The organism is Campylobacter lari subsp. lari, from assembly GCF_013372185.1.
Lineage (GTDB): Bacteria > Campylobacterota > Campylobacteria > Campylobacterales > Campylobacteraceae > Campylobacter_D > Campylobacter_D lari.
Window position 1 is genome coordinate 920,836 of the sequence record NZ_CP053830.1, and the last position, 115,343, is coordinate 1,036,178.

At 29.4% G+C, this 115,343-nt stretch carries 117 protein-coding genes, 2 pseudogenes and 1 riboswitch (2 of these 120 only partly in view); of the genes and pseudogenes, 49 read left to right on the forward strand and 70 right to left on the reverse strand.

What is annotated here, in order from left to right:
* The 3 genes in view from CLLT_RS04880 to CLLT_RS04890 are tightly spaced (at most 16 nt apart) and all read right to left on the reverse strand, a layout consistent with a single transcriptional unit that may run on beyond the window.
* Positions 1 to 10, reverse strand: partial view of a Na+/H+ antiporter NhaC family protein gene (locus CLLT_RS04880; protein ID WP_074691830.1) — the 5' portion only. The gene continues 1,703 nt to the left of window position 1, outside the view; the window shows 10 of its 1,713 coding nt (coding positions 1-10); its start codon is at positions 8 to 10; its stop codon lies off the left edge, out of view.
* Between the two features lie 16 nt (positions 11 to 26).
* The gene (locus CLLT_RS04885; protein WP_012661677.1) at positions 27 to 773 is read right to left on the reverse strand and encodes an SDR family NAD(P)-dependent oxidoreductase; all 747 of its coding nucleotides are present in this window, start codon (positions 771 to 773) and stop codon (positions 27 to 29) included.
* Complete coding sequence (locus CLLT_RS04890; RefSeq protein WP_012661678.1) at positions 770 to 2,017, reverse strand: ankyrin repeat domain-containing protein; 1,248 nt, start codon at positions 2,015 to 2,017, stop codon at positions 770 to 772. The genes CLLT_RS04885 and CLLT_RS04890 overlap by 4 nt, the downstream gene beginning before the upstream one ends.
* 109 nt (positions 2,018 to 2,126) lie before the next feature.
* Between CLLT_RS04890 and CLLT_RS04895 the strand changes: the two genes are divergently transcribed.
* Together CLLT_RS04895 and CLLT_RS04900 are read left to right on the forward strand one after the other, a co-directional pair.
* Entirely contained in the window at positions 2,127 to 2,579 is a 453-nt protein-coding gene (locus CLLT_RS04895) for a methylated-DNA--[protein]-cysteine S-methyltransferase (protein WP_012661679.1), read from the forward strand.
* Between the two features lies 1 nt (position 2,580).
* Positions 2,581 to 3,459, forward strand: a complete 879-nt coding sequence (locus CLLT_RS04900) for an EamA family transporter (RefSeq protein ID WP_012661680.1) — start codon at positions 2,581 to 2,583, stop codon at positions 3,457 to 3,459.
* Here the strand turns inward: CLLT_RS04900 and truA are convergent.
* From truA to glmU, 7 genes are read right to left on the reverse strand one after another with little or no spacing between them, the layout of a single operon-like run.
* Positions 3,413 to 4,147 (reverse strand): tRNA pseudouridine(38-40) synthase TruA, encoded by a 735-nt coding sequence (gene truA, locus CLLT_RS04905; RefSeq protein WP_012661681.1) that lies wholly within the window; start codon positions 4,145 to 4,147, stop codon positions 3,413 to 3,415. The two genes, CLLT_RS04900 and truA, sit on opposite strands and share 47 nt — an antisense overlap.
* The gene (locus CLLT_RS04910) at positions 4,148 to 5,173 is read right to left on the reverse strand and encodes an LptF/LptG family permease (RefSeq protein WP_012661682.1); all 1,026 of its coding nucleotides are present in this window, start codon (positions 5,171 to 5,173) and stop codon (positions 4,148 to 4,150) included. It lies immediately after the preceding gene.
* Positions 5,170 to 5,916 (reverse strand): prepilin peptidase, encoded by a 747-nt coding sequence (locus CLLT_RS04915; RefSeq protein ID WP_074691827.1) that lies wholly within the window; start codon positions 5,914 to 5,916, stop codon positions 5,170 to 5,172. The genes CLLT_RS04910 and CLLT_RS04915 overlap by 4 nt, the downstream gene beginning before the upstream one ends.
* A complete protein-coding gene (gene uppS / locus CLLT_RS04920) occupies positions 5,913 to 6,581 on the reverse strand; it encodes a polyprenyl diphosphate synthase (RefSeq protein ID WP_074691824.1) in 669 nt (222 codons plus the stop codon). Before uppS ends, CLLT_RS04915 begins: the two co-directional genes overlap by 4 nt.
* Before the next feature lies 1 nt (position 6,582).
* Positions 6,583 to 7,203 carry a hypothetical protein gene (locus CLLT_RS04925; RefSeq protein WP_074691821.1) on the reverse strand — a complete coding sequence of 207 codons (621 nt, stop codon included), beginning with the start codon at positions 7,201 to 7,203 and terminating at the stop codon, positions 6,583 to 6,585.
* The gene (coaBC, locus tag CLLT_RS04930) at positions 7,200 to 8,363 is read right to left on the reverse strand and encodes a bifunctional phosphopantothenoylcysteine decarboxylase/phosphopantothenate--cysteine ligase CoaBC (RefSeq protein ID WP_074691818.1); all 1,164 of its coding nucleotides are present in this window, start codon (positions 8,361 to 8,363) and stop codon (positions 7,200 to 7,202) included. The genes CLLT_RS04925 and coaBC overlap by 4 nt, the downstream gene beginning before the upstream one ends.
* Entirely contained in the window at positions 8,360 to 9,652 is a 1,293-nt protein-coding gene (gene glmU / locus CLLT_RS04935; protein WP_074691815.1) for a bifunctional UDP-N-acetylglucosamine diphosphorylase/glucosamine-1-phosphate N-acetyltransferase GlmU, read from the reverse strand. Before glmU ends, coaBC begins: the two co-directional genes overlap by 4 nt.
* A 138-nt stretch (positions 9,653 to 9,790) precedes the next feature.
* Here glmU and fliP point away from each other — a divergent pair, with 138 nt between their 5' ends.
* From fliP to CLLT_RS04975, 8 genes are all read left to right on the forward strand, one after another.
* Positions 9,791 to 10,525: a flagellar type III secretion system pore protein FliP gene (fliP, locus tag CLLT_RS04940; protein ID WP_370510392.1), complete on the forward strand. Its 735-nt coding sequence runs from the start codon at positions 9,791 to 9,793 to the stop codon at positions 10,523 to 10,525.
* Between the two features lie 9 nt (positions 10,526 to 10,534).
* Positions 10,535 to 11,446, forward strand: a complete 912-nt coding sequence (locus CLLT_RS04945; protein WP_074691809.1) for an AEC family transporter — start codon at positions 10,535 to 10,537, stop codon at positions 11,444 to 11,446.
* Positions 11,447 to 11,454: 8 nt separating this feature from the next.
* A complete protein-coding gene (locus tag CLLT_RS04950; RefSeq protein ID WP_074691806.1) occupies positions 11,455 to 13,203 on the forward strand; it encodes a chorismate-binding protein in 1,749 nt (582 codons plus the stop codon).
* Positions 13,200 to 13,763 (forward strand): anthranilate synthase component II, encoded by a 564-nt coding sequence (locus tag CLLT_RS04955; RefSeq protein ID WP_070256739.1) that lies wholly within the window; start codon positions 13,200 to 13,202, stop codon positions 13,761 to 13,763. Before CLLT_RS04950 ends, CLLT_RS04955 begins: the two co-directional genes overlap by 4 nt.
* Before the next feature lie 44 nt (positions 13,764 to 13,807).
* Positions 13,808 to 15,064 carry a TolC family protein gene (locus CLLT_RS04960; protein ID WP_074691803.1) on the forward strand — a complete coding sequence of 419 codons (1,257 nt, stop codon included), beginning with the start codon at positions 13,808 to 13,810 and terminating at the stop codon, positions 15,062 to 15,064.
* Positions 15,061 to 15,801, forward strand: a complete 741-nt coding sequence (locus CLLT_RS04965) for an efflux RND transporter periplasmic adaptor subunit (protein WP_012661693.1) — start codon at positions 15,061 to 15,063, stop codon at positions 15,799 to 15,801. The genes CLLT_RS04960 and CLLT_RS04965 overlap by 4 nt, the downstream gene beginning before the upstream one ends.
* Before the next feature lie 2 nt (positions 15,802 to 15,803).
* Positions 15,804 to 18,818 (forward strand): efflux RND transporter permease subunit, encoded by a 3,015-nt coding sequence (locus CLLT_RS04970; protein ID WP_074691800.1) that lies wholly within the window; start codon positions 15,804 to 15,806, stop codon positions 18,816 to 18,818.
* A 91-nt stretch (positions 18,819 to 18,909) separates the two neighbouring features.
* The gene (locus CLLT_RS04975) at positions 18,910 to 21,147 is read left to right on the forward strand and encodes an autotransporter family protein (RefSeq protein WP_074691797.1); all 2,238 of its coding nucleotides are present in this window, start codon (positions 18,910 to 18,912) and stop codon (positions 21,145 to 21,147) included.
* A 50-nt stretch (positions 21,148 to 21,197) separates the two neighbouring features.
* Here the strand turns inward: CLLT_RS04975 and CLLT_RS04980 are convergent, their stop codons facing one another.
* The 18 genes from CLLT_RS04980 to CLLT_RS05065 all read right to left on the reverse strand — a co-directional run bounded on the left by CLLT_RS04980 (position 21,198) and on the right by CLLT_RS05065 (position 33,985).
* Positions 21,198 to 21,527: an ArsC/Spx/MgsR family protein gene (locus tag CLLT_RS04980; protein ID WP_074691794.1), complete on the reverse strand. Its 330-nt coding sequence runs from the start codon at positions 21,525 to 21,527 to the stop codon at positions 21,198 to 21,200.
* Positions 21,521 to 22,861, reverse strand: a complete 1,341-nt coding sequence (locus tag CLLT_RS04985) for a class II 3-deoxy-7-phosphoheptulonate synthase (RefSeq protein WP_074691791.1) — start codon at positions 22,859 to 22,861, stop codon at positions 21,521 to 21,523. The genes CLLT_RS04980 and CLLT_RS04985 overlap by 7 nt, the downstream gene beginning before the upstream one ends.
* 52 nt (positions 22,862 to 22,913) lie before the next feature.
* Positions 22,914 to 23,267, reverse strand: a complete 354-nt coding sequence (locus CLLT_RS04990) for a cupin domain-containing protein (RefSeq protein ID WP_074691788.1) — start codon at positions 23,265 to 23,267, stop codon at positions 22,914 to 22,916.
* Positions 23,268 to 23,269: 2 nt separating this feature from the next.
* Positions 23,270 to 23,626 (reverse strand): 50S ribosomal protein L19, encoded by a 357-nt coding sequence (rplS, locus tag CLLT_RS04995; protein WP_012661698.1) that lies wholly within the window; start codon positions 23,624 to 23,626, stop codon positions 23,270 to 23,272.
* Between the two features lie 11 nt (positions 23,627 to 23,637).
* Positions 23,638 to 24,342 carry a tRNA (guanosine(37)-N1)-methyltransferase TrmD gene (gene trmD / locus CLLT_RS05000; protein WP_074691784.1) on the reverse strand — a complete coding sequence of 235 codons (705 nt, stop codon included), beginning with the start codon at positions 24,340 to 24,342 and terminating at the stop codon, positions 23,638 to 23,640.
* Entirely contained in the window at positions 24,339 to 24,863 is a 525-nt protein-coding gene (rimM, locus tag CLLT_RS05005) for a ribosome maturation factor RimM (protein ID WP_074691781.1), read from the reverse strand. Before rimM ends, trmD begins: the two co-directional genes overlap by 4 nt.
* On the reverse strand, positions 24,853 to 25,098 hold the full coding sequence (locus CLLT_RS05010) for a KH domain-containing protein (RefSeq protein WP_012661701.1): 246 nt from the start codon (positions 25,096 to 25,098) through the stop codon (positions 24,853 to 24,855). The genes rimM and CLLT_RS05010 overlap by 11 nt, the downstream gene beginning before the upstream one ends.
* A gap of 2 nt (positions 25,099 to 25,100) precedes the next feature.
* Positions 25,101 to 25,328 carry a 30S ribosomal protein S16 gene (gene rpsP, locus CLLT_RS05015; RefSeq protein WP_074691778.1) on the reverse strand — a complete coding sequence of 76 codons (228 nt, stop codon included), beginning with the start codon at positions 25,326 to 25,328 and terminating at the stop codon, positions 25,101 to 25,103.
* A gap of 71 nt (positions 25,329 to 25,399) precedes the next feature.
* On the reverse strand, positions 25,400 to 26,737 hold the full coding sequence (ffh, locus tag CLLT_RS05020; RefSeq protein ID WP_070256722.1) for a signal recognition particle protein: 1,338 nt from the start codon (positions 26,735 to 26,737) through the stop codon (positions 25,400 to 25,402).
* Positions 26,738 to 26,800: 63 nt separating this feature from the next.
* A complete protein-coding gene (locus CLLT_RS05025) occupies positions 26,801 to 27,553 on the reverse strand; it encodes a pseudouridine synthase family protein (protein WP_012661704.1) in 753 nt (250 codons plus the stop codon).
* Positions 27,534 to 28,718, reverse strand: coding sequence for a lipid IV(A) 3-deoxy-D-manno-octulosonic acid transferase (gene waaA / locus CLLT_RS05030; RefSeq protein WP_074691905.1), 1,185 nt, complete (start codon positions 28,716 to 28,718; stop codon positions 27,534 to 27,536). Before waaA ends, CLLT_RS05025 begins: the two co-directional genes overlap by 20 nt.
* Positions 28,715 to 29,434 carry a zinc ribbon domain-containing protein gene (locus CLLT_RS05035; RefSeq protein WP_012661706.1) on the reverse strand — a complete coding sequence of 240 codons (720 nt, stop codon included), beginning with the start codon at positions 29,432 to 29,434 and terminating at the stop codon, positions 28,715 to 28,717. Before CLLT_RS05035 ends, waaA begins: the two co-directional genes overlap by 4 nt.
* Before the next feature lie 11 nt (positions 29,435 to 29,445).
* Positions 29,446 to 30,171 (reverse strand): Nif3-like dinuclear metal center hexameric protein, encoded by a 726-nt coding sequence (locus tag CLLT_RS05040; RefSeq protein WP_074691775.1) that lies wholly within the window; start codon positions 30,169 to 30,171, stop codon positions 29,446 to 29,448.
* Entirely contained in the window at positions 30,161 to 31,021 is an 861-nt protein-coding gene (glyQ, locus tag CLLT_RS05045; RefSeq protein WP_074691772.1) for a glycine--tRNA ligase subunit alpha, read from the reverse strand. The genes CLLT_RS05040 and glyQ overlap by 11 nt, the downstream gene beginning before the upstream one ends.
* The gene (locus CLLT_RS05050; RefSeq protein WP_070256714.1) at positions 31,018 to 31,524 is read right to left on the reverse strand and encodes a DUF3972 domain-containing protein; all 507 of its coding nucleotides are present in this window, start codon (positions 31,522 to 31,524) and stop codon (positions 31,018 to 31,020) included. The genes glyQ and CLLT_RS05050 overlap by 4 nt, the downstream gene beginning before the upstream one ends.
* Before the next feature lie 9 nt (positions 31,525 to 31,533).
* Complete coding sequence (gene purE, locus CLLT_RS05055) at positions 31,534 to 32,028, reverse strand: 5-(carboxyamino)imidazole ribonucleotide mutase (RefSeq protein WP_012661710.1); 495 nt, start codon at positions 32,026 to 32,028, stop codon at positions 31,534 to 31,536.
* Positions 32,025 to 33,281: a peptidase U32 family protein gene (locus CLLT_RS05060; RefSeq protein ID WP_074691769.1), complete on the reverse strand. Its 1,257-nt coding sequence runs from the start codon at positions 33,279 to 33,281 to the stop codon at positions 32,025 to 32,027. Before CLLT_RS05060 ends, purE begins: the two co-directional genes overlap by 4 nt.
* Complete coding sequence (locus CLLT_RS05065; protein WP_012661712.1) at positions 33,278 to 33,985, reverse strand: chemotaxis protein; 708 nt, start codon at positions 33,983 to 33,985, stop codon at positions 33,278 to 33,280. The genes CLLT_RS05060 and CLLT_RS05065 overlap by 4 nt, the downstream gene beginning before the upstream one ends.
* Before the next feature lie 202 nt (positions 33,986 to 34,187).
* Between CLLT_RS05065 and glnA the strand changes: the two genes are divergently transcribed.
* The gene (gene glnA, locus CLLT_RS05070) at positions 34,188 to 35,618 is read left to right on the forward strand and encodes a type I glutamate--ammonia ligase (RefSeq protein WP_012661713.1); all 1,431 of its coding nucleotides are present in this window, start codon (positions 34,188 to 34,190) and stop codon (positions 35,616 to 35,618) included.
* A 28-nt stretch (positions 35,619 to 35,646) separates the two neighbouring features.
* Here glnA and purU read toward each other — a convergent pair whose 3' ends face one another.
* The 14 genes and pseudogenes from purU to CLLT_RS05140 form a co-directional block, all read right to left on the reverse strand.
* The gene (gene purU, locus CLLT_RS05075; protein ID WP_074691902.1) at positions 35,647 to 36,474 is read right to left on the reverse strand and encodes a formyltetrahydrofolate deformylase; all 828 of its coding nucleotides are present in this window, start codon (positions 36,472 to 36,474) and stop codon (positions 35,647 to 35,649) included.
* A pseudogene (locus CLLT_RS08050) lies at positions 36,475 to 37,581 on the reverse strand (tRNA nucleotidyltransferase/poly(A) polymerase family protein); the annotation flags it as partial.
* Entirely contained in the window at positions 37,550 to 37,975 is a 426-nt protein-coding gene (gene ciaD / locus CLLT_RS05085) for an effector protein CiaD (RefSeq protein WP_012661715.1), read from the reverse strand. The pseudogene CLLT_RS08050 and the gene ciaD, both read right to left, overlap by 32 nt.
* Positions 37,972 to 38,220: a hypothetical protein gene (locus CLLT_RS05090; RefSeq protein WP_087699331.1), complete on the reverse strand. Its 249-nt coding sequence runs from the start codon at positions 38,218 to 38,220 to the stop codon at positions 37,972 to 37,974. The genes ciaD and CLLT_RS05090 overlap by 4 nt, the downstream gene beginning before the upstream one ends.
* A 62-nt stretch (positions 38,221 to 38,282) precedes the next feature.
* Positions 38,283 to 39,455: an MFS transporter gene (locus CLLT_RS05095; RefSeq protein WP_074691766.1), complete on the reverse strand. Its 1,173-nt coding sequence runs from the start codon at positions 39,453 to 39,455 to the stop codon at positions 38,283 to 38,285.
* Positions 39,456 to 39,457: 2 nt separating this feature from the next.
* A complete protein-coding gene (locus CLLT_RS05100; protein ID WP_012661718.1) occupies positions 39,458 to 39,625 on the reverse strand; it encodes a hypothetical protein in 168 nt (55 codons plus the stop codon).
* A 2-nt stretch (positions 39,626 to 39,627) separates the two neighbouring features.
* Positions 39,628 to 39,963 (reverse strand): chaperone NapD, encoded by a 336-nt coding sequence (locus CLLT_RS05105; protein ID WP_012661719.1) that lies wholly within the window; start codon positions 39,961 to 39,963, stop codon positions 39,628 to 39,630.
* Positions 39,950 to 40,876 (reverse strand): WD40 repeat domain-containing protein, encoded by a 927-nt coding sequence (locus tag CLLT_RS05110; RefSeq protein ID WP_074691763.1) that lies wholly within the window; start codon positions 40,874 to 40,876, stop codon positions 39,950 to 39,952. The genes CLLT_RS05105 and CLLT_RS05110 overlap by 14 nt, the downstream gene beginning before the upstream one ends.
* A gap of 4 nt (positions 40,877 to 40,880) precedes the next feature.
* On the reverse strand, positions 40,881 to 41,399 hold the full coding sequence (locus CLLT_RS05115) for a nitrate reductase cytochrome c-type subunit (protein WP_012661721.1): 519 nt from the start codon (positions 41,397 to 41,399) through the stop codon (positions 40,881 to 40,883).
* The gene (napH, locus tag CLLT_RS05120; RefSeq protein WP_012661722.1) at positions 41,389 to 42,180 is read right to left on the reverse strand and encodes a quinol dehydrogenase ferredoxin subunit NapH; all 792 of its coding nucleotides are present in this window, start codon (positions 42,178 to 42,180) and stop codon (positions 41,389 to 41,391) included. Before napH ends, CLLT_RS05115 begins: the two co-directional genes overlap by 11 nt.
* Complete coding sequence (gene napG / locus CLLT_RS05125) at positions 42,177 to 42,926, reverse strand: ferredoxin-type protein NapG (protein ID WP_074691760.1); 750 nt, start codon at positions 42,924 to 42,926, stop codon at positions 42,177 to 42,179. The genes napH and napG overlap by 4 nt, the downstream gene beginning before the upstream one ends.
* A 2-nt stretch (positions 42,927 to 42,928) precedes the next feature.
* Complete coding sequence (gene napA, locus CLLT_RS05130) at positions 42,929 to 45,703, reverse strand: periplasmic nitrate reductase subunit alpha (protein ID WP_012661724.1); 2,775 nt, start codon at positions 45,701 to 45,703, stop codon at positions 42,929 to 42,931.
* A 167-nt stretch (positions 45,704 to 45,870) separates the two neighbouring features.
* Positions 45,871 to 46,665: a flagellar basal-body rod protein FlgG gene (gene flgG, locus CLLT_RS05135; protein WP_012661725.1), complete on the reverse strand. Its 795-nt coding sequence runs from the start codon at positions 46,663 to 46,665 to the stop codon at positions 45,871 to 45,873.
* Between the two features lie 17 nt (positions 46,666 to 46,682).
* The gene (locus CLLT_RS05140) at positions 46,683 to 47,492 is read right to left on the reverse strand and encodes a flagellar hook-basal body protein (RefSeq protein WP_074691757.1); all 810 of its coding nucleotides are present in this window, start codon (positions 47,490 to 47,492) and stop codon (positions 46,683 to 46,685) included.
* Between the two features lie 135 nt (positions 47,493 to 47,627).
* On the opposite strand from CLLT_RS05140, the gene rpoD reads away from it, so the two are divergent.
* Positions 47,628 to 49,505 carry an RNA polymerase sigma factor RpoD gene (gene rpoD / locus CLLT_RS05145; RefSeq protein ID WP_074691754.1) on the forward strand — a complete coding sequence of 626 codons (1,878 nt, stop codon included), beginning with the start codon at positions 47,628 to 47,630 and terminating at the stop codon, positions 49,503 to 49,505.
* A 20-nt stretch (positions 49,506 to 49,525) separates the two neighbouring features.
* Here the strand turns inward: rpoD and CLLT_RS05150 are convergent, their stop codons facing one another.
* Complete coding sequence (locus CLLT_RS05150) at positions 49,526 to 51,619, reverse strand: RNA degradosome polyphosphate kinase (protein WP_074691750.1); 2,094 nt, start codon at positions 51,617 to 51,619, stop codon at positions 49,526 to 49,528.
* Positions 51,620 to 51,847: 228 nt separating this feature from the next.
* Here CLLT_RS05150 and nrfH point away from each other — a divergent pair, with 228 nt between their 5' ends.
* Together nrfH and CLLT_RS05160 are read left to right on the forward strand one after the other, a co-directional pair.
* A complete protein-coding gene (gene nrfH / locus CLLT_RS05155) occupies positions 51,848 to 52,342 on the forward strand; it encodes a cytochrome c nitrite reductase small subunit (protein WP_012661729.1) in 495 nt (164 codons plus the stop codon).
* Between the two features lie 16 nt (positions 52,343 to 52,358).
* Positions 52,359 to 54,176: an ammonia-forming cytochrome c nitrite reductase subunit c552 gene (locus CLLT_RS05160; protein ID WP_074691747.1), complete on the forward strand. Its 1,818-nt coding sequence runs from the start codon at positions 52,359 to 52,361 to the stop codon at positions 54,174 to 54,176.
* 27 nt (positions 54,177 to 54,203) lie between these two features.
* Here CLLT_RS05160 and thiC read toward each other — a convergent pair whose 3' ends face one another.
* The 3 genes from thiC to rpe form a co-directional block, all read right to left on the reverse strand.
* Complete coding sequence (gene thiC / locus CLLT_RS05165) at positions 54,204 to 55,505, reverse strand: phosphomethylpyrimidine synthase ThiC (protein ID WP_074691744.1); 1,302 nt, start codon at positions 55,503 to 55,505, stop codon at positions 54,204 to 54,206.
* 50 nt (positions 55,506 to 55,555) lie between these two features.
* A riboswitch (TPP riboswitch) is annotated at positions 55,556 to 55,659 on the reverse strand.
* A 32-nt stretch (positions 55,660 to 55,691) separates the two neighbouring features.
* On the reverse strand, positions 55,692 to 56,456 hold the full coding sequence (locus tag CLLT_RS05170) for a 3'-5' exonuclease (protein ID WP_070256702.1): 765 nt from the start codon (positions 56,454 to 56,456) through the stop codon (positions 55,692 to 55,694).
* Positions 56,453 to 57,100 carry a ribulose-phosphate 3-epimerase gene (gene rpe, locus CLLT_RS05175; protein ID WP_012661733.1) on the reverse strand — a complete coding sequence of 216 codons (648 nt, stop codon included), beginning with the start codon at positions 57,098 to 57,100 and terminating at the stop codon, positions 56,453 to 56,455. The genes CLLT_RS05170 and rpe overlap by 4 nt, the downstream gene beginning before the upstream one ends.
* 143 nt (positions 57,101 to 57,243) lie before the next feature.
* Here rpe and rpmB point away from each other — a divergent pair, with 143 nt between their 5' ends.
* The 5 genes and pseudogenes from rpmB (at position 57,244) to CLLT_RS08060 (ending at position 60,014) form a co-directional block, all read left to right on the forward strand.
* Positions 57,244 to 57,438, forward strand: coding sequence for a 50S ribosomal protein L28 (gene rpmB, locus CLLT_RS05180; RefSeq protein ID WP_039618647.1), 195 nt, complete (start codon positions 57,244 to 57,246; stop codon positions 57,436 to 57,438).
* 25 nt (positions 57,439 to 57,463) lie between these two features.
* Positions 57,464 to 58,591 carry a potassium channel family protein gene (locus tag CLLT_RS05185; RefSeq protein WP_039628518.1) on the forward strand — a complete coding sequence of 376 codons (1,128 nt, stop codon included), beginning with the start codon at positions 57,464 to 57,466 and terminating at the stop codon, positions 58,589 to 58,591.
* 47 nt (positions 58,592 to 58,638) lie between these two features.
* The gene (locus tag CLLT_RS05190) at positions 58,639 to 58,854 is read left to right on the forward strand and encodes an HP1242/YdcH family protein (protein WP_039618650.1); all 216 of its coding nucleotides are present in this window, start codon (positions 58,639 to 58,641) and stop codon (positions 58,852 to 58,854) included.
* A 428-nt stretch (positions 58,855 to 59,282) separates the two neighbouring features.
* Positions 59,283 to 59,573: pseudogene (locus tag CLLT_RS08055) on the forward strand (methyl-accepting chemotaxis protein); the annotation flags it as partial.
* Between the two features lie 75 nt (positions 59,574 to 59,648).
* On the forward strand, positions 59,649 to 60,014 hold the full coding sequence (locus tag CLLT_RS08060) for a CZB domain-containing protein (RefSeq protein WP_374707842.1): 366 nt from the start codon (positions 59,649 to 59,651) through the stop codon (positions 60,012 to 60,014).
* Between the two features lie 10 nt (positions 60,015 to 60,024).
* On the opposite strand, the gene CLLT_RS05200 is transcribed toward CLLT_RS08060, so the two are convergent.
* The 3 genes from CLLT_RS05200 to groES all read right to left on the reverse strand — a co-directional run bounded on the left by CLLT_RS05200 (position 60,025) and on the right by groES (position 62,626).
* Positions 60,025 to 60,594, reverse strand: coding sequence for an NUDIX hydrolase (locus CLLT_RS05200; protein ID WP_012661738.1), 570 nt, complete (start codon positions 60,592 to 60,594; stop codon positions 60,025 to 60,027).
* 120 nt (positions 60,595 to 60,714) lie between these two features.
* Positions 60,715 to 62,352, reverse strand: a complete 1,638-nt coding sequence (groL, locus tag CLLT_RS05205; protein ID WP_070256698.1) for a chaperonin GroEL — start codon at positions 62,350 to 62,352, stop codon at positions 60,715 to 60,717.
* Positions 62,353 to 62,365: 13 nt separating this feature from the next.
* Positions 62,366 to 62,626 carry a co-chaperone GroES gene (groES, locus tag CLLT_RS05210; protein WP_012661740.1) on the reverse strand — a complete coding sequence of 87 codons (261 nt, stop codon included), beginning with the start codon at positions 62,624 to 62,626 and terminating at the stop codon, positions 62,366 to 62,368.
* A gap of 162 nt (positions 62,627 to 62,788) precedes the next feature.
* Between groES and CLLT_RS05215 the strand changes: the two genes are divergently transcribed.
* Positions 62,789 to 65,332, forward strand: coding sequence for a hypothetical protein (locus CLLT_RS05215; RefSeq protein ID WP_074691738.1), 2,544 nt, complete (start codon positions 62,789 to 62,791; stop codon positions 65,330 to 65,332).
* 29 nt (positions 65,333 to 65,361) lie between these two features.
* On the opposite strand, the gene hpf is transcribed toward CLLT_RS05215, so the two are convergent.
* From hpf to yajC, 13 genes are all read right to left on the reverse strand, one after another.
* Entirely contained in the window at positions 65,362 to 65,880 is a 519-nt protein-coding gene (gene hpf / locus CLLT_RS05220) for a ribosome hibernation-promoting factor, HPF/YfiA family (protein ID WP_074691735.1), read from the reverse strand.
* An 80-nt stretch (positions 65,881 to 65,960) separates the two neighbouring features.
* Positions 65,961 to 66,641 carry a 3-methyladenine DNA glycosylase gene (locus tag CLLT_RS05225; protein ID WP_074691732.1) on the reverse strand — a complete coding sequence of 227 codons (681 nt, stop codon included), beginning with the start codon at positions 66,639 to 66,641 and terminating at the stop codon, positions 65,961 to 65,963.
* Positions 66,638 to 69,577, reverse strand: a complete 2,940-nt coding sequence (gene mfd, locus CLLT_RS05230) for a transcription-repair coupling factor (RefSeq protein WP_074691729.1) — start codon at positions 69,575 to 69,577, stop codon at positions 66,638 to 66,640. The genes CLLT_RS05225 and mfd overlap by 4 nt, the downstream gene beginning before the upstream one ends.
* The gene (locus CLLT_RS05235) at positions 69,567 to 69,971 is read right to left on the reverse strand and encodes a bactofilin family protein (protein WP_070256690.1); all 405 of its coding nucleotides are present in this window, start codon (positions 69,969 to 69,971) and stop codon (positions 69,567 to 69,569) included. The genes mfd and CLLT_RS05235 overlap by 11 nt, the downstream gene beginning before the upstream one ends.
* A complete protein-coding gene (locus CLLT_RS05240; RefSeq protein ID WP_234944975.1) occupies positions 69,899 to 70,810 on the reverse strand; it encodes a M23 family metallopeptidase in 912 nt (303 codons plus the stop codon). Before CLLT_RS05240 ends, CLLT_RS05235 begins: the two co-directional genes overlap by 73 nt.
* The gene (locus CLLT_RS05245; protein WP_074691723.1) at positions 70,797 to 71,966 is read right to left on the reverse strand and encodes a Mur ligase family protein; all 1,170 of its coding nucleotides are present in this window, start codon (positions 71,964 to 71,966) and stop codon (positions 70,797 to 70,799) included. Before CLLT_RS05245 ends, CLLT_RS05240 begins: the two co-directional genes overlap by 14 nt.
* A gap of 1 nt (position 71,967) precedes the next feature.
* Complete coding sequence (locus tag CLLT_RS05250) at positions 71,968 to 73,335, reverse strand: hypothetical protein (RefSeq protein ID WP_012661748.1); 1,368 nt, start codon at positions 73,333 to 73,335, stop codon at positions 71,968 to 71,970.
* A 1-nt stretch (position 73,336) separates the two neighbouring features.
* On the reverse strand, positions 73,337 to 73,834 hold the full coding sequence (gene lptE / locus CLLT_RS05255) for an LPS assembly lipoprotein LptE (protein ID WP_012661749.1): 498 nt from the start codon (positions 73,832 to 73,834) through the stop codon (positions 73,337 to 73,339).
* A complete protein-coding gene (gene leuS, locus CLLT_RS05260; RefSeq protein ID WP_074691721.1) occupies positions 73,831 to 76,260 on the reverse strand; it encodes a leucine--tRNA ligase in 2,430 nt (809 codons plus the stop codon). The genes lptE and leuS overlap by 4 nt, the downstream gene beginning before the upstream one ends.
* A gap of 8 nt (positions 76,261 to 76,268) precedes the next feature.
* On the reverse strand, positions 76,269 to 76,610 hold the full coding sequence (locus CLLT_RS05265) for a DUF6394 family protein (RefSeq protein ID WP_012661751.1): 342 nt from the start codon (positions 76,608 to 76,610) through the stop codon (positions 76,269 to 76,271).
* Positions 76,611 to 76,612: 2 nt separating this feature from the next.
* Positions 76,613 to 77,584 carry a protein translocase subunit SecF gene (gene secF, locus CLLT_RS05270; protein WP_074691718.1) on the reverse strand — a complete coding sequence of 324 codons (972 nt, stop codon included), beginning with the start codon at positions 77,582 to 77,584 and terminating at the stop codon, positions 76,613 to 76,615.
* The gene (secD, locus tag CLLT_RS05275) at positions 77,584 to 79,164 is read right to left on the reverse strand and encodes a protein translocase subunit SecD (protein WP_012661753.1); all 1,581 of its coding nucleotides are present in this window, start codon (positions 79,162 to 79,164) and stop codon (positions 77,584 to 77,586) included. The genes secF and secD overlap by 1 nt, the downstream gene beginning before the upstream one ends.
* Positions 79,157 to 79,432: a preprotein translocase subunit YajC gene (gene yajC, locus CLLT_RS05280; RefSeq protein WP_012661754.1), complete on the reverse strand. Its 276-nt coding sequence runs from the start codon at positions 79,430 to 79,432 to the stop codon at positions 79,157 to 79,159. Before yajC ends, secD begins: the two co-directional genes overlap by 8 nt.
* On the opposite strand from yajC, the gene CLLT_RS05285 reads away from it, so the two are divergent.
* Positions 79,402 to 80,724: an apolipoprotein N-acyltransferase gene (locus CLLT_RS05285; protein WP_074691715.1), complete on the forward strand. Its 1,323-nt coding sequence runs from the start codon at positions 79,402 to 79,404 to the stop codon at positions 80,722 to 80,724. The two genes, yajC and CLLT_RS05285, sit on opposite strands and share 31 nt — an antisense overlap.
* 10 nt (positions 80,725 to 80,734) lie before the next feature.
* Here the strand turns inward: CLLT_RS05285 and metK are convergent, their stop codons facing one another.
* Entirely contained in the window at positions 80,735 to 81,928 is a 1,194-nt protein-coding gene (gene metK / locus CLLT_RS05290; protein WP_074691712.1) for a methionine adenosyltransferase, read from the reverse strand.
* Between the two features lie 133 nt (positions 81,929 to 82,061).
* Here metK and sstT point away from each other — a divergent pair, with 133 nt between their 5' ends.
* From sstT to CLLT_RS05375, 17 genes are all read left to right on the forward strand, one after another.
* Entirely contained in the window at positions 82,062 to 83,288 is a 1,227-nt protein-coding gene (sstT, locus tag CLLT_RS05295; RefSeq protein WP_074691709.1) for a serine/threonine transporter SstT, read from the forward strand.
* A 9-nt stretch (positions 83,289 to 83,297) separates the two neighbouring features.
* Entirely contained in the window at positions 83,298 to 84,176 is an 879-nt protein-coding gene (locus CLLT_RS05300) for an aspartate carbamoyltransferase catalytic subunit (protein WP_074691706.1), read from the forward strand.
* A gap of 4 nt (positions 84,177 to 84,180) precedes the next feature.
* Entirely contained in the window at positions 84,181 to 85,902 is a 1,722-nt protein-coding gene (locus CLLT_RS05305) for a M3 family oligoendopeptidase (protein WP_074691703.1), read from the forward strand.
* Positions 85,895 to 86,341 (forward strand): hypothetical protein, encoded by a 447-nt coding sequence (locus tag CLLT_RS05310; RefSeq protein ID WP_074691700.1) that lies wholly within the window; start codon positions 85,895 to 85,897, stop codon positions 86,339 to 86,341. The genes CLLT_RS05305 and CLLT_RS05310 overlap by 8 nt, the downstream gene beginning before the upstream one ends.
* The gene (locus CLLT_RS05315; protein ID WP_074691698.1) at positions 86,338 to 88,401 is read left to right on the forward strand and encodes an ATP-dependent helicase; all 2,064 of its coding nucleotides are present in this window, start codon (positions 86,338 to 86,340) and stop codon (positions 88,399 to 88,401) included. Before CLLT_RS05310 ends, CLLT_RS05315 begins: the two co-directional genes overlap by 4 nt.
* Positions 88,398 to 89,216, forward strand: a complete 819-nt coding sequence (locus tag CLLT_RS05320; RefSeq protein ID WP_074691694.1) for a pseudouridine synthase family protein — start codon at positions 88,398 to 88,400, stop codon at positions 89,214 to 89,216. Before CLLT_RS05315 ends, CLLT_RS05320 begins: the two co-directional genes overlap by 4 nt.
* Positions 89,210 to 89,437: a carbon storage regulator CsrA gene (gene csrA / locus CLLT_RS05325; protein WP_012661763.1), complete on the forward strand. Its 228-nt coding sequence runs from the start codon at positions 89,210 to 89,212 to the stop codon at positions 89,435 to 89,437. The genes CLLT_RS05320 and csrA overlap by 7 nt, the downstream gene beginning before the upstream one ends.
* Positions 89,434 to 90,192: a 4-(cytidine 5'-diphospho)-2-C-methyl-D-erythritol kinase gene (locus CLLT_RS05330; RefSeq protein WP_074691691.1), complete on the forward strand. Its 759-nt coding sequence runs from the start codon at positions 89,434 to 89,436 to the stop codon at positions 90,190 to 90,192. The genes csrA and CLLT_RS05330 overlap by 4 nt, the downstream gene beginning before the upstream one ends.
* Entirely contained in the window at positions 90,189 to 90,644 is a 456-nt protein-coding gene (smpB, locus tag CLLT_RS05335; protein WP_074691688.1) for an SsrA-binding protein SmpB, read from the forward strand. Before CLLT_RS05330 ends, smpB begins: the two co-directional genes overlap by 4 nt.
* A 12-nt stretch (positions 90,645 to 90,656) precedes the next feature.
* Complete coding sequence (locus tag CLLT_RS05340) at positions 90,657 to 91,274, forward strand: TlpA family protein disulfide reductase (RefSeq protein ID WP_074691685.1); 618 nt, start codon at positions 90,657 to 90,659, stop codon at positions 91,272 to 91,274.
* Complete coding sequence (locus tag CLLT_RS05345) at positions 91,258 to 91,551, forward strand: ATP-dependent Clp protease adaptor ClpS (RefSeq protein WP_074691682.1); 294 nt, start codon at positions 91,258 to 91,260, stop codon at positions 91,549 to 91,551. Before CLLT_RS05340 ends, CLLT_RS05345 begins: the two co-directional genes overlap by 17 nt.
* The gene (locus CLLT_RS05350; RefSeq protein ID WP_074691678.1) at positions 91,548 to 93,677 is read left to right on the forward strand and encodes an AAA family ATPase; all 2,130 of its coding nucleotides are present in this window, start codon (positions 91,548 to 91,550) and stop codon (positions 93,675 to 93,677) included. The genes CLLT_RS05345 and CLLT_RS05350 overlap by 4 nt, the downstream gene beginning before the upstream one ends.
* Positions 93,652 to 94,293, forward strand: coding sequence for a leucyl/phenylalanyl-tRNA--protein transferase (aat, locus tag CLLT_RS05355; RefSeq protein ID WP_074691675.1), 642 nt, complete (start codon positions 93,652 to 93,654; stop codon positions 94,291 to 94,293). The genes CLLT_RS05350 and aat overlap by 26 nt, the downstream gene beginning before the upstream one ends.
* A 91-nt stretch (positions 94,294 to 94,384) precedes the next feature.
* Positions 94,385 to 94,816: a flagellar basal body rod protein FlgB gene (gene flgB, locus CLLT_RS05360; RefSeq protein WP_074691672.1), complete on the forward strand. Its 432-nt coding sequence runs from the start codon at positions 94,385 to 94,387 to the stop codon at positions 94,814 to 94,816.
* Positions 94,817 to 94,826: 10 nt separating this feature from the next.
* The gene (gene flgC, locus CLLT_RS05365; RefSeq protein WP_044599013.1) at positions 94,827 to 95,321 is read left to right on the forward strand and encodes a flagellar basal body rod protein FlgC; all 495 of its coding nucleotides are present in this window, start codon (positions 94,827 to 94,829) and stop codon (positions 95,319 to 95,321) included.
* 3 nt (positions 95,322 to 95,324) lie between these two features.
* Positions 95,325 to 95,618 carry a flagellar hook-basal body complex protein FliE gene (gene fliE / locus CLLT_RS05370; protein WP_012661772.1) on the forward strand — a complete coding sequence of 98 codons (294 nt, stop codon included), beginning with the start codon at positions 95,325 to 95,327 and terminating at the stop codon, positions 95,616 to 95,618.
* A gap of 3 nt (positions 95,619 to 95,621) precedes the next feature.
* Complete coding sequence (locus tag CLLT_RS05375; RefSeq protein WP_041570294.1) at positions 95,622 to 97,433, forward strand: peptidoglycan D,D-transpeptidase FtsI family protein; 1,812 nt, start codon at positions 95,622 to 95,624, stop codon at positions 97,431 to 97,433.
* 29 nt (positions 97,434 to 97,462) lie between these two features.
* On the opposite strand, the gene hemH is transcribed toward CLLT_RS05375, so the two are convergent.
* The 3 genes from hemH to CLLT_RS05390 are packed head-to-tail and all read right to left on the reverse strand — an operon-like array spanning position 97,463 to position 100,298.
* Positions 97,463 to 98,365 (reverse strand): ferrochelatase, encoded by a 903-nt coding sequence (gene hemH, locus CLLT_RS05380; protein WP_012661774.1) that lies wholly within the window; start codon positions 98,363 to 98,365, stop codon positions 97,463 to 97,465.
* Positions 98,365 to 99,225, reverse strand: a complete 861-nt coding sequence (locus tag CLLT_RS05385) for a Gfo/Idh/MocA family protein (protein ID WP_012661775.1) — start codon at positions 99,223 to 99,225, stop codon at positions 98,365 to 98,367. The genes hemH and CLLT_RS05385 overlap by 1 nt, the downstream gene beginning before the upstream one ends.
* The gene (locus tag CLLT_RS05390; RefSeq protein WP_081351996.1) at positions 99,222 to 100,298 is read right to left on the reverse strand and encodes a DegT/DnrJ/EryC1/StrS family aminotransferase; all 1,077 of its coding nucleotides are present in this window, start codon (positions 100,296 to 100,298) and stop codon (positions 99,222 to 99,224) included. The genes CLLT_RS05385 and CLLT_RS05390 overlap by 4 nt, the downstream gene beginning before the upstream one ends.
* 108 nt (positions 100,299 to 100,406) lie before the next feature.
* Between CLLT_RS05390 and alaS the strand changes: the two genes are divergently transcribed.
* The 6 genes from alaS to CLLT_RS05420 all read left to right on the forward strand — a co-directional run bounded on the left by alaS (position 100,407) and on the right by CLLT_RS05420 (position 108,940).
* Positions 100,407 to 102,944, forward strand: a complete 2,538-nt coding sequence (alaS, locus tag CLLT_RS05395; protein WP_074691666.1) for an alanine--tRNA ligase — start codon at positions 100,407 to 100,409, stop codon at positions 102,942 to 102,944.
* Complete coding sequence (gene maf, locus CLLT_RS05400) at positions 102,944 to 103,486, forward strand: septum formation inhibitor Maf (protein WP_074691664.1); 543 nt, start codon at positions 102,944 to 102,946, stop codon at positions 103,484 to 103,486. Before alaS ends, maf begins: the two co-directional genes overlap by 1 nt.
* Positions 103,486 to 105,417, forward strand: coding sequence for a PBP1A family penicillin-binding protein (locus CLLT_RS05405; protein ID WP_074691899.1), 1,932 nt, complete (start codon positions 103,486 to 103,488; stop codon positions 105,415 to 105,417). The genes maf and CLLT_RS05405 overlap by 1 nt, the downstream gene beginning before the upstream one ends.
* Positions 105,418 to 105,501: 84 nt before the next feature.
* Positions 105,502 to 106,395, forward strand: coding sequence for a protein-methionine-sulfoxide reductase catalytic subunit MsrP (gene msrP / locus CLLT_RS05410; RefSeq protein ID WP_074691662.1), 894 nt, complete (start codon positions 105,502 to 105,504; stop codon positions 106,393 to 106,395).
* Positions 106,395 to 106,955 carry a ferric reductase gene (locus tag CLLT_RS05415; protein ID WP_074691659.1) on the forward strand — a complete coding sequence of 187 codons (561 nt, stop codon included), beginning with the start codon at positions 106,395 to 106,397 and terminating at the stop codon, positions 106,953 to 106,955. Before msrP ends, CLLT_RS05415 begins: the two co-directional genes overlap by 1 nt.
* 89 nt (positions 106,956 to 107,044) lie before the next feature.
* Positions 107,045 to 108,940, forward strand: a complete 1,896-nt coding sequence (locus tag CLLT_RS05420; RefSeq protein ID WP_074691656.1) for an NAD(P)/FAD-dependent oxidoreductase — start codon at positions 107,045 to 107,047, stop codon at positions 108,938 to 108,940.
* Between the two features lie 62 nt (positions 108,941 to 109,002).
* Here the strand turns inward: CLLT_RS05420 and CLLT_RS05425 are convergent, their stop codons facing one another.
* The 4 genes from CLLT_RS05425 to CLLT_RS05440 are packed head-to-tail and all read right to left on the reverse strand — an operon-like array spanning position 109,003 to position 111,971.
* Positions 109,003 to 111,123 (reverse strand): heavy metal translocating P-type ATPase, encoded by a 2,121-nt coding sequence (locus CLLT_RS05425; RefSeq protein ID WP_074691653.1) that lies wholly within the window; start codon positions 111,121 to 111,123, stop codon positions 109,003 to 109,005.
* Positions 111,113 to 111,304, reverse strand: a complete 192-nt coding sequence (locus CLLT_RS05430) for a heavy-metal-associated domain-containing protein (protein WP_081351993.1) — start codon at positions 111,302 to 111,304, stop codon at positions 111,113 to 111,115. The genes CLLT_RS05425 and CLLT_RS05430 overlap by 11 nt, the downstream gene beginning before the upstream one ends.
* Positions 111,305 to 111,318: 14 nt before the next feature.
* Positions 111,319 to 111,633, reverse strand: coding sequence for a DMT family transporter (locus CLLT_RS05435; protein ID WP_074691650.1), 315 nt, complete (start codon positions 111,631 to 111,633; stop codon positions 111,319 to 111,321).
* Complete coding sequence (locus CLLT_RS05440) at positions 111,630 to 111,971, reverse strand: DMT family transporter (protein ID WP_012661785.1); 342 nt, start codon at positions 111,969 to 111,971, stop codon at positions 111,630 to 111,632. Before CLLT_RS05440 ends, CLLT_RS05435 begins: the two co-directional genes overlap by 4 nt.
* A gap of 151 nt (positions 111,972 to 112,122) precedes the next feature.
* Between CLLT_RS05440 and CLLT_RS05445 the strand changes: the two genes are divergently transcribed.
* From CLLT_RS05445 to CLLT_RS05465, 5 genes are all read left to right on the forward strand, one after another.
* Positions 112,123 to 112,830: a YebC/PmpR family DNA-binding transcriptional regulator gene (locus CLLT_RS05445; protein ID WP_074691647.1), complete on the forward strand. Its 708-nt coding sequence runs from the start codon at positions 112,123 to 112,125 to the stop codon at positions 112,828 to 112,830.
* Positions 112,831 to 112,839: 9 nt separating this feature from the next.
* A complete protein-coding gene (locus tag CLLT_RS05450; RefSeq protein ID WP_012661787.1) occupies positions 112,840 to 113,322 on the forward strand; it encodes a peptidylprolyl isomerase in 483 nt (160 codons plus the stop codon).
* Positions 113,323 to 113,369: 47 nt separating this feature from the next.
* The gene (locus tag CLLT_RS05455) at positions 113,370 to 113,798 is read left to right on the forward strand and encodes a hypothetical protein (protein ID WP_012661788.1); all 429 of its coding nucleotides are present in this window, start codon (positions 113,370 to 113,372) and stop codon (positions 113,796 to 113,798) included.
* Positions 113,799 to 113,847: 49 nt separating this feature from the next.
* Positions 113,848 to 114,453 carry a DedA family protein gene (locus tag CLLT_RS05460; protein WP_012661789.1) on the forward strand — a complete coding sequence of 202 codons (606 nt, stop codon included), beginning with the start codon at positions 113,848 to 113,850 and terminating at the stop codon, positions 114,451 to 114,453.
* A 149-nt stretch (positions 114,454 to 114,602) separates the two neighbouring features.
* Positions 114,603 to 115,343, forward strand: the 5' portion of a protein-coding gene (locus CLLT_RS05465) for a threonine/serine exporter family protein (protein ID WP_012661790.1). 36 nt of this gene lie beyond the right edge of the window; the window shows 741 of its 777 coding nt (coding positions 1-741); it begins with the start codon at positions 114,603 to 114,605; its stop codon lies off the right edge, out of view.

Consider the following 115,343-nt stretch of genomic DNA (forward strand, 5'->3'; position numbering starts at 1 on the left):
AAATTTTCATATTTTCCCTTAAATTTTTATATTTTTTCGCTAAAAGTTCCTGCCCATGTTTGAGTCACAGGCATAAGTTCAATTTCGTTAATATTAATATGCTCAGGCAAGCTAATAACAAACGAAATAATTTTTGCTATATCTTCAGCTTTAATATATTTAGTATTTTCATAAACCTCATCAGCTTTTTTAATATCACCTTTAAATCTCACTTCACTAAATTCAGTCTTACAAAGCCCTGGAGCAATATTTGTTACTTTTATATTACTTCCGCGCAAATCCGTTCTTAAAGCTTTAGAAAATTGTGCCACAAAAGCCTTAGTCCCACAATAAACATTACCTCCATAATAAGGTACATTTGCCGCAATTGAACCAAGATTAATCACATGAGCATTTTTTGCCTTTCTAAGTAAAGGTAAAGTAGCTCTTGCTATATATAAAAAGCCTTTGATATTAGTATCTACCATGGCTTCAATATCTTCAATATCCAAAGAATCAAATTCATTTAAACCCAAAGCAAGGCCTGCATTATTAACAACTAAAGAAATATTTTGTAAATCTTGAGGTAAATTTTCAATTGCTGTAAAAACTGCTTGTTTATCCCTAACATCAAGCACAATAGGGTAAATTTTATCCCCGTAAAGCTCTTTTAAATTTTGTAATCTTTCTTTGCGTCTTGCTATGGCTATAACTTTATAATCAAGCTCAATTAAAGCTTTTAAAGTTTCTAAACCAAAGCCTGAACTCACCCCTGTTATTAAAGCAATTTTCATGGTTGCGCCTCTTCATACAACATCAAATTTTCATTTTCTTTTAAACCAAGTTTTTTTAAAAATTTAATATTTTCTTCTTTTTTCGCAATAATAGCAAAATCAAGAGCATTAAATCCTAAATCATCTATTTCTTTATAATTAGCTTTATAATCTATAAGTAACTTAAGCATTTTCACATCAGCATAATTTGCCCCATGCATAAAGATATTTTTAGAAGTATGCTCAAGCGCACATAAGGTGATAAAATATGGCGTATTGCTTCCCATGCTGGCAATAGAAAGTTTTTCATTATCATTAATGTATTTTTGATTTACATTTGCACCATTTTCAAGTAAAAGCTTGGCAACTTTATAGTTATTATATTCAACAGCATAAAACAAAGGTGTTTTCCCAAAAGAATTTTTATAATCAACCACCGCTTCATTTTCAAGTAAAAGCTTAACATTTTCTACATTATCTAGTGCAAAAAATAAAGCAGACTCATAACCTTCATTTATTTTTACACCTAATTTAATAAATTCTCTTATAATCTCGCTTTCTCTATTATTTAACAAGGCTGATTTAAAGCCATTGTTTAATTCTAAATTACTAATTTTTTTAGTATAAATATACTCTTTAATCTGCTCTAAAGAATTATTTTTATTAGCTACAAATTTTTCAAAATCTGAAATATCTTTAAAGATTTTAGTCTCGCCAACTGCCCAGTTTAAAAATTCATTCAAAGCATTACTAGCAAAATAAATTGCACTTGCTTTATCTAAATTAAATTCCTTTTGAAAATATTTTGTTAAAGGATTAATCGCATTATTATACTCTTTCCAAAATTCCTTAAAAAGTTTAAAATTTCCAATGCTTTGATAAGCCCAAAATCTAAAATATGCTTTTAATTTTGCAAATTTTTCTTCAAGTATTATAGGATCTTGTAAAGTCTTTTGATAGCCTTGTGGATCAAGTGCAATTTCTAATAATTTAAAATCAAATTTTCTCAAATCACTAAAATACTCTCCACCCATACAAGCACTATTACTTCCTCTAATTTCATTAGCAAGTTCATATAATCTTTTTGTGATTTGATGGTTTTTTAAAGAAAAAACGCAATTTAAATCCACTTGAGTAAAATCTTGTGTATTTTTTGGCTCAAATTCTTTGAAAAAATCAACCTTATTTTCCTTAACATACTCACAACTATAATCCAAAGCTAAAGCATTTAAACTTATAATCAAACCAAATAATAAAATCTTCAAATATTTTCCTTGAATATAAATTAAATTACTATTTTAACTAAATTTTTGCTTTAATAACAATTAATTAATTTAAAATTCATACAATGCTTGCTTTTAAATAAGGAAAAATATGTATCAAAATTTTTATAAAGCTAGTTTTGCTTATATTCTTTTACAAAGTGATAAAAATAAGCTTGTTAATGTTGATTTTACTATATATAAGCCTGATTTTACCAAAGATAAACACCCTATTTTAGAACAAGCTTTAGAAGAACTAGATCTTTATTTTAACAAAAAGCTTTTTACTTTTAACACTCCCCTAACTCTTCAGGGAAGCGAATTTGAACAAAAGGTATATAAAGCTTTGGTAAAAATTCCTTATGGACAAACTAAAACTTATCAAGAAATTGCTTCTTTTATCAATCATCCAAAAGCTTTTAGAGCAGTAGGCAATGCAAATTCTAAAAATAAACTTGCAGTTTTTATACCTTGCCATAGAGTGGTAGCTAAAAATCACTTAGGTGGATATAATGGTGGTTTATTTATCAAAGAAGCTTTACTTAAATTAGAAGGCGTGCTCTAAAATGCCTAGCTTATTATTAGCAAGTTTTATTTGGGCTTTTTCTTTTCCATTAATTGGGCATTTTATTACCTTGGAAATGGATAGTTTTTTTGCGGCATTTGCAAAAGTTTTTTTGTCTTTATTGATATTTTTACCTCTTTTAAATTTTAAGCTAAATTTGCATTTAAAACTAAAACTCATAAGCATTGGAGCTTTACAGCTTGGCGTGATGAATTTATTTTACTATCATTCTTTTTTATATTTAAGTGTAAGCGAAGTAGCGCTTTTTACGATTTTTACGCCTTTTTATGTTGTGCTTTTTTATGGACTTTTTTCAAAAAATCTTAGATATTTATATTTCATAAGTATTTTTATATGTATTATGGGTGCTTTTGTAGTTAAATTGGATAATATTAACTCTAATTTTTTATATGGCTTTTTACTTATTCAAGGGGCTAATTTAGTATTTGGAGCTGGACAAAGTTTTTATAAAATTTTATTAGAAAAAAATACAAACTTAAGCCAAAAAGAAGCTTTTGCTTATTTTTATTTAGGTGCAACCAGCATAACTTTACCTGCTTTTTTATTTTTTGGAGATTACAATAATTTACCATCCAATTTAAGCTCTTGGATAGCTTTGATTTATCTTGGGACTATTGCTTCAGGACTTGGATATTTTTTATGGAATAAAGGTTCCACTGAAGTAGATAGCGGAGTTTTAGCCTTGATGAATAATGCCATTATACCTATAAGTATTTTTATCAATATGAGTATTTTTGGAATAGATGTGGAGCTGCTACCTTTTTGCATGGGGACTTTAATCATTCTTTTTTCGTTTTTTATACATAAAAAAATCATGCATTATTATGATAAGAAATCTTGCTCAAATACAAACCACTAGCTGGAGCTAATAACCTTATATGGGCTTTTTTTGCATCAATTTGCTCTTTTAAATTTTCTTGACTTATCTTTTTTTCTAATACTTTTAAAATACTTGCTATCATCATACGAATTTGAGATCTTAAAAAACCATTTGCCTCAAAGTAAAATATAGTGCAGTTTTTATAAGTATAAACTTTACTTTTGTAAATTATTCTTGTTGTGGTTTTATTATCAGAGCCTTCTTTTTGAAAAAGTTTAAAATCATGCTCACCTTCAAACAAACTTGCTATCTTTTTTGCTAGTTGAATATTTATTTTTGGATAAAAATGAACATAAGAAGCTAAAAAAGGATTATATCTTTCATGACTTATGATATATCGATATGCTCTTTTTTTTACATCAAAACGCACTTGAAAATTTTCATGCACTTTTTGTATATGTTTGATATGGATAAAAGGATGTGCGAAATGATTTATCTTATTTTTTAAATACAACAAATCTTTAAAATGCTCCCCTACTTTCACGCAAGCAACACCATTATTTGCATGTACTCCTTTATCAGTTCTTGAAGCAAATAAGGTTTTATTATAAATTCCTAAATGCGACAAGGCTTGCTCTAGGGCATCTTGCACGCTAAGTTTGTGTGGCTGGGTAGCTGAGCCTTGAAATTTAGATCCATCATAAGAAAATGTTAATTTTAATAGCATTTAATATTTGCTTAGTATTTTTTTCTTAAAATAAAATGCAGATATACTTAAAAATAAAATAAAAATTACCCCAACAGCAAGTAAAGGCGGCTTATAAAAACTTACCAATAAAGTAAAATAAGCAAAAATTACAGCAAAAATTCCAAAATACGCAAAACCCTTTTCATAACGATAAGTTACTATACCAAAAGAAAGCGCAAATAAAACACTCGCAAGCGGGAATAAAGCAATAAGCGTGTAAATAACAAATTCTTTTGCTTTTTCTTTGCTTGTATTTAAATCGCTCCAATAATCATAAAAATGTTTTGTGTTTAAATCTTTAGAATAAAGCTTACTTTTAATCAGCAAATTTTTAAAACTTGAAATATGCCAATTTTCTTCTTTAAACTCATAAGCTTTACCTTGATTTAAAACAAAAGAAACTATTCCATTTTGATTTTCTAATTTACCCTCACTTGCAAGTATAATTTGCTCTTTATCATCTTCATTTTTTTTAGGATGGTACATGATGATATTTTTATAAACATTATTCTCATCTTGTGTATTGATAAATACAAGCCATTCTCCATATCTTTGCCCAAATTCTCCTGTTTTTATATTAATTTTTGTACTAATTTTTTTATAATCAACAAAATTATCAAAAAGTTCAAAAGATATTGGTATAAAAACCAAAACAACAACAAGCATAAAAGCGCTTAATACCCCTGCTATTTTCATAAAAAAAGAGGCAATAAATTTTGGAGAAATACCTAGTGCAAACAAAACCGTGCTTTCATTTTCTCTTGATAATCTATAAAAACTTAAAGTTAAAGCTATAAAAAATGAAATTGGCAAAGTAAAAGCTAATGCTTTTGGCAATAAATAAATATATAATTGAAAAAGTTCTAAAAGCGATATTTCAACATAAGAAGTGATTTTTGCAAGTTGTATAAAAAACACTATGGAAACTATAGTAAATAAAGTAAAAAATAAAGATAACATCGTATTTAAAAATTGATTAAATAAATACTTATAAATTAATTTCATTTTAAACTTTCTAAACATAATTGCACTAAAATTGCCACAAATAAAAAAGGAATCATAGGCATTTGATAATCTTTTTTTGCTATTTTTATAAAGCCAAATAAACACAATAACGATGCGATAAATAAAATAAAAAATGCACCCTCATAGCCAAAAATTCCAAAAATTATGGCTATTATTATAACATCACCTTCCCCTAAACTTTCTAAAATTTCATCTCTTTTTTTAAAATTTTTAACAAAATTTATCATGCTTTTTAGTAAAAATACCACTCCAGCGCCAAAACATGCTTTAAACAAAAAACTATCTTGAATATTTTCTAAAATTAAACCATTTTGCAAAAAATCAAACAAAAAAGCTAAAGCAAATAAAATCCAAAGCCAAAGCTCACTCACAGCTTTTAAAAAATAATCCATCCAAGAAAGCATTAAAAAAATTGCTAACATGCAAGCAAAAATTAAAATTTCAAGAGTATTTTCAAAAAGATAAAATGCAAATGCAAATAAACACCCACAAATTAATTCATTAAAAGGATAAATTAAAGAAATTTTTCCCTTACAAAAACCGCATTTTCCTTTTAAAAAAACATATGATAAAATAGGAATTAAATGATAAAATTTTAAAGTATTATTACATTTTAAACAATAAGATCTTGGGCTTATAATGCTTTTTTTCTGCTTACTTCTAAAAATTACAACATTGATAAAAGATCCTATACAAAGACCAAGTAAAATATAAAATATCATTTACCAAAAGTTCTTTTACGCTTTTTAAAATCAGTAATTATATTTGTGATTTCTTTTTTTGTAAGTGCAGGAAATAAAGTCTGGCTAAAATAAATTTCAGCATAACTTGTTTGCCATATTAAAAAATTTGAAATTCTCTTAGCGCTCCCTACTCTTAAAAATAAATCCACATCTTCGCTTAAATCTAAATTTGCTTGTATATTTTCTTCATTAATTTCAAGACTTTTTTCCAATACCTTTTTAACTGCTCTAACTATCTCATCTTTACCCCCATATGAAATAGCCAAATTTACGCACAATTTTGTGTAATTTTTAGTTTGTTCTTGAAAATTTTGTATTTTTTTTAAGGTTAATTCATCTAAAAGACTTAAATTTCCTATAGCTTTAAAACGCACTTCATTTACTATAAATTTATTTAAAGATTCATCAAGATATTTATTTAATAATTTAAAAAGAAACTCAACTTCCTCTTTTGGCCTTTGCCAATTTTCTGTGCTAAAAGCATAAAGGGTTAGATTTTGAATTTTTTCATCAACACAAACTTCTATAATTTTTTCAACAACCTTAGCTCCTTGGGTATAGCCAATTTTTTCTAAAAGTCCATTTTTCCTAGCCCATCTTCTATTACCATCCATTACAACAGCAAGATGTTTTAACTCATTCATTCTAGCCCTTTATATCCATCAATCTTTTAAATACAAACATAGGGCTAAGAGAATTAACTACTTCAAATTTAAAATATTCACTCAAAAAATGAGCTACTTTAGAAAAAGGTGTTTGTATGCGTATGATTTTACCATTATCAATTATAATTTTTAAAGCACCAAAAATTTCAAAATACAAATACACCTCTAAAATATTTCCATTTTTCTTAGCTTCAAATAAAGCTCTATTTCCCTCATAAACAAAAGGTATATGATAAATTCCTTCAAAAAATGCAAAAAACATTTCCTTATAAATTTCAAACTCATATGTGCTTTTGCTTTCCATAAGTCTTTGGATAATGAATTTTTTATACCAAGCTTTTTCATCACCTTCTTGTAAAAGCTTTTCTATGAGTTCAGTCCCTTCTTCAAAAAGTCTAATTTTAGGCTTTTTCAAAAGATTTTTAAAAGAAATCACGCCTTTATCTTCATAAACTTCAGCTAAATACTCTTCCCCCACTTCAAGCTCTATCATACTTTTTGTTTCAAGCTTTTTAGTGTTTAAAAGCAATACATAGCGATTGTACGCACGCTTTTCTAAAATTTGCATTCTTATTGGCAGGGTTGAATTGATAATATTCACCAAAGCTTCCTTAGTTCTTGTGCTAAAGTAAAACCAAGTTTTTCTTTACTTTGTCTAAAGTTTTGAGAGATATTATCTTTAGTAATAAAACAAAGATTATTTTCATCGCTTCCAAAGCTCATATTTTCATCAAAAATATTTAAACAAACCATATCTAAATTTTTACTAACTAAAGATTTTTTAGCATTTTTTAGAGCATTTTTTTTATCAAATTCTAATTTAAAGCCTATTTTTTTGCCTTTAAAATCTAAATTTTTTAAAATATCTTCATTAAGCTTTAATTTTAAATCAAGTCCATTTAAATGCTCATTTTTCCTAATCTTACCCTTATAAGCCTCAAGAGTAAAATCACTCACAGCAGCAGCCATAATTAAAGCATCAAAATCTTTGTATTTTTGCAATTTTTCTTTTAGTTCTAAAGAAGATTCAAATTTTTCTAATTTATAAGGTGTTTTAAACTCTATTGAGCTAACTAGCACCACCTTAGCACCTAAAAAATATAAAGCATCAGCAACCGCCTTTGCCATTTTTCCACTTGAAAAATTACTAATACATCTTACATCATCAATTTTTTCTTTAGTCCCGCCACCGCTTACAATAAAACTTTTATTTTTAAAAAAATCTTCTTGCATTAGACTTCTTTTTAAAACATTTATAATACTATCAAGCTCAGCCAAAGCTCCTAAGCCCTCATCTTTACAAGCTAGAGTTTTAACCATAGGATCAATGATAATATAACCTTGCTCTTTTAAATTTTTTAAAGAATTTTGAGTGCTAAAATGTAAATACATGTTTGTATTTGCAGCGGGTGCGATTAAAAATGGTTTATTTTTATCTACTGCTATTAAAGTTTGAATGAATAAATTATCCGCTATACCATAGTTTAATTTATTAATAGAATTTATACTAGCAGGCGCAAAAAGCACACAATCGCAAGTCTTGCTAAAAGCTATATGATTATTAGTATTTTGCCAATTTTCATTATCTTCACATAAAACTTCATCTGCTAAAGCTTCAAAGCTAAGCTTAGTGCCAAATTTTAAAACTCCCAAGCTTAGCAAAACTTTAACCCTAAAACCTTCTTTTTTTAATAAAGAAATAAGCTCATAAGCTTTATAAAAGGCTATGCTTCCACTTACTGCTAGTAAGATTGTTTTCATTTTTTACCTAATTTTTTATAGTAAAAATCTTCTATGATTTGCACCTTTGCTCTATTAATATGTAAAGAACCTTTTTCTACATTCTTACACACAGTACTTCCTGCTGCGATGATTACCTCATCTTTTATTTCAACCGGAGCTATAAATTGCGTATCTGAACCAACAAAAACATTTTTACCTATTTTAGTTTTATGTTTTTTAACCCCATCATAATTACAAGTGATAGTACCACAACCTATATTAGTTCCCTCATCTATTTCACAATCTCCTAAATAGCTCAAATGCCCTGCCTTAACTCCATTTAATAAAGCATTTTTGCATTCTACGAAATTTCCTATATGAGTATTTTTAAGCTGACATTTTGGACGCAAATGCGCTAAAGGCCCTACATCGCTATTTTCTACTATACTATCTTCGATTACACTTGAACTTTTGATGATGGAATTTATAATCTTTGATTTTCCTTCTATACGCACATTTTCATACACTTCACACTCACCTACAAATTCAACTTCATCTGAAATAAAAGTCGTAGCAGGCATATGAAAAATCACACCTTGTCTCATCCATTCTTTTTTTATTTCTTCTTGCATAAGATCTTGAGCTAAGCAAAGCTCAATTTTATCATTTACCCCCATAAAATCTTGCTCATTTACAAACACAGCATCGATTTCATAGCCCTTTTCTTTTGCTAAATAAACCGCATCGGTTAAATAATACTCTTTAGCTTTATTATCATTTTTTATCAAAGGTAATACTTCTTTTAAAATTTGTGCTTTTATAGCATAAACACCGCTATTGCAGGTGTTTATAGCAAGTTCTTCTTTGCTTGCATCTTTTGTTTCTACTATTTTTTGAATTTTATTTTCTTTTAAAACTATTCTTCCATAACTTTTTGGATCTTTTGCTTTAAAAACTGCTACATTAAAATCACTCTCATTTAAAGCTATTTTTTCTAAATCACCTGCTTTAATCAAAGGCATATCGCCACATAAAATCAATACTTTTTCATGCTTACTCTCATAACCCCTTAAAGCCCCTGCAGTACCTGGAAAATTTTGTAAATCTTGCTCTAAAAAGCGTGTATTTGGAAAATGTTCTAAAATAACTTGCTCTACTTTTTCTTTTTGATGAGAAAGCACCACGCACACATCATCGCTGATTTTATAAGCTTGTTTTAAAATATGTAAAATCATAGCTTTTGAGCAAATTTTTTGAAGAACTTTTGGATTTTGTGATTTCATACGCGTGCCAAGTCCAGCAGCCAAAATAAGCACAGAAATTTTCATAATTTACCTTTGTTTTAAAAATTATTGCTTATTTTAACAAGCTAAAGTAAAAATTATCAATATTTTATAAAATCATTTTTATTCTTTTAAGAGTAAAATTGCTAAAATAACGCTTTTAATTTTAATCAAGGAAAGATTTTGAGGGTTTTACTAGTTTTATTTTTATCATGCTTAGTTCTTTTTGGTGCTGAAGCGACTATACCAACTGTAAATTTAAGCCTTAGTGCTCCAAATAGCCCTCAACAACTCGTAACAACCCTAAATATAGTCATAGTTTTAACCATACTAGCTCTTGCTCCTACCATTGTTTTTGTAATGACTTCTTTTTTAAGACTTATTGTGGTGTTTTCTTTTTTAAGAACAGCTCTTGGTACTCAAACTATGCCACCAAATACTATCTTGGTTACTTTAGCTTTGATTTTAACTTTTTTCATTATGGAGCCTGTGGCAACCAAATCATACAATGAAGGTATAAAACCCTATATCGCTGAACAAATAGGCTATGAAGAAGCTTTTGCTAAAGGTGTTAAACCCTTTAAAGATTTTATGCTAAAAAACACTAGGGAAAAGGACTTAGCGCTTTTTTATAGAATTAGAAATTTAGAAAATCCAAAAACTATAGATGATGTTCCTTTAACAGTTTTAGTGCCAGCTTTTATGATAAGCGAGCTTAAAACTGCTTTTGAAATAGGCTTTTTACTTTTCTTGCCATTTTTAGTTATAGATATGGTAGTAAGCTCGGTATTAATGGCTATGGGTATGATGATGCTCCCACCTGTTATGATTTCTATGCCTTTTAAACTTTTGATATTTGTGCTTGTAGATGGATGGAATTTACTCATACAAAATTTAGTCAAAAGCTTTTTGACTTAGCAGAATAAAATGTATATTTTTTCTTCCTTGTTTAGTATATTTTGTTTGCTTTTTGGCGGATATTTTGCTAAAAAAATCAAAATTTTAAAACAAAAACAAGCGCGTGCTTTTTTAGATTTTGCTATTATTTTTGCTTTGCCTTGCTTGATTTTTGAGCGTGCTTATCATTTAAATTTTGATTTTTCTTTGATTGTTATTATATTGCTTGGGTTGGGCTGTGCTATTTTTTCAGCATTATGTTGTGTATTTTTAGCTCTTTGTTTTAAATTTAGCAAAAGTACTCTTGTAAGTATTTTTTTACTTGCTAGCTTTGGAAATACTTTATTTGTAGGTATACCTATCATTAGTGGAATTTATCAAGATCCTCATTTTTTGGGCGAGATTATCCTTTATGATGCGCTTGCTACTTCTTTACCTGTAGCTTTACTTGCTCCCTTTATCATCTCTTTAGCTAGTGAGCAAAAGGTAAGCTTTTTACAAAATCTCAAAAAAGTTTTTACTTTTCCACCTTTTGTTGCTTTGATTTTAGGGCTTTGTTTTAAGCTTACTGCACTTCCTGATTTTATCTTTGAACCTTTGCGTATGCTTGGAGCTAGTGCCACACCTGTAGCGCTTTTTGCCATAGGTTTAAATTTAGGCTTTTTAAGCATAAAAACTTCTTATAAAGCAACTATAATAGTTATTTTTGGTAAAATGATACTCACACCTTTAATCTTTTTAGTGCTTTTAAAGCTTTTAAATTTCAAATTAAACCCTAACTCTATCATCGCCTTGCTTGAATCAGCTATGCCTACTATGACAATGGTTGCAGCAATGATTATGAAAGCAAAACTTGATACAAATTTAGCGGTTAGCTCTGTAGCCTTTGGTATAGTTTTTGCCTTTATTTCTTTACCTATTTGGGTATATTTTCTAAGCTAAGGATATCAATGACATTTGCTATATTTGGAAAATATCTTTATGATGATCTTGCTTTTACTCTTAAAGCTTACAACCAAAAAGAAAGTAAGAAATTATTTAAAATTATAGAAAAAAATAAAGACAAATTTTATTTTTTAGGCTATATAAAATATGAATTTTATAAATACTTAGAAGATAAAAATTACAAAAGCAAAGAGCCTTTTTTGTATTTTTTTGCTTTTAAAAAAAGAGAAAAATTTATTCATGAAAATAAAAATTTAGACTTTTATCCAAGCTTTTTATCAAAGTTAAATCAAAAAAAATATTTTGAAAATTTCAACAAAGTCAAAGAGGCTATTTCTAAAGGACAAAGTTATCAGGTTAATCTTACTCAAGAATTACATTTAAAATCAAATCTTAGTTTATATGAGAGTTTTTTAAGCCTTTATCCTAAGCAAAATACTCCTTATAAAGCTTATATTAAAAATGAATTTTTGGAGCTAGCCTCTTTTTCCCCTGAGCTTTTTTTTAAAATCAAAAATAAAAAAATCATCACAAAACCCATGAAAGGCACAATCAAACGCTCAAACAACCCAAAAGAAGATGAAAATCTAAAAAACTTTTTAAAATGCGATGAAAAAACCATTAGCGAAAATGTAATGATAGTTGATTTATTACGCAATGATATTTCAAAACTCATCAAAAAACATTCTTTAAAATGCAAACTTTTTAAGGTTAAAACCTACCCTACCTTGCACCAACTCATTTCAAAAATAAGCGGAAAATTAAAGCAAAAAAATGATTATTTTAAAATTTTTAAAGCTTTATTTCCATGTGGATCCATCACAGGCGCGCCCAAAATAGAAACCATTAAACTCATAGAAATTTTAGAGCAAAGGAAACGTGGAATTTATTGTGGAGCGATAGGTTTAATCCATAAAAACAAAGCAAAATTTAGCGTAGCCATACGCACTTTAGAGAAAAAAAATGATGATGATTTTTTAAGATATGGCGTAGGAAGTGGGCTTGTATGGGACTCGCAAAAGCAAGATGAATTTGAAGAATTGAAATTAAAAAGTAAAATTTTAAAACCTGATTTTCATTTGTTTGAAACGATGTATTATAAAAATCATTCTATCTTATTCTTTAAGGAACATTTACAAAGGATTTTAAACTCAGCTAAATTTTTTGACTTTGATACTCAAAGATTAATACATGATTTTAAAAATATACTAGATAGCAAAGATAAAAAATTCCATTTTAAATCTTTACAAAATTTTAATAATTTTGTTTTCAATCATCATCATTTTTTTACAAAAAGTAATTTTACTCAAAAAGGTTCAAAAGCTATTAAATTAAAACTTTTTAAAAATGGCCTTTATGAGTTTGATTTTAGCAATATACAAGAAAATTCAAGCAAAAAGCTACTCATGAGTAAAGACATTGTAAAAGTAAATCTTTTAACACACCATAAAACTTCTCTGCGTAGTTTATATGAAGCAAATTCTCATCTATGGAAAGAAAATATTTGCTATGATGTAGTTTTTTTTGATGAAAAAGGTTTGCTTTGTGAGGGTTCAAGAACTAATATTATTATAAATTTAAATGATGAGTATTTTACTCCTTATGCTAAAAACTGCCTCAATGGTATTTATAGGCAAGCACTTTTAAAATACAAACTCATTAAGGAAAAAGATATCACTAAAAATGAATTTTTAAATGCTAAAGAAATTTATGCCATTAATTCTTTAAGAGGTTTAAAAAGGGTGTTTTTGTGAAAGTTTTGATTATAGATAATTATGATTCTTTTACTTATACCATAGCATTTTATTTAAAAGAATTAAATATTGCTTATAAAATTATAAAAAACGATAAATTTAAAAACCCCAAAAAGCTTAAAAAATATGATTTTACCCATCTTTTAATCTCCCCAGGACCAAATTCTCCAAAAGAATCAAAACTAAGCTTAAAAGCTATAAAATACTTTAAAAAAGATAAAAAAATACTTGGAATTTGTCTAGGGCACCAATGTATAGCTCATATTTTTGGTGGTAAGATTTCTAAACTTCCCAACCCAACTCATGGCAAGGTAAAAACTATAAAATTTAAACCAAATCCGCTTTTTAAACATCTTGAGCAAAATTTTAAAATTTGTTTATATCACTCTCTTTATGTGAGCCATATAGGTAAAAAATGCAAAATACTAGCTCAAAGTGAAGATAATATCATCATGGCTTTAAAGCATAAAAAATACGACATTTATGGAATTCAATTTCATCCTGAAGCCATACTTAGTCAAAATGGTAAAAAGCTACTTAAAAATTTTCTTGCTTTATAAATACTTTAAGTTATATTTTCTATAATAAAACAAAAAGTTTAAAAATGAAAATTTTATATTTACTTTTCTTGCCCTTATTTTTACTAGCTAACAATCTTAAAGAATTTATAGATTTAAGTTTAAACAATGAAAATTACTTACAAAAACAACTCCAATTTTCAAAAAGTATTTTAGAACAAGAAAGCGTACAAAATGCTTATTTGCCAAGCTTATATTTAGGTGTTTCTTATCTTGGCTCAAACAAAGATCGCTTTATCATAGAACCCCAAGAAAGTCTAATGAGTACTCTTTCACTTAAATTTTTACTTTTTGATGGGGGCAATAGAGAAGCAAAAATCGCTAGTATGCAAAGTCTAAAACAACTTGCTCATCTTGAAAAAGAAAACATGGCAAACTATATGGCGCTTAGTGCTAGTGTTTTGTATTTTAATTATCTTAGTTTAGAAAGTATTATAGCAAGTGATAAACAAAAAGAAATCACTCTACAAAATCAACTCAAGCGCTTAGAAAATTTTTACCAAGCTGGACTTGCTAGCCAAAGTGAACTTGAGAGCATAAGAGCAAAATTTGAGTTAAGTTCTTATGAATTAGCTCAAAATGAATTAAAACTATATGAATTAAAAAATGAAATTTATAATCTTAGTAAAACGCATTTTATGCCTTCTTTTCAGAATATTTTACAAGAACCAAGTGCAGAAAAAAACAAAAGCTATGAAATAGCCCTTATGCAAGAAAAATTGAATTTAGAAAATTTAAAAATAGACTCTGCTAGAGCTGAGTTGTTTCCAAAAATATTTTTACAAAATAGTTTTAGTTTTTATGATATGAACTATAATCCTAAATTACCGTATGAGCTAAAATCAATAAGCGAAAGCTTTTTAAAAGAACATGGGCAAAGCAATCGTTTTATTTTAGCTTTTGAGTGGAAAATTTTTGATTTTGGTGCTAATCAAAAAGCCCTAGAAGCTCAAAAATATACAAGCAAAATCACTCAATTAGAACTTGAAAAAACCAAAAGAAAAGTAGATATAGAACTAGATAATCTTTTACAAGAAATTGAAATTTCTAAAGTTAAAATAAAAGCATTAAATGCAAGTTTTAAAGCAGCTAATTTAGCTTTTGAGGCTATTGAGAAAAAATACACCGCAGGGCTTTGCTCATATGTAGAATACCTAAATGCATTAGAATTAAAATACAAAAGTCAAAGTCAGCTTGAACTAGCTAAAAATGAATATGAAATCACAAAAGCAAGGTATTATTTTACAGCTGGAATTGATATAAAAACAAAGGTTTTAGAATGAAATTAGTATTTTTAATTTTATTTTCTTTACTCACTTTAAAAGCTGAAGAAATTTATGCTAGTTTTGATGTGCTTGCACAAAATCAATCAAAATTATCCTTGCAAAGTGCTGGTATAGTTAAAACAATTTATGTGAATGTTAATGACAAGGTGAAAAAAGATCAAGTTTTACTTAAACTTGAAGATTCTAGTGAGCAAATAGCCTTAAAATTAGCACAAAATGAATACAAACTTGCCACTCTTGCATTAGAACATGCTAAAAGTTCTTTAGAAAAATTTAAAAAGGTGCAAGAAGTTATAGATAAGCAAAGCTATGAAAATGTTTTATTTGAGTTTCAAAAAGCTCAAAGCTTGCAACAAAAAGCCTTTTTAAATATACAACATTATAAAGACTTAATCGATAAAAAAACTCTAAAAGCACCTTATGATGGGATTATTTCTAACAAATATATCGACATAGGCGATGGAGCTAGGGGAATTTCTCATGTTTTATTTGAATTTTTTTCTTATCCAAAAGTAAAATTGCTTTTAAGTTTTGATGAAAAATTTAAAGATAAGGTAAAAATCAATGATATTTTTATTTATAAAATAGATTCAAATGAAAAAGAATATCAAGGCAAAATCACACTTATTTATCCAAGTATAGACATAAAAACACGAAAAATTTATGCAGAAGTTGAGGCCTTAAACTTTACTCCAGGTTCTTTTGGAGAAGGAAAAATCATCACCAAGGATTAATCTTGTATCGTTTTGCTATTAATAATCCTATTGCTGTTTTGATGTTTTTTATCGCTTTGGTGATTTTTGGTACTTTTTCTATTTTTAGTATGCCTATTAATCTTTATCCAAAAGTAGATATTCCTTTGATTAAAATTACCACAACCGCCAATGGAGATTTAAAATTTATAGAATCTAAAATAACCAAAGAAATAGAAAACGCAATTTCAGATGTACAAGGGATAAAAAATATCAACTCTACAAGTTATAATAATTTTTCTATTTCTGTTATTGAATTTGAATTAGGAAAAAACTTAGAAGTAGCTGCAAATGATATTAGAGATAAACTTAATACTATTAATCTTCCAGCAAAGCCAACCTTAGAAAAAATATCCCCTGATGCGGGATCTGTTGTATCATTATTTTTAAGTTCTAAAGATCATTTAAAACTTATGCGTAAGATTGACAATGATATAAAACCATTTTTACAGAAAATTTCAGGAGTTGGGACGATCAATGATATAGCCTTTTTAAAACCACAAGTTCAAATCAAACTCTTGCCTAATGCTTTGCAAAAATACCACATTAATGCACTTGATGTAGCTAAAATCATCCAAAGCCATAATTTTAAACAATATCTAGGTGAATTTGAAAATTCAAAAGATAATTTTACTATCAAAGGATATTTTGAAGCACAAAATTTAAAAGAGTTAGAAAATATACGCATTTTTAGTGGAATATTTTTAAAAGATATAGCAGATATTAGCTATGGCTTAGAAGATCAAAAGCAGTTTGCAATGCTTGATACAAAAGATGGGGTATTGCTTGAACTTAATAAAATTTCTGGTTATAACTCCTTAAAAGTTATAGAAAATATCAAAAATTCTTTAAAAACATTGCAAACAATAGCAGGCAATGAGATAGAAATTAAAATAGTTTATGATAAAAGCCAAAATATCTTAAAACATATCAATCAAGTTATTTTTGATATGGTTTTTGGAGTGATTTTGACACTTTTAATAGTGTATGTATTTTTAAGAAATATCAGTGCGACTATTTTAGCTTTTATTGTTTTACCAACTTCGATTATTTCTAGTTTTTTTCTCATTAATCTTTTAGGTTATGATATTAATCGCTTAACCATTATAGCTCTTACTTTAAGTATAGGAATTTTTATAGATGATGCTATAGTCATCATTGAAAGTATAGCCAAAAAAGCAAAAACACTCCCTCCTTTGCAAGCTTCGTTTGAAGGGATCAAAGAAATAGGCTTTAGCGTTTTAAGCATTAGTGCGGTTTTATTGTGTGTGTTTATACCTATTGCTTATATGAATTCAGTTCCTGGTTTATTTTTTAATGTATTAGCTACTAGTGTTGCTTCTGGTGTAATTATAAGCTATCTTGTAAGTGTATTTTTAATACCTACCTTAAGTGCTAGATTTTTAAATACTAACGAAAGTACATTTTATAAAAAAAGTGAATTTTTATTTATCAAACTTGACTTATTTTACGAAAAACTACTTTATAAAGTTTTAGCTAATAAAATTAAATTTATCCTATCAACACTTGTTATAATTATTTTATGTTTTTCTTTAGCTCCTAAAATAGGCTTGGATTTTCTACCTATAGAAGAAGATAGTGAAATACAAGTTTTACTAGAAAGCAAAAACGACTTATCTTTAGAAGCTATGAAAGAAAAAAGTTTAAAAGTATATGAAAATATAAAGCAAGATCCAAGTGTTGCTTATGCATATTTACTTATAGGATATAATGACGCAAAGGAAATTAAAAAAGCGAAAATTTATGTGAAATTAAAACCTTTAAATGAAAGAAAATTCAGACAGCCTAAGCTTATTAGCCTTTTTCAAGAAAAATTAAACTCCTATGAAGACTTAAAAATAAAAGTTTTAGAACTCCTTAAAATAGAAGGAGCAGGCATTGAAGATCCGGTTCAAATTCAAATTTTAGGTGATGATTTAAAGTCAATAAAAGAAGCTATTGATAGAATGAAAGAAGTATTTTCAAAACATGAAGGCTTTGTTGCTATAGATGATAATGAAGGGGATTTAAAAGAAGAAATTGCTATTAGTATTAATAGGGAAAAAGCTGCCAAACTTGGTATTAACCCTCAAGAGCTTGCTTATGTCTTGGCTTATTCCTTTGGAAATTTAAGCGTTGGAAATATGGATTATAAAAATTTTAAAGATGAAATTATCCTTAGCTTTGATGAAGCTTTTAAACAAAATCCAACCAGTTTAGAGCTAATAGAACTTAAAAATCACAACAATGAAAGTATAAAACTTGCTAGCATTGCTAACTTTTCTTACAAAAAAGATCTTTCCTTAATTAACAGGCACAATAAAACTACTAGCATAAAACTCACTTCAAGCATAGAAAACATTTCTCTAGGTGAAGTAAGAAAAATTTTTGAGTCCAATTTAGCTTATATTTTAGGAAAAAATAACCTATCTTTTGCTTATTCTGGCTTTTTGGACTTTTTAGATGATACCATTAGTGGATTTTTGTTTTCTATATCTTTGGGAATGATTTTGATTTATCTAATCCTTGCTTCTTTGTATTCAAGTTTAATACTTCCTTTAATCATCATGATAAGCATGCCTTTGGCTTTTGGTGGAGCTTGTTTTGGAATTTTTATCACAGGAAATCACTTTTCTTTATTTGTGCTTGTAGCTATTATTTTGCTTTTTGGAATGGTGGGAAAAAATGCTATATTATTAGTGGATGTAGCTAATAAAAAATGCGATGAAGGTATAGAAGTAGAAAAAGCACTAATTTATGCAGGAAAAAGTCGTTTAAGAGCCATTTTAATGACAACTTTTGCGATGATTTTTTCCATGCTTCCGCTAGCACTTTCAAAAGGTTCTGGCTTTGAAGGAAATTCCCCTATGGCCATTGCTATTATATTTGGTCTTATTAGCTCAACCTTACTTACACTTTTAGTAGTGCCAGCTTTATTTAAATTTGCTTATAATTTAGATATGAAAATTAAAAAAATCTACCAAAGAGATAAAATTTAAACACTTTTTTAAATTTTCATTTACTTTAAACTTAAATTTATGGGGGGGGGTATAATGCTTTTTTTAATTTAAACTTACAAGGAGTAATCAAATGAAACTTTCTTATTATACAAGTAAGGTTTTAATGAGTGTTAGCATTGGTGCTTTATTAAGCAGTGCTGCTTTAACTCAAGAAATTACTATTACTGATGGTGATGGTAGCATGGAGCAACATTTTGAAACAAATGATGGACAACATTTTACTTTAAAAAATGATTATACTAATGGCAATTTAACCATAAATATCAACGATACAGATCTACCCAACAGCATAGCAAAAGAAGGTTATGAAGATCTTGCGACGGTGAATATTAATTTAGGTTCTAATGAACTTACTATTAAAAATATTTCACATGGAGATATTTCTACCTATGTAACAAATTATACTATCAATGCTAAAAAAACCGAAGCTATAGATGTAATATTTCAAAGCACAAATGGAAAATCTATCGTAAATGGAGATTTTAGTATAAAAGGTTCATCTAGTCCTACAGAAGGTGTTTTAGATGATATAAAATCTTCAGCTATATTAATCGGCGATGGACATGGCCTACAAGGCTCTCTTGAAGTAAATGGAAATTTCACAGCTGATCAATCTACTCTATTTACCATAGGTGGTAATAAAAGTCAAAACCACATACAAGTAAATGGCAAAGCAAATATCACAAATTCAAACTTTTCTATAGGAACAACAAGTTTTGGTGGTTTAGCTTTAAATAATTATGTTTTCATGAGTGCAAGTGAAGGGTTTAATGAAGATATAACAGACTCAAACAAAGCTAGTGCAAATATAAGTAAAAGTTTTGAAAGCATTGTTGGTATGAGCAACAAAGACTTAGGACTTGATTATGAAGTTGTAAGAGCTATGGATGTAAAAGATTTTGTTGATTATAAACTTTCCACTAAAGACAATAAGCTTTTAATTAGTGGTGGTGCAAATGAAAATGTAAATAACAATAAGATGATTCTAGAAAGCGATAAAAAATATCTAGAATTAATTAAAACTGATTTAGAAGATGCCAAAGATGATGAAGGTGTTAATATAGAAAAAATTGATGAAGCCATTGCAAAAATTGATGAGCAAATAAAACAAATTCAAGATATGATTAGCAATGCCGGAGATAAAATCTCTGACGATGATTACATTAAAAACGATTCTAGCGTTTCAGCTTCTAACAAAGACTTTGTTTCTAAAATTTTAGATGGGCTTAAAATTGGTGGAGATTTAAATGCAATAGGTAGTATTAAATTTGATAAAGTCGGGGAACAAGTAGCAAATGATATAAAAGATTCAGCTAAATCTATCTCAAATGTAAATCAAGCCTCATCAGGTATAAACTCAACTATTAATGTATCAAATGATGTATCTATAGGTTCTCGTGTAGCTATGTTAAATAATCCTTATGGAAATTACGCTACAAAATTATCTCAAATAAGATTTGCTACTAATGATTATAGAGGAAATTATGTTGATAATTATAATAACAGCATTTGGGGTAATGTAATAGGTGGTGCAAACATCATAGATGGAGATAGTGGTGCTTTATATGGATCTACTATAGGTATGGACAGAAAAATTAACGATGATGTTATTATTGGAGCTTATTTTACTTATGCAAATGCAAAAATAAAAGATAATCTTTTAACTCAAAAATCAGATAATTTCCAACTTGGTGCTTATTCTAATATCTATATTAGTCCAAAAATAGAAGTTAATGTTAAAGCATATGCTCAAATTTCTCCAACAGATCAAGATATTATAAATAGAGGATTCAACACTACAAATAGTGCTGATTTTAACAGAAAATTCTTTGGTTTGAGTGCTAATATGGGGTATGTTTTTGATTTTAGCGACAATACTTTATTTATCAAACCTTTCGCTGGAGCAAACTACTACTATGCACACACTCCAAGCTACAAAGAAAATGGAATTGCGGGAAAAGATGTGAGTAGCGCTAGCAACAATTCTATTTCGTTAGAACTTGGTGCTGAATTTAGGAAATATATGAATGAAAAATCATATCTATTTATCACTCCAAAAATAGAACAATATGTAATGAATAATGGAGATGATTTTGTAGCAAGTTTAAACGGTGTAGCGCTACCTAGTGTAAAAAGTGATGACAAGAAAAAAACTTATGGACAAATCATCATAGGTGGAAATGTAGATATTAGTGAGCAATTTAGCTTAAATGCAGGTATTGGAGCTAAACAAATACTAGCTGGTAAAACAGATGGTAAAAATGAAACTTATGTAAGTGGTCAAGTAGGTTTTAAATACAAATTCTAAAAAAATATTTTTTGAGAAACTCCTAAATGCTAGAGCAAAACTCTAGCATTTTAAAAACTCTCATATTCTTTAGCTATAAAAACTTCATCATCTTTTACAATTAATGGGCGTTTTATGAGTGTTGGACTTTGTAAAATCATCACTTTAATTTCACCTTGGTTTAAATTTTGGAGTTTTTCTTTACTTAAGCCTATTTTTCTAGCACTCATACCTGCTATATTTACAAGCTCTAAAACACTTCTTTTACTAAGCCAAAAATCTAAAGTTTTTTCATCTAGTTTTTTAATGTCTAAAAATTCAAATTCAATTTGCTTAGAATTTAAATAATCCATAGCTTTTTTAACACTATTACAATTTTTAATACCATAAAATTTTAACATCTTCTTGCCTTTTTAACTAAGTCTGCTATGATAAATGCTAATTCTAAAGCTTGATCAGCATTTAATCTTGGATCACATTGTGTTTCATAGCGTTTAGAAAGTTCTTCTTGAGTGATATTTAAAGAGCCTCCCACACATTCAGTTACATTTTGCCCTGTCATCTCTAGATGTACCCCACCAGGATATACTCCCTCACTCATAGCTATTTCAAAAAATGCACGCACTTCTTGAATGATTTTATCAAATTCTCTTGTTTTGAAATTACCCGATTTAACCGTATTTGCATGCATAGGATCTATGCTATAAAGTATATTAAATCCTTCTTGTTTTAACTCTTTAAATAATTTTGGCAAGGCATTTTCTATCTTATCACATCCCATACGAATGATGAAATTTAATCTTCCTGCTTCATTATGTGGATTTAAAATATTTACTAACTTTTTAATCTCATCTAAATCATAATTAGCACTAAGCTTAACACCAAGTGGATTTTTCACTCCACTTAAAAAATGCACATGTGCTTCATCTGCTTTTCTAGTACGCTCACCTATCCAAAGCATATGTGCTGAACAATCATAAATTTCCCCACTTAAACTATCTACTCTAGTTAAAGCTTCTTCATAAGGCAAAAGCAAGGCTTCATGAGAAGTATAAAAGGCTGTTTGAGAAAGATTTGGAGTATCGGTGATGCCACAAGCTTGCATAAAAGCTAAAGCTTGAGTGATTTTTTCACTAAGTTCATCATATTTTCTCCCAAGCTCTACCTTTTTTAAAAAACCCAAATTCCACTTATGCACTACTCTTAAATCTGCTAAACCGCCTCTTGAAAAAGCTCTTAATAAATTTAAAGTTGTAGCACTTTGATAATATGCTTCTAGCATTCTTTTAGGATCAGCTATTCTTGATTTTTCATTAAATTCAAAACCATTAATAATATCCCCACGATAACTTGGAAGCTTTACTCCATCTACTTCTTCAAAATCACTGCTTCTTGGCTTTGCAAATTGCCCTGCAACGCGCCCTACTTTAACGATAGGACAAGATCCTGCAAAAGTAAGCACTATAGCCATTTGAAGCATGACTTTAAACATATCTCTTATATTATCAGCGCCAAAATTTACAAAACTCTCCGCGCAATCTCCTCCTTGGAGTAAAAATGCTTGAGAATTTACAACATTAGCAAGGGATTTTTTTAACTTATCTACCTCACCTGCAAAAACAAGCGGTGGTAATTTTTCTAATTGTTTTACAACACCTTGCAATTCATTTCCATCGGGATATTGTGGTTGTTGTTGAATTTTATAATTTTTCCAAGAATCTTTAGTCCATTTCATAGCTTAACTTCCTCATTTTAGTAAGCTACAATTATACAAAATAAGACTTAAATTAAGATTTTAAAACACTTTCAACGCGTTCAAGGCTATCTTGTTTATATAAAGTTAAGCGCACTATAGAATCTTCTAGCGCCAAAAGATTATGAATTTCATGAGCTTTTAAGCTTATACTATCTAGTGTTTTAAGTAGAATTTTTTGATTTAAAACCCCAAAATCAATGGAGCCTTTTAATACTTGTATGGTAATATCAAAAGGCGCTTTATGATCTTTCATAAAGCTGTCTTTTGACATAGTTATGCATACTTCTTTAGCATAAGCATTTTCTATTTTCTTAGTTATATTTATGCCATTTTGAATTTCTTGTTCCCAAGAAATTACTTCATATATTTGAGTTCTAAATTTCACTTTTATTTTTTAAGTTCTTTAATACGAGCAGCCTTACCTCTTCTATCTCTTAGGTAGAATAATCTAGCACGGCGTACACGACCTCTTCTTAATACAGTAATACTTTCTAAACTTTCACTATATATAGGGAAAATTCTTTCAACACCTACATTGTTAGCGCCGATTTTGCGTACGATGAAAGTTTCATCTACACCATTTCCTCTACGTGCTATACAAATACCTTCAAAATTTTGAATTCTCGTTTTATCGCCTTCTTTAATGCGAATCGCAAGTCTTAAAGTATCTCCAGCACGAAATTCTGGAACATTTTTACCTTCAATTTGTTTTTGCTCAAATTGCTCAATGTATTTATTTTTCATAATGATATTCCTTAAAATTTGCGTTCATGCTTTTGATACAAATCAGGACGAAAATATTTCGTTTTGCAAGACGCCAAAGTAGTTTTTAAAGCTGTGATTTTAGCGTGATTTCCCTTTAAAAACTCTGAAGGCACATAAAATTTTTTATTTTCCTTTTCAAAAACAAATGGCTTGGAAAATGATGGGGCTTCTAATAAGTCATTTTCAAAACTTTCTTCACTTAAACTTTCACTATTTCCAAGAACATCTTGAATATTTCTACTAATAGCATCACACATCACCAAAGATGCTAGCTCTCCGCCTGTAAGTATAAAATCACCTATAGAAAATACCTCATTAGCAAATTCTTCCACAATGCGCTCATCCAAACCCTCATATCTACTACTTACAAAGCAAATATGATCTTTCTTGCTTAATCTTTTAGCATCAGCTTGCTTAAAAGTCTTAGCACAAGGCAAAAGAAAAACAAAATGAACATTTTTATCTTGCTTTTTAATATGCATTAAGCAATCATACAAAGGTTGAGCTTGTAGCAAAAGCCCTGCACCTCCTCCTATTTTATAATCATCTACTTTAAAGTGCTTGTTTGTGGTAAATTTTCTAGGATTAACAAAAGTAAATTCTAATATTCCCTTTTCTTTTGCCCTTGCTAAAATAGAAGTTTGAAAATAAGGCTCAATAAGCTCTGGGAATAAACTTACAAAAGTATATTTCATGAATTTTCTAAAATATCTAAAGCAAATTGTGTGAATATCTTTTTATTTTCTACATCAACTTTTTGAATATATTTATCAACATAAGGAATATAAAAATTTTTAACCTTTGCCTGTAGTTTTTCATCGCATTTTATACAAAATAAAAACCCTGCTCCATTTTCTAAAATGTCTTCAACTACACCTAATTTTTTCTCATTTTCAATAACATCACATCCAATTATGTCAAAATAAAAATACTCATCTTTTTTTAATTTGCAAGTTTCTTTTGTAGCTTCAATAGTTTGAAAAAGAGTAATATTAGTTAAGGTTTTAGCAGCATCAACACTCTCAAATCCTTCAAATAAAACTAAAGATCTAGTTTTATCAAAAGCCTTTATGGTGTAAATTTTTTGATTAATATCAAAAAATTTAGCACCTATTTTAAACTGCTCATAAAAATCACTAAGATTATGTAATTTTACATAGCCTTTCAAACCAACACTTTTCCCAAGTTTAGCAACTTGGACTAAATCATTCTTCAATGGCTTTTACCGTTATACGATATGAAGTTGCATCTTTAACTTTGTAAGCCATAATGACTGTTTTTATTGCGTTGATTAATTTTCCATTTTTTCCGATCAACTTACCAGTATCAGATGGATCGACATAAATGATAATTTCAGCAAAATTATTTTCTAAATTTTGTCTTTGTATATCAACTTTTTCAGGAAAATCAACAATTAATTTTGCGTATTCTCTTAAAAAATTTTCAACCATTTTTATTTGCTTGTAATAGCTGCTACTCTATCGCTTAATTTAGCACCTACGCTTTTCCAATAAGCTAAACGCTCAGAATCAAATTTTACCACTTCAGGCTCAACCATAGGATTATAATATCCAATGCTTTCTATCCAGCTGCCATCGCGTCTTTTTCTGCTATCAGTTACAACTATACGATAAAATGGTCTTTTTTTACGTCCCATTTTTGTAAGTCTGATTACTGTCATTTTAATACTCCTAAAAAAATTAAAATTTTGTTATAGATATTTTAACTCATATATCCATAAAAAAGCTTTAATTATTGTGGTCTTTTAGCTTGCTGCAACATATTCATAAAGTTTTCCATTCCTTTTTTGTTTGAAAATTTCTTTGCCAACTTAGCTGCATTACTAAATTGTTTTAAAAAGCGATTTACTTCCATTTGTGATAAACCAGCACCCTCTGCAATACGACGCTTTCTTGCGTTGTTTAATAAATCAGGATTTTCTCTTTCTTTTGGAGTCATTGAAGAAATCATTGCCTTAATATGAATAATTTCTTTAGAATTATCCAAGTCAATATCTTTAATATTTGCTGCCATAGATGATAAACCAGGTATCATGCCAATGATTGATTTCATACTGCCAAGTTTTTTAACACTTTCCATTTGATTTAAAAAGTCATTAAAATTAAATTCGCCTTTTTTAATTTTCTTATTAAGTTTTTTTGCTTCTTTTTCATCAATAATCGCTGCAGTTTTTTCAGCCAAAGTCGCTAAATCGCCCTCGCCCATAATACGATTGACAATCCTATCAGGTATAAAAACTTCTAAATCAGCTACCTTTTCACCAACACCTATAAATCTTAATGGAACACCAATTTGCTTAGCTATACCTAGTGCAACCCCGCCTTTAGTATCTGCATCAAATTTACTTAAAATAACCCCAGTAATTTCTAAAGCCTCATTAAAACTACTTGCAGTTTTAACGCCATCTTGACCACTCATAGCATCAGCTACATAAAAAACTTCATCAGGATTTAAAATAGCTTTTACCTCTTTAAGCTCATTCATTAAAGCAGTATCTATAGCTAAACGGCCAGCAGTATCTACAAGTAAAACATCATACATAGAATTTTTTGCTTTTTCTAAAGCTTGTTTAGCTACATTTAAAGGGTTGTTTTCATTTTCTATGAAAAATAAATCAAGCTCATTAGCTTGAGTGAGTTGTCTTAATTGCTCTACTGCAGCTAATCTTTGCAAATCACATGCAGCAATTAGTACTTTTTTATTTCTTAGTTTTAAATAATTAGCAATTTTTACTGTAGTAGTAGTTTTACCACCACCTTGCAAACCACACATTAAAACAACCGTAGGTGGCTTACTGGCAAACACAAAACCTTGATTTTTGCCTTTAACACTTAAAATTTCTTCTAAATTTTTCTTAATTGAGTCTAAAAATTGTTTTTGACCTATGCCATTAGTTTTTACATCATTTTCTACAAGAGCTAATAATTCTTTAGTAACTTTATGATGCACATCTGCTTTTAAAAGGGCTTTTTTTAAAGTGTCAAGAGCATTTTTCAAAGCTTTTTCATCATCAACAAAACGAAGTTTATTAACTGCGGATTTAAACGATTCGCTAACTATTTCAAACACTTTATTTTCCCTTTATTAAATTTTAAAAAGCTAAATTATAAACCCTTTTAGCTTTAAACGCCTTTAAAAATTTAAATTTTTTATTTCAAAACCATAGGCATTAAAGCTCTCATCAAGCAAGGCTTTAAATTGATAATCAAAAATATGCGTTTCATAAGAATGCAAAAACATTCTTGATGAACTAATTTTTGCATATTTTTCATCACCTATAATACCATGTTTTATATGATTTAAATGTACTCTAATTTGATGTGTTCTACCTGTTTTGATAATTGCTTTTATTAAGGTTTTTTTAGCATTTACCATTAAAGGTACAACTTGGGTATGAGCTTCTAAGCCAAATTTATCAATTTTACTAAAGGCTCCGGATTTATTTTTTATAGTAGTTATTTTTTCACAAATTTCAAGCTCTTCAGCAATCACTCCATCAACAATAGCTAAATAACTTTTATAAACATTTTGCTTTTTATATTCTTGAATACATTTTAGTCTAAATTCCTCATCTTTACTTAAAAGCAAAACTCCACTTGTTTCTTTATCAAGTCTATTGATTAATTTAGCATTATAAACATCTTCTAAATTCTCGCTAATTTCCCCATAAGGCTTATTTAAAGCTATGATTTTATCATCTTCAAAAAGTATTTTTGCTTTTTTTATTTTTTGCACAACAAATCTTGTTTTAGAACTCATCAAAGCTCTAGCTATAACAACCTTTTTACCCATAGCAAAAACACAGCCTTTGTCAATCAAATCTTTTGCTGCATTATTAGAAATTTTTTCTTGCATTGCAAGCAACTTATAAGCTTTTTCTTGCATCTAAACCTTCTTTTATGCTTAATATAATTTCATTTAAATCACTTTGTTCTTTAATCTGCGCTTGTGATAATTTTTGTTTTAAAAAATTATTTATATCTTTTACACTCTCGCAAATATACAAACCATCAACTTCTTGATATAAACTTTCTTGATTAAAAAAATATTTCCCTGAGATAATAATATTATTCCATCTAGCTGCTTCTATAGGATTATGCCCACCTATATTGTCTATAAAAGAGCCGCATAAAAAAACCACATCACTAATCTTATAAAAACTTTCTAGCTCACCCAAAGTATCTAATAATAAACATTTAGCATTAAAAAAATTTGCAAAATCATTTTCGCTTAAAGTAAAGTCTGAAAATTTTTGCATATTATAGTGGTTTTTTTGACAAAAATCTTTTAAAATTTCCTTAACCTCGCCAAAACGCTCTGGATGTCTTGGAGCGATAATCAATTTATCGTTTTCTTCTAAATTAATCTCATTAAGCAATAATCGTTCTTCATTCTCATGTGTACTAGCAAATACAATAATCCTAGCTTTGGGCTTGGAATAGTTTTTCACTTGTTCTTGTTTTATATTAGCTTTGATATTTTTATATGCTATAACATTTTTAGCTCCCAAGCATTCTAATCTTTCTTTGTCTTTTTGACTTTGCGCAAACACAACATCAATATATTTAAAAATTAAACGATAAAAAAAGCCAAAACGCTTGTAGTTTTTTAAAGATCTATCGCTAATTCTAGCATTTAATAAAACAACTTTTGCATTATAAAATTTAGCCATAAACACAAGCATAAGCCAAAGCTCTGCTTCAAAAATAACCAAAACTCTACAAGATCTCATCCAAAAAGGTACAAAAACCTCAAAAGGGAAAAAATTTACTTTTTTAGAATATTTTAAAGCTTCGTTAAAACCAGTTTGAGTTATAGTTGAAATTTTACAAGCTGGAAAAAGTTTTATTAAAGGAATAAGGCTTTTAATTTCACCAAAAGAACAAGCATGAAAATACACATCACCTTGCTTTTGTCTTAAATTTTTGTAAAGAAAAAATCTTGATTTTAATGATATTTTATACTTTTCCTTGCAAAAACTTAAAATCAACAAAAAAGGAGCTGCAATTATATATATAATCACAGCAAAAATATAATAAAAAAAAATCAATTTTGATTTTCTTCTTTTTCTTTGTACAAAATTCTTCCACAATGCGGGCAAGTTATGATTTCATCACCTTTTAAAACAGCCAAATAAGTTTTATCATAAATTCTCATAAAACAGCCATAACAAGCATGTTTTTTTACAGGAACTACTGCAGTATTTCCCGCCCATTTTCTAATTTTTTCATAAAAAGTTAAAACTTTTTGATTTATTTCACCTACTAGTTTTACCTTTTTATCATAAATTTCTAATCTTTCTTTTTCGATATCCACTAAAACATTTTTAGTTTGAGCGTCAATTTGATCCACTTCATTTTCAAGTTCACTTCTTTTAGCTTGCAATTCTTGTATAAACTTTTCTTTATTTTCTAAAATTTTATCCAATCTTTCAATTTCTTCATTTGCTGCATCAAGTTGTTCTTTGGCTATATCCTCTTCAATTTTTAAAGCATTTGCTTCTTTTTCGGTTTTTACTGCTGCACTTTTTTTGGCTATTTCTTTTATTTTTACACCAAATTCTGCAATATGATTGTTATTTTGAATTTTTTGATTTTCTATATCTTTAATATCTTTCTCAAAGCCTGCAATTTCTTCTTCTGTTTTATCAAGTAAATTGCGTTTTTCTTTTAAATCTTTTGTAGCATCTTCTACTTTATTTGCAAAACCATCAAGTTCTTTATCAATTTGTGATAAAGCTATAAGTTGTTCTAAATATTTACTCATTGAAATTTTCCTTAAAAATATTGAAATGGATTTTTTGAAACTGATATTATAACTTCTAAATGAAATTTTTGCAAATCTTTTGCTAAAATTTTACCAAAGCAAGATTCGCTTTCATAGTGTCCTATATCAATCAAGCTAAGTTTATTATGATAACTTTCCAAAGCTTGATGATATTTAAAATCTCCACTTAAAAAGCAGTCTGCCTTAACACTAGAAATTAAATCTCCTCCACTACCTGTACATATTGCTAAAGTTTTAATTTTCTCATTACCTGCATTTACAACTCTTATACAATCAAGCTTTAAACTTTTTTTTATATGATTGATTAAATCACTAAATTTAAAATCAACATTACAATAAATTAAAAACTCATTTTGTTCTTTAATCTTAAAACCTAAAATTTCATGAGCAAAATAAGCATTCAAATGACTTAAGTCAAAATTCGTATGCATAGCAATTAAAGCTATGTTTTTTTGTATCATTTTAGTAAGAATATTTTGTGGATAAAGCACTCCACTTAAATGCTTTAAACCCTTAAAAATCAAAGGGTGATGTACTATAAATAAAGAATTCTCACTAGCATTTTCCACTAAATCAATATCCACATCAAGAGCAAGATAAATTTGATTTACTTCCTGGTCTAAAGTTCCAAGTAATAGGCCACTATTATCCCATGAACTTTGCGTGCTAAATGGGCTAATAGTATCCAAATAATCATAAATTTCTTTAATTTTCATCTAAATTTTCTTTATACACCAAAGCACAATTTTTAGATAATTCTCTAATTTTAAGCATAAAATCTTGTCTTTGAGTTACTGAAATAGCCCCTCTTGCATCAAGCAAATTAAAAGTGTGCGCTGCTAGCATGCAATAATCATATGCAGGTAAAGCAAGCTTTGCTTCTAATGCATTTTTACACTCATTATAAGCATTTTCAAATTGCACATTTAAAGTTTTAACATCACTTACTTCAAAATTATATTTGCTAAATTCAAACTCACCTTGCTTATGAACATCTTTATAGGTAATTTTTTCACCATTAAATTCATTCCAAACTATATCATATACATTATCTACATCTTGTAAATACATTGCAAGTCTTTCTAAACCATAGGTAATTTCAACACTAACTAAATCTACGCTTATACCGCCAACTTGTTGAAAATAAGTAAATTGAGTTACTTCCATACCATCAAGCCAAACTTCCCAACCTAGACCCCAAGCACCTAAACTTGGACTTTCCCAGTTATCCTCAACAAAACGAATATCATGTGATTTTAAATCAAAACCTAAATTTTCTAAACTTTTTAAATATAATTCTTGGATGTTATCAGGACTTGGTTTAATCAAAACTTGAAATTGATAATAAGCACCCAATCTATTTGGATTTTCCCCATATCTACCATCTGTTGGTCTTCTACTTGGTGCTACATAAGCAGCTGCCCAAGGTTTTTTACCTAAACTTCTTAAAAAAGTTGCAGGATGAAAAGTCCCTGCGCCTGCTGGAAAATCATAAGGTTGCATAATGGCACAACCTTGTTTTTGCCAAAATTCTTGTAAGTTCAATATCATTTGAGAAAAAGTCATTTTTCTTCCTTTATTTCTTCTGGCTTTTCAGGTGAATTTGCATATATTTCTACTGTTTTATTCCACATCATTTTATATTTTCTTTTTAGAAATTCCACTTCATTGCGCGCATATTTGAGTTGCTCGTTAAGATTTTCTATAGTTTTTCTATCCTCATCATAAAGTTCTTGCATAGAATAAAGAGCATCTTTTAAAAATTTATTCTCACCCTTTAAAGCTTCTAAAGTCTCATCTTTAGCATCAAGAACTTTTTCATGTAAGTTTAAAATAGTTCCTATGGTTTTTTCCACAAAACTCTCTCCTGCTAAAGTCATAGAATTTACCATAGCAGGTTGCTTTGAGCTTGTTGGAACCACGCTAAATGTTCCTTGATTAGCCTCAATATAAATTTCACCCTCTTCTTCTTTGAAATTTAAAGCACCATTTGCCATCATTCCTTTTACAACATCTTCGCTTAAATGCACTAATTGACAAAATTCTTTTAACTTCAAGTAAGTTTGCATATATACTCCTTAAAGAAAAACTTCAATCGCATTTGAATCTTGGATTAATTTTTCTTGTTGTTTTTGTCTATCTTCTAATAATTTTTGTGCTAAAGACTCATCTTCTATAGCTAAAATTTGCACAGCTAAATAAGCTGCATTAATAGCCCCTGCTTTACCTATAGCTAAAGTCGCCACAGGAATTCCACTTGGCATTTGCACAGTAGAAAATAAAGAATCCATACTTGCTAAATTACTTCCTGGCATAGGTATACCTAAAACAGGTTTTGTTGTATGTGCTGCAACAGCTCCAGCTAAATGTGCTGCCATACCTGCTGCTGCAATAAACACTTTTGCACCTTTTTCTTCTGCATTTTTAATGTATTCTTGGGTTCTTTGAGGACTTCTGTGTGCTGAAGTGATTAAAACTTCGTATTTTACATCAAATTTTTCCAAAATTCCCAAAGCTTCTTTTACTATATCATAATCACTCTTACTTCCCATCAATATAGAAACAAATTTCATTCAACACCCCTTCTTAAAAAGCTAAATTCTGGAAGCTTAAACGGTAAAGCAATTTCATTTTCATTACCGCTGTGAATTTCATTAAATTCTTTATTATTTTTGGCTAGTAATTGCTTAAAAACTATAAATTTCTTTCCTTCGTTTTCATAAATCATCCCTAGCTTATTTTCTCCTAATTCTATATTAGAATTAACTGGAGCTAAAATTTCATATTCTTTTCCTAGCTCTATTTTACCTTTGCATTTAAAAAACTCACCATCTTCACTAATAGCATGCACTTGATGCGTACCTTCTTCTATGCTTGTATTATGGTTAATTGAATCAGTTTTTTCATATGCCCTTGAGACTAAATATCCATCCGTAAAACCTCTATGTTTTAAAGTATGGATTTCTTTTTCATATTTACTCGCATCAAAAGTATTTTGCAATACATCCTCTACTGCCATTTTATAAGTTCTTGTAGTCAAAGCCACATAGTATTCACTTTTTGTTCTTCCTTCAATTTTAAAAGCATGAATACAATTTTCTTGCATAATTTTTTGTATATATGAACTTAAATTTAAATCTTTAGAATTAAATACATGTGTGCCATTTTCATCTTCTTCTAATCTAAAAAGTGTATTGGTTTCTGGATTTTTAGCGTATAATTCATAATTAAATCTACAATCATTTGCACAAGAGCCGCGATTACTCATGCGTCCACTTTGCACTGAGCTTATCAAACATCTACCAGAATATGCAAAGCACATAGAACCATGCACAAAACTTTCAAGCTCGATATCACAATTATTTTTTAAATCTTTTGCATCTTTTAAACCAAGCTCCCTTGCTATAACAACACGCTTTGCACCCATGTCTTTATAAACTTGAGCATCTAAATAATTTAAAATATTTGCTTGAGTGGATACATGAAGATTAATTTCAGGTGCAAGTTCTTTTACCAAACGCATAGCACCAACTGAAGCTACTATAAAAGCATCAGGTTTCATTTCTTTTAATTTTAAAATATGTCTTTTTAACCCTTCAATTTGCGAGCTAAAATGAAAACCATTAATGGTTACATAAATTTTTTTTCCTCTTGCATGAGTATAATCAATAGCCTCTTTAAAAGTTTCATAATTAAAATCTCTTGCAGTTCTTGCTCTTAATGAAAAGTTGCTAACTCCCGCATAAACAGCATCAGCTCCATAAGCTAATGCTATTTTTAATTTTGTGAAATTTCCTGCAGGAGCTACTATTTCAGGAATAATCATTTTTTTCCTAAACTTGCGATTAATGCCTCAATATCATCATTACTTACAACATCAGCAGTTGTATCCCCTTCAATATGTACAGCAGATCCTACACGTTTTTCATCATCAATTTTACCTTCAAATAGACTACTCATATATCTACTTAAAGCTCTCATAACATTAATAACACGTTCGATTTTTTGACGATGAATATCTTGATATTGCATAGCATCCATTGCCATCATAACCTCATCTTGTCCAGTTTGCAAACAACCTGTGATTTCATCTATAATATTTTTAGCATTATTGTTAGTTTCTATAGCTTCTTTAAAGCTTGTAACATTAGGAAATTTAGCATTTAATTTTTCAAAAATTTCTATATTTTTATTCAAAGCCTCGCTAATCACACAAAGCTCATTTTCTGAATTCGCAAAGAAATCATTTATAGCTTCTAATTTTTCCATCATTTCAGTAGCTTTAATCTCACTATCTCTTGTAACATCATCAAGCTGATGCACAACTTTATGTTCTTTGCTTGGTGGTGGTGGTGGCCATGCCATATCCGCTCTTGCTTTATAATCACCATTAATCATATCATTTACAATTTGCTGATTTTTTTCCTCATCCTCATATTCTGTCTCAGGTTTTGTTTCTGTTTCTTCTACAGAATCAAGATCTAAATCTTCAGTACTATTCATTAAAGCATCTAATTCTTCTTGAGTCATTTTTACACCTTTTTAATATAAAAAACTAATATGAAATTATATTATAAAAAAATATAAACCAATATTAATTTTATTAATTAATTATATAAATTCTTATTTTTTTGTATTTGACTATAAAAAAAATATTAATTTAAACTTAATTTAATAAAAATATACTACAATCTTAAAAAATAAATTAATACCTAATTAAAAGGAGAAAAAAATGGGTAAGTTTGTAAATAATATTGATGAGTTTTTTAGTTATTGTCAAGAACATGAAGTTTTATTCGTTGACTTTAGATTTACTGATATGATAGGCACTTGGCACCATATCACTTATAATATAAAAGCGATTGATGATAAAACTTTTGAAAATGGAATTCCTTTTGATGCAAGTTCTTTGCATGGTTGGCAACCCATAGAAAAATCGGATATGATTTTAAAACCTGATGTTAAAAGTGCTTTTTTAGATCCATTTACAGCAGATCCTACTATCATAGTAATTTGTGATGTATATGATATTTATAAAGATCAAATGTATGAAAAATGTCCAAGAAGTATTGCCAAAAAAGCAATGCAACACTTAAGTACAAGCAATATCGCTGACACTGCTTATTTTGGTCCTGAGAATGAGTTTTTTATTTTTGATAATGTAAAAATAGTTGATTCTTCCCATTGTGCAAAATATGAAGTAGATACCGAAGAAGGTGAGTGGAATGATAATAAAGATTTCGCAGATAGTTACAATAGTGGACATCGTCCAAGAAATAAAGGCGGATATTTTCCTGTAAGTCCTGTAGATTCTAGTGTGGATATTCGTTCTGAAATGGTTCAAGTTTTAGAAAGAGTTGGTTTAAAAGTTTTTGTTCATCACCATGAAGTAGCACAAGGTCAAGCTGAGATTGGTGTAGAATTTGGAAATTTAGTTGAAGCTGCTGATAATGTGCAAATTTATAAATATGTAGTAAAAATGGTCGCACATTTAAATGGAAAAACAGCTACTTTTATGCCAAAACCACTCTATGGAGATAATGGAAGTGGTATGCATGTGCATATGAGTCTTTGGAAAGATGGAGTAAATTTATTCTATGATAAAGAAGGCTATGGAAAATTAAGTGAATGTGCGATTAATTATATAGGTGGAATTTTAGCTAATGCAAGAAGCGTTGCAGCTTTTACTAATCCAAGTTCAAATTCATACAAAAGAATAGTTCCAGGTTTTGAAGCACCTTGTATATTAACTTATTCTTGTCAAAATCGCTCAGCAAGTTGTCGCGTGCCTTATGGCATTAATGAAAAAAGCGCAAGGGTTGAGATAAGATTTCCTGATAGCACTTCTAACCCTTACCTAGCCTTTACAAGCTTGCTTATGGCAGGACTTGATGGTATTAAAAATAAAACCATACCGGTTGGCCCTATGGATGAGAATTTATTCGCACTAACTCTAGATGAAATTAGAGAAAAAGGTATAGAGCAATTACCACATACTTTAAGAGGATCATTAGAAGCTTTAATTCGCAAAAATGCTTTCTTAAAACCTGTGATGAGTGATGTGTTTATAGATGATTATCAACATATGAAATTTGAAACTCAAGTGTGGCCAGTTGAGGCTAGACCAACTGCATATGAGTTTAAAACTTGTTATTCTTGCTAATTTTTGATGCCTTTTTGGCATCAAAAATTTAAAACACTATTGTTTTATTTTTGTGTATAAAAATTCTATCATCGAAAACTAAATCTAGCGCCTTAGAAAATACATTTTTCTCTACATTACGACCAGCTTGTTGCATAGCTTGCCAAGAATACTCATGTGTTACAGGGATTACATCTTGAGTAATGATTGGTCCCTCATCTAAGTCATTATTTACAAAATGCGCTGTTGCACCTATAATCTTCACTCCTCTTTCATAAGCTTGTTTATAAGGATTAGCTCCTATAAATGCAGGTAAAAAAGAATGATGGATATTAATAATCTTTCCTTCAAAATGCTCTACAAAAAATGGCGATAAAATTCTCATATATTTTGCTAAAACAATATAATCAAACTCATACTCTTTTAAGCATTGCAAAATTTTTTCTTCATGCTCCTGCCTGCTTAAATCCTTAGCTAAAATAGCATGAAAAGGTATATTAAATTTATCCACCAAAGGTTTTAAAGTATCATAATTTGCAATAACTGCTTTTATATTTGCATTAAATTCCCCGCTAAATTGGCGAATAAGCAATTCCCCTAAACAATGAGTTTCTTTAGTAGCTAAAACAATAATATCTTTTTTTCTCTTAGGTGTAATCTCAATTTGCGCATTATCAGGAAGCATAGCTTCAAGCGTACCTTTAAAAGCTTTTATATCAAGCTCACCTTCCAAATGCGCCCTAAAGAAAAAACGATTTTCTCCAACAAATTCATCATTTTTTATAATATTGATTCTATATTTAAAAATAACATCTGAAATTCTATAAATCAATCCTTTTTCATCACTACATGAAATTTTTAAAATATATTCTTTCATTTTTTGCTCCTTTATATAATTTTTTAATTCTTGTAATCTTCTTTTTTCAAGCTCAATTCCAAGCTCTTTCCCGTTAAATCCTTCCTTTAGCAAATCATTGGCACTAATTTTACTTTCAAAAGTATGATAATATAAATTTATTTTTTTTGCTTGTGTTATACGCTCATTATCCCAAAGCCCAAGCCATTTGCAAAGTGGAATTTTTAAAGCAATTTTAGCTAAATTAAAATCATCAATTTTACCTAAAATAAATCCTTGTTCACATTTTTTTAATAGTTCTTTTTTTAATTTTGTTTTTTTAAAAAATTCCTCTTTATTTATACGAAAAAAATTCAAATACAAATATAAATACAAAGCCTCATCACAAATTAATTTTTGACTATGCTCTAACAATCTTTCAAATTCTTTATTGTGGCTTTGATAAAAAAATATTTTTTCTTCTAAATTTAAAATTTTGAAATACTCATAAGCTTTATTTAGTCTTGAAGTTTTAAAAATTTTATAAAGTTCATTATTAATACGCTCTTTAGATAAATCACTTATATCCATAGTTTGCATTAATTTTAAACTTTCTCTTGCAATTGTTAAATCAAACCTGCATGCAAAAGAAATTCCACGAAGCACTCTTAAGCTATCTTCAACAAAACTTTTATCATCAATATGTCTTATAATCTTTGCTTGCAAATCTTGCAAACCATTAAAAAAATCTAAAAACTTAAAATCAAAAATATTTACCATCAATGCATTAATGGTAAAATCCCTTCTTTTAGCTCCTTCTTGCTCATCATTGCAAACTTTAACCTCAAAACCTCTATGGCCTGTAGAAATTTTATTTTCATAGCGTGCTAGGGCTAAATCAAATTTTTTGTATTTATACACAAAAAAACTTTTCCCAACCCCATTTGCGCCAAGTTTTTGCATTAAATCATCAAAAATTTGAGGCTCAATATCATAAATTTCTATATCATAATCATCGCTAGATAAATCTAAAAAAGAATTCCTTACACAGCCACCTACTAAATAAGCTCTTTGCGTGTAAGGTTTAAGTATGTTTTTGATTCTTAAAAAATCTTGATCATTTTTTAAGTCTATCTTCAATTTTTGCAAGTAAAAACTCTAAAAAAGTAATTGTAATATCTAGTCTTTTTTCTATATGCTCATCTTTAGTATTTTTTAATCCTTCAAATAAAACCAAAATACGCTCTCTGAGATTTTTTAAGAAAAATTCTTCATTATTTATAATACTTTCTTCTTTTTCCTCTAAAGCTTCAACCTTAATAGCATCTTCTTTAACTTTTACCTCTAAATCATCTAATTCTTGGATCAATTCTTGTGCAACTTGATTAATCTCTTTTTTTATTTTATCTTCTTGGATATTAATATTTTTTTCTTGGGTAATTTCCTCTACCATAGGAGTAAATTCATCATTTTTACTTTTTTTATTATCTAGTTCTGAATTAACTTCACTTATGGCCATTTTTGCTAAATCTTCTATATTCATAGTTTTATTAACCACCTTTTAAATTCATTAACTTCTTCTTCGCTTTTCATATTAACAAAAAAATCAAGCATATCATAATTTAAATCTTCATGATTAGAGCGCAAACCACTTAAACGCCTTATAGCATCAATGGCATTTTTATTTTGTGGATCTTGCTTTAATATATTTTTATAAATCTCCAAAGCTTCATCTTTTAAACCTTGTGCCTCATAAATAGAAGCTTCTGTTACTGTATATCGCATTATCAACTCACAAAAAAATAAAATGTCAAAATTCTAACAAAAAAGACTTTAATTTATTTTAATTTTTACTTAATCACAGGAGCTTTATATGCTAAAAATACAAAAATATTAAGTATTGTAGCTACTGCAATAAGCACGATAAAGCCTAGGGTAAAATTTCCAAAACTATCATGAAGCATACCTATAATCCAAGGCGCTTGAGCTGCTATTAAATACCCTATGCCTTGTGACATAGCAGAAAGTTTAGCTGCTATAAAAGAAGTTGAACTTTTTATAGCAATAAACAATAATGAAATTGTAAAAACCCCACTAGATGCAAAACCTAAGAAAATAGCTGCTAATAACAATACTAATTTTACATCACAAAAAAACACCAAAACAAAACTTAAAACATATAAAAAACCCAATATTACAATAACAAAACCCTTAGCATGAGTTCTTAGTTTTCCTAAAACAATAGGCAATAAAAATGCCACAGGCATGCCTATGATTTGAGAAAGTAATAAAACATTAGAACCAAAATCAATTCCAAAACCTTTTTCACTTATCATCACACTAAGCCAAGCAAAAAGACTATAAGATAAAAAACTTTGCAATCCCATTACAATAGTAACTTTCCAAGCTGTTAAATTCAAAAAAAGATTTATTTTATTGATGTTTTTCTTTTTAGGACGCAATAATCTTTTATTTTTCAAATGCGGAAAATAAAAAATCAAAGCAATCAAAGCTAATATAACCCAAAAAAACATAGATTGAGGTACATCAAAAAATTTAAGCAAAGGAAGCGATAAGGCCACTCCAGCAATTGAAGATAAACCTATAATCGATCCATATAAACCCATAATTTTATAAGTGTTTTTTGCAAATTTCTCTTTAATAAAAGAAGGCAATAAAACATTAGCTATCGCAATACCTGCTCCAATTAGAAAAACCCCAGAAAATAAACCTATATTACCCCCATAACTTCTAATAAACTCTCCAAAAACAATTAAACACAAACCAAAAAACAAAGCTTTAATTTGCGAAAAATATGCCACGAAAAAAGATATAAGCCCAAAGGCTATCAAAGGTAAAGTTGTAAGCATTCCTGCTAAGGCTGAGTTTATCTTATAATATTCTTGAATGTATTCTATCATAGGACCTATAGAGGTTATAGGTGCCCTTAAATTTAAAGCAAGAGTAATTACAACTAAAATATTAATCCAAAAGAATTTTTTATATGAAATTTGTGCAAACATGATTATTTTTGATTTAATATATTTTCAAGATATTTTTGCTTATCTTGCTTAATATCCTTTTGCCCTATTTGTTTTTGCTCTTTCACTACTTCATTTTCTTTAGAAAAATAAAAATGATCAATAATAAAAATAGAAGAAATAATTAAAATCAAAGGAACCAAAAAAACCATGATCAATATTTCCTAAAAACATTGCCATAGTATTCTATATTGTCTTTTTTTAAATTCTCATCAAAAGCATTTGCTTCAAAATTTGCTTTTAAAATTTTTTCTCTTTCTTCGTCTAAATCCTGATAAGAAAAAACCATATTAATGCTCACCACCCCATCAAGCTGCTCTAATTGTTTATATGCTTTTAGTTCATCGTCTAAATTTTCACTTTCTATTATTACTATAATTTTTTCAGCCTGAGCTAGTTCCACACTACAACAAGGTGTTTTTTGAATTTGCTCTTTGAGTTTTTCTACTTTTTCTTCTTTAGTTAAAATCAACACACTAGAAAGATTCATCTATACTCCAAAATATAATTTTATCCTCATAGCCTGCGCTAATAAGCTCGTGATCATTTAAAAATATAAGATATTCTAGCAAAAAATCTTTATTTTGAAATTTTTTTATTGATTTTAAATTTTTAGTATCTATAATTTCTATGATATTTTTTTCATTATCTCCAAAAGCCGCTATAGAGCCGTTTTTATTTAAAGCACAAGTATAAATCAAAAAATTCCTTTCTATATTTTTTTCTTGATCATTTTGCACTATACCTAATTTTCTATCAGTACTACAGCTTGCAATAACTGTGTTTTTAAAATCAAGTTGATAGATATTATCCTTATGAATATTTTTATAACTTTTTATTTTTTGCCACTTTTTCACATTAAAAAGTATTATTTCACCACTTTCAAAACCTGCTACTAATTGAGTTTTTGTTTCATTTAAAACTACATCACTTAAGCTTGAATTAGAAAAAGTAAAATTTTTTATAACACTTTTTGTTTTTAGATCAAAAAGCTCTATATTAGAACCTAGCAAGGCTAATAAAATAGTATTATCATCTAAAAACAAAGCCTTTTTTACCCCATCATTAACTAAATCATAGCTTAAAAGTTGTTTATTTTTATAAACATACAATTTTTTGCTTCCAAAATCACCTTCACTTAAAATCAAAATAGCCCCATTTAAGTAATCAATACTATAAATTCTAGGGCTAAGATTTTCTTCATAAAAATTTTTAATCTTATCTAGTTGAGTGATTTTTTGCAGTTTTTTATCTTGAATGGAATATTGATTTATTTCTCCATTATCAAGTCCTATAAGCAAACTATTACCAATGAGCTTCAAGACATTTAAATTTGAATTAAGTTTAAGCTCGTAGCTAAATACATATACACTCATTAGTAAGATTAAAAATATTTTTTTCATAGTTTTATTTTACGCCTTCATTTAAAACATCTAAAAGATTAGATTTTTTCTTTGATTCTTCGCTTTTAAATTTAGCTTCAAAGCTATTTCCTACCAAAGGTTTAGCATCACTTTGTGGCACATGGCATTGCGTACAATTAAACCTTGCATCACTTATCATATCTTTAGTAGATTTATTTTTTCTAAAATCATAATAATGGCTCTTAGGAAGCGGGGTCGCACCAACATCTTTAGCAACAGATTGATCATGACAACTTAAACAAATATTATTATCTTTTGTAATTGGAAGCATATCCTCTAAAGTGTGAGGGATTAACGGCGGAGCATTTTCAAATGATCTCTCAATTAAAACAGATTCTCCAGCCATTGCTTGAGAATATTTTGCATCCAATAATTCTACATTTTCACTTTCTAAACTTGTTTTTCTTAAACCTATATCTTTTGAATCAACACTTTTAACAGCAAGTCCGCAAGCACTTATCAAAACAGCTGCTGCTAAGGATAAAAAGATTTTATTTTTCATTTTCTCTCCTTAAATTTATTATACTAAAACCTAAAGCATCATCACCGCAAACATCAATACATTTTCCACATCTTATACACTCACCTGATTTTACATCTTGATTTTCTTTACCTATCATCCAAAGTACTTGCTTTTCAGGACATACCCCAAGGCATTTATAGCACTTGGTGCATTTTTGTAAGCTATATCTTACTTTTAGTAATGAAAAATGCGAACTTAAAGCCCAAAAAGCTCCTAAAGGACAAAAATGCGAGCAAGTAAATCTTGGACTAAAAAATGTGTCTACGCAAAAGACAATCAAAGCTACAAAAATCCAAGAAACACCACCGAAAATAATCCCTCTTTGGATTATTCCTATATAAGAAAATTCCTCAAAAACAGGAAAGGAAAAAAGAAAAGAAAAAATCAAAACAAAAGCCAAAACATAATAACGCAAATTTTTATTTACATTAAAAATCCTTGCTTGATTAAAACCTAATTTACTTCTAATAAAATAAGCAAAATCAGTAATGATATTTACAGGACAAACCCAAGCACAAAACGCTCTTCCAGTAAAAATAGCATAAAATAAAAATACTATCAAAGCACCACTTAAGGCCATTAAATCTACTTGCAAACTTGCCAACACAAGTTGAATAAATGCAAAAGGATCACTTAATGGCACAGAAGAAAATAAAACCGAAGAACTTAAATTTCCTTTTAATATAAAATCAAATACACTAAAAGAAAAAAAAGTTAAAATAGAAAATTGCACTATTCTTCTTAAAATAAGATATTTCATAGCAATTCTCCATCATTGAGATAATCTTTAGCCTTATTTTTATTGAAATTTTTATCTGTGTTTACATCTTGTAAACGTTTTTCATCTTTTTCATCCCAACCTTTGATGTAATTATCCCCAGCTTTTCCTAAAATAAATTCTCTAGGTAAAACTTTAATGGCTGCTTTTTGTGTTATACAAGCTTTTTCGCAAATCCCACATCCAACACACACTTCATGATCTACCACAGGAAGCAAAAATGCGTGCTTTGCTGTTCTTTCATTGCGTTTTGTTTCAAGTTTTAAAGCCTTATCTATTAAAGGACAAGCTCTATAACAAGCATCACATTGAATTCCCCAATAAGCCACACAACTTGCACTATCAATGATAGCTATACCCATTTTTGTTTTATAGATTCCATCTTCTTGCTCTAAATATTTATGATCTAGTGCATTTGTAGGACAATCTTTAATACAAGGTATATCCTCACACAACCTACAAGGATTTTCTCTTGCTATAAAAAAAGGTGTGCCATTTTTAGCACTATTTTCCAAATTTGCTAGCTTTAAAACATCATAAGGACAGGCTTTTACGCAAAGTCCACATCGTATGCATTTTGATAAAAATTCTTTTTCATCATCTACCCCAGGAGGTCTTAAAAAATACTCCTGATTTGAGCTAAATGCTAAACTTGCTAAAAATGCACTTCCGCTTCCTATGCATAAAAGCTTAAAAGCAAAGGCTAAAAATTCTCTTCTCTTATTCATCATTATGCTTTAGTAATTTTCACTGCACATTTTTTAAAGTCAGTTTGATTAGACAATGGACAAGTTGCATCTAATGTAACTTTGTTTATATAAACATTTTCATCAAACCAAGGTACATACACAAGTCCTTTAGATGGTTTATTTCTACCACGAAAATCTACTCTAGCTTTTACTTTACCACGGCGAGATTCTACCCATACTATATCACCTTGGGCAATTTGCATTTTTTTAGCATCATCTTCATTCATATAACAAAGTGCTTCAGGAACAGCACGGAAAAGCTCAGGAACCCTCATAGTCATAGTTCCACTATGCCAATGCTCTAAAACCCTACCTGTACACAACCAGAATGGATATTCCTCACTTGGTCTTTCTGGGGCTTTCATAAATGGTCTAAAGAAAATTTTTGCTTTATTTTTTAAGCTATATTTTTCTTGAGTTTGTGGGGCTATTAAATCACCTTTTGGTAATTCTTTAGCAAAAGCTCCATAAAAGGCAAAATCTGAATTTGGAGCTGCTTTTTTCGCATAATAATCAAATTTAGTATTAAATCTCCACTGAGTTTCTTTGCCATTTACCACAGGCCACCTTAATCCTCTTACTTTGTGATAAGTATCAAAATCAGCTAAATCATGTCCGTGACCTAAGCCAAATTTGCGGTATTCTTCCCATAGATATTTTTGTACAAAAAATCCATAACCATCAAATTCTTTGCCATCACTTCCGATAATTTTTCTCTCATCGCCATTTACATCACTATTATCAAAACCTTTTGCTATAGGATCATTTGCTTTGAAAGATTTTGCTTCTTTATTGGCAAATAATACATCATATAAAGTATCATCCTCGTTATATCCCATAGCTTTAGCTTCTTCTAAAATGCTTGGTAAAGTAAGTTTGTCATCTACCTTAGTTTCTCCCCAAACTTCTTTTAATTTAAAGCGTTTAGCAAATTCTAAAATTTGCCAAGTATCACTCATAGCCTCACCTACTGGTAAAACTTGTTGTTTCCAGTGTTGAGTTCTTCTTTCAGCATTACCATAAGCTCCCCATTTTTCATAAATCATAGCACTAGGTAAAATTAAATCTGCAACCTTTGCACTAATTCCTGGGTAACAATCACTAACAACTATAAAATTATCCATTTCTCTAGCTGCTGCTATCCAGTGATTTGCATTAGCTGTATTTTGCCATGGATTATTTACTTGAACCCAAGCAAATTTGATATTTCCATCTTCTAAATCTCTCATGATTTTTAAATACGGAGCACCTGGTTTTGGATTGATTGTTTTTGCAGGAACTTTCCAAATTTTTTCACTAATTTCTCTGTGTTTAGGATTTGCAACCACCATATCAGCAGGTAAACGATGAGAAAAAGTTCCAACTTCTCTTGCAGTTCCACAAGCACTTGGTTGCCCTGTTAGTGAAAATGCTCCACTTCCTGGTTTAGCTTGTTTACCAAGTAAAAAATGCACCATATAAGCTTGCTCATTTACCCAACTACCACGAGTGTGCTGATTAAAGCCCATAGTCCAAAAACTAACAACTTTTCTATTTTTTTCTATATATAAATTTGCTAATTCTTGTAATTTTTTCTTAAATTCTTCAATGCTTTCATCTTCATTACCCTTAGCTACTTTTGCTACATAATCAAGCGTATAAGGTTCTAGAGCTTTTTTGAAATCTTCAAAAGAAATTTCCCAATGCGCATCAGGAGCACTTTGGTGTTTCATTTCAAATTTATCGCCTGCTTTAACACCTAAATATGCCAAAGAAACAGCTTCTTCATCATCTAAGATAATAGAATTTTGTTTAGCTACAGTATCTTTTTCACTTGCTTTAAATTTAGGATGATTTGGATTATTTCTCATTCCATAACCAATATCAGCATATCCTGTAGTAAATATACAATGCTTTTCAACAAATTCTTTATCCATAGCTTCAGGATGATTGTAAACAATTTCTCTTGCAATATAATTCCAAATAGCTAAATCAGTATTTGGTTTGAAAATAATTTCAGTATCTGCTATATGAGAAGTTCTATTAGAAAAAGTAGATAAATTTACGATTTTAACTTTATCTAAATTACTTAATTTTCTATCACTTACCCTAGACCATAAAATTGGATGCATTTCTGCCATATTTGCACCCCAAGTGATGATAGTATCAGTAAGTTCTATATCATCATAACAACCAGAAGGCTCATCAACCCCAAATGTTTGCATAAAACCAACAACAGCACTTGCCATACAATGACGTGCATTTGGATCTATATTATTTGATCTAAAACCAGCTTTTACTAATTTTGCAGCAGCATATCCTTCTTGTATAGTGTATTGACCACTTGCAAAAATTCCAATTCCCTCAACACCTTTTTCTTTGTAAGCTTTTTTAAAATGTTTTTCCATCTCATCAAAAGCTCTTTGCCAAGAAACTTGTTGGAATTTTCCGTTTTTATCAAACTCGCCTTTTGCGTTTACGCGAAGTAAAGGTGTTACTAAGCGATCTTCTCCATACATGATTTTTGCATTAAAATAGCCTTTAATACAATTTAACCCACGATTTACAGGAGCTGCAGGGTCACCTTTTACAGCAACAATTTTTCCATCTTGTCTTGCAACTAAAATTCCACATCCTGTACCACAAAATCTACAAACAGCTTTATCCCAACGCCATTTGTTTTCAGTATTTGCAAGCACACTACTTGGAACGCTCAATCCTGCAACACCACAAGCGCTAGCAATAGCGGTATTTTTAATGAAGTCCCTTCTGTTCATTATATCCCTCGTTATTATTATATTTATGTACAAAAGAATACATAAATATAATAATACTATCGATTAGTTTAAATTTAAATTATAATAAAGAATATTTTACAAATACTTATAATTAGGAGTTTTTTAGTATTTTTTTAAAGTATATTACATATTAAAACGCTATTAAATTAGCGTTTTAATTGATTTACTATTCCAAGCATATCATCACTTGTAGTAATAGCCTTTGAGCCTGCTTCATAAGCTCTTTGACCTGTGATTAGATCAGTCATTTCCTCTACAAGTTGAACATTACTAAGCTCAACAAAGCCGTGTTTAATAGGAGAAAAACCATTTTCACCTGCAATACCTGCAATAGGAGCTCCGCTTGCATCAGTTTCTACCAAAAGATTATCACCCAAAGCATGCAAACCTGCAGGATTAATGAAATTTACAAGCTCAATTTGTCCTATTTGAGTTTCGGCTGTATTTCCTGGTTGCATAACAGAAATGGTTCCATCACTTGCGACATTTATAGCAGTAGCATCTTCTGGTATAGTCATTTCAGGTAATAATCTATAACCATCTGAATTTACAATATTTCCCTCAGCGTCTTTTGTAAATTGTCCATTTCTAGTATAAGCTATAGTACCATCTGGCATTTGAATTTGGAAAAAGCCATTATTTCCAGCAATTGCCATATCAAGACCTGCAGTAGATGTTTGTTTTAAACTACCTTCGCTAAAAATTTTACTAATTGCAGTTACTCTTGAACCAAGACCTACTTCTATACCACTTGGATGTTTGGTTGTACTTGAAGTTGAAGTCCCTGCATATTTCATAGTTTGATACATCAAATCTGCAAATTCTGCACGAGATTTTTTATAACCAACCGTATTAACATTTGAAATATTATTTGAAGTTACATCAATTTGAGTTTGTTGTGACACCATCCCTGATGCTGCTGTATATAATGATCTTAACATTTTACCTATCCTTAGTTTTATTTAGTACTTGCTAATTTATTAATAGCTTCTTGATTTAAATCATCCATATGAGATGTCATAACTTTTTGATACATCTCAACCATTCTATTTGCTTCGATTAATCCTACCATTTCAGTAACTGGATTAACATTTGAACCTTGTGTAAATCCTTGCCTTATAGCATTTGAATTTGGTAAGTCTCTAACCTTATTTAAATCAACCTTATACATATTATCGCCATCTTTTTGTAAATCTCTTAAATCATCAACTTGAGCCACAAATAATCTTGCGATATTTTGATTAGAAGCACTTACTATTCCATTTTTATCAACATTAATGAAAGAAGTAGAATTTCCTATGCGTATGCCATCATTTTCTGGATTATTAAAATAATCACTACTTAAAACTCTATATCCTTGACGATTTACCAAATATCCTTCCTCATCAAGTTGAAAATTTCCATCTTGAGTTAATCTTATTTCTCCATTATTGGTTTTAATAAGATAAAAAGTATCTTCTCTTGTTAATGCAAGATCTAAAGGATTATGCGTCATTTTCATAGAACCTACACTAAAATTTGTATATACATGATTGACTTGAGGAACTCTATCTATAGTAGTATTTACAAATCTTGCTGCATCTCTTGTGTGATTTTGTATAGGTAACTCATCTTGAGTTTCTTTAAAAATCCTTTTAAAATCTGCAATTACAACATTATCTTTTTTATAGCCACTTGTATTTACATTAGCAAGGTTATTAGTTACAACATCTAAGCGATTAAACTGCGTAACCATAGCACCAGTGGCTTGATAATACCCATTTTGCATTGTTTTTCCTAACTAAAATCTTAAATTTTCTACTGATAAAGCAAAAGTTGTTCCAAAATGTTTTTATTTGTTTTTAATTAAAATTTAGGAATAATATTTAGTTTTACACTCATTACTTAAATACAAGGGGTATCCATGGCTAATGAAACCAATGTTTTAGAAGAACTTTTCAAAGAAAATTCTAAAGATTATATCACATATGAAAAACTTGTCAAGTATTTTGCAAAGCTTCCAAATGCAACAAGTGCAAAAAAAATTAGAGATTTAATGAATAAATACAAAGTAGAATTAATTTCTTCAGCTGAAATTGCTAAAAAAAGAAATTTAGAAGAAGCAAAAAAATTACAAGAAGAAAAACAAAAATTACAAGATACGAGTTTAGAAAATGAATTTGATTTAGCCAATGAAAATGATTTGTTAGAATGGAGCAGATCAGACTCTCCCGTTAGAATGTATTTAAGAGAAATGGGGCAAATAGCTCTTTTAAACAAAGATGAGGAAGTTGAAATTTCTAAAAAAATCGAACTTGGTGAAGATATCATTATAGATGCATTTTGCTCGGTTCCTTATTTGATTGATTTTATACTTGATTACAAAGAGCCTCTTATAAACAGAGAAAGAAGAGTAAAAGAATTATTTAAAAGTTTTGAAGATGATGATAAAAACGATGATGATAAAAACGATGATGAAATAGACTCTGAAGAAGAAAATGAAAACGAAGAAAATGAAAATTCTAACGATAAAAAAATTAAAAAAACAAGCAAAAAAGAAGACGAAAGAACCTTAAAAGTCATAGAAAGCTTTAAGGCTTTAGAAAAAGCGAAAAAAGAATGGCTTAAGACTATATCTACTATTAATGCAGAAAATAACGAAGATGAATTGTTGAATAAATTAATCATAGCTTTTAAGAAAAATATATTAAAAGAAAAACTCATGGATTTAGGTCCTACTTCAAAATTAATATCTGAAATAGTAAAATCCATGGAAACAGCATTAAAAAGCGATGAGGAATTTGACAAAGAATTAAAACGCTTAGAATATCGTTTGCCAATGTTTTCAGATGAGTTAAAACAAAGACATGCAGATATTTTAAAAGATATCACAAAACTTAGTAAAGAAGAAATTGCTGAACGTGCTTTAGAAACAACTATGGTTAGTACTTATATGGAGATTAAAAAACTTATTCAAACCAAAGAAGCTAGTCAAAATTCATTTGATTTAGAAAAAGATCAATTAAAAGAAATTCTAGAGCAAATCAAACGCGGTAAGAAAATCTCAGATGAAGCAAAAACTAGAATGGCTAAATCAAATTTACGCTTGGTTGTAAGCATTGCTAAAAGATATACTAACCGTGGATTACCATTTTTAGATTTAATCCAAGAAGGCAATATAGGCCTTATGAAAGCAGTAGATAAATTTGAATACAAACGCGGTTATAAGTTTTCAACCTATGCTACTTGGTGGATTAGACAAGCTATATCAAGAGCGATTGCTGATCAAGCAAGAACTATAAGAATTCCTATCCATATGATAGAAACTATTAATCAAATCAATAAAATTATTCGTGAATACTTACAAAAAGAAGGTAAAGAGCCTGATGTAAGCATTATTGCTAAAGAAGTAGGACTTAGCGTAGATAAGGTTAAGCAAGTTATTAAAATTACTAAAGAGCCAATATCACTAGAAGCACCTATTAGCAATGAAGATGATGGTAAATTTGGAGATTTTGTAGAAGATAGAACTTCAATTTCTCCTATGGATCATATACTAAAAGATGATTTAAAAGAACAAATTGATGAAGTTTTAGATCAGCTTAATGATAGAGAAAAAGCTGTTATTAGAATGCGTTTTGGCTTAATGGATGATGAAAGTGATAGAACTTTAGAAGAAATCGGTAAAGAATTAAATGTAACAAGAGAAAGAGTTAGACAAATAGAAAGCTCAGCTATTAAAAAATTAAAACATCCAAAAGTTGGCAGAAAACTTAAAAATTACATAGAAGGTTGGAAGTAATCCTTGCTAAAAAGCAAGGATTAGCTATCTCTAAAAAGCTTTGTCGCTAAATGTGCTGCTCTACTGTGATCAGTATCTTTTTTCAAGGTATTAAAAATTCTACTAATATATTCTTCTAAGATTTGTTGAGAATTATTAATTTTTTCTGCTTCATTTAAAGCAATCTTACGATATCTTCCTTCACTATCTAGCTCATAAGCTAAATCATTATCGCTTAATTGTAGTTTTAAAATTTGAGCTAATTTTGCACGAGAATGCTCATCAAAGATAGGAGTCATTAGTTCTAGTCTTCTTTCTAAATTCCTTGGCATCCAATCAGCACTTGAAATAAAATAATTTGGTTCAGTGTGTTTAAAATATAAAATTCTAGCATGCTCTAAATATTTTCCCACTATACTTCTAACTTTTATATTCTCACTATACCCTTTTACCCCAGGTCTTAAACAACAAATTCCACGCACAATAAGATCTATTTTAACACCCTTATTTGAAGCCTCATATAAAGCTTTAATCACATCACCATCTACTAAAGCATTCATTTTGGCTATGATAACCCCATCTTTTCCATGACTTGCTTCAGTGGCTATCATATCTAAAATTCGTTCTTTGATTTGTTTTGGACTCATTGATAAAGTCTTTAAGCGACGGCTTTTACTATATCCTGAAAGTATATGAAAAAAGGTTGTGGTATCTTGAGAGTATTCTTCTTTTGAAGTAAAATAACTCACATCGGTATAAATTTTAGCCGAACTTGCATTATAATTGCCTGTACTTAAATGATTATAAATTTTTAATTTATCCCCTTCTTTTCTAATCACTTGAGCAACTTTTGCATGCACTTTAAAACCAGTGATTCCATATACCACATGAGCTCCTGCATTTTCTAATGATTTTGCCCAATGTAAGTTATTTTCCTCATCAAAGCGTGCTTTTAATTCCACCATTACTGTAACTTGTTTGCCATCACTTGCTGCATCAATTAAAGCTTGGACAATACTTGAATTTTTTTCAACCCTATAAAGAGTCATTCTTATAGAGACAACCTTAGGATCTTTACTTGCTTCTTTGATAAATTGATACACAGGTTCAAAGCTTTCATAAGGCTGTATAGCTAATATATCTTGTTTATCAATTGCACTAAAAATGGATACATTATCCCCAAAAGGTGGTAAAATCTTTGGTGTATATACAGGGTTTAACAAGTGTGTAAATTCTTTATTGGAAATGATTTGCCACAGTGATGGTAAATTTAAAAGTATGCTGTATTCATAAATGTCTTTATGAAAAATATTCATATGAGAACTTAAAAATTCAATCAACTGCTCATCTGCGCCTTTTTCTATTTGCAAACGGATAAAAGCACCTTTTCTACGAAGCTTTAAACCCTGCTCCAAAATCATCATAAAATCATCAGCTTCTTCTTCTTCTATCTCCATATCTGCATTTCTAGTTACTCTAAAAGCAGCTGAGGATAAAAGCTTATAACCTGGAAAAATATGTTCAGTATGATGGCGCACTATACTTTCTATAGGCACATAAATATTAGAGCTTACTTGGTAAAACCTTGGTAAAACTCTAGGAATTCTTACCATGCCAAATTTTAAAAGCTCTGGATGCATAGGATCACAAAGTTTTACAACCAATGAAAATGAAAGATTATTTAAATGCGGAAAAGGATGGGTTGCATCAACTGCTATTGGAACTATCACAGGAAAAATATTTGAAAAAAAATGATCATTACATTGTTGTTTTAAATCCTCATCAAGTTCTTCATAAGATCTTATAAATAAATTTTCTTTTTCTAAATCTTGGGTAATTTTAGTAAAATACTGCTCTACTACATATTTTTCTTCGTGTAAATAATTTCTAATAGCTTTAAGCTGCGTAAGTGGAGTCATTTCGTCATTACTTGCTGTACTTATTCCTGCTATAAAAAGCTGTTTTAGCCCTGCAACTCTTATCATATAAAACTCATCTAAATTTGTACAGTATATAGCAATAAATTTAAGTTTTTCAAGTAAAGGAAGATCTTTAGAGCATTGATCTAAAACACGGGAGTTAAATGCAAGCCAAGAGAGTTCTCTATTAATATACATCGATGGTTGAATTTGCATAATGCACCTACCTTATTTTCTAGTATTTAATATTTTAGTATTTCTTTTATTAAAAATTATTTTATTTTTATAATAGTAAATAAATTTATATAAAAAAATAATACTTTTTTTATCTTATTAAAAAAATTATAAATGAATAATAAATTTATATTTACTTTTTAATATTTTATAGTGTAATATAATTACATCTAAGTTCTTGTAACTTAAACTTCATTCAAAGGAGAGACTTTGAAAAAAGCAAACTCAAAACTTTTTGCTGTTTTCCTCTTCTTGCTTGTAATTTTAGCAGGAGTTGGAATGTATACTTTCCATAATGCTAAAGGCACTTCTTATTTTAGTGATGCTAGTGAAAGCTGTAATAATTGTCATATTATGAACGAAGTTTATAATGATTATTTAAAAGCTTCACACTCTAAAGAAGTTGATGGTAAACCAAGAGCAACCTGTAATGATTGTCATTTACCACATAGCTTTTTTGAAAAATGGATTGCTAAAGCTCAAAGTGGTTTAGGGCATGCTTATGCATTTACTTTCAAACTTGATTCTTTACCTACACATTTAAGTGCAAATGCAAAAAGTAAAGAAATAGTCCAAAATAATTGCATAGAATGTCATAAAGAAATTGCAAGCAACACTATCAACCCTACTCTAGATCCACATAAAGATAATTCTTTAAGTTGCGTATCTTGTCACCAAGGTGTTGGCCATAAGAGAGGATTTTAAATGAAAGGAGTAATTAATGAATAACAAAGGCATTTTATATAGTGCTATAAGTGCTACTATAGTAGCTATTGCGGGCGTATTGTGGTTAAATCAAGATATCACAGCTAAAACAAATGATTCAGTGGGCGGAATCATTTCTCAAGAAATTGTAAAACTTGGCGATGAAAACCCTACTTTTGATTACTGGGGGAAGAACTTTCCTGATTATTTAGATATGCATACAGCAGTCGAAAAACAAGCACCTAATGCAACAGAATTTGGTGGAAATTTAGCTTATTCAAAACTAATTCGTTATCCACAACTAACTGTTCTTTGGGCAGGTTATCCATTTAGCATTGATGCTAATGAAGAAAGAGGTCATTTTTGGGTTCAAGTAGATCAAATGGATACAGCTAGAAACAATAAAGATTTCCTAAATGCACACGGTTTTGCAGGATTTGGCGGCCAACCAACAGCTTGTATGAACTGTCATAGCGGATGGACTCCTTGGCTTTTAAATAACACTGCAAAAGGTGATTGGGTAGCATTTAACTCTGCAAAATATTGGACTATGATTAAAACTATTCCAGCTGTAAATGGAGCCAAAGAAAACTCACCTGAGCACAGTGGACCTCATGGTGGGAAAAGAATGGGTGTTACTTGTGCAGACTGTCACAATCCTACAGATATGAGTTTAAGACTTACAAGACCAGCTTTAATCAAAGCATTAATTTCAAGAGGCTATGAAGCAGATGAAAAACAAGGCATTAAAGCTTCAAGAAGCGAGATGAGAACTTTAGTATGCTCTCAATGCCATGTTGAGTATTATTTCAAACCAACAGGTACCAAGGTAAAAACTATTGGTGAAAGTATAGCTAATGATAGTTCTAAAAAATGGTGGAATGGCACACAAAAAACTTATGATGAGTTTGATTCTTGGAGAGATGGAAATAAACCAATTGAAATTGAGGTTGATGGTATAGAGTTAACCTATCCATGGAGTGAGTGGAAAAAAGGTGAGTCATTTAGAATAGAAATGTTTGATGATTATTATGAAAAAAATAGAGAAAATTTCCCAAGTGATTGGGTTCATAAAATCACTAAAGCACCTATGTTAAAAATTCAACACCCAGAAAGCGAACTTTATAGTGGTGGAGTACATGCTGCAAATGGTGTAAGTTGTGCAGATTGTCATATGCCTTATATTAGAAAAGGTGCAAAAAAAGTTACTAACCATAACATCACTTCACCTTTAGTTGATATTAACTCAGCTTGTAAAACTTGCCATACTCAAAGCGAAAGCTATCTAGCTAAACAAGTAAAAGATATTCAAAATTCAGTAGCTCATGATTTAAGAACAGCTGAATATTCTTTAGTAAGCTTGATTAAAGATGTAGAAACTATTCGCGCAGAGCTTGGAAAAATGCCTAAATTCCAAACCAATGGCAAAGCAGATGATGCTAAAATTTCAGCTGAATTAAAAGAAGTATTAGAACTACATAGAAAATCTCAAGTAAGAGCAGACTTTGTAGGCGCTGAAAACTCAACAGGATTCCACAATCCTAGAGAAGCTTCAAGAATGCTTTTACAATCAGTTGATATGTCAAGACAAGGACAAACTAAATTAGTAGAAATTGCAGCCAAAAATGGTATTAAAGATTTCAAAACTTCAAATTTAGGTTTTGAAGATATTCAAAAATTAAATCCAGGTGAAATTCACTATAAAATAGATCTAAACGGCAACAAAGCAGGAGATCGCTACTATAAACACCAAGAAGTAAATAGCAATCCACCAGCAAAACTTCTTGAAGATGATAAAAATCTAAAACCTTATAATTATAAAGTAATAGATTAATCAAAATAAACCCTCATAATCGAGGGTTTATTCTTTTATCAAACTTACATCCTCACCTTTTAAAATTTGATTCATAGTATTCATAGCACACATTTTTCCACACATCGAACAAGAATTAAGCTCTTCAGGTTTTCTTTCATTAAACATTTTCTTAGCCTTTTCTCCATCAATTGCTAGTTTAAACATTTTCTCCCAATTAATTTCTTGTCTAGCTTTACTCATTTCATCATCTATTTTTCTCTCTTTTGGTAATTTTGCAATATCACCCGCATGAGCTGCTATTTTTGTAGCCACTATGCCATCTCTTACATCTTCTAAATTTGGAAGTCTTAAATGCTCTGCCGGAGTTACATAACAAAGCATATCAGCACCATTTGCAGCTGCAACCGCTCCTCCAATTGCTCCACTTATATGATCATATCCTGCACCAATATCAGTAACTAATGGCCCTAAGACATAAAATGGAGCTCCATTGCAAATTCTTTTTTCTATTTGCATATTTGCCTCTATTTCATTTATAGCCATATGACCAGGTCCTTCTATCATCACTTGTACATCTTGAGCCCATGCTCTTTTGGTTAATAATGAAAGCTCAATAAGTTCAGCTATTTGAGCCCCATCACTTGCATCATGAGTACAACCTGGTCTTAGCGCATCGCCTAAAGATAAAGTCACATCAAATTCCTTGCATATAGCAAGCAAATCATCATAATATTCAAAAAATGGATTTTCAGCATTATTCATTTGCATCCAAGCATAAAGAACTGAGCCTCCTCTTGAAACTATATTAGTAATCCTATTACACTCTTTAAAAACTCTTGCCGCACGAGAATTAATTCCTGCATGAATTGTCATAAAATCAACCCCGCTTTTTGCATGATGATAAACAACATCTAAAAAATCTTTTGCCTTAATATCTTTTAAATCTTTTTCTAAAAACCCAACCGCATCATACACAGGAACCGTTCCTATCATAGCTTTTGAAGTAGCAATTAATTCATCTCTAAAGCGACTAGTTTTACCATAATTACTAAGATCCATAATAGCTTCTATGTTAAATTTATGTGCCAAATTAACTTTTTGCATTTCTTCGCTATAATCAGCACAATCATTAGAAACACCTAAATTTACATTTACTTTCGTGCGAAGCCCAAAACCTATACCATTTGGATCTAGCGCCTTGTGATTTATATTTGCAGGAATTATAATTTTTCCGCAAGCAATATTTTCAAGTAAAAAATCTTCACTCACTTGTTCTTTTTGCGCAACAATTTGCATTTGTTTTGTGAAAATACCTTCTTTGGCAAATTTCATTTGAGTTTTGTTCATAATTTATCCTTTAAAAAAATGGATAAATGAAGGGTAAAATAAGTAAAAAGCATATATAGTATAAATCTTCCCAACGCTAGCATTATCTAGTTCTGGTTCGGTCTAAGCTTTAGCTTACTCTCAGCCTGTCACACAAGCTCCCGTCATTTATGCAAAGCAAGTATAACAATAAATACAAAACAAAGTTTATTTTTTTATTTGATTTTTAGCTTGCTTGCTAAAATGTAACAATTCTTCAGTATTTTTAATGTAAAAAGGAATTTTTTTAAGACAATATTTTAAAATTTCACTTGCAGCCAAAGCATCACTTAAGGCCCTGTGATGCTTACTTTCAATACACAAAAACTCTTTTAGCGCATCAAGGCCGTATTTGGGACTTTCAATGCATTTTTTAGCTAAATCAATAGTACATAATCTTCTATTTAAAAGCACTCCAAAATCATTTTCATACATAGCTTTAGATATAAAATGATAATCAAAACGCACATTGTGTGCTACAAAAATGCTATCTTTTAAAAATAATTTAAAATTATTTAACACAGTTTTCAAAGAAGGAGCATTTTCTACCATATCTAAACTAATTCCAGTTAATTCTGTAATATTTTCAGGTATACTTTCTACTTTTACAAAACTCTCAAATCTATCAATTTCTTTATAGTTTTGAATTTTCACTGCGCCTATTTCTAAAATTTGACCACTTTTTATCCCACCAGTGCTTTCAATATCTACTACACAAAAAATCTCATCTTTTATTTTTGTATTTTTACTTTTTAAGCACAAGCAATTTTGTGCATTAAGCTCCACTCCTAGCCCTAAAAGCTCAAAAATATATAAATCAAACTCATAATGATTTAATTCTTCTATTTTTGCAAGTTCTTTTAAAACCCAAGGAAAAGATTTGTTTTCTTTACTTAGCTTGATGATTAAATCATCGATTTGTTGTTGGCTCAAAATTCAAGCTTTAAAGAATTAATTGCTGTTTTTTTATCTTGCGAGGAAAAGATATAACTACCTGCGACTAAAATATCAGCTCCTGCTTCATCTAAATCAGGCGCATTTAAACCATTTACCCCACCATCTACTTCTATAAAGACTTTAAGATTTTTCCTATCTATCATTTCTCTTAGCTGTCGAATCTTATCATACACTAAAGGTAAAAAATTTTGCCCACCAAAGCCTGGATTAACACTCATTAAAAGCACCATATCTACAAATTCTAAAATATGTTCTATACTTGAAACTGGAGTATGTGGATTTAAAACAATGGCGGGATGAATACCATTTTTTCTTATATACTCACACACTCTAATAGGATGATTTTCAGCTTCTATATGAAAGCTAATAAATTTTGGTTTTATTGGGATAAATAAATCTACAAAACTACTAACATTATGCACCATTAAATGCACATCTAAAGGCACTGAAGTAATTTTTGAAATATTTTCAATCACACAAGGACCAAAAGTAAGATTTGGTACAAAATGCCCATCCATCACATCAATGTGCAACAAATCAGCCCCTGCTTCACACACATCTTTAATCTCATTTTCCAAATTTAAAAAATTTGCAGACAATAAACTTGGTGCTACATACATTTCATATCTCCAATAAAAGTAAAAAAATAATTTTATCATACTTATTATCAAATTTTCTTTATGTATTTTTGGTAATATTTGAATTTTTTAAGCTTGTTTTAGATACAATGCTAAAAATTATTTTTATTTCATAAGGAAAATTTATGTCAAGAATTTGCCAAATTACAGGAAAAGGACCTATGGTAGGTAACAATGTTAGCCATGCTAACAATAAAACTAAAAGACGCTTTTTGCCAAATTTAAGAACAGTTCGTATCACCTTAGAAGATGGAACTACTAGAAAAGTTAGAGTAGCTGCTTCAACTTTAAGAACACTTAAAAAACAAAGCGGTAAATAATCCTTAATATAAACGAGGAATTGTTATGTCTTTTTTAAAAAAGCTACAAAAATTCCTCAATTGGTCCCCATCCCCAAAACCTTCGATTAATCTCAATGATGAGCTTTATGAACAGCTTAAATTTTTAAGAATTCCTCTTATTGCTGTTGTAATGATGACATTAATTGGAGCTTTTGGCTATATGCTTACAAGTAATTACAACCTTAACGATGCTATTTATCAAGCTGGCATGACTTTTACCACTTTAGGTTATACTGAAGTTAATCCCATACCAACAGCAGGTAGAATTTTTACCGTTGTATATGTATTGTTGACTTTTACAATATTTACTTTTTGCATGGGTTTGGTAATAGAAATAGTAAAAAAAGGTGTTTTGTCTAAGATTATCAAGGAAAGAAGAATGCTTCATAAAGTTGCAAGATTAAAAAATCATTTTGTAATATGCTATCATAATGATTTTACCATTGAATTAGCACAGCAATTTAGAGAAAATCACATTCCTTTTGTTGTAGTTGATGAAGTTGAAAATTTTAGTGAGATTGCTGAAAAATATAACTATCCTTATTATATAGAAAGCGCGCCTCATACTAATACGGCCTTTTTAAAAACCAATCTTTCTAGTGCAAAAGGCGTAATAACCCTTAGTAATAACATAGCAGATAATATTGCTATCATCGCTTCAGTAAGATTATTTGAAAAAGAATTACAAAGAATTAATCCTTATTTTATATTAGCTAGCTCAAGCAATGAAGATGAGACAGAAAAACTGAAAAAACTTGGAGCTAATTCCATAGTTTCTGCCACAAAATTAGTCGCACAAAGACTTAGCGCAATGTCGGCAAGACCAGATATGGAAAATTTATTAGAAAATTATCTTTACAAAAAAAATAGCCCTATTGATTTAGAAGAAATAAAAATACCTGATGAATCATGGGTAAGATTTAAAAGATTAAAAGAAATACACTTAAGAGATATGGCAAATGTGAGTATAGTAGGAATTATAGAAAATAAAAAATTCACTCCCATGCCAAGAGGCGATACTCTAATAAGTACAGGGGCAAAATTACTACTTGTTGGCACAGCTGATAGTATAAAAATAGCTAAAAAAATCATCAAAAATAAACAAAAACCTGATGAGTTAAAATATATTTAACTTATTTTAAGCTATAATCAAACACCAATTTAAAAAAGGAGGCTAACATGCTACACGAATTTAGAGATCTAATTACTGAATTAAAAGGTAAGGATTTACATTTTGATAAGCTTTTTGAAGAACACAATGAGCTTGATCATAAAATCAAAGACGCAGAAGAAGGCAGAATTCATCTAGATAGCTTAGAAATAGCTAATCTAAAAAAAGAAAAATTGAGACTAAAGGATGAGTTAAACACTTATTTATCAAATTATAAAAAATAATTCTCTGTAAAATTTATATTCAAGGATAAAACATGTTTGGAAAAAAAACCAGCCAAAAGCAGGAAGTTGAAGACTTACAAAATAAAATCAGGGAATTAGAAGAAGAAAATAAAAAACTTCTTTTAGAAAAACAAGAGTTAATTGAAAAAAATAAAAAAGAATTAGAAAACAATTGCGGAAAAACTGAACTTGAAACCCATCTTTTAGAAATGCTCTTAAATGGCGTTTTAAAAGGAATTGCGAATGTACAAAGCGATATGCAAGAAAATGTTAATAAAGCAGAGATGATTTCTCAGTACTCTGATTCATCATTAAAAGATATGCAAGAATTAAATGCAATTACACATTCAATCATATCCTCACTTCAAAGCATTATTGAATCAGCCAATCGCTCAAGAGATACAGCGGGTAATTTACACCGTAGCGTTGATGAGATTACTAATGTTATAAATTTAATCAAGGATGTGTCTGATCAAACCAATTTATTGGCACTAAATGCTGCTATTGAAGCTGCACGTGCTGGAGAGCATGGTCGTGGTTTTGCTGTTGTTGCTGATGAAGTTAGAAAACTTGCCGAAAAAACACAAAAAGCAACTTCTGAAGTAGAATTAAATATTAATCTATTAAAACAAAATGCAGATGAAATGTATGGACAAAGTGAACAAGTAGAAAAAGTGTCATTAGAATCAAATGAACATATTATAAAATTCTCTAGTAATTTTGCTCAATTAATTTCTAATGCAAATTCAACTAGTTCACACGCAAAAAGCATTGCTTCTGAAATTTTTGTTTCTTTGGCCAAGCTAGATCATGTTGCTTTTAAACTTAACGGCTATAACGAAATCATTCACGCCTCAGGCAAAACACTTTCTGATCATTTAAGTTGTAGACTTGCAAAATGGATTGCAGGTGTAGGCAAAGAAAGATTTTCTAGCGGAAGAGCTTTTGGTAAATTAAACTTACCACACCAGAAAGTACATGAAAATATTAACCAAGCTATAGCCTTAGCACATAATGAAAACACAGGTAATGAATTAGTTCAAAATCAAATTTTAGATAAATGTTCTAATGCCGAAAAAGCCTCCGAAGATTTATTTGTAATCTTTAAAGAAATGCTTGATGAAAAAGACCCAAACATTGAAAATAAAGAAGAAAAATAAAAGGTAAGATTTAATTCTTACCTTTAAACCATAAATACGCATATTCGAGTAAAGGGGTTTTAATAGGGTTCTCTTTAGAAAATTGCTCATAGTCTTTTCTTTTTATCCAAATAGCCTGAATATCCTCTCCATCAATTCCACCGCCATGACCAGTTTTATCATCTTCGGTAATTTCAGCATAAAATAAAAACTGTCTACTTACACCAGAACCAAAACCTGTGTAAAACTCTCCTATTTTTTCTACAAGTTTAGGAGCATAACCTAGTTCTTCAATACATTCTTCTTTAGCTATTCTCTCTAAGCTCAAATTTTTATCTACAAGCCCTGAACAAAGCTCTATACTAAAGCCCATTTCATCTACTTGCAAATGATTGCGTTTTTGATAATCCCACAAAGGAATTCTAAACTGCTTTACAAAAACAAAAGAATCTTTTTGAGTATGATATAAAAAAACAGAAACACTATCTAATGCTTCTATAAAATCCCAAGTATATTTTTTATTATCTTTGCCTATATAAGTATATCTTTTAGGTTTAATGTATTTTGAATTGGAAAATTGATCTTCTTGTAAATTTTTCATGTAAAATCCTTATAATTTTACATCTATTATAACAAAAATAAAAATCAGTGCAGAAAAATAAAAAATCAAGAGTGAGTTGCTTTATATAAAAAGCAACTCAAAAGCAACAAAAAGATGGTATTACATCATACCACCCATGCCTCCCATGCCTCCCATGCCACTCATATCAGGCATAGCAGGTTTATCTTCTTTAATTTCACTAATTGTAGCTTCAGTTGTTAAAAGCATGCTAGCTACTGAAACTGCATTAAGTAAAGCCACTCTTTCTACTTTAACAGGATCAATGATACCGCTTTCAAGCATATTTACATATTCACCTTTTGCAGCATCAAAGCCAGTGTTTTCTTCTTTACTATTTTCTACTGTATTTACAACTACACCAGCATCAAATCCAGCATTTTCAGCAATTTGTCTTAAAGGTGCTCTTAAAGCTCTTTCTACAATAGCTGCACCAATAGCCTCATCACCTTGTAGATTTAAACTGATTTTTGATTTTGCCTTGATTAATGCAGCACCACCGCCTATTACTATACCTTCTTCAACAGCAGCTTTTGTAGCACTTAGCGCATCATCAACTCTATCTTTTTTCTCTTTCATTTCAGTTTCTGTAGCAGCACCAACTTTAATTACTGCTACACCACCACTTAATTTAGCAAGTCTTTCTTGTAATTTTTCTCTATCATAATCTGAACTTGTTTCAGCAATTTGAGCCTTAATTTGGTTGATTCTTGCATCAATATTTGCTTTCTCACCTGCTCCATTTACAATAGTTGTATTATCTTTATCAATAATCACGCTTGAAGCTTGACCTAAATCTTGGATACTAGCACTTTCTAAAGTTCTTCCAAGCTCTTCAGAAATCACTTCACCACCTGTTAAAATAGCAATATCTTCAAGCATAGCTTTTCTTCTATCACCAAATCCAGGAGCTTTAACTGCTGAAATATTTAAAACACCTCTTAATTTATTTACAACTAAAGTTGCTAAGGCTTCACCTTCAATGTCTTCAGCTATAATTAAAAGCGGTTTTCCTGTTTTTTGAATTTGTTCTAAAATTGGTAATAAGTCTTTTAAGTTAGCAATTTTTTTATCAAATAACAAAATAAATGGATTTTGTAATTCAGCTGTCATTTTTTCAGTATTTGTAATGAAATATGGGCTTAAATAACCTCTATCAAATTGCATACCTTCAACTACATTTAATTCATCATTGATTGATTTTGCTTCTTCAACAGTAATAACACCATCTTTTCCAACTTTTTCCATAGCATCAGCGATTAAATTTCCGATTTTCTCATCTGAATTTGCAGAAATTGTTGCAACTTGAGCGATTTCTTTTTTATCTTTAACTTCACGAGAAAGTTTTTTAAGTTCAGCTACTATAGCTTCACAAGCTTTATCCATACCTCTTTTAACTTCGATAGGATTAGCACCTGCTGTAATATTTCTCAAACCTTCTTTAAAAATAGCATGAGCTAAAACAGTTGCAGTTGTAGTTCCATCACCTGCTTGATCAGCTGTTTTACTAGCTACTTCTCTAACTAAAGAAGCACCCATATTTTCCAAAGAATCTTTTAATTCTACTTCTTTAGCCACACTCACCCCATCTTTTGTGATAGTTGGAGCACCAAAACTTTTTTGGATTAATACATTACGACCGCGTGGTCCCATAGTAACTTTTACTGCATCATTAAGTTTTTTAACACCTTCATAAAGTTTATTTCTTGCTTCATCTGAAAAAAATATTTCTTTTGCCATTTTTTATCCTTTTTTATTTAATAATCCCTAAAACATCTTCAATATTAAGAACTAAATACTCTTCATTATCAAGTTTAATTTCAGTTCCACCGTATTTTGCAAACATTACTTTATCATTTACTTTAACATCTTCTATTTCTTTGCTTACTGCAGCAACTTCACCATTTAATGGTTTTTCTTTAGCATTATCTGGTATAATAATCCCAGAAGCAGTGGTTTTCATTTCTTCTAAGCGTTTTACCAAAATGCGCTTTCCTAGAGGTTGAAAATTCATTTTTTATCCTTTCTAAAATGTGCCATTTTTAGCACTCTTTGTTTTTGAGTGATAGAATTATACATTAAAGAAAGTTAATTGTCAATAAATTAAGTAAAATATATCATATATATTTAGTCTATATCACTAAATTTATATGATATATTATTATAAAGGTTTCTTATGAAAAAAATTCTTTACATTCTTTTAGGCGTAGTATGTGTGGCATTATTAGCTATATATACATTATTATTTACAAGCATAGGCAATGCTTTTTTAAAGCCAAGAATCGAAACGATTATTGCTCAAAAAAGCGGCATGAATGTTAAATTTGAAAATTTTAAAATTAGTTTTTCACAACTTGACATTAAAGCAAATATTGATAATAAATTTTTTGCTAACATAGAAGGTGGTATATCACCTTTAAGACTAGGATTTGATTTAAACTATCTTTTAGGACTTAAACAAAATTATATTCAAGAACTTGGTTTAAAAAGTGATAAAGATTTTACATTTAAAGGTGATGTTGTAGGTAAAAGTAGTGATTTTTCAGTAAAAGGTAATGGATTTTTGTTTGATTCTAATCTTAGTTTAGCTGCAAACATCGTCGATTTTTCTCCTATAAATCTTGAATTTATTGGAAAAAATATAGATTTGGCCCAAATTTTAGATTTTGCCAATCTACCAAGATATGCTCAAGGAAAAATTAGTATTATAAGCGATATACAAGCTAAAGATTTAAAACCCAATGGTAATGCTTTGATTAATTTTTACACAAGTTCTATCAACAATACTCTCATTGAAAAAGATTTTAATCTAAGCTTACCAAAACAAAGCCATATAAAAGGTGAGATAAGATCTTTAATCCAAAACAATGAAGTTATTTCTAAAAGTGAAATTTTAAGCAACTTCTTCAAACTTTATACACAAAAAAGTATTTATGATATAGCAAAACAAAGCTTAACTAGTGATTTTGATATCAAAATAGATGATTTTAATCAATTTTCATCTTTGGCTAAAATGAAACTCCAAGGCAAAAGTCAAATTCAAGGTAATTTACTTTTTGCAAGCAGTCAATTGCAAAAATTAGATGCTAACTTGCTTGGATTTGGTGGCAATTTAAAAGCTATTTTAGAAAATAATAATCTTAATATCAATACAACTAATATAGAAGTAGCAGAGCTTTTAAAGACTATCTCTATGCCTGCTTTTATTAATTCTAAATTAATTTTAGATTTAAAGACACAAGGGCTTGATTTTAAAAATTTCAATCTAAATGCTAGGTTAAACAATGCAAATATAAATGTTGTAGAATTTAAAAAACTAAGCAATCTTGATTTTCCAAAAACAACTTTTAACTTACAAGCTAAAGCAAATGCAAAAAATTCTTTGATTGATTATGAAGCTTTACTTGATTCAAACATAGTAAAAATACCTCAACTAAAAGGCTCGTATAATCTTACAAACAAAGACTTAAAAGCACAAATTAGTGCTTTTATAGATAATCTTAATAGATTAAAACCTTTAACCAAACAAGATCTCAATGGGCCTTTAAATTTAGATGCCAAAGTTGATCTTAAGGCAAATCAAATTCAAAATCTTGATGCAAATATTAAAATCATGCAAGGGCTTATCAATGCAAAATCTAATGGAAAAAGTTTACAAGCAAAGGTTGATAATATAAAATTAGAACAACTTTTCCCTTTAATAGGACAAAAAGTTTTAGCATTTGGTGATGTAAATGCTGACATTGACTTAAAAACACTTGATTTTAACAATATTAATGGTGATTTTAAAGCCATTATTAATTCTTCTTTTAATGAAGTAGAATTATCTAAGCTTTTAGAGAAAAAATTTCCAAAGAATACTTCAGCAAAAATCAATCTTGATGGAAAAATTTCTAAATCAATCATTGATTTTAACGCTAAAGCCCTAAGTTCATTTGCAAATATTAATTCACTAAAAGGAAAATTTGATCTTAATCAAATGGCTCTAGCAAGTACTTATAATATTTCATTGCAAGATTTTTCTAAGTTAGGATTTTTAGTCGATAGAAACTTAAAAGGTAAGGCTGATTTTGAAGGAAAATTTGATTTTAAAAACGCTTTAATAGATGCAAGCGTTAATAGTAAAAATATATTTAATGGATCATTAAATGCAACTTTAAAAAATAATATTTTTAACGCTAAAATGCAAAATACCGATCTTTCAAATTTAGCTCAAAGTTTAGATTTGCCTGATTATTACCAAGCAAAATCAAATTTAAGTATTGATTATAATCTTTTAAAAGAAAGTGGTGTGGTGCTAATGAACTTAGCCGATGGGCAACTTAAGAAAAACCTCATCACAAGTGCTTTAATGCTACTTTTACAAAAAGATATCACTCAAGATGTATATCGCAACGGTGAAGCTAAAATAAATATCAATAAAAATCTCATAGATTTAAATTTAAACCTAGTGGCTGATAGAAGCAATATAAACATCAGCAAAGGCAAAATTGATACAAAAAGTACTAAATTAAACATTCCTTTTAATATCGTTATTGATAGAGCAAATTTTAAAGGCATTATAAAAGGAACAACACAAGATCCTAAAGTAAGTCTTGATACAAAAAGTGTTGTAAATTCTATTGTTAATACAATAGGTGGAAATGCTAGTGATGGTGCTAAAAATACAGGTAAAAAAGTAGATCAGGCAATAGATAGAATCTTTAATAAACTCTTCTAATACATCTAGCCTTAAAAAGGCTAGATTTTTTAAAATAAACCAAATTTACCATCTTTTTTCTTATATAATACCCTCATTTTTGCATCTATGTCATTAAAAACTAAAAATATATCTTTACTTGCTTTTAGCTTTTCTAGTGCTTCTTCAATTTCTAAAGGTTTATATAGCTCAAGTTCTATTGGAACTATCTCATCTTCTTCAATCACACTTGGCAATACTAAATTTTCTTTTATCTCATCTTGGTGCTTATGGGTAATATTTTTATCATGCAATCTTCTTAAAACCTTAGAAATTCTATCAATAGCTAAATCTATAGCAGCATATAAGTCTTTATCCTTTTGCTTTACAACCACTGTATTAATACCAGCTAAGTTAATGCTAAATTCAGCCCAAAATCCTTTCTTTCCATGTCTTTCATCAGCACTTATAACACAACGCGCAGAAATCACATCTAAGCCATATTTACTTAAAGCATCAAAGCTTTTTTCCACATACTCTTTTATAGACTCAGTTAGCTCAAATTGCTTTCCAACTATACTTGTATTCATTACTTCTCCTTTTTATGAAGTTAAATACATTATAGCACTTTAATCGTAAAAAAAATTAACTTTTTAAATAAAAAATAAATTTAAAATTTTAAAGGATCTAAAATAAGCTCACCATCTGCTGAAAGTTTTTTACCTTGAAAGTGTGTTTTACAAAAAGAAACAATCAAAGCATGAAAAATTTGATAAAGCTCATATAATTTGCATTCTTTTTTTAATAAAACATTTAATTCGTTTTGATTTTTGGCTATATCTTTTTTAAAAAATTCAGCTAGCTCATCATAGCTTTGATACTCACAGCCTAAATAGTTAGCTATTTTTGCACTATATGCATCTACGACCAAAACTTCTTTTTTGCAAACATAATTTAAAATTCCATCAGCACTTTCTTGACCCAAACCTTTAACACCTAAAAGCCATTCTCTATCTACTTCTTCTTTAAAAAACTCAAAAGAATTAAAATCTTGAAAATATTTTTGAGTAAAATTTTTAATATATTTTGCTTTAGTATTATAAAATCCACTTGGTTTTATTAAAAGCGCTAAATCTTGAGTATTTAAATTTAATAAATCTTCTATCTTAGTAATATTTGCTTGTTTTAAATTTATCAAAGCCTTTAAAACATTTTGCCATTTTGTATTTTGGGTTAAAATTACTGAAATTAAAATTTCAAACTCGCTTAAAGTATTATTTTCTAACCATTCAAAATCTTTATAGTCAATATTTGCATTAACTAAAGCTTTAAAAATTTCATAACCACTCATACTTTTTCACTCTTTCTTAAATGCATCAACACAGCCTCGATCACATCATCATCATCTTTACTTTTTGCTTTTATAACTTCTTTACTATCATCATCTTTTACAAAACAAATATTTTGCTCATAATTGCTCACTAGTTTATAATGCTTGCTAGCTAAAATTTTTATGATAATTAGGTCTAAAAATTGCTTAGTGAAAATATCAGGCTTGCCAAAGCGATCATTCATCTCACTTTCTATTTCATATACTTCATTTACGCTCATGCATTTACTAAGTCTTCTATAAAGCTCTAACCTCAAGCGATCCTCGCTAATATATTCACTATTTAAAAAAGCATTAATATTTAATTTTAAATCTATTTTTTTCTCTTTAATTTCTTCTTTTTTGCTTAGCTTATTAATCTCATCTTCAAGCATTTTAAGATACAAACTATAGCCAATTTGCTCTATATGCCCACTTTGATCTACACCTAATAAATTTCCACCCCCACGAATTTCTAAATCATGATAAGCAAGCACGCTTCCTGAACCCAAATAAGAATTGCTTTCTAAACTTGTAAGTCTTTTTAGAGAATCTTTTGTGATTTTTTCTTTATCTTCAATTAAAAAATAACAATATCCTTGCTTAGCACTACGCCCCACTCGTCCTCTAAGTTGATGTAAATCAGCCATACCAAAACGATCTGAATTTTCTACTATGATAGTATTTGCATTTGCAAGATCAATACCACTTTCAACTATAGAAGTACAAAGCAACAAATCATATTCTTTATTTTCAAATTTAAGCATTTGTTCTTCTGTAGTTTTTGCATCAATTTTTGAATGCAAGATTAAAATTTTTAAATTTGGAAATAAATCTAAAAGGTATTTTTTACACCCATCAATACTTGCTATATGATTGTGTATATAAAAAATTTGCCCTGCTCTTCTTAATTCTCTAGAAATAGCTTCTTTAATCAAAGCATCATTACTTTCTCTTACAAAGGTTCTTACATCTAAACGATCCTCAGGTGGAGTTTGTAAAATGCTATATGATTTTAAAGAACTAAGAGCTTGATTTAAGCTTCTTGGTATAGGCGTTGCTGACATAGATAAAATATGGGAGTTTTTACTTAATTCTTTGAGTTTTTCTTTTTGTTTTACACCAAATTTATGCTCCTCATCTATCACAACTAAACCTAAATTTTCACACTCAACCCCTAAAAGAGAATGCGTTCCAACCACTACACAAGGTTTATTTTCTTTTAAAATTTGCAAAATTTGCTTTTTTTCTTTGGCACTAGTAAAGCGATCGAGCTTAAAAACTTCTATATTAAATGGATCAAATCTTTTTTTTAAGGTTTTAAAATGCTGGGCTGAAAGTAAAGTAGTTGGTATAAAAAACAAAGCTGTATAGCCACTTTTTACACAAGTAAATATAGCATTCATTGCAATTTCAGTTTTACCAAAGCCCACATCACCACTTAAAAGCCTATCCATTACTTGAGAACTTTTTAAATCTTGAGTGATTTCTTGACAAACTTGACTTTGATCTTTAGTGTAAAAAAATCCCGCCTTATTGATAAATTCATCTTGTAATTCTTGAGAAATTTTTAATTCTTTTGCTTTTATCAAAGCTCTAGCTGCTGCCAAAGAAACTATATTTGAAGCAATGGCAAATAATTTTTCTTTTAATCTTTCTTTGATTTTTAGAAAACTTCCTTTTCCAAGCTTATCAAGCAAAGGCACACCACCACTTGCGCCGATATATTTATCAATCATATACAAATTTTCAACAGGCAATAAAAGCTTATCATTATTTAAATACCCAAGAGCTACAAATTCTTTTTTTGCTCCTGCAATTATAATAATCTCAAGACCTAAAAATTTAGCTATACCATAATCTTCATGTACAACAAAATCCCCGACTCTAAGCTCATCTATTACCAAACTTGCTTTTCTAATTCTTTTATTTTTTTCTTTTTTATTTAAAGAAATAATAAGCTCATCTTGAGTGATTAGATTGACTCTTTCTTGAGATATTTTTAATTTAATATTTGAAAATTCTTGTAAATTCAAAGCTTTAAACAAAGCTTCATTTTTTGTCAAAATAGTAATTTTTTTATCTTTATGAAAAGTGAAAAAATCATGATTGTAAGAACTTACTAAATCTTTATAAAATCTTGGTTCAGGTAAAATATTTTGATTAATTTTGCTAATATCTTCTTCAAAATCATTTATATCAAATTTTTTTATGCTTACGAAATTTAAATCTGAATAATCACAAAAATCATCAATACACCAAAAACCTAAAGAATTAACATCATTGATAATGCTTTGACTTTGAAAATTTTGAATTTTTTCTTGTAGATTTTCATATTCTTCTTGATTAAAAGCATTTAAAAATGGACAAATCTCAATTTTTGAAAGTTCATTTGGGATTGATTTTTGTGTATGAATATCAAAATATCTTATGCTTTCTATCTCATCTGAAAAAAGCAAAATTCTAAAAGGTTGCTCTTCATTAATTGCAAAAATATCTATAATATCCCCGCGTATTGAAATCTCACCCTTATCTTGAACTATATCAACAAATTCATACCCACTATGTAAAATTTCTTCTTTAAATTTCTCTAAAGCAAGAAGTGAATTTCTTTTAAGAATAATATTTTTTAGATGCTTTTTTCCAGGGAGTTTTTGCAAAATTGTTTTTATAGGAGAAATTAAAATTTTATTTTCATCTTCTTTATGATAAGCATTTAAAACTTTACAAATTTCAAAAAGCTCTTTAGAAAAAGAGCGCAAGTCACTGCCAAATTCTGCTCTAAAATCAGGCAAAACGAAAGTTTTTAATTTTAAAAACAGACAAACCTGAGCTAATTCATCTGCTTCTTTATCATTCTCACAAACTATTAACTCAGCTTTGTTGCTTAATAAATATTCATATAATTTAGCTTGCATTTTCTGAATTTTCTATGCTCACATCAATAGTTGTAAGCTCTTCATCTTTTTCGATTATTTTACTACTTCCATTAAATTTTCCACCATTTTCAATGCTTAATTGTTTAACTATAATATTACCATTAAGCACACCACCGGATAAAATTTCTAAAGAATCAACTTGCATTTCTCCTTCAAAAACCCCATTAATCACTATCTTGTTTGCCTTAACTTGTCCTTTTAAAACACCACTTTTGCCTATTACTATCACATTAGAAGAATCAATCACACCTGTAATCTCTCCATCTAAATGAAGCATAGAGTCAAAATAAAATTTTCCTTCTATTTTTGCTCCGTTTGAAATGACTGTAGTTTCGGATACTGTAGCAATAGAGCCTTTATTAAAGATTGCCATGGAACTCTCCTTTCTTTATCAAATATTTGTTCATAATTTTTCTGGTTTAAATCTATAAAAATTTTAGGGTCTAAAAGTTTATTAATAAATCTAACCTCATAATGTAAATGTGGCCCCGTAGAAAGACCGGTATTTCCTGTATATCCAAGCAAATCACCTTTTTTTACAAATTGTCCTGCTTTAACAACATCTTTACGCATCATGTGTGCATATACTGTTTTAAAGCCAAAATTATGGATCAAAATCACTGAATAACCATAACCGTTATTACTATATGCAGCATATTCAACCACTCCATTTGCCGGTGCATAAATGGGAGTATTTAAAGCTGCTCTTAAATCAATGCCTGGATGAAACTCTTTTTTATTTAATATAGGATGATGACGCCATCCAAAATTACCTGTGACTCCATTATCTTCTATCACATGACCATTTGGAATTTGTGTTAAAAATAAATAGGCTTGGTCATTAGTAAGTTTAACTTTTTCCAATCTTTCTGGTATATCTAAACCCTCATCTTGCTTTAAACCTAAATTTTCTTCAATGTCTGCAAGTTGAGTTTGAAGCTCATCATACAAGGCTGTTTTTTCATCTAGACTTTTTTGCATACTTTCATTTTGTGAAAATAATTTAGTATTTTTTGCTGACAATGTTTCTTGCTCTTTTAAAAGCTCTGAACGCTTAGTCGCTAAATAATTAATATACAAAGCACCCAAAACTATAACAACAAAAACAAAAGTAGTAAAATAAATAATTACTTTTTTTATGATCTGACTTAATAAAAAATGTCTAGAACCATTTACATCTGTGATAGTTAGCGTAAATTTATCTTTCATTATAGCCTCTTAAAAATTTTTCTACCAATACAAAAGAACCAAAAACTAAATACAACTCATCTTTTTTTATTTGTTCAAATTTTTGATAAGCAATATCTAATTTTTCTAAATTTTCTAGCAAAATAGGGCCTGCTAAAGGTCTATCTTTGCTTTCATACTCATAAATTTCAACTATTTTTATTATAGGCTTTAAAGCCCTTAAAATTTTATAAGAATCTTTATCCAAAAAGCAATTATAAACTAAATGAACTTTTTTTTCCTTGAAAATTTCAGCCAAAGCTAAAGCTGCCATTTCATTATGGCCTACATCAACAAAAATATTTTGACTTATTTGTTCACATCTTCCTTTTAAATCAAGTTTTGGTAGATTTTTGATACTTTGAATTAATTCTTTTTCATTTTTGGCACAAATTTTAGAAAAAGCTTCTAAGGCTAAAAAGAGATTATCTTTTAAAAAACTCGCTAAATTATATTTTTGGATATATTCTTGCACATAAGGATAAATAATTGTATTTTTATCTAGCGAGCTAATATTTAGACTAGCTTGTTTTAAATTTGCTATTTTTTGAGCCAAATTTAATACTTTTGTTTCTTGCTTATGATTTATTAAAGCTTTAGCGCTCATGGCTTTTAATTTTGTTCTTGCTATTTCCTCTAAGTTTTTACCTAGTAAATCTTGATGATCAAAACCTATTTTAGTAAAAACACTAAAATCTATCTCAAAAACACTTGTAGCATCGTATTCTCCACCTACTCCAGCTTCTAAAATCACATAATCGCAATCTTTAAAAACAAAAAATGCTAAAAATGTAGCGTACTCAAAATAGCTAAGTTTTTTCACATCATCCAAAAAAACACCTTCTAATTCTTCGTGTGCTTTTTCTAAAAGTTCATTGCTTGCAATTTTACCATTTAACCAAAATCTTTCATTAAATTCAAAAATATGAGGACTAGTATAATGTCCTACTTTACATCCTTGCTCTAAGAGTAAAAGCGCTAAAAATCTGCCTATGCTTCCTTTGCCATTAGTACCAATAATTTGAATATTTTTAGTTTTTGGGATAAATTTTTTATATTTTTCATACATACTAAACATAAAAAATCTACTGATTTTTTGTACATGCATAGTTTTTTGTGAAAGTATTTGCTGGAATTTCATACTAAGCTTTTTGCATTAATTCTTTTAAAATATCGCCATCTGGAAATTCTTTTTTTTCTATACAAGAAGATGATAAAACAAGCCTAACTACTTCTTCCTTGTAAATAAATTTGTAATCATCTATAAGCTTCAAAGCTTTTTCTGTAAAGATTTGAGCATCCTCTAAGCTTTTACCCGGAAAAACGATTAAATAAGAACTTTCATCTAAAATCCAAATTTCAGCCAAATTTTTACATAAATCTTTGAGGATTTTTTTAAACTTCCCGCTAATAGTTTTAAAACTATCGATGCCATAGGCATTAATAACATGTTCTATATTATTAATTTTAAAGAAAGATAAAGCATAATTAACCGCATAAAGCTTATAATTTTCATCAAGTTTTTTAAGCTCTTGAGCAAGACTCCATTGCTCTCTTTGCTCATCATCGCTTGTAGCTTGAATTTGAGTTTTAATTTGAGCTATTTGCTCGTTTGCATATAAAAGTTTATCTTTTAATGTATCAAAATTAATCTGCACATTACCATTTTCATCTTTAGTTAAAGCATTGATAAATTTCACATCTTCTTGACTATTATCATAAAGCTTTGAAACCATTTCATTTAGGCTTTCTAAATGTTGATTGAAAAAAGAAAGATTTTTTTGTATATAGTATTTATCTATTGCTTCTTTTTTTTGTAGCATCAAACAATATTCATGTGCAAATTCTTTTCTAGCAATCAATCTAGGATTTTCTTTTAATTTTTGCTTAAATTGTTCTACCTCTTTACTCTCACCAAATAAAGGCTCCAAAGAAGCTAGTAAAAGTTCAGCTTGCTTTTCGTAAGAGCGTTCTTTTAACATAGTGATAAGTTTTTCTATTAAAGCATGAAAATCCAAAAAAGCTCGGATATTAAATTCTTCTAATTTTTTTAAAAGCTCTCCGTCTTCATAAGATTTTTCAAGTTCTTTCCATTTGGCTCTTAAAAGATATATGGTTTCTAAATCCATAGCCTGAGATAATCTGTGTTGAGTAATTTGAGCAAGCTCTTTGATTTTTTTATCTTTACTAATACTAAGTTGAGAAATGATTAAGCCAAGTAAAGCATAAACATCTTCATATTTTCTACTTACCTGTCTATTGAGTCTAGAGACTAAAAACATCAAAAACTCATCCATAGTTCGAATGCTCTTTCCTTTTAATTCTTGCTTGTAAGAATCATCTAAAAGGTTGGTATATTTTTCTATTCTAGCTTTATTTGAGCTCATCACTCCTGCTTTTTTAGCACACTCTTCAAACACCTCGCTATAATTTTCAGGAGTTGGATATAATTTACGCTCTTTTAATTTTATCAATGTTTCTTTTGCAATTTCATTGATATGACTTGCCATTTTATTTATAACCCCTAATAGCGATAATAGAAACAAATTCGTCAAAAGCTTCACTTGATGCATTTTTAATCGCTTCAAATCTAGCTTGATCACTAATAATAGAGTTTGGATTAATATCAAAATTATAACTTCCTTTAGTATTTACAATTTCCTCCTTGCCGTTTTTATAACGCAATGCAAATTCCAAATAAAGCTCTGCTTTATAATTAATCACATAACCATTTTTATCATAAACCATAGGATGAAATTCTAATTTTTTCATCGTAACTATAATAAAACTATCTGCATTATACTCATCTGTAATTTTTCTACCAAGCTTATTAAGCATAGCTTCTCTTAAAATATCTGTTATGTAAACACTGTTTTCAGGATCTTGTTTACTAATATTGATTTTTAAAAATACATTTTCACCTAAAACCCTACTTGCCATCTGCGAAGAGGGAATATACCCACAAGCTATGATGAAAAAAGCAAAAAATAACACTAGATATTTTTTCATTTAACCACCAAATTAACCAATTTCTTATCAATATAAATTTCTTTTACTATGGTTTTTCCCTCTAGCCATTTTGCAACATTTTCTTTAGCCAAAGCTAAAATCTCATCTTCTTTAGCTTCTGAATTTATTTCAATCTGTGCTCTTTTTTTACCATTAACACTAATAGCTATATTAAAACTATCTTTTATAAAAACTTCATCTTTTATTTTTAATACCTTAAAATTTTCACATTTAAACAAATACTCACTAAGTTCAAAACAAACATGAGGGATGATAGGCTCTAAAATATTTAAAATAATATAAAAAGCTTCTTTTGAAACTTCTTTATGATTTATAGCATTTAAGGCATTTAAAGCTTCCATACATGCAGCTATTAAGGTATTAAAGGCAAAACTTTCTTCATAAACTTCAAAAGATTTTTTCAAAGCTTCATATACTTTTAATCTAGCATATTTTTCTTCTTTGTTTAAGCTTTGATGATCAATTTCTTGTAATTTTCCACATTCTAAACTCATAGCTTTTTCATAAAGTCTATTGATAAATTTAAACGCACCTTCTAATGCACTGTCATTCCATTCAAGTTCTTTAGCAGGTGGTGCAGCAAATAAGATAAACAATCTTGCGCTATCTGCTCCGTATTTTTCTATAATATAATCAGGATCAACCACATTGCCTTTAGATTTACTCATCTTAGCACCATCTTTAGTAACCATTCCTTGGGTTAAAAGTCTATTAAAAGGCTCATCATCTTTTAAATAACCCAAATCTCTAAGTGCTTTTTGGAAAAATCTAGCATAGAGTAAATGTAATATCGCATGCTCAATCCCTCCAATATATTCATCAACATTCATCCAATAATCAACACTTTTTTCATCTACTGCTTTTTCTTGCCATGTTTTATCATCGCTTGCAAAACGCGCAAAATACCAAGAGCTTTCAAAGAAAGTATCTAAAGTATCGCTTTCCTTTTGTGCTTTTTTACCACATTTTGGACAAATGCACTCTTTCCATGTTTCATGCTTATCAAGTGGATTTCCTTCTCCATTTATCACCACATCTTCAGGCAAGGTAATAGGTAAATTTTCTATTTTTTGAGGAACTATGCCACAAGAATCACACTTAATCATTGGTACAGGAGCTCCCCAATATCTTTGTCTAGAAACACCCCAATCACGAATTTTAAAATTGGTAACCTTTTTACCAATACCCAAAGATTCAATTTTCAAACTAATTTTTTCTCTAGCATCATTACATTCTAGTTGATCAAATTCGCCACTACTAGTTAAAACTCCTTCTTTTAAAGTGTAGCATTGTGCGTCATTTTCATCTTTATAAATTACTTTTTTTATAGCCAAATTATAAGTTTTTGCAAACTCATAATCTCTTTCATCATGAGCAGGCACGCTCATAACAGCCCCACTACCATAATCACTTAAAACAAAATTAGCCACCCATAAAGGAATTTTTTCTTTACTTAGTGGATGGATTACATAAAGATTTAAAAAATATCCTTCTTTTGGCGCGGCTTGTCTTTGGCGGGGTGTTTGATTTTGTATATTCTGAATTTTAGCTATAACATCTTGATCTAGTAATTTTTTATCAATTAATTCATTTACTATTTCATGATCAGGTGCTAAAGCAATATAAGATACTCCATAAATAGTCTCAGCTCTTGTGGTAAAAACATTGATTTTTTTTGCACTGATTTTATTATTTTCTTCTATATCAAAATCAAAACTAAGCCCTGTGCTTTTACCTATCCAATTTTCTTGCATAGTTAAAACTTGACTTGGCCATTTTCCTTCTAATTTTTTAAGATCTTGCAATAATTCATCTGCATAAGCAGTGATTTTTACATAATATCCTGGCATTTTTTTTCTAATGACTTCATGTCCACAACGCCAACATTTACCATCTTCAACTTGCTCATTTGCTAAAACTGTTTTATCATTCTCACACCAATTAACTTCAGCTTCTTTAGTATAAATAAGTCCTTTTTCATACATTTTGATAAAAAATTCTTGCTCAAATTTAGTATATAAAGGATCAGAAGTAGCAAGCATTCTTTTTTTAGAAAAAGAAAAACCCAAAGAAGCAAGCTCATTTTGCATATAATCGATATTTTCATAAGTCCATTTTTTAGGATGGATACCATGTTTAATCGCAGCATTTTCAGCAGGCATACCAAAACTATCAAAACCTATAGGATGTAAGACATTAAAACCTTTTTTTCTATAATATCTTGCCATAGCATCGCCTATGCTATAGTTTCTCACATGTCCCATATGAATTCTACCACTTGGGTATGGAAACATAGATAAAATGTATTTTTTTGGTAAAGAAAAATCATCTTTTGGTTCAAAATATTCTTTTTCTTGCCAAATTTTTTGCCATTTTTTTTCTATTTTACCTGCTTCATATGCCATTTTAACTCCTAATTTTCTTCTTGATTTTTTACTGAATCAACTATAACTAAAATCATTGAAAAGATATTAGCTATCAAAGCACCAATTGCTAAAGTATAAACCATAACACTAGCTTCTGGATTAATTTGTATTAAAGCAAAAGCTGGAATTAAATGCAAATCAGCCACCAAAGAACTAGCAAATAATTCAGCTGCTAAGAAATTTCTAACTCCAATTTTCAATAAAGTAGAAATTAAATTCACACAAGCTGCAATAAATAAAGCAACTTCATTTTGATCATATAAAAATCCTGCGGTTGTAGTTAAGCTCATTAGAGCAAAAAAGATATAAATAACCTTACCCCAATTCATTTTTACACCGTTCCTTTTTCATACATTGCTCTTAATTTTTCTTTTTCTTGTTTTTTCTTTGCTTTTTCTAATTCTTTTTGGCGATACTGCGCAACACTAAATTTAAACCATAAAAGTGCTGGACTTGCTACAAATATAGAACTTGCAGTACCTGCTACAATACCCACTATCATAGTTAGAGCAAAACCTTCTATCATAGATCCACCAAAGAAATAAAGCACCACAACACTAATCAAAGTTAAACCCGTTGTTAAAGTAGTTCTTGATAAGGTAGCTGAAACTGATTCATTAATAATTAGATCAAGTTTTGAATTTTTACTTGTTTTAACACCTTCTCTAATCCTATCAAAAATAATAATCGTGTCATTTAAAGAATATCCAAGCACAGTTAAAACAGCCGCCAAAATATCTAAATTTACATCTATTTCAAATAACGCAATAGCACCTAAAGTAATAACTATATCATGAATTTCACACACGATAGAAGCCATAGCAAAACGCCATTCAAATCTTACTGCCAAATAAATCAAAATAGCAATCAAAGAAATTCCAACAGCCATCAAGCCTTTATTTCTTAATTCATCACCCACTTTTGGACCTACTACATCCACGCGACGCACTTCAAATTTACCAGTACTTTGCAATAAATTTGCAATGCTTACCCCAATATCACTTCCCAAACTATCACTACTTCCTGAAAAACGAATAATCACTTCATTAGCACTACCAAATTCAGTAACACTAGCGCCTTTTAAATTTTCATTAATAGCTAAAGCTTTACGAATTTCAACCAAAGGAGCTTTTTGCTCGTATTGAAGTTGTACCAAAGTTCCACCGGTAAAATCAATACCAAAATTCAAACCCTTAGTAAAAAGGATAAAAATAGAACCAAAAAATAAAATAAAAGACAAAGAGATGGCTGCAAATCTCATTTTCATAAAATCATAAACATGTTTTTGACTAAAAAATTGCATTAAGGTCTCCTATATCCAAACCACAATCTTGTATTATTGCTTTTTTCCATACGGTTCATAAACATTTCAAACATACCATGAGTTCCAACAATAGAAGTGATCATTGAAACTAAAATTCCAATGCTTAAAGTAACAGCAAAACCTTTCACAGCACCAGTCCCATAAGCATAAAGCACTATTGAAGTAATTAATGAAGTAATATTTGCATCCAAAATAGCACTCATTGCATGCTTATAGCCATTTTCAACACTTTGCCTTATACTGGCACCTTCTCGCAATAACTCCCTAATTCTTTCATTAATAATAACATTAGAATCTACTGCCATACCCACAGTCAGTACAAGTCCTGCCATACCAGGTAAAGTCAAAGTTGCTCCAAACATAGCCATTATGGCAATAATCACTAAAATATTTGCCACTAAAGCAATATTAGCAAAAATTCCTGCTATACCATAATACATCACCATAAATGCAATAACCAATATAGAAGCACCTGCTAGAGCTATCATACTCATTTTTATACTATCAGCACCCAAAGATGGTCCAACACTTCTTTTTTCAAGCATTTTAACCGGTGCTAAAAGTGCCCCACTTCTTAAAGCAATAGCCACATCATGAGCTTCTTCTACGGTAAAACTACCACTAATTTGGCCACTACCCCCGCCTATTCTTTCATTAATTCTTGGAGCTGAATATACTTTATTATCTAAAACTATAGCCAAGCGTTTACCTACATTATTTCCTGTATAATCTCCAAATTTTTTAGCACCTTCTGAATTTAAGGTAAAATTAATCACGGGTAGATTATTACTTTGCGCAAAACCCACTTTTGCATCTGTTAGCATAGAACCATCAAGAATAGGTATAGATTTTACTAGATATTTAATTTGAGGATTTTTAGCATCTTCAAAAATCAAATCTCCATATTCAGCAGCTTGGGCTGGAGTAAGATTATTTACCTGATCCATTCTAACATCATCCACTTCCATTAATTGTAAATGTGCAGCCTTTGCGATAAGTTCTCTAGCTCTAGCCTCATCTGCAGTAGTCTTAATACCTGGAAGTTCAACTAAAATTTTATCCTCACCTGATCTTGCTACATTTGGTTCTGCAAGGCCAAATTGATCAAGTCTATTTCTAATGGTTTCCACAGCTTGCAAAATAGCTTGTTCATGAGTTAGTTTGATTTCTTCTTGGGTTAAAGAAAGTATGTAGTGTAAATTTTCGTGTGTAATAGCCAAGCCTTTAATGTCTTTTAACAGCAAATCAACCTTAGCTACATCATTTTCATCTAATAAACTAAATTCAATACTAGTATCATTTACTTTGATTTTATCAACAATAATATCTTCTTTATTGACAGAATAGCTAAGAGAAGAGGCTATGGATTTAACCTTTGATTTAACCGCCTCTTCTACTTCTACACCTAATAACATATGCAAACCACCTTGCAAATCAAGTCCTAGATTAATCTTAGCACCACTTTGGGTTTGCATAAAAGAAGGTATGGAAAAAATTAATCCTATAAGAAAAACTACAAAGAAAATAATACTTCTATAAGTAATTTTTCCACTACGCATCAATTTTCTTTGCTATAAAATCTCTAGAAATTTTTACAACTACATTTTCATCATTAAGCTTAACTTTGATAAAATCCTCTTCTGGTTTTACCACCTCGCAAATTATCCCACCATTTGTGATGATTTTATCTCCTTTTTCTAAAGATAAAACCATCAATTTATGGTCTTTTGCTTGTTTTTGTTGTGGTCTAATAACCAAAAAATAAAAAATCGCAAAAAGCACAATGAGAGGCAACAATGAAGTCCAAATATTTCCGTTTTCTGCCATTTCTTCCCCTTTTTTTAAAATTCATAAATTCTAATTCTACCACTTTTAAAATAATAAAAGCCTTTTTTTCTGCACTTTTATTGTCAAATTTTATTTATTTTTCTTTTTTTGAAAATTTACTTTTTGAATTTATTTCACCATTTTTAAGTATATATGGTTTGATTTTATTGCTAAGAAATAAAAGTAAAACAGGATATTTTTATACCGGATTTTTTGTAGGAATTTTATGGTTTTGGTGGATAGCTTTATCATCAATTTATTTTGATTTAGCTTATTTAATTCCTTTAGAAATTATCTTAATCGGATTAGTTTATGGATTATTATTTTTAGTATGTTTTTTTCTGAAATATGATTTTTTAAGACTTTGTGGAATTTTTTTACTTAGTTTTGTTCATCCTTTTGGATTTGATTGGCTAAATTGGGGTGTTTTAAGTGTATATGGAATCTTTGATGCAAGTTATCAAGGCATTATAGCTATGTTTTTGATTGCTTATTTTTATTATGAAAAATATATTTCAAGATATTATAAAATAGGAATCATTTTAATCCTTATTCTAATCGGAGCTCAATACAATCAAAAACAACCACAAACACTAAATTTAGACTATAAATTAATTCAAACCAATATCTCTCAAGATCAAAAATTCATACAAGAAAATTTACAAACTCACTCTAAAAATATATTTTATCAAATCAATCAGGCTATAAAAGAAGGTAAAGAAGTAATTGTTTTTCCTGAAACAGCTTTTGCCTTTGCTTTAAATAAAACTCCAAGTTACTTGCAAGCCTTAAAAGATTTATCAAAACAAATCATCATCATCACAGGTGCTATAAGTACCACACCTAATCATCTATACAATAGCACTTATGTATTTGTCAATGGTAACATACAAGTTTTTAACAAACACTATCTTGTGCCTTTTGGAGAAGAAATTCCTATATTTAAAACCTTTTTTAAAAAATATCTTTTAAATATTGATGAATTTTCAAAAGGAAAGGAATTAAATCAATACACTCTAAATAATCAACTCATCACTAATGCTATCTGCTTTGAAGCAACTAAAGAAAAACTTTACAAGTCCTCAAAGATCATCATAGCCATTTCAAACAATGCTTGGTTTAATTTTTCAAGTGAGTATAAATTACAAAATTTTCTAATGCGTTTTTATTCAAATAATTACAATGTAGGCATATATCATGCAGTTAATGGAAAAGAAAATGCTGTAATTAAGCCAAAAGAAATATTGATTTTAAAGATAAAAGAAAAACTTTTAAAGCAAAATGAAGCTTAAAAGCTTCATTTTACAATGCTTTAAATTCATCAAGAGCGTCTAATTTTTCCCAAGGATAATCAGCCTGACCCACTTGACCACGAGCAGCTACATCAGCATACATGAAAGTATCTTTACTTGGTTTATCAAGATTGAATTTATTTTTAATCCAATTTGGAGTTAATGGGAAAGTTTTCATTACAAAATCACTTAAAATATCATCATTTAATCTTGTGTTTGTTCCCATGCAATCTACGCTAACAGAAGTTGGTTTAGCTACGCCTATAGCATAAGAAAGTTGTACTATACATTTTTTGGCAAGACCTGCAGCTACGATATTTTTAGCAAGCCATCTTGCCGCATAAAGCCCACTTCTATCAACCTTAGTATAATCTTTAGAAGATTGTGCTCCTCCACCTATTGGAGCATATCCACCAAAGCTATCTACTATAAGTTTTCTTCCTGTTAAACCACTATCATGTAATGAGCTGTGATTTACATATTTTCCCGTTGGATTGATTAAAATTCTTGTTTTTTGTGGATCAAAAAGTTCTTTTGGTAAATTTGAATCTAAAATCAATTCCATCACTAAAGCTCTTAAATCTTCTATTTTCATACTTTCAACGCAGGGAGCTGAAACTACAATAGTATGGATGCTTTGAGGTTTACAATTTTCAAAATTTTCTTTATTTACATAATCAATTGTCACTTGAGTTTTAATATCCACTCCAAGTTTATCAGGATTGTTTTTTGCAAACTCATACACTTTATCACAAAGCACTCTAGCATAAGAAATAGCTGCTGGCATATATTCTTTTGCTTCATTACTTGCAAAACCAAACATTATCCCTTGATCACCCGCTCCTATTTCTCCATCTTCTTGATCAACGCCTTGATTAATGTCAGGACTTTGTTCATTTAAAAATACCATTACATCTAAATCATCAGGATGTAAACATTGTTTTTTGCTAAAATGTGGATGCCCATCATAGCCAATATCTGCTAGAGCTTTTTTTACAATATTTTCATAATCTTGTTTTTCTAGCTTATATTTTGATTTAATCTCACCACCAATTACTACTTTATTACCAGCTACAAAAACTTCGCTAGCAACCCTTGAGTCCTTATCATGAGTTAAAAACGCATCCACTATAGAATCAGCTATAATATCAGCACATTTATCAGGATGTCCTGCGCTAACAACTTCTGATGTAAATAAATACATGTTTTTTAATATTCCTTATCATAAAATTTCTAGCTTTATTTTAACATAAGATAGCTTAAAAATAAAAAAGCTTATTTAAGCTTTACTTTGTTAGAATAAATTAAAAAATTTATCACTACAAAAAAGGTAAGAAATGAGTTTATTTTCTTGTGCAATCAAACACTATAAAGAAGGAAATCTTATTTTGCAAATTTGCATAGGCATTGTTTTAGGAATTTTAATAGGTGTTTTTTCTAAAGATTTAGCTATTTTTGCAAATATTTTTGGTGCTTTATTTACAGGAGCTTTAAAAGCCATAGCGCCAATTTTGGTTTTTATTTTGATCTTAACAACTATTTGCACAAAAGAATTTAACCATGGAAGTGAGAAAATAAAACATATTGTTTTCTTATATATTTTTGGAACTTTTTTAGCTTCTTTAAGCGCAGTTAGTATAAGTTTTATCTTTCCTGTAGAATTAGTATTAACCGATATTGAAAAAGCTTCTACTACAAGCCCTGCACATATAGGCGAAGTATTTAAAACCTTACTTTTTCAAATCGTAGATAATCCTATCCATGCTTTATCTTCAGGAAATTATTTAAGTATATTAGCTTGGGCTATAGGCGGGGGTTTTGCTCTAAGACATTGCTCAAATGACGCAAAGCAACTTTTTACTGATATCAACGAAGGCGTGTTAAAAATCGTTAAATTTATAGTCAAACTTGCTCCTTTTGGGATTTTTGGACTTGTAGCAAATTCAGTTGCTCAAACAGGAGCAGCGGGGCTTTTAAGCTATATTAAATTATTAATCATTTTAGTTTTAACCATGTTTTTTGTAGCCTTTGTGATTAATGCTTTAATTGTTTTTGCTTATACGAAGAAAAATCCGTATCCTTTGATTTTTATTTGCTTAAAACATAGTGCTGTTTTTGCATTTTTTACAAGAAGTTCTGCAGCAAATATCCCTGTAAATATGGCACTTTGCTCTAAATTAAATATCAACAATAACTTATATAGCATTTCTATTCCACTAGGTGCTACGATTAATATGGCAGGAGCAGCTGTAACCATAGCTATACTAAGTCTTGCAGCAGCGCATACTGTGGGAATTGAAATAAATTTTTTACAAGCCATGCTTTTGAGTGTTTTAGCTGCATTTGCAGCTTGTGGAGCTAGTGGGGTTGCTGGAGGCTCACTTTTACTTATACCACTTGCTTGCTCTTTATTTGATATTGATTATGACATAGCCATGCAAGTAGTAGCAGTTGGATTTATCATAGGGGTTATTCAAGATAGCGTTGAAACAGCTTTAAATAGCTCAACAGATGTTTTATTTAGCGCCATTTGTTCAGATAATGAGCTTAATTTAAAAATTTAAGGAGGGCTTATGAGACATTTAATTACTACAAAAGATTTTAGCAATGGTGAAATCTTGGCTTTATTTAAAGAAGCAAAAGAATTTTTAGATGAAAAACCGCGTACATTTTTAGAAGGAAAAAGTGTTACAACAATTTTCTTTGAAAATTCAACACGCACTCAATCAAGCTTTGAAACAGCTGCAAGAAGACTAGGTGCTAAAGTTTTAAAATTAGATGTTTCAAGAAGCAGCTCAAGCAAAGGTGAAACACTTTTTGACACCGCTGCGAATTTAGATGCAATGGCGCCAAGTGCTATTGTAGTTAGACACAAAAACTCAGGTGTGCCTCATACTTTAGCAAATTATATCCATTGTCCTATAGTTAATGGAGGCGATGGTAAACATGCTCATCCCACCCAAGCCTTACTTGATCTTTTTACCATAATGGAACATTTTGATTATAATGTTAAAGGTAAAAAAATAGCAATAGTAGGAGATATTAAAAACTCACGCGTTGCTGCTTCAAATTTAGAATTATTGCCTCGTTTTGGTATAGACATTACCCTAGTAGCCCCACCTCATTTTATGCCAAATTATCCTATTAAAAAAACAAATAAGCTAAAAGAAGTCATTGATGATGTTGATATTATCATGAGTCTTAGAACACAAACTGAAAGACACAATATTCCAACCTATGCATCGCTTAAAGATTATGCAAATGATTTTTGTATTAGTAAAGATTCAATAAAAGATAAAAATCTCATTATCTTGCACCCAGGCCCTGTACATAGAAATATCGATATTAGCGATGATGTAATGGCTGATAAAAGATGTAAGGTTTTAACTCAGGTTAAAAATGGTGTTGCCATTAGAATGGCTGTCTTAAAAAAACTCATTTTAGAAAGCTAAAATCATGCGAAATTGGAACTTAAGTACATTATTTAAAAATGAGCAAGAATTAAATCTTTTTTTACAAAAAACCCAAGATGAAGCTTGTGAATTTAAAAAACAATATGAAAATAATCTTCATAGTTTAGACAATGAGCAATTTTTACAGGCTTTAAAAAACTATGAAGAATTAATCTTAAAACTTTCTCACATACTAACCTATGTGTATTTAAATTTTGCTCAAGATACTACCAAAGGTGCTTTTTATGCAAAATATGAAAATTTAAGCAAAAAAATAGAAGAAAATCTTTTATTTTTTGAGCTTGAATTTTGTGAGCTTGAAGAAGAAAAAAGCAAACCTTTCATCACATTTTGCAAAGATTATGAGTTTTATTTAAATAATCTTATCAAACACAAAAAACACAATCTTTCTAAAAAAGAAGAAAGAGTTATCCTAGCCCTATCAAGTACAGGTTCAAATGCATTTGCAAGATTATTTGATGAAACCTTTAGTGCTTTAAAATTTAATTTTGAAGGACAAAAATTAAGCGAAGAAGAAATTCTAAGTAAGCTTTATGATAAAGATAGAAGTATTAGAAAAAAAGCTTCAAAATGCTTTAGTAAAACTTTAAAAAAACAAAACAAACTTTTAGTATATATTTTTAATATGATTAAAAGTGAACTTACTAGTATTTGTGAGTTAAGATCTTATGAAAATCCAGAAACTCCAAGACATATAAGAAATCAAATTTCTAAAAAAAGTGTTGATGCGCTTATTGGCGCTAGCGAAAATAGCTTTGATATTGTTTCTAAATTTTATAATGCAAAGAAAAAAATTCTAGGATATAAAAAATTAAAAGATTATGATCGCTATGCGCCTATTGGTAAAGAAATGCAAGTTGATTTTGATCAAGGAAAGGATATAGTTTTAAAAGCCTTTGAAAAATTTTCCAAAGATTTTTATAAGATAGCAAAAGAAGCCTTTGAGAATAATTGGATCGATGTTTACCCTAAAGAATTTAAACAAAGTGGTGCTTTTTCTCACTCAAGTACACCACTAAGTCATCCTTTCATACTTTTAAACTATACCAATCAAAGACGCGATCTTTTTACTCTAGCACATGAGCTAGGCCACACTATACATCAAAAACTTTCTTATAAAGTAAGTTTTTTAAATCAAGATACACCACTAACTACAGCAGAAACTGCTTCAGTGTTTGCTGAAATGCTAATTTTTGATTATATAAAAGAAAATTTAGACAAAGAAGAACTTTTATCTTTGTATGCAGCAAAGATCGAAGATATTTTTGCTACTCTTTATAGACAAATTAATTTTACAACTTTTGAACGCAGATTTCATGCTAAAAAAGAAGAACTAAGTGCTCAAGAACTAAGTGAAATTTGGCTTGAAGAATCAAGAAAAATGTTTCAAGATAGCGTAGTTTTAACCAAAAACTATGCTCTTTGGTATTCTTATATACCACATTTTATACACTCTCCATTTTACTGCTATGCTTATGCTTATGCACAACTTTTAGTTTTAGCACTTTATGGTCTATACAAAAGTGGTAAATGTCCTGATTTTACCTCAATTTATATTGAGTTTTTAAGTAGCGGTGGAAGTAAAAGCCCAAAAGAACTTGTAGCTATGTTTGGCTTTGATATAGAAAGTGATGAGTTTTGGAATATAGGCCTAGAGCAAGTTAGAATACTAGTAGATGAATTTTTAAGGCTAAGTAATGATTGATAAAATTTTAAATAATAAAAATTTTATAAGTTTAATGCAAAAAAGCATTTATGAGTGTTTGCAAATTTTAATCCAAGAAGATATTGAGTTTAATATCATTGTAAATACTAAATTTGTTACACTCGAACCTCCTTTACCACCAGAATTAGATGTAGTGAGTAAAAATCCTTATTGTCTTTTTGCACTTGGTGGTTATACTTTTAAATCCATAGTTTTAACAAATGAGCATATAGAATTTCACGCAGGTTTTGGACCTGATGATTTTGCAACTTTTGTGAAAGTGGATTTAGGGGCAATTACTCAAATTCAAGTTGAAGATAATATCATTTTTGTCAATTTTTCAAACTATTTTAAAAAGCAAAATGATCAAAAGTTAAAAGAAAAATCCATGAATGCTTTTTTAAATAATCCTAACAATAAAGATTTATTTAAAAAATGAGTTTTTTTGAAGGTTTAAATGATAGCCAAAAAGAAGCTATCATGCATATTGATGGAGCTATGCTGATACTGGCAGGTGCAGGTAGTGGAAAGACTAAAACCATTACCACTAGACTTGCCTATTTAATCGATCATGTAGGTATTCCTGCGCAAAATACCCTCACGCTAACCTTTACAAATAAAGCTGCTAATGTAATGAAAACAAGAGCCTTAGCGCTTTTGCAAGATCAAAATTTACACAATCCCCTTTTATGTACTTTTCATAAATTTGGCTTATTATTTTTAAGACTTTATAGCGAAAGAATTAATAGGGCAAATAATTTTGTCATTATTGATACAGATGATAAAAAGAAAATACTAAAAGATTTAGCTAGCGAAAATTTACAAAGTTCTTTAGCAAGCATAGGTGCTTATATTTCAAATTTTAAAAATCAAAGCAAAAGCGCTCAAGAAATACGCAAAGAATTAGAATTTTTAAAAGATGAAAAAAACAAAAATTACGAAGAAATCATTCATTTGTATGAACAATACGAGCATTTTTTAATCCAAAACAATTTCATGGACTTTGATGATTTGCTCATGCTAACTAATAAAATTTTAGAAGATGAAGCTTTTGCAAAAGAGCAAAGTCAAAAATATACTTATATAACAGTAGATGAGTATCAAGATACCAATGCCTTGCAATATCAAATTCTAAAAAAACTTTGTGCGTCTCATGAAAACATCTGCGTAGTAGGTGATGATGATCAAAGTATTTATGGTTGGCGTGGGGCTAAAATAGAAAATATCTTAAATTTCAAAGAACAATTTAATAATGTAAAATTAGTTAAATTAGAGCAAAACTACCGCTCAACTAGCGCTATTTTACAAGCTGCAAATGAGCTTATAGAGCATAATAGAAAAAGACTAGGAAAAACTTTAATTTGCACCAAAGATGAGGGCGAAGAAATCACAATTTTGCAAAATGATGATGAAAAAATTGAAAGTTTTAAGGTTGCAAGAGAAGTTTCAAAACTTTTAAACTCAGGGATTAATCCCAGTGAAATAGCCATACTTTATAGAGTAAATGCCCTATCTCGCGCTCTTGAAGAAGCTTTTAGTAAAGAAAAAATTCCTTTTAAATTGCTAAGCGGAATTCGTTTTTATGAAAGAGCTGAGATTAAAGATATCATTTCTTATTTAAGATTGCTTTCAAATTTAAATGATGATTATTCTTTTAAACGCATTATTAATCGCCCTAAAAGAAACTTTGGTAATGCAAGTTTAGAAAAGCTAGAAAATTATGCTAAAGAAAATCATTTGTCTTTATTTGAAAGCCTATGTGCTTTACAAGGAAGTGGATTTTTTAGCAAAAAAACAGATAAAGAATTAGAAAAATTCATACTAAGCATGCACAAAATCAAAGAAAAAGATGATTTACTTGCAATGATTTTAGCCTTAGAAGAAGAATTTAAAATCAAAGAATTTTATAAAGATAACCCAGAAGGCGAAGATAAACTTTTAAACATAGATGAACTTTATGCTAACCTAAAAGATAAAATCTCTCATGGAAATTATAATGGCTTAGATGATATTTTAAATGAAATTTCTTTACTCAATGAACAAGATGGACTTGATAAAGAAAGTATTTGCATTATGAGTATTCATGCAAGTAAAGGACTTGAGTTTGATTATGTTTTTATCATAGGCTTAGAAGAAGGATTTTTTCCACTCACTAGCGAGTCAAGCAATATAGAAGAAGAAAGAAGACTTGCCTATGTAGCAATCACTAGAGCCAAGAAAAAACTTTATTTAAGTTATGCTAATTCTAGATTTTATAAAGGAAGTCGCACAAGATTAGAAAAAAGTAGATTTTTTGGCGAGAGCAATGTAATCAAAAAAGAATTAACACTAGATCATCAAAAAAATTGCTACAAAAAAGGCGATTTAATCAAACATAAAATTTTTGGCATAGGCAGAGTCACTGGGGTAAGTAAAATAGGAGCTGAAGAAAAACTCACGATTAATTTTGGAGGCATAGAAAGAATGATAATGTCAAGTTTTGTGGAAAAAGTGATATGAATAAACTTTTTGTAGCTTACAAACCAAGCGGTATGAGTTCTAATGCTTTTTTAGGTAAACTCAAGAAAAAATATAAAAATAAAAAAGCAGGTTTTTCAGGAACACTTGATCCTTTTGCAAAAGGTGTTTTACTCATAGCCTTTGATCAATACACAAAACTTTTTCGCTTTTTTGATAAAAATCCAAAGATTTATAAAGCAACGCTTTGGCTAGGTGTGCATTCACTAAGCCTTGATAATCAAAACATCAAAGAGATTAATCTTATAAATGCTTTTAATAAGCAAATTTTAGAACAAATTAAAAATGAACTTTTAGGTAAAATCACCTACACCCCACCCGCATTTTGTGCAAAAAAAATAGATGGAGTGCGCTCTTATGAGCTTGCAAAAAGAGGTTTTGAAGTTAATTTAAAGCCCTGTGTTATGGAAATTTTTTATACTAAAATTTTACATTACAATCATCCTTTTTTAACTATAGAAATAGCAGTTAGTGAGGGTTCTTATATACGCTCTTATTGTGAATTATTTGCTAGAAAACTTGGTATTAAAGCCACACTAAGCTCATTAGAGCGTTTAAGCGAGGGAAGGTTTTTTTATGAGAATGAAAAAGAGTTAAATCCTTTAGCTTATTTAAATCTTAGAAAAAATACGATAAAATATCCCCAAAAATTACACAATGGACAAAAAATATTTTTGGACGATTTGGAAATTCAAGAAGAAGGTAGCTATATTTTAGAAGAAAAAGATTTTTTTTCTATCATTTCTATCCAAGATAATCAAGTGCAATATTATTTAAACAAGGTATTAAAATGTTAATTTTATCAAGAAAAGAAAATGAAAGTATAAAAATCGGAGATGATATAGAAATCAAAGTAGTTCAAACAGGTAAAGGCTATGCTAAAATAGGCATCGAAGCTCCAAAGTCTTTAATGATACTACGCAAAGAGCTTATCGAGCAAGTAAAAAGTGAAAATTTACATGCAATTAGCGATGAAACGATAAAACTTGATGATCTGAGTAAAAAGCTTAAAAAATGAAAGCTTACGCAAAAGCTAATATTTTTTTAAAAATCATAGGAATTGATTCAAAATCATATCATTTATTGCAATCACGCTTTGTTTTGTTAAAAGATATTTTTGATGAGTTAAGCTTTAGTGATACAAAAACCAAAGAAGGGTTTGAAATCACTGGAAATTTTACCCAAGATATCATCATACACAAAGCTTATAAAGAATTAGAAAATTTAGGATTTTCTAATGAATTAAATGAATTTTTTAAAGACAAAAGTTTAAAACTTATCAAAAATATTCCCATAGGTGGAGGTCTTGGCGGAAGCAGTACTGATGCGGTGACATTTTTACTTATGGTTAACGAAACTTTAAATTTAAAACTTAGTCAACAACAACTTGAACAAATCTGCCAAAAACTCGGTTCTGATTTAATCTTTTTTTTAAGTGGCTATAATAGTGCAAATGTTAGCGGTTGTGGTGAGATTGTAGAATATTTTGAAGATGATTTTAGCCAACTTGATTTTACTTTTCCGGCTATTGAGTGTTCAAGTGCCAAAGTATATAAAGCATTTGATGAAAGATCATATGATTTAACAGCGAATTTAAATTTAGCCAAAACACTTAAAACACTCAAAACAAGTGAAATTTTAGAGTATAAAAATACTGATTTAAATGACTTATTTGCTCCTTGTGTAAAAATTTATCCTAAAATGCAAACTTTTCTTAATGAGGCTTATTTTTTAAGTGGAAGTGGAAGTGGAGTTTTTAAGGCTAAACGATGAAAAAAACTATAGTAAAAAACAAAAAAGCTTTTTTTGATTATGAAATTTTAGAAAAATTTGAAGCAGGCATTGTTTTAAAAGGTTCTGAAGTAGTAGCATTAAGAGCTAGTAGAGCAAATTTAAAAGATTCTTTTGTGCGTATTATTAAAGGCGAAATTTTTTTACTTAATGCTCATATTTCTCACTTAAGCACAACACATGCTTTTTACAAGCACGAAGAAAAAGGTGCGCGAAAACTTTTAATGCATAAAAAGCAAATCGACAAGCTTTTTGGTAAAATTAGCACCCAAGGCTTTACTATAGTGCCATTAGAACTTTATTTTAATGAAAAAAACAAAGCAAAAGTTTTAATAGCCTTAGCTAAAGGAAAAAATTTGCATGATAAAAGAGAAAGCTTAAAGAAAAAACAAGCAGATCTTGAAGCAAGAGCTGCTATGAAAAATTATTATTAAAAAAGGATTTTGATGAAAAAATTTGCATATTTATTTTTTACATTTGCTTTTGCATTTTTAATAAGTGCTTGCTCAAGCGAAGAAAAAATCGAAAACGAATTTGCTTTTGCTGAGTATAAATTGGGTGATGAAATTCTTTTAAAAAGTATTAATGGTGGTGAAAAAACTCTAGTTAGAAAGGAAAATGGTTTTGTAGTAAAAGGTGAGGAAGATAAAATTTTAATGTTTGATTTTTTTGGAACTTTTTGCACTCCTTGCCAAGAAGAAGCACCTCATTTAACTAGTTTATGGCAAAAAAATTCAAATAATTTCATCATTATAGGACTTAGTCATTTTGAAAATGTTAGTGATGAGGCTGTGAAAGATTTTGCTATTAAATATGGAGCATATTATTTTTTAAGTAATTCTAAAGAAAATGATAGAATAGTAGCACAAGCTTTAAAAGATATTAACTATCAAAATATGGAGCAACTTCCTTTTAAGGTTGTTTTAAAAAATGGAAATTATCAAAATTTAACTAATTTTTGGGATAAAGATTCAAAACAATTTGTAAAATTTTATCTTGGAAAAGTTTCAACTGAAGTTATGCAAGATGATATTACTAGGATATTAAATGAGTCTAAAAAATGAAATTTTAGAACAACAAAAACTAGCAGAGCCTAAAATGTTTAAGGTTTTACTTTTAAATGATGATATTACAACTATGGAATTTGTAATTGAAGTTTTAATGAATATTTTTCATCATGATTTTGAAAAAGCAAGCACAATCATGCTTGAAATTCACAACCAAGGAAGTGGGGTTTGTGGAATTTACACAGAAGAAATTGCATTGAGTAAAAAACAACAAGTTGATTTAGCAGCCAAAAGCAACAATTTTCCACTCCAAACAAGGATAGAAGAACAATGAAATATCAAGAATCCATAGAATCTTTTATACCTAATGCAAAACATTTAAGTTTTATAAATCATCATGAATTTGTAACTTGCGAGCATTTACTTTTTGCTTTAGTAAAATTAAGTCATGATTTTAAAAATATACTTGAAGAAATTGGAGATGGGGATTTAGCTGGGATAGAAAATGAGCTAAAAAATCATTTAGCAAAAAATAATGAAGTATTAAAAAAAGAAGTAGAACCTGTTTTTTCTATCATTTTAGAAAAAATACTTCATAAATTAAATGCAAAAAATCAAACAAATGTGATTGATTTTATCATCGCACTTTGCAAAGAAGAAAAAGCTTATTCTTTTAATATTTTAAAAAAGCATTTAATTGAAGAAGAAAAACTAAAAGAATTATTGCAAAATGCTGAATTTGAAAATATAAAAACTCATACTGTAGAATTAGTTGAGCTTGCAAAAAAAGGCAAGATAGATCCTGTTATAGGTAGAAAATTTGAACTTGAAAGAATGATGCAAATTTTAAGTCGTCGCAAAAAAAATAACCCTATCTTAGTGGGCGAACCAGGCGTTGGAAAAAGTGCTATTATAGAAGGCTTGGCATTGGCTATAGCAGAAGAAAAAGTACCAAAGCATTTAAAAAATTCAAAAATCTATAGTCTTGATATGGCAAGCTTGCTCTCAGGCACAAAATATAGAGGAGATTTTGAAAAAAGATTAAAAGATATTATAAAAGAATTAGAAAATATTCCAAATGCCATTTTATTTATAGATGAAATTCACACCATAGTAGGAACCGGCGCAAGCAATGAAAGCCATGCTGATATGTCAAATTTATTAAAACCTGCACTAAGCAATGGCTCTATTAAGTGCATTGGCGCAACTACTTTTATAGAATATAAAAACACTTTTGATAAAAACAAAGCACTAAGTAGGAGATTTGCAAAAATTGATGTTGATGAACCAAGCGAAGATGAGTGTTTTTTGATTTTGCAAGGCTTAAAGAGTAAATATGAAAATTTTCATAAAATAAAATTAAGTGATGAAATTTTACAAGCAAGTATAAAACTAGCAAAACAATTTTTACACGATAAATTTTTACCAGATAGCGCTATTGATCTAATAGATGAACTTGGCGCAAGCTTTGCTTTAGAAGATAAAAAGGGTAAAAAAATAATAAAATTAAAAGATTTAGAAAATACCTTAGCTAGAATGACACATTCTCATAAAATTTATGAAAGCGATCAAGGTAAAATTCTTAAGAATTTAGAGCATGATTTAAAACAAAATATTTTTGGGCAAGATGAGGCTATAAAAGCTTTGTGTTCTATTTTAAAACAAAGTTATGCAGGATTAAAAGCTAAAAATACCCCAAAAGGTGTGTTTTTATTTACCGGATCAAGCGGGGTTGGCAAAACTGAACTTGCTAAAAATTTAGCTCAAATTTTAAACCTTAATCTTGAAAGATTTGACATGAGTGAATACTCACAAAAGCATGATGTAAGTAAGCTCATAGGAACTTCAGCAGGTTATGTGGGCTATGAAGATGGTGGCTTGCTTAGTAATAGTATTAGAAAAAATCCTTTTAGTGTAATTTTATTTGATGAGATAGAAAAAGCTCATCCTGATCTTACAAATACCTTTTTGCAAATTTTTGATAATGCAAGTTTGACTGACAATAGTGGCTTAAAAGCTGATTTTAAAAACACTATAATCATTATGACTTCAAATTTAGGCCTTAAAGAGACAAATGAATTAGGTTTTTTAAGTAGCGAAAAAGAAAAAAGCTCTAAGGCTATAAAAGAATTTTTCACACCAGAATTTATCAACCGTATCGATAAAATCATACATTTTAATGATTTAAATAATGAAATTTTAGAACAAATTGTCCAAAAAGAACTTGATTTAATTAGCGCAAATTTAAAAAATATCACCATAGAAGCTGATAGCAAAGTAAAAGAATTTTTAGCTAAAAAAGTTGATAATAAAGAATTTGGAGTAAGATTACTAAAACGCATTATTGCAGATGAGATCAACGAAAAATTAAGTGATGAAATTTTATTTGGTAAATTAAAAAATGGTGGAAAAGTAAAATTAAAACTTTCTAAAAATGCAAAAATCGAATTTATATTCTAAACTTTTAAAAAGTCCTGATGATGCTCCTGTTTTTGTTAGTGAGAAATTAGAGCTTGATTTTATATCTCATGCTTATTCTTTAGGACTTTTTCCATGGACAAGCAATCCTGTGACTTGGTGGTGCCCTTCTCCTAGAATGGTGCTTTTTCCTGATGAAATTCACATTCAAAAAAGCATAAAAAAAGCTTTAAAAAGCTATGAAATTAGACTTGATTATGATTTTGCTTTGCTTATAAAACATTGTTCTTTAAGAAAAAAAACTTGGATAAGCCAAGAATTTATAGAAACCTATACAAAACTTTTTGAACAAAATTTAACCCATAGTGTTGAAGTTTATGAAAATGATGAATTTATAGGGGGATTATATGGGCTTATTATCGGCAAAGTGTTTTTTGGTGAAAGCATGATAAGTTTAAAAAAAGATGCTTCCAAAATAGCCTTAATCAAACTATGTGAAATTTTAAAACCATATGATTTTTTGATTGATTGTCAAGTTCCAAATGAGCATTTAAAATTTATGGGCGCTAAAGAAATGATAAAAAAAGATTTCTTAAAAATTTTAGAAAAAAAAGTTTCTCTTGAAAGTGGTTTTGAGAATTTTCAAAATTTACTATAAAAAGATATAATCTTTATAAAAATAAAAACTTATAAATTTTTGGAATATTTTTTGCTTATAATTTGAAAAAAGCTTTAAGAAAGGAAGAATTATGATAAGCCCTTTTAAATCAAAAGAACTTATTGTTGATGCTTTAGCAGGAAGAAATCTAAGAAGTCAAATGATTAATTCTAACCTTGCAAATGTTGATACTCCTTTTTATAAAGCAAGAGATATAGAATTTGAAACTGCTTTAGTTAATAGAGCAAATGAAATTTTTAAAAAGAAAGATACCAAAGAGCTTGAAATGGCAAGCACCAATGAAAATCATCAAAAACCTTGGAAATTTCCAGATCCTAATAAATCAACCATTTATTTAAGAGATGGGCATTTAGCAAGAAATGATGCAAATACAGTAGATCTTGATGTAGAAACTACTGAAATGAGTAAAAATACTATGATGATTACTGCTTTAGATGGTGTTTTAAGAAGACAAAGTAATATTTTTTCAACCATCATAGAAACAAGCTCTAAATTAGGCTAGGAGAAAAATAATGGCTTATTTAAGTGATTTTGATATTAGCGGATATGGACTTAGTGCTCAACGCTTTAGAATGAATGTAATTAGCTCAAATATAGCTAATGCAAATACAACTAGAACAGCAGAAGGTGGGCCTTATAGAAGAAGAGAAGTGATTTTTAAAGCGACTGATTTTAATGAATTACTAAATAAACAAATCGCTAAAGATAATAATTTTTTAGAATATGAAAATCCTCTAAATGATCCTGCTTCACAAAAAGATGCAAAACCTGCTATAATGAGCGTAGTGGTTGATAAGGTTGTAAGAGATGATAAAGATTTTCGTATGAAATATGATCCTTCTCATCCAGATGCAAATGAACAAGGATATGTTGCTTTTCCAAATATAAATCCTGTTATAGAAATGGCCGATTTAATAGAGGCAACAAGAGCTTACCAAGCAAATGTAAGCGCTTTTACAAGCACTAAAACTATAGCACAAAGTGCGATAGATTTACTAAGAGGTTAATAAATGAACACTATTAATGGTATAAATCAATTTAACAATGTTAACAATAAAAATAATAACAATACAAATAATATAGGTGATGAATTTTCAAGCTTATTAAAAAATTCTATTAACAACCTTAATAAAACTCAAGAAACAGCTGAAGCTGCTATGGTAGACATCGCAACAGGTGAAGTAAAAGACTTACACCAAGCAGCAATTGCTATTAGTAAAGCTGAATCAAGTATGAAATTTATGCTTGAAGTTAGAAATAAGGCTATAAACGCATATAAAGAAATTTCAAGAACTCAAATTTAATATATGCTTTCAAACACCATTAGAAATAGAGTTTCAAAGGTAGCTTTTGCTTTTTGTATGGCTCTGTTTTTTATGGCCTTGTTTTTACTTTCTACTTTTTTTCTAACCTCAAAACGCCATATACCAAATACCCAAAAAGAACAATATTTTTCCGCTCTTAGAGGTAATATCATCACAAGCGACAATTTCACCGTAACTTCTAGTAGACAAATTTATAGAGCAGAGATTGATCTTAGAAGCTTAAATCCTGATAAAAAAGAATTATTTTTAACACTTTTTCAAATTTATAGCGGTGCAAGCGATGAGCAAATGCAAGATATCAAAAAAAGAATGCTTACAAAGAAAAAAAGAAGTTATAATTTTATTTTACTTCAAGATATTAACTCAAAAGATGCAAGTTATTTAAAGGAATTAGCTAAAAAGCTTTATACCCAAGGCTTCTTTAAGTCTTTTACAAATAACAATGGCAGAGTTGAAACAAGAGGACTTGATATCATAGAACACAAAGAAGATCGTGTATATATGCCAAAAGACTCACTTACTCCTATCATAGGCTACACAAGAACTTATATGGATGAAAAAAGCGAAATTTTTAAAAATGTCGGTATAAAAGGCTTAGAAAAATATTACAATGAATGCTTAAACCCTTTACAAAATGCAAAAATCCAAGGTTTAAGAGATATAGGTGGCAATATTATCTTAAATTTACACTCTTATGAAAAGCGTAAAATAGATGGATGTAATTTATACTTAAATATTTCACTAAAACTTCAAAAAGGCTTAGAAAAGGCTATTGATAAAAGAAATGAAGATCTAAAAGCTAATGAAATTATAGTTGCAATTATGGAAAGTAAAAGTGGGAAAATCCTAGCCCTTGCTAGCTCAAGAAGATATGATCCACAAAATCGTGGAAAAGATCTATCTGTGCTTAATGCAAGTGCGATAGAATATGGCTATGAAGCAGGTTCTGTTATAAAGCCTTTTATATTTACCACTGCTTTAATGCTTGATAAAATCAAAGTCAATGAAATCATCAACACCCAAGGTGGTCAATACAAGCTTGGTCGTTTTACCATACGCGATGATCATATTAAAAATAAAATGAGTATGGAAGAAGTTATCACCTACTCTTCAAATGTCGGCATGATTAAAATCGCCCAAAGATTAAGCAATCTTGAAATCATCTCAGGACTTAGAATTTTTCGTTTTGGAGAAAGAAGTGGTATTGATCTTCCTTATGAGCAAAAGGGTGAAATTCCAAATCCAAAAAGATTAAGAGAAGTAGAAAAATCTGTATTAAGTTATGGCTATGGCTTAAAAACAACTTTTATGCAACTTCTAGCTGCTTATAATGTATTTAACAATGATGGAATTTATATCACACCACAAATTGCAAATAAAATTTATCAAGATGGACGCTTAATAAAACTTGATGAGGATGTTAAAAAAGAAAAAATTCTCTCAAGTAAAGCTGCTAAAGAAATGCAACAAATTTTAATCAATGTTATAGAAAAAGGAACAGGTAAAAAAGCACAAACTCAAGGCATCATCATAGGTGGTAAAACAGGTACAGCTAGGATAGCTGAAAGAAAAGGCTATACTTCAAATCGTTATAATGCTTCATTTTTTGGCTTTGCAAATGATGAGAAAAACAATTATACCATAGGAGTTTTGGTGAGAAATCCTACCAAGGCTTATAGTTATTATGCTGCACAAAGTGCTTTACCTATGTTTAAAGATACAGTAAATCTTATGATAAAAGAAAGCTATTTAAAGCCTATAGAAAATAAAACGATAAAAACCAATCCAAACTAACTTTAAAAAATTTAGAGTTTTATTTAACTCTAAACTAAACAATTTAAAATAAACTCTATAAACTCATCGCTATCATTGGGACAAGTAATAAGCTCATAATCACTTTTTGCTAAGTGTCTATACTCAACCCCAAGCTCAAAAATCGTTTCAGAACAATCTATACAAAAAGATATAGGATAAATCAAAGCTTTTTGATCTAAATTTTTTAAAATATCACTTGTATTAGGTTCAAGCCATTTTACTGGACCTAGTTTTGATTGATATGATAAAATGATTTGTTCAAATTCATTTTTAAGTTTTTCTTTTAAGACGCCCACATGCTCTTGCACATGTTTTTCATACAAATCACCTTTTTTAATCACTGAAAGCGGTAAAGAATGGGCAGAAAAAATCAAAATTTTATAATCACATTCTTTCTTTTTTTCTAAAATATGTTTTATAATCATTTCATTGTAAAGCTCATCTTTATAAAAAACATCAATGATTTTTACATTAGCTTGATTTTGGATATTTCTTAGCTCATTTTGCACCACTTCTAAAGAACTAGTTACAGTGGTTTTAGAATGATGAGGATATAGAGGAAATAAAATGATTTCATCATTTTTTTGAAAATCATATTTTGAAAAAACCTCATTTGCAAAGGGTGGCACATATAGACTAATAAAATCAAAGCTATATTCTCTAGTTTTAGAATTTAATTTATCACATAAACTTTGCGTGATTTGAGTAAGCGGGGATTTCCCACCCATTTTTTCATAGTTTTGCTTCATAGTTTTTAGTCTTGATTTTCTTATCATAAAGGCTACAAATTTTCTTAAAAAAACATTTTTTATCCCTAAAATATAAGGATCATTAAACATATTTTTTAAAAAAACTTCACATTCATCAAGTTTATTAACCCCACCCATATTTAAAAAAAATACATATTTCACTATTTAACACCTTCTAAAATTTCTTGCACTCTCAAAGCATCTTCAATGTTAGCTAAATTTTTACAAACTCCATTTTGCAAAAGCTCAAAAAAGGCTTTATGTTCAGCATACAAAGGAGAATTTTCATATAAATTTGGAATTTTTTGCATATTGATAAATAGTTCAAAATTTTTAAGATCAAGCTCATAAGTATATTTTTTACCTAAAAGTGAGATTTTTCTTATAATGCATTGTCCATTCCAACTATCATGGATATTTGCTAAAACATTTTCTAATTTTAAGCTTATCATTACCTCATTTTCGAATTTATTATAATGAAAGCTTTTATAAATATTTGCTTTTAAAATTTGCTCTTGACTTAAAAATCTAACTAAGTCAATATCATGCACACTAAGATCGCTTAAAACACCTACATCGTTTATTCTTTGTGGATAAGGTGAAATTCTTTGTATATTAATACTTATAATCTCATCTTCTAAAAGTTTTTCTTTTAAAGTTAAAATAGCCGGATTAAATCTCTCGCAAAAACCCACCCCTACTCTGACTTTATTTTCTCTAGCTTTTTGCTCTAAAATTAAAATTTCATCAACATTTAACGCCAAAGGCTTTTCTATTAAAACATTTTTTATTTTAGGGAAAACCTTTAAAGCTATATCTAAATGCGTATGAGTAGGCGTAGCAATGATAACACCATCAAGATTTTGCTTTAAAAAATCATCAAAATTTTTATGAAAAAAGTGTTTAAATTCATCTTTGCAAAAAGGATCATAAAGATGAATTTCTTTTACTTTTAAATTACGCTCAAGCTCTCTTAAATGATTTTTACCCATTTTACCAAGGCCTATAAGCCCTATTTTCATTTAAAAACCTCAATCACTCTAGCTTGGTGCTCTTCTTTTAAAAATGCACTCATAGGCAAAGATAAAATTTCATCACTTAAGAGTTCTGTATTTGGCAAATCTCCTTTTTTATAAGCAAGATAAGCAAAAGCTTCTTGCAAATGAAGCCCCAAAGGATAATGCACAGCACATGGAATGTTATTATCTTGTAATTTTTGCATGATTTTTTCTCTATTTTTTACACGCACGCTATATTGAGCCCAAGCACTGCTAAACCCTTCTTTTCTAGGCGGAATTATGCAATTTTTCAAATTTTCATCATAAATTTTTGCCACTACTTCTCTTTTTTTAATCTCTTCATCTAAGTATTGTAATTTCACATTCAAAATAGCTGCTTGGATGGTATCAAGCCTTCCATTAATACCGATGTATTTATGCTTATATCTTTGTACTTGTCCATGATTTAAATAAATTTTTATTTTTTGCGCTAATTCATCATCTTGGGTAAAAATCGCCCCGCCATCTCCATAAGCACCTAAAGGCTTAGATGGGAAAAAGCTTGTGCAAGATATATCAGCTATAGCACATGATTTTATGCCCTTTTGACTAGCTCCAAAACTTTGCGCACTATCTTCTATCAAAGCAATATTTTGACTTTTGCAAAGCTCCTTTAGGGCAAACATATCAGGCATAAGCCCAAAAATACTCACAGCAATAACAGCCTTAGTTTTAGGTGTGATAGCGCTTTGAATTTTTTCTAAACTAAGATTATAATCTTTAAAATCAATATCTACAAAAACAGGTTTAGCGCCGATTAGAGCAACCATTTCAGCTGTAGCTATAAAGGTAAAACTTGGCACTATTACCTCATCATCTCTACTCACACCCAAAGCCATCAAGGCTAAAAATAAAGCACTTGTGCCGCTTGAACAACCTATTGCGTGTTTAATACCTACATATTTAGCTAAATTGTTTTCAAATTCTTCTAATTTTGCACCACCTATGAAAGAAGTGTTTTGTAAAACTTCACTAATAGCCTCATCGATTTCATTTTTATAAGCATTATATTGAGCATTTAAGTCTATAAAAGGAATTTTCATTGTATTACCTTAGTAAATTTAAAATCGTGATTATAAGATAGTTTTACTTAATTTAAAGTATTTTTGGTATTATTTTAAGCAAAAAACTAGCTAGGAAAATCTATGGACATAAGAAAAGAATATTTAGAATTTTTTAAATCAAAAGGACATGAAATCACTCCTTCAAGCCCTTTAGTCCCTGATGATGCGACTTTACTTTTTACTAATGCAGGTATGGTGCCTTTTAAAAATATATTTACCGGAGAAATTCCTCGCCCAAATCCTCCACGCAAAACAAGTTGTCAAACCTGTATAAGAGCTGGTGGGAAACATAATGATTTAGATAATGTAGGCTATACTGCAAGACATCATACTTTTTTTGAAATGCTTGGAAATTTTAGTTTTGGGGATTATTTTAAAGAACAAGCTATTGCTTATGCTTGGGAATTTGTAACTGAAATTTTAAAACTTCCCAAAGAAAGATTATATGTAACTGTGCATGAAAGTGATGATGAAGCATATAATTTATGGCAAAAGCACATAGAAAAAGAAAGAATTTATAAATTTGGCGATAAAGATAATTTTTGGCAAATGGGAGATACTGGACCATGCGGGCCTTGTAGTGAAATTTTTTATGATCAAGGTGCTGAGCATTTTAATTCTAGTGAAGATTATATGGGTGGAGATGGAGATAGGTTCTTAGAAATTTGGAATCTAGTTTTCATGCAGTATGAAAGAAGCGCTGATGGCACGCTTACTCCATTACCAAAACCAAGTATTGATACAGGCATGGGGCTTGAAAGAGTTGTAGCTATAAAAGAAGGAAAATTTAGCAATTTTGATAGTTCTTTGTTTATGCCTATTATTGAGAGTATTGCTAAACTTTGTGGCAAAACTTATACTTATGAAAGTGGAGCTAGCTATAGAGTAATCGCTGATCATATTAGATCAAGTGTATTTTTACTTGCTCAAGGAGTTGGCTTTGATAAAGAAGGTAGAGGTTATGTTTTAAGAAGAATTATGCGCCGTGCCTTAAGACACGGATATTTACTAGGTCTTAAAAGAGCTTTTATGTATGAGCTTGTAGATGTAGTGTGTGAGTTAATGGGTGGGCATTATACTTACTTAAATGAAAAAAAAGAATTTATTAAAGAACAGATTAAACTAGAAGAAGAAAGATTTTTAAGCACTATTGAAAATGGTATTGAAATTTTCAATGAAGAGCTTAAAAAAACTAAAGATATTTTTAGCGGTGAAGTAGCTTTTAAACTTTATGATACCTATGGTTTTCCACTTGATTTAACCCAAGACATGCTAAGAGAAAAAAATCTTAGCGTAGATGAGGCTAAATTTAATGAGCTTATGCAAGAACAAAAAGATAGAGCTAAGGCTTCTTGGAAAGGAAGTGGGGATAAAGCAGTTAGCGGGGACTTTAAAGTTTTATTAGAAAAATTTGGCAAAAATACTTTTAGTGGCTATGAAAATTATGAAGAAAAAACTAAAATCATAGCTATTTTAGATGAAAATTTTAAAATCATAACCGAAGCTAAGGCAGGAGATATAGCATGGCTAATGCTTGAAAAAACTCCATTTTATGCAACAAGCGGAGGGCAAAGCGCTGATATAGGTTTTATCAATGAAAATGAGGTTTTAGATACACAAAAATTCTTTGATATTAATCTTAGTCAAGTGAAATTAAAACAAAATCTTAAAACAAGTGATGGAGTATTAGCTTGCATAGATACTAAAAAAAGAGAACAAATCGCAAGACATCACAGTGCGACACATTTATTACACCATGCTTTAAGAGAAATTCTTGGCTCACACATTAGCCAAGCAGGTTCTTTAGTAGAACATAATAAATTAAGATTTGATTTTACTCATCCAAAAGCCCTAAATAAAGAAGAACTAAAACAAATAGAAGCTTTAGTAAATACTTACATCATGCAAGCAAATGAAGCTAAAGTTGAAATTTTATCTTTAAATGAAGCTAAAAAAAGTGGTGCCATAGCTTTATTTAGTGAAAAATATCAAGAAAAAGTAAGAGTTTTAACCCTAGGAGCTAGTAAAGAGCTTTGCGGTGGCACCCATGTGAAAAATAGCTCTGAAATAGGAAGTTTTTATATTGTCAAAGAAAGCGGGGTTAGCGCTGGAGTTAGAAGGATAGAAGCAGTAGTAAGCAAAGCTGCACTTGATTATGTTAATGAAAATTTAAAAGATCTAAACCAAACCAAAGAAGAGTTAAAAACTCATGATATTTTAAGCTATGTAGCAAAATTAAAAAATGAAATAGTTAGTTTAAAAAATGAATTAAAAAATTCAAGCAAAACAGAGTTAAACTCTAAAGAACTAAATGGTATTCAATATTGTGTGCAAAAAATAGATAGTGGCGATATAAAAACCATGATAGATGAGTTTAAAAACAAATTTAACAAAGTTGTAATTTTACTTTTACAAGAAAAAGAAGGCAAAATCATCATAGCAGCAGGTGTTAAAGACGCTTCGTTAAAAGCCGGTGCTTTGGTAAAGGAAATTGCGCAAATTCTAGGTGGAAACGGTGGTGGTAGGGATGATTTTGCAACAGCTGGCGGTAAAGATACAAGCAAAATAGAACAAGCGCTTGATCATGCTAGAAAAATCATAGAAGAAAGTCTTGCTTAATGCTTTATTTAGCTTCAAGTTCGCCTTCACGCGTTGCTTTATTAAAAGAAGCAAATATCGCTTTTGAACAAATTATTATCGATTATAATGAGAGCTTGGTAAAAAAAGGTAATCCAAGCTCTTATGTACAAAAAATTGTTTTAGAAAAAGAAAGGCAATTTTTTACAAAATATGTTGATTTAAAAAATGTTTTATTTGCTGATAGCATAGTTTGTGCTCAAAATATCATTCTTACTAAAGCTAAAAGCGACAATGAGGCTTTTAATATGCTCAATCTACAAAGCGGCAAAAGCATTAGTGTTTTAAGCGCGATGATTTTAGTTTTAGAAGATAAAAAGATTTTCAATCTTAGCAAGTGTGATTTGATTTTGGATAAATTTGATTTAAAAGATATGCAAGAATATGTTGAGTCAAAACTTTATCAAGGCAAAGCCGGAGCTGTGATGTGTGAGGGATTTCATAAAAAATATATTAAAAAAATCATAGGCCATCAAAGTACAGCCCTAGGGCTTAATATAGAACTTTTGAAAGCATTTTTATGATAAAAATTTTAAAAATATTTCTTTCTTTTTGTGTAGTATGTGCGGTTGGAATTTTTATATTTATTGCATATTTGTTTTCAGATTCTGATTTAAATCAATACACCTTTAAAGATTACAAACCACCTCTTACAACACAAATTTTTGATAAAAATGGAAAATTAGTTGCAAATGTTTTCGAGCAACACCGCTTTTACGCTCCTTATGAAGAGTTGCCTCCAAGACTTATAGAAGCTTTAGTGGCCATTGAAGATACTAGCTTTTTTGAACATGGTGGGGTTAATATAGATGCGATTTTTAGAGCAGCTATTAAAATCATAAGAAGCGGTGGAAAAACCATGGAAGGAGCTTCCACTCTTACGCAACAATTCATAAAAAACACAGAATTAACCCCAGAGCGTACTTTGAGTAGAAAGCTAAAAGAAGCTTTACTTGCATATAAAATAGAAAATACTTTAACTAAAGAGCAAATTTTAGAAAGATATTTAAATTTCATCTTCTTTGGACATGGATATTATGGAGTAAAAACTGCTGCGCTTGGATATTTTAGAAAGAATTTAGATGAGCTTAGCTTGAAAGAAATGGCTATATTAGTAGGTATGCCAAAGGCTCCAAGTACTTATGATCCTACTAGACATTTAGATCTTTCTTTAGCTAGAGCAAACAGCGTAGTACAAAGAATGTATAATCTTGGTTGGATTTCTAAAGAAGAGTATGAAAATGCTTTAAAAGAAATTCCAAAAGTATATGATGATACTTTAACACAAAATGCAGCCCCTTACGTTACTCAAGAAGTTTTAAAACAACTAAGTGGTATAAAAGATCTTAAAAGTGGTGGTTATAAAATAGAGCTTGCTATCGATCTTGATGTGCAAAATATTACAAGAGAGGCTTTAAAATTTGGCTATGACGAGATAATAAAAAGAGACAAAGATGCAAATTTAAGTACACTTAATGGAGCTATGATAGTAGCAAATCACCAAAATGGAGATATATTAGCCTTAGTAGGTGGAGTAAATTACACAAAAAGTAATTTCAACCGCGCCACTCAAAGCTTAAGACAGCCTGGAAGTTCTTTTAAGCCTTTTTTATACCAAATTGCCATTGACATGGGTTATTCTCCTATGAGTAAAGTTGCTGATATTTCAAGAATTTTTGAAAGCACCAAAGAAGATGAGAAAGATTGGAAACCTAAAAATTATGGGGGAAAATTTCTAGGGCTTATAAGTTTAAAAGAAGCACTAACTGGATCAAGGAACCTAGCTACCATAAATTTAGCTCTTGCCTTAGGGCTTGATGTAATCCATGATAAACTTCAATTTATGGGCTTTGAGAATATACCGGTTGATTTATCTATAGTTTTGGGTAGCTTTGGGATTTCTATTTATGATTATGCTAAACTTTATACAGTATTTGGAAATTATGGCATACAAAAAGATTTAATACTCATTAAAAGAGTAATCGATAAAAATGGCAAAATAATAGTAGAGTTTAACTCCGGAGAAAGAAAAATCAGCGAACCCGAACAAGCCTTTTTAGTTAATGATATGATGCAAAATGTTGTTAAAAAAGGTACTGGACGCAATGCTAGGGTAGAAGGGATTGAGATAGCTGGAAAAACAGGTACTTCAAATAAAAGCGTAGATGCTTGGTTTTGTGGCTTAACTCCAGAAATAGAAGCTATTATTTGGTATGGAAATGATGATAATAAACCTATGAAACAAATCGAAGGTGGTGCAAGGACTGCTGCTCCGGTTTTTAAAGAATTTTTAACAAAATACCTAGAACTTTATCCTGATAGCGCTAGAAAATTTATCATCCCAAAAGGAGTTTATCAAGGAATTTATGAAAAACAAAGAGAGTATTACACCAATACTTCTCCATTTCCAAAAAACAACCCTGCTCTATCTGAAAACAATGAGATAATTTTTTAAAAATACTTTTTTTAAAATAATAAAAATTATCCTTTTATTTTCCTTTATATGTTTTAATATCACAAAATATATAAAGGATGCTTCATGAATATCACAAACGAACAATTATATAAAAAAAGACGCCATTTTTTAAAACTAGGTGCTGGAGCTTTAGTTAGTTCAGCCTTAGTTCAATCTGAATTAATGGCATTAAATTTCTTTCCTGATCCTAATAATGAAAAATTAAATTTAAGTGAAGAAAAAATTGCGACTAATTATGTAAATTTTTATGAATTTTCTACTGATAAAAAAAGAGCTGTTGAGCTTGCAAAAAATTTCAACACAAATGGTTGGAAAATTGAAGTTAGCGGAGAAGTTGAAGAACCTTTGACTTTAACTATGCAAGATTTATTAGCCTTTCCTTTAGAAGAGAGAATTTATAGATTTCGCTGTGTTGAAACTTGGTCTATGGTAGTACCTTGGGTTGGTTTTGAATTGCGTGCTTTAATAGAAAAATGCAAAGTCAAAAGCGAGGCTAAATTTATAAAATTTACCACTCTTTTTGATAAAAATCAATTTGCTGATCAAGCTTCATTTTTTCCAACTCTTGATTATCCTTATGTAGAGGGTTTAAGATTAGATGAGGCTATGCACCCACTAACGCTTATGGCTGTAGGTATGTATAAAAAGCCTTTATTAGGACAAAATGGAGCACCAATTCGTCTTGTGGTTCCATGGAAGTATGGCTTTAAAAGTATAAAATCTATTGTAAAAATAGAATTTACCAAAGAACAACCTAAAACCACATGGGAGCTAGCAAATCCTAGAGAATATGGTTTTTATGCTAATGTGAATCCAAATGTCTCTCATCCAAGATGGTCTCAAGCAAATGAGCGTCCTTTGGGAGATTTTTTCACCAAACCTACACAAATGTTTAATGGCTATGAAAAAGAAGTAGCGCATTTATATAAAGATATGGATTTAAAGGTTAATTTTTAATGAATAAAAAAATTTATAATATCGGTGGATTTTTAGCCTTTACTTTAAGTATTGTTTTTAGTATCTATCAAATCATGCAAGAATTTGATATTGTAAAATCTGTATATTTTTATAGTGGTATATTTGGCTTAATCTTTTTTGGATTGAGCCTATTTTTTTCACTTTTAAAGTATAAACATACAAAAGATTACCCTAAATTTTTAGGTTTTTATGCATTTTTTTGGGCTTTGATTCACTTTTTTAATTATTTTGCTTTTGGAAAAAATTTAGATTTAATACTTTTTTTCAAAGATACTTTTAGTAAAAATTTAGAATTTAGTGGTTTTGTAAGCTTTTTTATACTCACATTTATGTTTATAAGCTCATTTAAGCTTTTTAAAAAAATAAGTAAAATAAGAAAACTTGGATATTTTTGTTTTTTGCTAGCAACTTGGCATTATTTTTTATCTGCAAAAATACCACAAATTCCACATTTTTTAGCTTTAAGCTTAGCCATGATTTTTCTACTTATTAAACTATATAAAAATTATAAAAAAAGAAAAAAAGTAACTTTTTTATAAAATTTGCATTCAAATAAAACGCTTTTAAGAGTAAATATACAAATATATTCTTAGAATAAGACTTGATATATCTTATTTTAAGGACAATCATGCAAAGAAGAGATTTTTTAAATGGAATGGCTTTAACTATACTTGCAGGAATGACTCCTTTGCAAGTATTATATGGTAAAGAAGCCAAAATCGAAGATTTCACCAAAGAATACTACCCTCCAAAATGGCTTGGACTAAGAGGTAGTAACAATGCAAGTTATGAATTTGCACATATGCTAAGAGATGGTGAAAAATTTGACTTTAGCGCTATCAAACCTAAACAAGAATATGATTTGGTTGTTGTTGGAGCTGGGATTAGTGGTTTAGCAGCTGCCTGTTTTTATCAAAACAAATTTGGAAAAGATAAAAAAATTCTTATCCTTGATAATCATGATGATTTTGGTGGACATGCTAGAAGAAATGAAATAGATTTAGAAGATGGTACTATTTTAAGTTATGGTGGCAGCGAAACATTTCAATCGCCAAAGGCATTATATTCTAAAGAAGTAGTAGATTTATTATCATCTTTGGGTGTGGATATTGATGAGCTTGCTAAACGCTTTGATGTGAATTTTTATCCTGATTTAAATCTTAGCAGAGGTGTGTATTTTTCTAAGACTGAATTTGGAGTAGATAAAGTCGTAAGTGGCAACCCTAGAAAAGTAATTTGTGATGATATTCCTGAGGGAAGACATAATGGTAGAAGTGTTGAAGCTTTTATAGGTGATTTTCCTCTTAATGAAAAAGATAAAAAAGATTTAATTGCTTTATTTAAAAGCGAAAAAGACTATTTAAAAGGTTTAACAAAAGAACAAAGAGATGAGTATGTGGCTAAAACAAGCTATAAAAAATTCTTAGAAGATAAGGTTAAGCTTTCGCCACAAGCTGTAAAATTCTTTGAAGGTATGACGGATGATTTTTTAGCTTTAGGTATTGATGCTGTTTCTTGTGAAGATGCTAGAGCTTCATTTTTACCTGGTTTTGATAAGCTTGGACTTGATCCAATCGAGGGAGAAGCATTAGCTGAAATGGAAGAGCCATACATCCACCACTGCGCTGATGGTAATGCTACTGTTGCTAGATTAATGGTTAGAAGATTAATTCCTGATGTATCTAAAAAAGGTAAAGATATGGATGAAGTTACTCTAGCTCATTTTGATTATTCTAAACTTGATCTTGCTAAAAACAAAGTACGCTTAAGATTAAACAGCACTGTTATAAATGTAGAAAACACAAAAGATGGAGCTTTGGTAACTTATGTTAATAAGGGCAAAAATTACAGAGTAAAAGCTAAAAAAGTTGTAATGGCAAATTATAATAGTATGATTCCATACATAGTACCAAGCATGCCACAAGATCAAAAAGATGCTTTGAGCAAAAACGTAAAAACATCACTTTTACACACAAATGTTATTATAAGCAACTGGGAACCATTTATCAAACTTGGGGTTCATGAAATTTATTCGCCAAAAATGCCTTATGCTAGAACCAAACTTGATTATCCTGTAGATATGGGAGGATACCACCATCCAAGAGATCCTAAAAAACCTATTTGTGTTCATATGGTATGCTCACCTTTAGTATTTGCTTCTATGCAAGGAATCGACCTTGAGGGAATGGATGCAAGAGATAGAGCTAGAGTGGGTAGAAATTTATTATTCACCATGAGTTTTGAAGAGCATGAAAAAATCGTTCGAGATCAACTTCAAGGCATGTTAGGTTCGGCTGGATTTGATCATGAAAAAGACATTAAGGCTATAGTTGTAAATCGTTGGGGGCACTGCTATTCATATACAGAAAATAGTCTTTTTGATGATAGCGAAGAAGCACAAAAAACTATAGAACTCGCAAGAAAGCCTTTTGGTAATATCGTTATAGCAAATTCAGATGCTGATTGGGATGCTTATATGCACGCAGCAATTGATCAAGCATATCGTGCTGTTAATGAACTATAAAATCAAACTCCTTTTTGGGAGTTTGATAAATTAACACTCTTATAAATATTACTAAAAATCACCTAACGCAATCTTAAAGAATTTAGCACAACCATTACCGAACTAAAACACATTGCCAAAGCTGCCAAATGCGGACTAAGACTTATAAATGGTACAAAACCTGCTGCAATAGGAATACACAAAGCATTATAAATAAAAGCCCAAAAAAGATTAAGTTTGATGATATTTTTAGTTTTTTGAGAAAGCTCAAAACAATAAGCTATTAAAGATAAATCATCTTTTATTAAAATCAAATCTCCGCTTTTTTTAGCAAGCTCACTTGCTTTGGAAAAACTTATGCTTGCATTAGCTAAATTTAAAGCAGGAGCATCATTGATACCATCTCCTATAAAAAGCACTTTTTCTTTTTTAATTTTTTCTTTTATAAAATCAAGCTTTTGCTCAGGTTTTAAATCAAAATAATATGTATCGATATTAAGCTCATTTGCTATTTTGGTAACACTTTTTTTATTATCACCACTTAAAATAATGCTTTTTATATCCTTTTGTTTTAAATTTGCTATCAAATCTTTAGCTTCGTTTTTAAGTTCATTTTTTAAACAAACCCCACCAAGACAAATATTATTTTTTGCAAAATACAAACATATAGGCGCTTGATCTTCAAATTCTTGTAAAAATTGCTTGCTTTTTTGTATATCAACACCATTTTCAAGCATTAATTTCTCATTGCCTATTAAATATACATCATCATTTTCCTCATAAAGCAAACCACTGCCCACTAAAACACTTAATTTTCCTTGTAAATTTAAATTTACATTTAATTCTTTAGCAAAAGCCTTTGCGATTGGATGTGAGCTTAAATTTTCAATTTGGGTGAGTTTTTGAAAATTTTCTTGAGTAAGATTATGCTTGTAAACACTTAAGTCATCTTGGCTTAAAGTGCCTGTTTTATCAAAAATAGCAAGTTTTATACTAGCTAAATTCTCTAATACCGCTGGATTTTTTACTAAGATAAAATTTCTTGCTCCATTTGCTAAAGCACTAACTATGGCTATAGGAGTTGCTAAGCCTAAAGCGCAAGGACAAGAGATTAAAAGCGTAGCACAAGCATGTAAAAACGCTGCATTAATTCCTTCTTTAACATACCAAAAAGCAAACACAAAAAGCGATAAAACAATAATACAAGCTACAAAATAAGCTGAAATTTTATTAGCTAAATTTGCTAAAGGTGTTTTGACATTACCTGCTTTAAAAACGAGATCTTTGATTTGTTCTAATGAGCTTTCAATTGCCTTTTTATTAGCTTTAATCTTTAAATTTCCATTGATCAACACAGTTCCTGCTAAAATCTCATCATCTTGCTTTTTAAAAAGTGGCAAAAACTCTCCTGTTAAAAAACTCACATCAACCTCAGCCTCACCTACTATAATTACCCCATCAGCAACAACGCTTTCACCCTCTTTCACTAAAATTACATCATTTTCTTTTACAAAAGCACTAGGTATGCTTTTTATACTTCCATCTTCTAAGATTATATTAGCTTTTTTAATATCTATATTTTTTAATTTGTTTTGATATTTTAAAGATTTAAATTTAGCCTTTTCTTCTAAGTATTTACCTAACAAAACAAAGCTTATAATCATCGCTCCGCCACTAAAATACAAATAACCATCTTTGCTAAATATCTCAAAATACACAAAAAAAGAATATATAAAAGAAGTAAAAGCGCCTAAGGATATTAAGGTATTCATATCTAATTTTTTATACCTTAATCCTTTAAGAGCGTGGATAAAAAAACCCTTTCCACAATAAAAAATCGCTATCATAGATAAAAGCATTTGAATTAAAGCTGAAACATTTCCTTGAACAAACATTTCAAAATACATCACAATAGAGCTTAAAATTATACTCATAATAAGTTTTATTTTCATATTTTTAAGCTCTTTGAGTTTAAACTCATATAAATTTTGCTCTTCTTGCAATATCTCAAAACCCAAAGCTTTGATTTTTTCTTTGATCTTTGTTTCTAAAGATAAATCTTTAAGCAAAAACACTCCACTAGAATTGACATAAGAAACACTTACATCTTCTACTCCATCAATTTTTGCACAAACTTTTTCTATAGCATTAGAGCAATTAACACAAGTCATATTACCTATTTTTAATCTTAACTCATGCCTCATCTATCTCAAAACCTAAATCTTGCAATTGTTTTTTGAACTCTTCAACTTGCCCTGCTTTTAAATCAATCTCTATGCTTTTATTTTCAACATTTATCTGCATAGTACCAAATTCATCTTCCAATGAAGCTTTGATCAAATTTACACAACTTTGACAATTAATATTTTTAGTTTTTATAATCACTTATTATCCTTATTTTAAGAATTTAAAAGCACCACTGCGATTAAAACCACAACAATACCAACTAAACCAATTTTATTTAATTTTTCCTTATAAAAAATCCAACCACCAAGACAAGTTCCTATAATCCCAATAGCACCCCAAGTAGAATATGCAATACTCAATGGAACATATTCTAAACTAAAAGAAAGCATAAAAAAAGCTAAAATTGCACAAAAAATTGCTCCAAACCCCCATTTTTTATGCTTAAAACTTTCAGATTTTTTTAACAACAAATTTGCAACTATATCAAGTATGGCTGATAAAACAATTACTATTAAATATAGCTTCATTCTTCTTTCACCTCGCCCAAATTAATCATCACAATTCCAATTATAGATAAGATAATTCCTAAAATTTGCAAATTAGTTAAACTTTCTTTAAATAATATAAAAGAAACCAAAAGAATTAATATCATCCCCAAAAGTTCCCATACTGCATAAGCAATACCAATTTGAATTTTTCTGATTGCAAGCCCCATAAGAAAATAAGAAAAAGCAATAAACAAAGCCATAAAAAAATAACCAAAAAGTTTATTCTCAATTTTTAAAAAGCTTGTTCCTATAACTTCAAAAACAATAGCGCCAATTAAAAAAAACCATGCAATTAAAACTTCTTTTTTTGCACTCATATTTTTCCTTAGATTTTTGATTTTATATTGCGAGATAAAGAATTTTATTATTTTAAGACTTATTCATTATATCTAAGTAATTCTTAAAATCAAATTTAGATTTTTTAGTTTATACTTTTAACTTTAAAACAATATAAGAAAGAGAGAATTTATGGGAAGAGCGTTTGAATATCGCAGAGCCTCTAAAGAAGCAAGATGGGATAAAATGAGCAAACTTTTTCCAAAACTTGCAAAGGCTATACAAGTAGCAGCAAAAGAAGGCGGAGCTGATCCTGATATGAATCCAAAGCTTCGTAGTGCCATAGCTACAGCCAAAGCCAATAATATGCCAAAAGACAATATCGATGCGGCTATTAAAAGAGCAAGTGGAAAAGATAGTGCTGATATTAAAAATATTCACTATGAAGGAAAAGCAGCACATGGAGCTTTAATCATCGTTGAGTGCATGAGTGATAATCCTACACGCACAGTAGCCAATGTAAAAGCGATTTTCAGTAAAAACGGTGGAGAAATTTTACAAAATGGATCTTTAACTTTTATGTTTTCGCACAAGGCTGTTTTTCATCTTGAAAAATATAATGGAGATTTAGAAGAACTTGAGCTTGAACTAATAGACGCAGGTTTAGAAGAGCTAGATCAAGATGATGAAGAATTAAGAATTATAGGTGATTATACTGCTTTTGGCGAGCTTAGCAATGCCATAGAAAAAAAAGCTTTAGTACTTAAAAAAGCAGGACTTGAATATCTTGCAAATAATCCTGTAAGTTTTAGCGAGGAACAACTTCTTGATATTGAAAAATTGCTTGATAAACTAGAAGATGATGATGATGTTCAAGCAGTTTATACTAATATAGAATAGGATTAAAAAATGCTTAAAAAAATCGACACAAAAGATGCAAAAAAATATAATTTTGCTATCATTAGTACCGAAAAAGGTGATATGAAATTAGAATTATTTCCTGATGAAGCACCACAAACTGTGTGTAATTTTGCCAATTTAGCCAATGATGGTTTTTATGATGAACTTGTTTTTCACCGCGTGATTCCAAATTTTGTGATACAAGGTGGTTGTCCTTATGGTATAGGCTCAGGTGGGCCTGGCTATGAGATAGAATGTGAATGCGATGGTCAAAAACACAAACATTTAAGAGGTAGCTTGTCTATGGCTCACGCTGGTAGAGATACAGGTGGATCGCAATTTTTCGTTTGTCACAGCCCACAGCCTCATTTAGATGGAGTACATACTATCTTTGGGCAAATTAACCCTGAAGATAAAGAAAGCTTGGAAGTGCTAGATAGCATTAGAGCAGGAGATAAAATCAAAACTATCCAAATTTTAGAAAAACTTTAAATTTACATCTCCTTAAAATTGTGCTATGATTTTTAAGGAGATTAATTATGCATTTTATTTTTATTTGTATTCATCTTATTTGCGCTGTATTTTTTATAGCCTATGTATTTTTTGATGTATGTGTTTATCGCTTTGCTTATCAACACGCAAACAAAGAAGATTGTGATAAAATCAAAAAAGCCTATACTAAATCAAGTATTTTTATTTTTGCTGGTATTTTTATCTTACTTTTATTGAGTGGTTTTTATCTTTTGAGCTTTTATGAAATTAACTCTTTTTGGGATTTTTTTGCGAGTAATTTTGGTGTATTTTTATTTATCAAACTTTTATTATTAATAACAATGCTAGCTTTGACTTTTTATTCTTTATTTTTTATAAAAGTTTTAAAAAGAAAAGATCCTTTAAAATCTCACTTGATTGCATTGATTTTATGTATTTTAATAGTCATTTGCGCAAAAGCGATGTTGTATTTTTAAAACATTAAAACTAAACTTATATCATTAGCTTAAAAAATAAAGGTTGTTTATGCTTGGTGATATTATAGATTTTTTACTCGCTCTCGCAAAAGATTGGGGTTATTGGGGGATTATTTTTCTTATGTTTGTAGAAAGTTCCTTTTTTCCTTTTCCTAGCGAAGTAGTAATGATACCTGCTGGATATTTAGCCCATCAAAACGAACTTAACTTTTGGCTATGTCTGCTTTGTGGGACTTTTGGAGCCCTTTTGGGGGCTTTGCTTAATTATTATTTATGTTATTTTTTAGGACGGGAAGTTCTTTTAAAAATATGCAAATATTTTGGAGTTAATGAAGCAAAATTTGCTCAATTTGAGGCCTTTTTTAATAAACATGGTGAAATATCAACCTTTAGTGGTAGATTAATCCCTGGTTTGCGTCAGTATATTTCTTTACCTGCAGGATTAGCAAGAATGAATTTGAAAAAATTTATATTTTATACTAGTTTAGGGGCTGGAATTTGGTGTTTAATTTTGCTTATATTAGGCTATGTTTTAGGCAAAAATGAAGATTTGATCAAAGAATATTTACATTTTGTTATTATTGCTTGTATTATTTTTGCTACTATGATTGTAGCTATTTACATCTATATCCAAAAAAGGAAAAAAATATCCTAAAAATTTCAATTTTAAATACCTAGTTTCATCAGCTAGGTATTTTATATTTTTTTAATTTAATATATATTTTCTAAAAACATTTAAATTTATATGATTTTATATTTGATTTTTGATAAAATCTTATAAAAATTATTTCAAAGAAAAATGCTATGCAAAAACCATCAATTCAAAATTTAACGGATTTTTTAATCGAATACATTAGTGTTTTTTTAAGCGCTGGAACTTACACAGCAAGAGTGGCAAAGTGCGTTGGAAGAATAGCTAATGCATATGGTTATGAGATTAACATGAATTTTTTCTTTCATCATACTACACTAAATATTTTTGATAAAGATGATAATTCCATACAAAGAACCTATATCATACCTAATAAACACAATCACATTAACTTTAAACTTATTTTAGAGCTCAGTGCATTAAGCTGGCAAATTCATGATCATAAATACAACCTAGAAGAAGCTAAATTCTTTCTTTTAAAACTCAAACAAAGCACAAGAAATCCTTTTTTAGCGAATTTGTTTTTGGTTTCAGTAGCAAACTCAGCATTTTGCAAGCTATTTGGAGGAGATTTTTATGGTTGTTTATTTGTATTTTTAGCTACTTTAGTAGGTTTTAGCTTAAGAGTTTTGCTCACTAGAATAAAAATTGATTTAAGAATTCAATACATTATTTGTTCTTTTTTATCTTCTTTTATTGTATTTTTTGGGGTGGATTTAAAACTCGTGCAAGAAGCCAATGTTGCTTTGGGTTCTAGTATATTGTATTTAATTCCTGGGGTTTATTTTATAAACTCCGTTATAGACATTTTAAAAGATCATATACTTATGGGACTTAGTCGTATTATTAGCGTGGCGATATTGGTATGCTGTATTGCCATTGGAATTTATACT

Coding starts and splice junctions, on each gene's coding strand:
- CLLT_RS04885 (WP_012661677.1), bottom strand. CDS start 773: ATGAAAATTGCTTTAATAACAGGGGTGAGTTCAGGCTTTGGTTTAGAA.
- CLLT_RS04895 (WP_012661679.1), top strand. CDS start 2,127: ATGTATCAAAATTTTTATAAAGCTAGTTTTGCTTATATTCTTTTACAA.
- CLLT_RS04900 (WP_012661680.1), top strand. CDS start 2,581: ATGCCTAGCTTATTATTAGCAAGTTTTATTTGGGCTTTTTCTTTTCCA.
- truA (WP_012661681.1), bottom strand. CDS start 4,147: ATGCTATTAAAATTAACATTTTCTTATGATGGATCTAAATTTCAAGGC.
- CLLT_RS04910 (WP_012661682.1), bottom strand. CDS start 5,173: ATGAAATTAATTTATAAGTATTTATTTAATCAATTTTTAAATACGATG.
- CLLT_RS04915 (WP_074691827.1), bottom strand. CDS start 5,916: ATGATATTTTATATTTTACTTGGTCTTTGTATAGGATCTTTTATCAAT.
- uppS (WP_074691824.1), bottom strand. CDS start 6,581: ATGAATGAGTTAAAACATCTTGCTGTTGTAATGGATGGTAATAGAAGA.
- coaBC (WP_074691818.1), bottom strand. CDS start 8,363: ATGAAAACAATCTTACTAGCAGTAAGTGGAAGCATAGCCTTTTATAAA.
- glmU (WP_074691815.1), bottom strand. CDS start 9,652: ATGAAAATTTCTGTGCTTATTTTGGCTGCTGGACTTGGCACGCGTATG.
- CLLT_RS04945 (WP_074691809.1), top strand. CDS start 10,535: ATGTATATTTTTTCTTCCTTGTTTAGTATATTTTGTTTGCTTTTTGGC.
- CLLT_RS04950 (WP_074691806.1), top strand. CDS start 11,455: ATGACATTTGCTATATTTGGAAAATATCTTTATGATGATCTTGCTTTT.
- CLLT_RS04960 (WP_074691803.1), top strand. CDS start 13,808: ATGAAAATTTTATATTTACTTTTCTTGCCCTTATTTTTACTAGCTAAC.
- CLLT_RS04965 (WP_012661693.1), top strand. CDS start 15,061: ATGAAATTAGTATTTTTAATTTTATTTTCTTTACTCACTTTAAAAGCT.
- CLLT_RS04975 (WP_074691797.1), top strand. CDS start 18,910: ATGAAACTTTCTTATTATACAAGTAAGGTTTTAATGAGTGTTAGCATT.
- CLLT_RS04980 (WP_074691794.1), bottom strand. CDS start 21,527: ATGTTAAAATTTTATGGTATTAAAAATTGTAATAGTGTTAAAAAAGCT.
- CLLT_RS04985 (WP_074691791.1), bottom strand. CDS start 22,861: ATGAAATGGACTAAAGATTCTTGGAAAAATTATAAAATTCAACAACAA.
- rplS (WP_012661698.1), bottom strand. CDS start 23,626: ATGAAAAATAAATACATTGAGCAATTTGAGCAAAAACAAATTGAAGGT.
- trmD (WP_074691784.1), bottom strand. CDS start 24,342: ATGAAATATACTTTTGTAAGTTTATTCCCAGAGCTTATTGAGCCTTAT.
- CLLT_RS05010 (WP_012661701.1), bottom strand. CDS start 25,098: ATGGTTGAAAATTTTTTAAGAGAATACGCAAAATTAATTGTTGATTTT.
- rpsP (WP_074691778.1), bottom strand. CDS start 25,328: ATGACAGTAATCAGACTTACAAAAATGGGACGTAAAAAAAGACCATTT.
- CLLT_RS05025 (WP_012661704.1), bottom strand. CDS start 27,553: ATGCAAGAAAAAGCTTATAAGTTGCTTGCAATGCAAGAAAAAATTTCT.
- CLLT_RS05035 (WP_012661706.1), bottom strand. CDS start 29,434: ATGAGTAAATATTTAGAACAACTTATAGCTTTATCACAAATTGATAAA.
- CLLT_RS05040 (WP_074691775.1), bottom strand. CDS start 30,171: ATGAAAATTAAAGAAATTTATGATTATTTGGATACTATTAGCCCATTT.
- glyQ (WP_074691772.1), bottom strand. CDS start 31,021: ATGACTTTTTCTCAAATGATATTGAACTTACAAGAATTTTGGCAAAAA.
- CLLT_RS05050 (WP_070256714.1), bottom strand. CDS start 31,524: ATGCAAACTTACTTGAAGTTAAAAGAATTTTGTCAATTAGTGCATTTA.
- purE (WP_012661710.1), bottom strand. CDS start 32,028: ATGAAATTTGTTTCTATATTGATGGGAAGTAAGAGTGATTATGATATA.
- CLLT_RS05060 (WP_074691769.1), bottom strand. CDS start 33,281: ATGATTATTCCTGAAATAGTAGCTCCTGCAGGAAATTTCACAAAATTA.
- CLLT_RS05065 (WP_012661712.1), bottom strand. CDS start 33,985: ATGACTCAAGAAGAATTAGATGCTTTAATGAATAGTACTGAAGATTTA.
- glnA (WP_012661713.1), top strand. CDS start 34,188: ATGGGTAAGTTTGTAAATAATATTGATGAGTTTTTTAGTTATTGTCAA.
- purU (WP_074691902.1), bottom strand. CDS start 36,474: ATGAAAGAATATATTTTAAAAATTTCATGTAGTGATGAAAAAGGATTG.
- ciaD (WP_012661715.1), bottom strand. CDS start 37,975: ATGAATATAGAAGATTTAGCAAAAATGGCCATAAGTGAAGTTAATTCA.
- CLLT_RS05095 (WP_074691766.1), bottom strand. CDS start 39,455: ATGTTTGCACAAATTTCATATAAAAAATTCTTTTGGATTAATATTTTA.
- CLLT_RS05100 (WP_012661718.1), bottom strand. CDS start 39,625: ATGGTTTTTTTGGTTCCTTTGATTTTAATTATTTCTTCTATTTTTATT.
- CLLT_RS05105 (WP_012661719.1), bottom strand. CDS start 39,963: ATGAATCTTTCTAGTGTGTTGATTTTAACTAAAGAAGAAAAAGTAGAA.
- CLLT_RS05110 (WP_074691763.1), bottom strand. CDS start 40,876: ATGAAAAAAATATTTTTAATCTTACTAATGAGTGTATATGTATTTAGC.
- CLLT_RS05115 (WP_012661721.1), bottom strand. CDS start 41,399: ATGAAAAATAAAATCTTTTTATCCTTAGCAGCAGCTGTTTTGATAAGT.
- napH (WP_012661722.1), bottom strand. CDS start 42,180: ATGAAATATCTTATTTTAAGAAGAATAGTGCAATTTTCTATTTTAACT.
- napG (WP_074691760.1), bottom strand. CDS start 42,926: ATGAATAAGAGAAGAGAATTTTTAGCCTTTGCTTTTAAGCTTTTATGC.
- napA (WP_012661724.1), bottom strand. CDS start 45,703: ATGAACAGAAGGGACTTCATTAAAAATACCGCTATTGCTAGCGCTTGT.
- flgG (WP_012661725.1), bottom strand. CDS start 46,665: ATGTTAAGATCATTATATACAGCAGCATCAGGGATGGTGTCACAACAA.
- CLLT_RS05140 (WP_074691757.1), bottom strand. CDS start 47,492: ATGCAAAATGGGTATTATCAAGCCACTGGTGCTATGGTTACGCAGTTT.
- rpoD (WP_074691754.1), top strand. CDS start 47,628: ATGGCTAATGAAACCAATGTTTTAGAAGAACTTTTCAAAGAAAATTCT.
- CLLT_RS05150 (WP_074691750.1), bottom strand. CDS start 51,619: ATGCAAATTCAACCATCGATGTATATTAATAGAGAACTCTCTTGGCTT.
- CLLT_RS05160 (WP_074691747.1), top strand. CDS start 52,359: ATGAATAACAAAGGCATTTTATATAGTGCTATAAGTGCTACTATAGTA.
- thiC (WP_074691744.1), bottom strand. CDS start 55,505: ATGAACAAAACTCAAATGAAATTTGCCAAAGAAGGTATTTTCACAAAA.
- rpe (WP_012661733.1), bottom strand. CDS start 57,100: ATGTATGTAGCACCAAGTTTATTGTCTGCAAATTTTTTAAATTTGGAA.
- rpmB (WP_039618647.1), top strand. CDS start 57,244: ATGTCAAGAATTTGCCAAATTACAGGAAAAGGACCTATGGTAGGTAAC.
- CLLT_RS05185 (WP_039628518.1), top strand. CDS start 57,464: ATGTCTTTTTTAAAAAAGCTACAAAAATTCCTCAATTGGTCCCCATCC.
- CLLT_RS05190 (WP_039618650.1), top strand. CDS start 58,639: ATGCTACACGAATTTAGAGATCTAATTACTGAATTAAAAGGTAAGGAT.
- CLLT_RS05200 (WP_012661738.1), bottom strand. CDS start 60,594: ATGAAAAATTTACAAGAAGATCAATTTTCCAATTCAAAATACATTAAA.
- groL (WP_070256698.1), bottom strand. CDS start 62,352: ATGGCAAAAGAAATATTTTTTTCAGATGAAGCAAGAAATAAACTTTAT.
- groES (WP_012661740.1), bottom strand. CDS start 62,626: ATGAATTTTCAACCTCTAGGAAAGCGCATTTTGGTAAAACGCTTAGAA.
- CLLT_RS05215 (WP_074691738.1), top strand. CDS start 62,789: ATGAAAAAAATTCTTTACATTCTTTTAGGCGTAGTATGTGTGGCATTA.
- hpf (WP_074691735.1), bottom strand. CDS start 65,880: ATGAATACAAGTATAGTTGGAAAGCAATTTGAGCTAACTGAGTCTATA.
- CLLT_RS05225 (WP_074691732.1), bottom strand. CDS start 66,641: ATGAGTGGTTATGAAATTTTTAAAGCTTTAGTTAATGCAAATATTGAC.
- mfd (WP_074691729.1), bottom strand. CDS start 69,577: ATGCAAGCTAAATTATATGAATATTTATTAAGCAACAAAGCTGAGTTA.
- CLLT_RS05235 (WP_070256690.1), bottom strand. CDS start 69,971: ATGGCAATCTTTAATAAAGGCTCTATTGCTACAGTATCCGAAACTACA.
- CLLT_RS05245 (WP_074691723.1), bottom strand. CDS start 71,966: ATGAAATTCCAGCAAATACTTTCACAAAAAACTATGCATGTACAAAAA.
- CLLT_RS05250 (WP_012661748.1), bottom strand. CDS start 73,335: ATGGCAAGTCATATCAATGAAATTGCAAAAGAAACATTGATAAAATTA.
- lptE (WP_012661749.1), bottom strand. CDS start 73,834: ATGAAAAAATATCTAGTGTTATTTTTTGCTTTTTTCATCATAGCTTGT.
- leuS (WP_074691721.1), bottom strand. CDS start 76,260: ATGGCATATGAAGCAGGTAAAATAGAAAAAAAATGGCAAAAAATTTGG.
- CLLT_RS05265 (WP_012661751.1), bottom strand. CDS start 76,610: ATGAATTGGGGTAAGGTTATTTATATCTTTTTTGCTCTAATGAGCTTA.
- secF (WP_074691718.1), bottom strand. CDS start 77,584: ATGCAATTTTTTAGTCAAAAACATGTTTATGATTTTATGAAAATGAGA.
- secD (WP_012661753.1), bottom strand. CDS start 79,164: ATGCGTAGTGGAAAAATTACTTATAGAAGTATTATTTTCTTTGTAGTT.
- CLLT_RS05285 (WP_074691715.1), top strand. CDS start 79,402: ATGAAGTCCAAATATTTCCGTTTTCTGCCATTTCTTCCCCTTTTTTTA.
- yajC (WP_012661754.1), bottom strand. CDS start 79,432: ATGGCAGAAAACGGAAATATTTGGACTTCATTGTTGCCTCTCATTGTG.
- metK (WP_074691712.1), bottom strand. CDS start 81,928: ATGTATTTATTTACATCAGAAGTTGTTAGCGCAGGACATCCTGATAAA.
- sstT (WP_074691709.1), top strand. CDS start 82,062: ATGAGTTTATTTTCTTGTGCAATCAAACACTATAAAGAAGGAAATCTT.
- CLLT_RS05300 (WP_074691706.1), top strand. CDS start 83,298: ATGAGACATTTAATTACTACAAAAGATTTTAGCAATGGTGAAATCTTG.
- CLLT_RS05305 (WP_074691703.1), top strand. CDS start 84,181: ATGCGAAATTGGAACTTAAGTACATTATTTAAAAATGAGCAAGAATTA.
- CLLT_RS05310 (WP_074691700.1), top strand. CDS start 85,895: ATGATTGATAAAATTTTAAATAATAAAAATTTTATAAGTTTAATGCAA.
- CLLT_RS05315 (WP_074691698.1), top strand. CDS start 86,338: ATGAGTTTTTTTGAAGGTTTAAATGATAGCCAAAAAGAAGCTATCATG.
- CLLT_RS05320 (WP_074691694.1), top strand. CDS start 88,398: ATGAATAAACTTTTTGTAGCTTACAAACCAAGCGGTATGAGTTCTAAT.
- csrA (WP_012661763.1), top strand. CDS start 89,210: ATGTTAATTTTATCAAGAAAAGAAAATGAAAGTATAAAAATCGGAGAT.
- CLLT_RS05330 (WP_074691691.1), top strand. CDS start 89,434: ATGAAAGCTTACGCAAAAGCTAATATTTTTTTAAAAATCATAGGAATT.
- smpB (WP_074691688.1), top strand. CDS start 90,189: ATGAAAAAAACTATAGTAAAAAACAAAAAAGCTTTTTTTGATTATGAA.
- CLLT_RS05340 (WP_074691685.1), top strand. CDS start 90,657: ATGAAAAAATTTGCATATTTATTTTTTACATTTGCTTTTGCATTTTTA.
- CLLT_RS05345 (WP_074691682.1), top strand. CDS start 91,258: ATGAGTCTAAAAAATGAAATTTTAGAACAACAAAAACTAGCAGAGCCT.
- CLLT_RS05350 (WP_074691678.1), top strand. CDS start 91,548: ATGAAATATCAAGAATCCATAGAATCTTTTATACCTAATGCAAAACAT.
- aat (WP_074691675.1), top strand. CDS start 93,652: ATGCAAAAATCGAATTTATATTCTAAACTTTTAAAAAGTCCTGATGAT.
- flgB (WP_074691672.1), top strand. CDS start 94,385: ATGATAAGCCCTTTTAAATCAAAAGAACTTATTGTTGATGCTTTAGCA.
- flgC (WP_044599013.1), top strand. CDS start 94,827: ATGGCTTATTTAAGTGATTTTGATATTAGCGGATATGGACTTAGTGCT.
- fliE (WP_012661772.1), top strand. CDS start 95,325: ATGAACACTATTAATGGTATAAATCAATTTAACAATGTTAACAATAAA.
- CLLT_RS05375 (WP_041570294.1), top strand. CDS start 95,622: ATGCTTTCAAACACCATTAGAAATAGAGTTTCAAAGGTAGCTTTTGCT.
- CLLT_RS05385 (WP_012661775.1), bottom strand. CDS start 99,225: ATGAAAATAGGGCTTATAGGCCTTGGTAAAATGGGTAAAAATCATTTA.
- alaS (WP_074691666.1), top strand. CDS start 100,407: ATGGACATAAGAAAAGAATATTTAGAATTTTTTAAATCAAAAGGACAT.
- maf (WP_074691664.1), top strand. CDS start 102,944: ATGCTTTATTTAGCTTCAAGTTCGCCTTCACGCGTTGCTTTATTAAAA.
- msrP (WP_074691662.1), top strand. CDS start 105,502: ATGAATATCACAAACGAACAATTATATAAAAAAAGACGCCATTTTTTA.
- CLLT_RS05415 (WP_074691659.1), top strand. CDS start 106,395: ATGAATAAAAAAATTTATAATATCGGTGGATTTTTAGCCTTTACTTTA.
- CLLT_RS05420 (WP_074691656.1), top strand. CDS start 107,045: ATGCAAAGAAGAGATTTTTTAAATGGAATGGCTTTAACTATACTTGCA.
- CLLT_RS05425 (WP_074691653.1), bottom strand. CDS start 111,123: ATGAGGCATGAGTTAAGATTAAAAATAGGTAATATGACTTGTGTTAAT.
- CLLT_RS05435 (WP_074691650.1), bottom strand. CDS start 111,633: ATGAAGCTATATTTAATAGTAATTGTTTTATCAGCCATACTTGATATA.
- CLLT_RS05440 (WP_012661785.1), bottom strand. CDS start 111,971: ATGAGTGCAAAAAAAGAAGTTTTAATTGCATGGTTTTTTTTAATTGGC.
- CLLT_RS05445 (WP_074691647.1), top strand. CDS start 112,123: ATGGGAAGAGCGTTTGAATATCGCAGAGCCTCTAAAGAAGCAAGATGG.
- CLLT_RS05450 (WP_012661787.1), top strand. CDS start 112,840: ATGCTTAAAAAAATCGACACAAAAGATGCAAAAAAATATAATTTTGCT.
- CLLT_RS05455 (WP_012661788.1), top strand. CDS start 113,370: ATGCATTTTATTTTTATTTGTATTCATCTTATTTGCGCTGTATTTTTT.
- CLLT_RS05460 (WP_012661789.1), top strand. CDS start 113,848: ATGCTTGGTGATATTATAGATTTTTTACTCGCTCTCGCAAAAGATTGG.